At 64.2% G+C, this 112995-nt stretch carries 109 protein-coding genes, 1 tRNA gene and 2 pseudogenes (1 of these 112 cut by a window edge); 65 read left to right on the top strand and 47 right to left on the bottom strand.

Annotation, left to right across the window (positions count from 1 at the left end; translation table 11 throughout):
• Positions 1–429 precede the first annotated feature (429 nt).
• The 4 genes from AB870_RS17865 to AB870_RS17880 all read right to left on the bottom strand — a co-directional run bounded on the left by AB870_RS17865 (position 430) and on the right by AB870_RS17880 (position 3698).
• Positions 430–744, bottom strand: coding sequence for a non-heme iron oxygenase ferredoxin subunit (locus AB870_RS17865; protein ID WP_047905734.1), 315 nt, complete (start codon positions 742–744; stop codon positions 430–432).
• A 20-nt stretch (positions 745–764) separates the two neighbouring features.
• Positions 765–1238, bottom strand: coding sequence for an aromatic-ring-hydroxylating dioxygenase subunit beta (locus tag AB870_RS17870; protein WP_047905735.1), 474 nt, complete (start codon positions 1236–1238; stop codon positions 765–767).
• A 20-nt stretch (positions 1239–1258) separates the two neighbouring features.
• On the bottom strand, positions 1259–2482 hold the full coding sequence (locus tag AB870_RS17875) for an aromatic ring-hydroxylating dioxygenase subunit alpha (protein ID WP_047908379.1): 1224 nt from the start codon (positions 2480–2482) through the stop codon (positions 1259–1261).
• A 157-nt stretch (positions 2483–2639) separates the two neighbouring features.
• The gene (locus AB870_RS17880) at positions 2640–3698 is read right to left on the bottom strand and encodes a 2Fe-2S iron-sulfur cluster-binding protein (RefSeq protein WP_047905736.1); all 1059 of its coding nucleotides are present in this window, start codon (positions 3696–3698) and stop codon (positions 2640–2642) included.
• Between the two features lie 189 nt (positions 3699–3887).
• Between AB870_RS17880 and AB870_RS17885 the strand changes: the two genes are divergently transcribed.
• Positions 3888–4835: a LysR family transcriptional regulator gene (locus tag AB870_RS17885; protein ID WP_047905737.1), complete on the top strand. Its 948-nt coding sequence runs from the start codon at positions 3888–3890 to the stop codon at positions 4833–4835.
• Between the two features lie 52 nt (positions 4836–4887).
• On the opposite strand, the gene AB870_RS17890 is transcribed toward AB870_RS17885, so the two are convergent.
• A complete protein-coding gene (locus tag AB870_RS17890; protein ID WP_084663843.1) occupies positions 4888–5628 on the bottom strand; it encodes an SDR family oxidoreductase in 741 nt (246 codons plus the stop codon).
• A gap of 112 nt (positions 5629–5740) precedes the next feature.
• Between AB870_RS17890 and AB870_RS17895 the strand changes: the two genes are divergently transcribed.
• A complete protein-coding gene (locus AB870_RS17895) occupies positions 5741–6685 on the top strand; it encodes a LysR family transcriptional regulator (RefSeq protein WP_047905739.1) in 945 nt (314 codons plus the stop codon).
• Positions 6686–6724: 39 nt separating this feature from the next.
• On the opposite strand, the gene AB870_RS17900 is transcribed toward AB870_RS17895, so the two are convergent.
• On the bottom strand, positions 6725–7084 hold the full coding sequence (locus AB870_RS17900) for a VOC family protein (protein ID WP_047905740.1): 360 nt from the start codon (positions 7082–7084) through the stop codon (positions 6725–6727).
• Positions 7085–7284: 200 nt separating this feature from the next.
• Here AB870_RS17900 and AB870_RS17905 point away from each other — a divergent pair, with 200 nt between their 5' ends.
• Positions 7285–7713 carry a hypothetical protein gene (locus AB870_RS17905; RefSeq protein ID WP_047905741.1) on the top strand — a complete coding sequence of 143 codons (429 nt, stop codon included), beginning with the start codon at positions 7285–7287 and terminating at the stop codon, positions 7711–7713.
• Between the two features lie 6 nt (positions 7714–7719).
• Here the strand turns inward: AB870_RS17905 and icd are convergent, their stop codons facing one another.
• Positions 7720–8973 (bottom strand): NADP-dependent isocitrate dehydrogenase, encoded by a 1254-nt coding sequence (gene icd / locus AB870_RS17910; RefSeq protein WP_047905742.1) that lies wholly within the window; start codon positions 8971–8973, stop codon positions 7720–7722.
• 232 nt (positions 8974–9205) lie between these two features.
• Between icd and AB870_RS17915 the strand changes: the two genes are divergently transcribed.
• The 4 genes from AB870_RS17915 to AB870_RS17930 all read left to right on the top strand — a co-directional run bounded on the left by AB870_RS17915 (position 9206) and on the right by AB870_RS17930 (position 11110).
• The gene (locus tag AB870_RS17915) at positions 9206–9796 is read left to right on the top strand and encodes a pseudouridine synthase (RefSeq protein WP_047905743.1); all 591 of its coding nucleotides are present in this window, start codon (positions 9206–9208) and stop codon (positions 9794–9796) included.
• Positions 9797–9848: 52 nt separating this feature from the next.
• A complete protein-coding gene (locus AB870_RS17920) occupies positions 9849–10091 on the top strand; it encodes a hypothetical protein (protein ID WP_047905744.1) in 243 nt (80 codons plus the stop codon).
• A 127-nt stretch (positions 10092–10218) separates the two neighbouring features.
• Complete coding sequence (locus AB870_RS17925; protein ID WP_047905745.1) at positions 10219–10428, top strand: hypothetical protein; 210 nt, start codon at positions 10219–10221, stop codon at positions 10426–10428.
• A gap of 271 nt (positions 10429–10699) precedes the next feature.
• On the top strand, positions 10700–11110 hold the full coding sequence (locus AB870_RS17930; RefSeq protein ID WP_047908380.1) for a DUF192 domain-containing protein: 411 nt from the start codon (positions 10700–10702) through the stop codon (positions 11108–11110).
• A 55-nt stretch (positions 11111–11165) separates the two neighbouring features.
• Here the strand turns inward: AB870_RS17930 and AB870_RS17935 are convergent, their stop codons facing one another.
• The 3 genes from AB870_RS17935 to xseA form a co-directional block, all read right to left on the bottom strand.
• Positions 11166–11945 (bottom strand): HD-GYP domain-containing protein, encoded by a 780-nt coding sequence (locus AB870_RS17935; RefSeq protein WP_053059428.1) that lies wholly within the window; start codon positions 11943–11945, stop codon positions 11166–11168.
• Between the two features lie 245 nt (positions 11946–12190).
• Positions 12191–12769 (bottom strand): superoxide dismutase [Fe], encoded by a 579-nt coding sequence (gene sodB / locus AB870_RS17940; protein ID WP_047905746.1) that lies wholly within the window; start codon positions 12767–12769, stop codon positions 12191–12193.
• Positions 12770–12971: 202 nt separating this feature from the next.
• Positions 12972–14345, bottom strand: coding sequence for an exodeoxyribonuclease VII large subunit (gene xseA, locus AB870_RS17945; RefSeq protein WP_047905747.1), 1374 nt, complete (start codon positions 14343–14345; stop codon positions 12972–12974).
• A gap of 447 nt (positions 14346–14792) precedes the next feature.
• On the opposite strand from xseA, the gene AB870_RS17950 reads away from it, so the two are divergent.
• From AB870_RS17950 to AB870_RS17985, 8 genes are all read left to right on the top strand, one after another.
• Positions 14793–15407, top strand: a complete 615-nt coding sequence (locus AB870_RS17950; RefSeq protein WP_047905748.1) for a MotA/TolQ/ExbB proton channel family protein — start codon at positions 14793–14795, stop codon at positions 15405–15407.
• 15 nt (positions 15408–15422) lie between these two features.
• Positions 15423–15869 carry an ExbD/TolR family protein gene (locus AB870_RS17955; protein ID WP_047905749.1) on the top strand — a complete coding sequence of 149 codons (447 nt, stop codon included), beginning with the start codon at positions 15423–15425 and terminating at the stop codon, positions 15867–15869.
• 50 nt (positions 15870–15919) lie between these two features.
• Positions 15920–16936 carry a tetraacyldisaccharide 4'-kinase gene (gene lpxK, locus AB870_RS17960; RefSeq protein WP_047908382.1) on the top strand — a complete coding sequence of 339 codons (1017 nt, stop codon included), beginning with the start codon at positions 15920–15922 and terminating at the stop codon, positions 16934–16936.
• Positions 16917–17123 (top strand): Trm112 family protein, encoded by a 207-nt coding sequence (locus AB870_RS17965; RefSeq protein WP_047905750.1) that lies wholly within the window; start codon positions 16917–16919, stop codon positions 17121–17123. The genes lpxK and AB870_RS17965 overlap by 20 nt, the downstream gene beginning before the upstream one ends.
• The gene (gene kdsB / locus AB870_RS17970) at positions 17120–17935 is read left to right on the top strand and encodes a 3-deoxy-manno-octulosonate cytidylyltransferase (protein ID WP_157112374.1); all 816 of its coding nucleotides are present in this window, start codon (positions 17120–17122) and stop codon (positions 17933–17935) included. The genes AB870_RS17965 and kdsB overlap by 4 nt, the downstream gene beginning before the upstream one ends.
• Before the next feature lie 303 nt (positions 17936–18238).
• The gene (gene adk, locus AB870_RS17975; protein WP_047905751.1) at positions 18239–18904 is read left to right on the top strand and encodes an adenylate kinase; all 666 of its coding nucleotides are present in this window, start codon (positions 18239–18241) and stop codon (positions 18902–18904) included.
• A gap of 207 nt (positions 18905–19111) precedes the next feature.
• Positions 19112–19870, top strand: a complete 759-nt coding sequence (locus tag AB870_RS17980) for an SDR family NAD(P)-dependent oxidoreductase (protein ID WP_047905752.1) — start codon at positions 19112–19114, stop codon at positions 19868–19870.
• A 213-nt stretch (positions 19871–20083) separates the two neighbouring features.
• Positions 20084–20578, top strand: coding sequence for an Mpo1 family 2-hydroxy fatty acid dioxygenase (locus AB870_RS17985; RefSeq protein ID WP_047905753.1), 495 nt, complete (start codon positions 20084–20086; stop codon positions 20576–20578).
• Positions 20579–20715: 137 nt separating this feature from the next.
• On the opposite strand, the gene AB870_RS17990 is transcribed toward AB870_RS17985, so the two are convergent.
• Both AB870_RS17990 and murJ read right to left on the bottom strand, forming a co-directional pair.
• Positions 20716–21582, bottom strand: coding sequence for a SirB1 family protein (locus AB870_RS17990; RefSeq protein ID WP_047905754.1), 867 nt, complete (start codon positions 21580–21582; stop codon positions 20716–20718).
• Positions 21583–21639: 57 nt separating this feature from the next.
• A complete protein-coding gene (gene murJ / locus AB870_RS17995) occupies positions 21640–23238 on the bottom strand; it encodes a murein biosynthesis integral membrane protein MurJ (protein ID WP_418304010.1) in 1599 nt (532 codons plus the stop codon).
• A 134-nt stretch (positions 23239–23372) separates the two neighbouring features.
• Here murJ and rpsT point away from each other — a divergent pair, with 134 nt between their 5' ends.
• Positions 23373–23645 carry a 30S ribosomal protein S20 gene (gene rpsT, locus AB870_RS18000; RefSeq protein WP_039405217.1) on the top strand — a complete coding sequence of 91 codons (273 nt, stop codon included), beginning with the start codon at positions 23373–23375 and terminating at the stop codon, positions 23643–23645.
• 311 nt (positions 23646–23956) lie between these two features.
• Here rpsT and AB870_RS18005 read toward each other — a convergent pair whose 3' ends face one another.
• Positions 23957–24271 carry a DUF3579 domain-containing protein gene (locus AB870_RS18005; RefSeq protein ID WP_039400937.1) on the bottom strand — a complete coding sequence of 105 codons (315 nt, stop codon included), beginning with the start codon at positions 24269–24271 and terminating at the stop codon, positions 23957–23959.
• A 363-nt stretch (positions 24272–24634) separates the two neighbouring features.
• On the opposite strand from AB870_RS18005, the gene argF reads away from it, so the two are divergent.
• The 3 genes from argF to AB870_RS18020 all read left to right on the top strand — a co-directional run bounded on the left by argF (position 24635) and on the right by AB870_RS18020 (position 27690).
• A complete protein-coding gene (gene argF / locus AB870_RS18010; protein ID WP_047905756.1) occupies positions 24635–25561 on the top strand; it encodes an ornithine carbamoyltransferase in 927 nt (308 codons plus the stop codon).
• Between the two features lie 367 nt (positions 25562–25928).
• Positions 25929–26252 carry a pyrimidine/purine nucleoside phosphorylase gene (ppnP, locus tag AB870_RS18015; RefSeq protein ID WP_047905757.1) on the top strand — a complete coding sequence of 108 codons (324 nt, stop codon included), beginning with the start codon at positions 25929–25931 and terminating at the stop codon, positions 26250–26252.
• Between the two features lie 88 nt (positions 26253–26340).
• A complete protein-coding gene (locus AB870_RS18020; RefSeq protein ID WP_335645720.1) occupies positions 26341–27690 on the top strand; it encodes a patatin-like phospholipase family protein in 1350 nt (449 codons plus the stop codon).
• Here AB870_RS18020 and murB read toward each other — a convergent pair.
• Entirely contained in the window at positions 27680–28705 is a 1026-nt protein-coding gene (murB, locus tag AB870_RS18025) for a UDP-N-acetylmuramate dehydrogenase (RefSeq protein WP_047905758.1), read from the bottom strand. The two genes, AB870_RS18020 and murB, sit on opposite strands and share 11 nt — an antisense overlap.
• A gap of 246 nt (positions 28706–28951) precedes the next feature.
• Between murB and AB870_RS18030 the strand changes: the two genes are divergently transcribed.
• Entirely contained in the window at positions 28952–29437 is a 486-nt protein-coding gene (locus AB870_RS18030; RefSeq protein WP_047905759.1) for a YajQ family cyclic di-GMP-binding protein, read from the top strand.
• A gap of 104 nt (positions 29438–29541) precedes the next feature.
• Here AB870_RS18030 and plsY read toward each other — a convergent pair whose 3' ends face one another.
• Both plsY and AB870_RS18040 read right to left on the bottom strand, forming a co-directional pair.
• Positions 29542–30144, bottom strand: coding sequence for a glycerol-3-phosphate 1-O-acyltransferase PlsY (plsY, locus tag AB870_RS18035; RefSeq protein ID WP_047905760.1), 603 nt, complete (start codon positions 30142–30144; stop codon positions 29542–29544).
• A gap of 193 nt (positions 30145–30337) precedes the next feature.
• Positions 30338–30826, bottom strand: coding sequence for an aminoacyl-tRNA deacylase (locus AB870_RS18040; RefSeq protein WP_047905761.1), 489 nt, complete (start codon positions 30824–30826; stop codon positions 30338–30340).
• Positions 30827–30940: 114 nt separating this feature from the next.
• On the opposite strand from AB870_RS18040, the gene AB870_RS18045 reads away from it, so the two are divergent.
• Positions 30941–32515 (top strand): class I adenylate-forming enzyme family protein, encoded by a 1575-nt coding sequence (locus AB870_RS18045; RefSeq protein ID WP_047905762.1) that lies wholly within the window; start codon positions 30941–30943, stop codon positions 32513–32515.
• A gap of 35 nt (positions 32516–32550) precedes the next feature.
• Here AB870_RS18045 and xerD read toward each other — a convergent pair whose 3' ends face one another.
• Positions 32551–33501, bottom strand: coding sequence for a site-specific tyrosine recombinase XerD (gene xerD, locus AB870_RS18050; protein WP_157112376.1), 951 nt, complete (start codon positions 33499–33501; stop codon positions 32551–32553).
• Positions 33450–34736, bottom strand: coding sequence for a tRNA epoxyqueuosine(34) reductase QueG (queG, locus tag AB870_RS18055; RefSeq protein ID WP_084663851.1), 1287 nt, complete (start codon positions 34734–34736; stop codon positions 33450–33452). The genes xerD and queG overlap by 52 nt, the downstream gene beginning before the upstream one ends.
• An 8-nt stretch (positions 34737–34744) precedes the next feature.
• On the opposite strand from queG, the gene tsaE reads away from it, so the two are divergent.
• Both tsaE and AB870_RS18065 read left to right on the top strand, forming a co-directional pair.
• Positions 34745–35278, top strand: coding sequence for a tRNA (adenosine(37)-N6)-threonylcarbamoyltransferase complex ATPase subunit type 1 TsaE (gene tsaE / locus AB870_RS18060; RefSeq protein ID WP_047905764.1), 534 nt, complete (start codon positions 34745–34747; stop codon positions 35276–35278).
• Positions 35272–36755 (top strand): annotated as a pseudogene (locus AB870_RS18065) (N-acetylmuramoyl-L-alanine amidase). The gene tsaE and the pseudogene AB870_RS18065 overlap by 7 nt, the downstream one beginning before the upstream one ends.
• A gap of 125 nt (positions 36756–36880) precedes the next feature.
• Here AB870_RS18065 and AB870_RS18070 read toward each other — a convergent pair.
• Complete coding sequence (locus AB870_RS18070) at positions 36881–37552, bottom strand: VTT domain-containing protein (RefSeq protein WP_047905765.1); 672 nt, start codon at positions 37550–37552, stop codon at positions 36881–36883.
• Positions 37553–37966: 414 nt separating this feature from the next.
• Here AB870_RS18070 and mutL point away from each other — a divergent pair, with 414 nt between their 5' ends.
• The 9 genes from mutL to AB870_RS18120 all read left to right on the top strand — a co-directional run bounded on the left by mutL (position 37967) and on the right by AB870_RS18120 (position 48779).
• Positions 37967–39970 (top strand): DNA mismatch repair endonuclease MutL, encoded by a 2004-nt coding sequence (gene mutL / locus AB870_RS18080; protein WP_047905767.1) that lies wholly within the window; start codon positions 37967–37969, stop codon positions 39968–39970.
• A 7-nt stretch (positions 39971–39977) separates the two neighbouring features.
• Entirely contained in the window at positions 39978–40925 is a 948-nt protein-coding gene (miaA, locus tag AB870_RS18085; protein WP_047905768.1) for a tRNA (adenosine(37)-N6)-dimethylallyltransferase MiaA, read from the top strand.
• Between the two features lie 170 nt (positions 40926–41095).
• Positions 41096–41971: an ABC transporter permease gene (locus tag AB870_RS18090; RefSeq protein ID WP_047905769.1), complete on the top strand. Its 876-nt coding sequence runs from the start codon at positions 41096–41098 to the stop codon at positions 41969–41971.
• A 1-nt stretch (position 41972) separates the two neighbouring features.
• A complete protein-coding gene (locus AB870_RS18095) occupies positions 41973–43025 on the top strand; it encodes an ABC transporter ATP-binding protein (protein WP_047905770.1) in 1053 nt (350 codons plus the stop codon).
• 114 nt (positions 43026–43139) lie between these two features.
• Positions 43140–44204: an extracellular solute-binding protein gene (locus AB870_RS18100; RefSeq protein WP_047905771.1), complete on the top strand. Its 1065-nt coding sequence runs from the start codon at positions 43140–43142 to the stop codon at positions 44202–44204.
• Between the two features lie 35 nt (positions 44205–44239).
• The gene (locus AB870_RS18105; protein ID WP_237169981.1) at positions 44240–45163 is read left to right on the top strand and encodes an ABC transporter permease; all 924 of its coding nucleotides are present in this window, start codon (positions 44240–44242) and stop codon (positions 45161–45163) included.
• Between the two features lie 115 nt (positions 45164–45278).
• Positions 45279–46475 carry a M24 family metallopeptidase gene (locus AB870_RS18110; RefSeq protein ID WP_047905772.1) on the top strand — a complete coding sequence of 399 codons (1197 nt, stop codon included), beginning with the start codon at positions 45279–45281 and terminating at the stop codon, positions 46473–46475.
• Positions 46476–46501: 26 nt separating this feature from the next.
• Positions 46502–47743, top strand: coding sequence for a metal-dependent hydrolase family protein (locus AB870_RS18115; RefSeq protein WP_047905773.1), 1242 nt, complete (start codon positions 46502–46504; stop codon positions 47741–47743).
• 121 nt (positions 47744–47864) lie between these two features.
• On the top strand, positions 47865–48779 hold the full coding sequence (locus AB870_RS18120) for a LysR substrate-binding domain-containing protein (RefSeq protein ID WP_047908387.1): 915 nt from the start codon (positions 47865–47867) through the stop codon (positions 48777–48779).
• An 8-nt stretch (positions 48780–48787) separates the two neighbouring features.
• Here AB870_RS18120 and purM read toward each other — a convergent pair whose 3' ends face one another.
• The gene (gene purM, locus AB870_RS18125) at positions 48788–49834 is read right to left on the bottom strand and encodes a phosphoribosylformylglycinamidine cyclo-ligase (protein ID WP_047905774.1); all 1047 of its coding nucleotides are present in this window, start codon (positions 49832–49834) and stop codon (positions 48788–48790) included.
• Positions 49835–49980: 146 nt separating this feature from the next.
• On the opposite strand from purM, the gene hda reads away from it, so the two are divergent.
• From hda to panB, 6 genes are all read left to right on the top strand, one after another.
• Positions 49981–50691 (top strand): DnaA regulatory inactivator Hda, encoded by a 711-nt coding sequence (gene hda, locus AB870_RS18130; RefSeq protein ID WP_047905775.1) that lies wholly within the window; start codon positions 49981–49983, stop codon positions 50689–50691.
• 110 nt (positions 50692–50801) lie between these two features.
• On the top strand, positions 50802–51482 hold the full coding sequence (locus AB870_RS18135) for a histidinol-phosphatase (RefSeq protein WP_047905776.1): 681 nt from the start codon (positions 50802–50804) through the stop codon (positions 51480–51482).
• A complete protein-coding gene (gene pcnB, locus AB870_RS18140) occupies positions 51479–53014 on the top strand; it encodes a polynucleotide adenylyltransferase PcnB (RefSeq protein WP_047905777.1) in 1536 nt (511 codons plus the stop codon). Before AB870_RS18135 ends, pcnB begins: the two co-directional genes overlap by 4 nt.
• The gene (gene folK, locus AB870_RS18145; RefSeq protein ID WP_047905778.1) at positions 53014–53526 is read left to right on the top strand and encodes a 2-amino-4-hydroxy-6-hydroxymethyldihydropteridine diphosphokinase; all 513 of its coding nucleotides are present in this window, start codon (positions 53014–53016) and stop codon (positions 53524–53526) included. The genes pcnB and folK overlap by 1 nt, the downstream gene beginning before the upstream one ends.
• Positions 53523–54179: a deoxynucleoside kinase gene (locus AB870_RS18150; protein ID WP_047905779.1), complete on the top strand. Its 657-nt coding sequence runs from the start codon at positions 53523–53525 to the stop codon at positions 54177–54179. Before folK ends, AB870_RS18150 begins: the two co-directional genes overlap by 4 nt.
• A 76-nt stretch (positions 54180–54255) precedes the next feature.
• The gene (panB, locus tag AB870_RS18155; protein WP_047905780.1) at positions 54256–55074 is read left to right on the top strand and encodes a 3-methyl-2-oxobutanoate hydroxymethyltransferase; all 819 of its coding nucleotides are present in this window, start codon (positions 54256–54258) and stop codon (positions 55072–55074) included.
• Positions 55075–55241: 167 nt separating this feature from the next.
• On the opposite strand, the gene AB870_RS18160 is transcribed toward panB, so the two are convergent.
• Entirely contained in the window at positions 55242–56621 is a 1380-nt protein-coding gene (locus AB870_RS18160) for a sensor histidine kinase (protein WP_047905781.1), read from the bottom strand.
• Positions 56618–57280, bottom strand: coding sequence for a response regulator transcription factor (locus AB870_RS18165; RefSeq protein ID WP_047905782.1), 663 nt, complete (start codon positions 57278–57280; stop codon positions 56618–56620). The genes AB870_RS18160 and AB870_RS18165 overlap by 4 nt, the downstream gene beginning before the upstream one ends.
• A gap of 204 nt (positions 57281–57484) precedes the next feature.
• Between AB870_RS18165 and AB870_RS18170 the strand changes: the two genes are divergently transcribed.
• The 3 genes from AB870_RS18170 to AB870_RS18180 all read left to right on the top strand — a co-directional run bounded on the left by AB870_RS18170 (position 57485) and on the right by AB870_RS18180 (position 60332).
• Complete coding sequence (locus tag AB870_RS18170) at positions 57485–58285, top strand: ABC transporter ATP-binding protein (protein ID WP_047905783.1); 801 nt, start codon at positions 57485–57487, stop codon at positions 58283–58285.
• Between the two features lie 68 nt (positions 58286–58353).
• Positions 58354–59220: an ABC transporter permease gene (locus tag AB870_RS18175; protein ID WP_047908388.1), complete on the top strand. Its 867-nt coding sequence runs from the start codon at positions 58354–58356 to the stop codon at positions 59218–59220.
• 83 nt (positions 59221–59303) lie between these two features.
• Positions 59304–60332: an ABC transporter substrate-binding protein gene (locus AB870_RS18180; RefSeq protein WP_047908389.1), complete on the top strand. Its 1029-nt coding sequence runs from the start codon at positions 59304–59306 to the stop codon at positions 60330–60332.
• Positions 60333–60449: 117 nt separating this feature from the next.
• Here the strand turns inward: AB870_RS18180 and AB870_RS18185 are convergent, their stop codons facing one another.
• The 5 genes from AB870_RS18185 to grpE form a co-directional block, all read right to left on the bottom strand.
• Positions 60450–62369, bottom strand: a complete 1920-nt coding sequence (locus AB870_RS18185; protein ID WP_047905784.1) for a chorismate-binding protein — start codon at positions 62367–62369, stop codon at positions 60450–60452.
• A 4-nt stretch (positions 62370–62373) separates the two neighbouring features.
• Positions 62374–63516, bottom strand: coding sequence for a molecular chaperone DnaJ (gene dnaJ, locus AB870_RS18190; protein ID WP_047905785.1), 1143 nt, complete (start codon positions 63514–63516; stop codon positions 62374–62376).
• Positions 63517–63643: 127 nt separating this feature from the next.
• A complete protein-coding gene (dnaK, locus tag AB870_RS18195) occupies positions 63644–65578 on the bottom strand; it encodes a molecular chaperone DnaK (RefSeq protein WP_047905786.1) in 1935 nt (644 codons plus the stop codon).
• A 96-nt stretch (positions 65579–65674) separates the two neighbouring features.
• Positions 65675–66103 (bottom strand): thioredoxin family protein, encoded by a 429-nt coding sequence (locus AB870_RS18200; protein ID WP_047905787.1) that lies wholly within the window; start codon positions 66101–66103, stop codon positions 65675–65677.
• 154 nt (positions 66104–66257) lie between these two features.
• Complete coding sequence (grpE, locus tag AB870_RS18205; RefSeq protein ID WP_047905788.1) at positions 66258–66803, bottom strand: nucleotide exchange factor GrpE; 546 nt, start codon at positions 66801–66803, stop codon at positions 66258–66260.
• Positions 66804–67117: 314 nt separating this feature from the next.
• Between grpE and AB870_RS18210 the strand changes: the two genes are divergently transcribed.
• Positions 67118–67312 carry a hypothetical protein gene (locus AB870_RS18210; protein WP_053059429.1) on the top strand — a complete coding sequence of 65 codons (195 nt, stop codon included), beginning with the start codon at positions 67118–67120 and terminating at the stop codon, positions 67310–67312.
• 168 nt (positions 67313–67480) lie between these two features.
• Here the strand turns inward: AB870_RS18210 and AB870_RS18215 are convergent, their stop codons facing one another.
• The 5 genes and pseudogenes from AB870_RS18215 to hrcA all read right to left on the bottom strand — a co-directional run bounded on the left by AB870_RS18215 (position 67481) and on the right by hrcA (position 72761).
• Positions 67481–67882: an RNA-binding S4 domain-containing protein gene (locus AB870_RS18215; RefSeq protein WP_047905790.1), complete on the bottom strand. Its 402-nt coding sequence runs from the start codon at positions 67880–67882 to the stop codon at positions 67481–67483.
• 146 nt (positions 67883–68028) lie between these two features.
• Positions 68029–69078: pseudogene (gene hemH / locus AB870_RS18220) on the bottom strand (ferrochelatase); the annotation flags it as partial.
• Between the two features lie 122 nt (positions 69079–69200).
• The gene (locus tag AB870_RS18225) at positions 69201–71111 is read right to left on the bottom strand and encodes a DUF6600 domain-containing protein (protein ID WP_053059430.1); all 1911 of its coding nucleotides are present in this window, start codon (positions 71109–71111) and stop codon (positions 69201–69203) included.
• On the bottom strand, positions 71060–71551 hold the full coding sequence (locus AB870_RS18230; protein WP_053059431.1) for a FecR family protein: 492 nt from the start codon (positions 71549–71551) through the stop codon (positions 71060–71062). The genes AB870_RS18225 and AB870_RS18230 overlap by 52 nt, the downstream gene beginning before the upstream one ends.
• 181 nt (positions 71552–71732) lie before the next feature.
• Positions 71733–72761: a heat-inducible transcriptional repressor HrcA gene (gene hrcA, locus AB870_RS18235; protein WP_047905791.1), complete on the bottom strand. Its 1029-nt coding sequence runs from the start codon at positions 72759–72761 to the stop codon at positions 71733–71735.
• Positions 72762–72878: 117 nt separating this feature from the next.
• Between hrcA and AB870_RS18240 the strand changes: the two genes are divergently transcribed.
• Positions 72879–73787, top strand: coding sequence for an NAD kinase (locus AB870_RS18240; protein ID WP_047905792.1), 909 nt, complete (start codon positions 72879–72881; stop codon positions 73785–73787).
• Between the two features lie 23 nt (positions 73788–73810).
• Positions 73811–75475, top strand: coding sequence for a DNA repair protein RecN (gene recN, locus AB870_RS18245; RefSeq protein ID WP_047905793.1), 1665 nt, complete (start codon positions 73811–73813; stop codon positions 75473–75475).
• 5 nt (positions 75476–75480) lie between these two features.
• Here recN and glnE read toward each other — a convergent pair whose 3' ends face one another.
• Positions 75481–78285 (bottom strand): bifunctional [glutamate--ammonia ligase]-adenylyl-L-tyrosine phosphorylase/[glutamate--ammonia-ligase] adenylyltransferase, encoded by a 2805-nt coding sequence (gene glnE / locus AB870_RS18250; RefSeq protein WP_047908391.1) that lies wholly within the window; start codon positions 78283–78285, stop codon positions 75481–75483.
• 228 nt (positions 78286–78513) lie between these two features.
• Here glnE and AB870_RS18255 point away from each other — a divergent pair, with 228 nt between their 5' ends.
• From AB870_RS18255 to aroG, 4 genes are all read left to right on the top strand, one after another.
• The gene (locus AB870_RS18255) at positions 78514–82806 is read left to right on the top strand and encodes a YhdP family phospholipid transporter (RefSeq protein WP_053059432.1); all 4293 of its coding nucleotides are present in this window, start codon (positions 78514–78516) and stop codon (positions 82804–82806) included.
• Between the two features lie 56 nt (positions 82807–82862).
• Positions 82863–83708 (top strand): carbon-nitrogen hydrolase family protein, encoded by an 846-nt coding sequence (locus tag AB870_RS18260; protein WP_047905795.1) that lies wholly within the window; start codon positions 82863–82865, stop codon positions 83706–83708.
• A 91-nt stretch (positions 83709–83799) separates the two neighbouring features.
• Entirely contained in the window at positions 83800–85260 is a 1461-nt protein-coding gene (tldD, locus tag AB870_RS18265) for a metalloprotease TldD (protein WP_047905796.1), read from the top strand.
• Between the two features lie 465 nt (positions 85261–85725).
• On the top strand, positions 85726–86799 hold the full coding sequence (gene aroG / locus AB870_RS18270) for a 3-deoxy-7-phosphoheptulonate synthase AroG (protein WP_047905797.1): 1074 nt from the start codon (positions 85726–85728) through the stop codon (positions 86797–86799).
• A gap of 76 nt (positions 86800–86875) precedes the next feature.
• Here the strand turns inward: aroG and AB870_RS18275 are convergent, their stop codons facing one another.
• Positions 86876–87436, bottom strand: coding sequence for a cob(I)yrinic acid a,c-diamide adenosyltransferase (locus AB870_RS18275; RefSeq protein ID WP_047905798.1), 561 nt, complete (start codon positions 87434–87436; stop codon positions 86876–86878).
• 306 nt (positions 87437–87742) lie between these two features.
• Between AB870_RS18275 and AB870_RS18280 the strand changes: the two genes are divergently transcribed.
• Genes AB870_RS18280 through glcE form a run of 4 tightly spaced genes read left to right on the top strand, consistent with a single transcriptional unit; the run spans position 87743 to position 92678 of the window.
• Complete coding sequence (locus tag AB870_RS18280) at positions 87743–89164, top strand: FAD-binding oxidoreductase (protein ID WP_047908392.1); 1422 nt, start codon at positions 87743–87745, stop codon at positions 89162–89164.
• 7 nt (positions 89165–89171) lie between these two features.
• Positions 89172–90725: an FAD-linked oxidase C-terminal domain-containing protein gene (locus tag AB870_RS18285; RefSeq protein WP_237169983.1), complete on the top strand. Its 1554-nt coding sequence runs from the start codon at positions 89172–89174 to the stop codon at positions 90723–90725.
• 1 nt (position 90726) lies between these two features.
• Positions 90727–91596 carry an ion transporter gene (locus tag AB870_RS18290; protein ID WP_047905799.1) on the top strand — a complete coding sequence of 290 codons (870 nt, stop codon included), beginning with the start codon at positions 90727–90729 and terminating at the stop codon, positions 91594–91596.
• Positions 91596–92678 carry a glycolate oxidase subunit GlcE gene (gene glcE / locus AB870_RS18295; RefSeq protein WP_047905800.1) on the top strand — a complete coding sequence of 361 codons (1083 nt, stop codon included), beginning with the start codon at positions 91596–91598 and terminating at the stop codon, positions 92676–92678. Before AB870_RS18290 ends, glcE begins: the two co-directional genes overlap by 1 nt.
• A 24-nt stretch (positions 92679–92702) precedes the next feature.
• Here glcE and AB870_RS18300 read toward each other — a convergent pair whose 3' ends face one another.
• The gene (locus tag AB870_RS18300) at positions 92703–94187 is read right to left on the bottom strand and encodes an aminotransferase-like domain-containing protein (RefSeq protein WP_047908394.1); all 1485 of its coding nucleotides are present in this window, start codon (positions 94185–94187) and stop codon (positions 92703–92705) included.
• 451 nt (positions 94188–94638) lie between these two features.
• Here AB870_RS18300 and AB870_RS18305 point away from each other — a divergent pair, with 451 nt between their 5' ends.
• Positions 94639–94794, top strand: coding sequence for a hypothetical protein (locus tag AB870_RS18305; RefSeq protein ID WP_157112377.1), 156 nt, complete (start codon positions 94639–94641; stop codon positions 94792–94794).
• Here AB870_RS18305 and AB870_RS18310 read toward each other — a convergent pair.
• On the bottom strand, positions 94791–95285 hold the full coding sequence (locus AB870_RS18310; RefSeq protein WP_047905802.1) for a glutathione peroxidase: 495 nt from the start codon (positions 95283–95285) through the stop codon (positions 94791–94793). The genes AB870_RS18305 and AB870_RS18310 overlap by 4 nt on opposite strands.
• A gap of 203 nt (positions 95286–95488) precedes the next feature.
• Between AB870_RS18310 and AB870_RS18315 the strand changes: the two genes are divergently transcribed.
• Both AB870_RS18315 and proC read left to right on the top strand, forming a co-directional pair.
• Positions 95489–96202, top strand: coding sequence for a YggS family pyridoxal phosphate-dependent enzyme (locus AB870_RS18315; protein ID WP_047905803.1), 714 nt, complete (start codon positions 95489–95491; stop codon positions 96200–96202).
• A 117-nt stretch (positions 96203–96319) separates the two neighbouring features.
• On the top strand, positions 96320–97132 hold the full coding sequence (gene proC, locus AB870_RS18320; protein ID WP_047905804.1) for a pyrroline-5-carboxylate reductase: 813 nt from the start codon (positions 96320–96322) through the stop codon (positions 97130–97132).
• A 100-nt stretch (positions 97133–97232) separates the two neighbouring features.
• Here proC and ubiA read toward each other — a convergent pair whose 3' ends face one another.
• The 6 genes from ubiA to AB870_RS18350 all read right to left on the bottom strand — a co-directional run bounded on the left by ubiA (position 97233) and on the right by AB870_RS18350 (position 102396).
• Positions 97233–98105: a 4-hydroxybenzoate octaprenyltransferase gene (ubiA, locus tag AB870_RS18325; protein WP_047905805.1), complete on the bottom strand. Its 873-nt coding sequence runs from the start codon at positions 98103–98105 to the stop codon at positions 97233–97235.
• A 94-nt stretch (positions 98106–98199) separates the two neighbouring features.
• Complete coding sequence (locus tag AB870_RS18330; protein ID WP_174554730.1) at positions 98200–99594, bottom strand: 4Fe-4S binding protein; 1395 nt, start codon at positions 99592–99594, stop codon at positions 98200–98202.
• Between the two features lie 144 nt (positions 99595–99738).
• The gene (locus tag AB870_RS18335) at positions 99739–100575 is read right to left on the bottom strand and encodes an FTR1 family iron permease (protein WP_047905806.1); all 837 of its coding nucleotides are present in this window, start codon (positions 100573–100575) and stop codon (positions 99739–99741) included.
• A gap of 66 nt (positions 100576–100641) precedes the next feature.
• Entirely contained in the window at positions 100642–100965 is a 324-nt protein-coding gene (locus AB870_RS18340) for a cupredoxin domain-containing protein (RefSeq protein ID WP_047908396.1), read from the bottom strand.
• 95 nt (positions 100966–101060) lie between these two features.
• Positions 101061–101690, bottom strand: coding sequence for an iron transporter (locus AB870_RS18345; RefSeq protein ID WP_064674866.1), 630 nt, complete (start codon positions 101688–101690; stop codon positions 101061–101063).
• Positions 101691–101934: 244 nt separating this feature from the next.
• Positions 101935–102396 (bottom strand): Lrp/AsnC family transcriptional regulator, encoded by a 462-nt coding sequence (locus AB870_RS18350; RefSeq protein WP_047905807.1) that lies wholly within the window; start codon positions 102394–102396, stop codon positions 101935–101937.
• 467 nt (positions 102397–102863) lie between these two features.
• Between AB870_RS18350 and AB870_RS18355 the strand changes: the two genes are divergently transcribed.
• The 5 genes from AB870_RS18355 to AB870_RS18375 all read left to right on the top strand — a co-directional run bounded on the left by AB870_RS18355 (position 102864) and on the right by AB870_RS18375 (position 106567).
• Positions 102864–103652 carry an amino acid ABC transporter permease gene (locus tag AB870_RS18355; RefSeq protein WP_047908398.1) on the top strand — a complete coding sequence of 263 codons (789 nt, stop codon included), beginning with the start codon at positions 102864–102866 and terminating at the stop codon, positions 103650–103652.
• Positions 103649–104302 carry an amino acid ABC transporter permease gene (locus AB870_RS18360; RefSeq protein WP_047905808.1) on the top strand — a complete coding sequence of 218 codons (654 nt, stop codon included), beginning with the start codon at positions 103649–103651 and terminating at the stop codon, positions 104300–104302. Before AB870_RS18355 ends, AB870_RS18360 begins: the two co-directional genes overlap by 4 nt.
• Positions 104286–105014, top strand: a complete 729-nt coding sequence (locus tag AB870_RS18365; RefSeq protein WP_047905809.1) for an amino acid ABC transporter ATP-binding protein — start codon at positions 104286–104288, stop codon at positions 105012–105014. Before AB870_RS18360 ends, AB870_RS18365 begins: the two co-directional genes overlap by 17 nt.
• A gap of 99 nt (positions 105015–105113) precedes the next feature.
• On the top strand, positions 105114–105911 hold the full coding sequence (locus AB870_RS18370; protein WP_047905810.1) for a transporter substrate-binding domain-containing protein: 798 nt from the start codon (positions 105114–105116) through the stop codon (positions 105909–105911).
• A 230-nt stretch (positions 105912–106141) separates the two neighbouring features.
• Positions 106142–106567 (top strand): c-type cytochrome, encoded by a 426-nt coding sequence (locus AB870_RS18375; protein WP_084663857.1) that lies wholly within the window; start codon positions 106142–106144, stop codon positions 106565–106567.
• Positions 106568–106840: 273 nt separating this feature from the next.
• Here the strand turns inward: AB870_RS18375 and AB870_RS18380 are convergent, their stop codons facing one another.
• Both AB870_RS18380 and AB870_RS18385 read right to left on the bottom strand, forming a co-directional pair.
• Positions 106841–107818, bottom strand: coding sequence for a cation diffusion facilitator family transporter (locus AB870_RS18380; protein WP_237169984.1), 978 nt, complete (start codon positions 107816–107818; stop codon positions 106841–106843).
• A 180-nt stretch (positions 107819–107998) separates the two neighbouring features.
• Entirely contained in the window at positions 107999–108319 is a 321-nt protein-coding gene (locus tag AB870_RS18385; RefSeq protein ID WP_157112379.1) for a hypothetical protein, read from the bottom strand.
• Between the two features lie 136 nt (positions 108320–108455).
• Between AB870_RS18385 and AB870_RS18390 the strand changes: the two genes are divergently transcribed.
• The gene (locus tag AB870_RS18390) at positions 108456–109202 is read left to right on the top strand and encodes an HXXEE domain-containing protein (protein ID WP_071386893.1); all 747 of its coding nucleotides are present in this window, start codon (positions 108456–108458) and stop codon (positions 109200–109202) included.
• Positions 109203–109617: 415 nt separating this feature from the next.
• Here the strand turns inward: AB870_RS18390 and AB870_RS18395 are convergent, their stop codons facing one another.
• A complete protein-coding gene (locus AB870_RS18395; protein WP_071386894.1) occupies positions 109618–109914 on the bottom strand; it encodes a hypothetical protein in 297 nt (98 codons plus the stop codon).
• Positions 109915–110159: 245 nt separating this feature from the next.
• Here AB870_RS18395 and AB870_RS18400 point away from each other — a divergent pair, with 245 nt between their 5' ends.
• Positions 110160–110510, top strand: coding sequence for a hypothetical protein (locus tag AB870_RS18400; protein ID WP_047905812.1), 351 nt, complete (start codon positions 110160–110162; stop codon positions 110508–110510).
• Between the two features lie 365 nt (positions 110511–110875).
• Here AB870_RS18400 and AB870_RS26465 read toward each other — a convergent pair whose 3' ends face one another.
• Both AB870_RS26465 and AB870_RS18410 read right to left on the bottom strand, forming a co-directional pair.
• On the bottom strand, positions 110876–111250 hold the full coding sequence (locus tag AB870_RS26465) for a hypothetical protein (protein ID WP_053059434.1): 375 nt from the start codon (positions 111248–111250) through the stop codon (positions 110876–110878).
• Between the two features lie 181 nt (positions 111251–111431).
• Positions 111432–111516, bottom strand: a tRNA-Leu gene (locus tag AB870_RS18410).
• 91 nt (positions 111517–111607) lie between these two features.
• Between AB870_RS18410 and AB870_RS18415 the strand changes: the two genes are divergently transcribed.
• The 3 genes in view from AB870_RS18415 to AB870_RS18425 are tightly spaced (each overlapping or abutting the next) and all read left to right on the top strand, a layout consistent with a single transcriptional unit that may run on beyond the window.
• Positions 111608–111817: a hypothetical protein gene (locus AB870_RS18415; RefSeq protein WP_071386896.1), complete on the top strand. Its 210-nt coding sequence runs from the start codon at positions 111608–111610 to the stop codon at positions 111815–111817.
• A complete protein-coding gene (locus AB870_RS18420) occupies positions 111814–112500 on the top strand; it encodes a chromate transporter (protein WP_084663859.1) in 687 nt (228 codons plus the stop codon). The genes AB870_RS18415 and AB870_RS18420 overlap by 4 nt, the downstream gene beginning before the upstream one ends.
• Positions 112497–112995: the 5' portion of a chromate transporter gene (locus tag AB870_RS18425; RefSeq protein WP_047905814.1), read on the top strand. The gene runs 26 nt beyond the window's last position; the window shows 499 of its 525 coding nt (coding positions 1–499); it begins with the start codon at positions 112497–112499; the stop codon falls past the right edge of the window. Before AB870_RS18420 ends, AB870_RS18425 begins: the two co-directional genes overlap by 4 nt.

The following is a 112995-nucleotide window of genomic DNA, read 5'->3' on the forward strand; positions in this document are numbered from 1 at the left end:
CCATATAAAACCATATTCATCGCAACATTCCACTCAGTTATTAAAATACCTCCGATCGCCTGCCGGAACGCGGAAATCAATTACGCATTTCCCCGAATTGGCTAAGTAATCCTACGCAGCCGGCCGGTCGTCCATTCGTCCGAATGGCGTACGATAAGCGACGGAAAGAAAAAGTTCTTTTGGCGATTTCCAAAGCAGCCGGCATCTCATTCGCAATGCCCGCACGTTGAATCATCCGCCTCATCGCCGCATTTCACGAAACGAACGATTCAGCCGGCTCGCCTTGGTGCATCGGCCTCGCCATGACGGAGCACGGCTGTCGTGCAAACGCGACAGGCCGCCCGTTGGAATGCCGGAATCCCCGGATTCCATTAGGCGGCCCGTTTGGACACATTCCCCTAAAAGGCGCCGCGCCGACGCACGCGGCAGTTAGCCCAGATTGACGTAGACCTTGTCGGCCTCGATGCGAATCGGGTACGTTTTGACGGCTTCGGTCAGCGGCGCGCACATCGCCGCGCCGGTCCGCACGTCGAACTTGCCCTGATGCAGCGGACACTCGATCTCGTGCCCGTCCAGAAACCCGTCGCACAGCCGCGCGTTACCGTGTGTGCACACGTTGTCGGTGGCAAATACTTCGCCGTCCACGCCATACAGGGCGATGTCCCGCCCACCGACGATCACGCCGATGACGTCGTCCTCGGGAATAGCGTCGCGCGACGCCGCCTCGATCCAGTTGCCGTTCATGATGTCCTCGTGTCAGATTGTCAGATCGGGTAGATGAGCGAGTTCGGGATCATCTCGCTATCGAAAATGCATTGGCGCGACGCGAATTTCCAGCCGTCGGCCGTTCGTTTGACGATATCCAGATAGCGGCCGACCGACAGGATATCGGTCAATTGATCCGGCTTCGTACGAAACACCGCGTAGTTGGCCTCAACGTGCAGCGTGTCGTCGCCGGCGTCCCGCACGCACGGCAGTCCGATCACGTGGCGTTGGTAATACGGGTCATGGAAAAGCGTGTCGCGAATGCCGTAAATGCGATCGCGCAACATCCCTTTGCTCTCGAACGAGAGCGTCGCGAGCGGCAACCCCATCTCGAAGTTCTCCCGGGGCTGAATGCGATAGACGCACTCGTCCAGAAAGAACTCCGGCCAGGCGTCCCACGCCTGGGTGTCGAGGGCCGCCGCGTATGCTGCATTCAGTTCGACCACTGCCTGAAACGTTGCAAAATCCACCATCGAATCGTCTCCCCGGGCGCTCACACGCCCATCACGCGCCGCCAGTAGGCGTACATGCCGCGAATCAGTGTTTCGGTCACCATGTGTTCGGTGTTCTCTACCCCGGTGCCGCCCAGTTCGGCCAGCGCCCGGTGCCATGGCTTTTGCGTGAAGCCCTCCTGCGAGCATTCGATGGCCTCGCCGTCGTCGGCGGACACGAACCCCGCCGGTCCGAAAAGATTGGCCTGACGCAAACGCCGCTGGGTCATTTCCTCCGTGTCGTCCTCGAAGCCGAAGTGAGTCCAGACGAAGTCGAACGCATTGTGGCCACGCGGCTGGATATGCCGTGTCGACACCGAATTGACCTGCTGTTGCAGGATGACGCTGGGAAACAGCGTCATGAGTACCGCTGTCGGCCCCTTCCACCAGTCTTCCTGCACGATGTCCAGAAACCGCATGTCGTTGAGCGACATCGATTCCTTGAAGCTCGACACGCCCGAGGTGACCTCCCCGCCGCCGCCCTGCCCGCGCGTAGAGACCATCGCGGCGTGACGCCCGTGGGCGTCCATCACCAGCCGCGACTTGTTGTCCGCGCGCCAGAGCCCGAACGTGACGAACCAGGTGTGCAGCAATCCCGGGTGGTACGGGTCCTTGATGTTCTCCTGCATGAGCTTCCAGTTACCCGGAATGCGCTGCTTGTTGTATCCGAGCAGTTTGAGCTTGCGCCCGTCGAACAACCGGTCGAAATACGCGCAGATGTCAGGTCCCAGAAAGTCTTCGAGCGACTCGATGTCGTGGTCGAACGACGCGAAGATCACGCCGCCGCGCGTGGCGACCCTGAGCTTCGTGAGGCCGTGATCCTCAGGCCTGAAGTCCTTCGGCATGCCGCCGTTGACCTTGCCGTCCTGCTTCACGCCGCGCCGGAACGGCACTCCCTGCAAATTCCCTTTCAGGTCGTAGTTCCACTGGTGGTACGGACAGTGGAAATCGGTACGATTGCCACGCTTTTCGCGGCAGAACTTCATGCCGCGATGCGCGCACACGTTTTCGAGCACATTGATTTCGCCCGTGGCGTCGCGCGTCACGATGACCGAGCGCTCGCCGATGACCGTGCGCTTGAAATCGCCCGGATCCGGCACTTCGGCCTCCAGACCGACGTAATTCCAGTGATTGCGGTAGAAGCACTGCTCCAGTTCGCGCCGGTGCAGTTGCTCGTCGGTGTAGACGCGAAAGGGGATACGGCTCGCCCCCTCGGCGGGCCAGATGTCCGATGGCTCGAAACCAGCGGACGGCGCCGGATCGACTCCGGTCTGCGGTGTTGTCGTCACGATTGTCTCCTGTTGAGGATGCGGGGATGGCAGGGGAAGCCACTGGGCGCACCGAAGCGCGGCACGCACCAGCCAGGCGGCGCCGGGCCGGCGATCATGCGGCCTTTGCGTAAAACGCGTCGGCGTAGATATGGGCACCTTCGATACCGCGCTCGCGCAGCAGGCGCGTGGCGGCGTCGACCATCGGCGGCGCGCCGCACAGATACGCGCGCCAGCCGGCGAATGCATCGGCAGCCGCAAAGTCGGCGGCGAGCGCTTCGGTGACGTGCCCGCGACGCAAAGGCTGGGCGTTGTCTGCGACGACGTGAGGCGCGTCGAGCGTCGTCACCACGTGCAGACGAATACCGTTGTGACGCGCCACCAGTTCGCGCAGCCACGCAAGACCGTAGACGTCCGCCGGGGAGCGCGCCCCCACGTAGATCTCGATGGGATTGGTCATGCCGCGAGCGAGCGCGCCGCGCACGATGGACAACACCGGTGCGAGTCCGGTGCCGCCGGCGACGCAAAGCATCGGGCCGACGTGGCGCGTACGCAGGTACGACGTGCCCAACGGCCCCGAAACGCGCACTACGTCCCCCACTTTGAGTTGCTCGTCGACGTACCCGGTCACCGCGCCGCCTGGCACGCGCCGAATGTGGAATTCGAGCGTGCCGTCGGCATCGATGCCAGCCATCGAATACGGACGAATGTGAGCGGGCGTGAATTGCAGCGTGGCGTATTGCCCGGGCGAGAAGTTCAGCGGCTTGGCCGGCTTGAGGACCAGACGCTTGATGTCGTGTGTGAGCGGTTCGATGGCCAGCACCGTCGCCTTGAGGATCCTCGCGGGATGCACGACGACTTCGTCCACTTCCGGTATCTCGATTTCGCAATCGCCGTGCACGCTCGACTGACAGGCAAGCACGTAACGAGCCTCGGGCGCGGCGTCTGCCGCCGTGGCCGTATCCGTTCCCGTGGCTCCGACGTCGTGATGCCGGTATTCGCTCCCTTCAGCCTCGCGCACGTCGCCGGACACGACCCGGCAACGGCACGTGCCGCAACGTCCGGACACGCAACTGTACGACACCGGGATCTGCCGGTCTGTCAGCGCCTTGAGCAGGTTGTCGCCGGGCGCAACGTCGAAGCGCGCGCCGAGCGGTTGCACGTGAACTTGCATGGGGGATTGTCTCCGTTGTGCCAGTGCATTCGACGCACCGCGCATGGCGTTAAGACGCCGTTTGCAAGCAGGATCGCGCAACGATCGATATAAACCAATAGAATCTCGTTTATATGCCCCATAAATTTCAGTGATTTTTCCCGGCTGGCGGCACATGTCCGTGCACGCCGGCCACGCGCCGGATTCGCCATGGACTTACACGCCGTCGATCTCAACCTGCTGGTCGTCTTCCACCATCTGTACAACGCAAGACGCGTATCGCGTGTCGCCGAAACGCTGGGCGTTACGCAGCCGGCCGTGAGCAACGCGTTGGCTCGCCTGCGCAAAGTCTTCAACGACGAGTTGTTTATCCGCACCTCGCGGGGGATGTTGCCAACGCCGATGGCGATCGAACTGGCCGAACCGGTGGCCGCGGCGCTCGATGCGCTGCACGGCGTATTCAATCGGGAACTGGCGTTCGATCCGGCAACGAGTCAGCGCGCGTTCGAGATCGCCATGACGGACATCGGGGAAGTGCACTTCCTGCCGAAACTGATGCACGCGCTCGGCGAGCGTGCACCGGGCATCACGATCAGCACCGTGCGCAATACGGCGATCAACCTGCGCGAAGCGATGGCCTCGGGGCAAGTCGATCTCGCGGTCGGCCACTTGCCGGATCTCACGGCGGAGTTCTTTCAGCGGCGTCTGTTTCGGCAGAAATATGTGTGCATGTTCCGCCCGGGGCATCCTCTCGATCGCGCCGCCAGGGCAACCCGGTCCGCGAAGTCCGGCCCCTCGAAGGCGACATCGGTCACGCGCGAGGACTTCGAGCGCTCGGAGCAAGTGATGGTGGTCGCGGCGGGCACCGGCCACGGACAGGTGGACGAGTTCATGGCCCGCGCCCATGTGCAACGCAACATTCGGTTACGGGTGCCGCATTTCGTCGCGCTGGCCGACATCCTCCATGCGACGGATCTCATTGCGACGGTGACCGAGAAGTTCGCGCAACGCAGCGCACAGCACTTCGGCTTGCGCTACGTCGACCATCCCATCGATATCCCCGACGTTCAGATCAATCTGTTCTGGCATGCGAGATATCACCGCGAACCGGGCAGCCAGTGGATCCGCTCGCTGTTGTTCGACTTGTTCTCGGAGTGACGCGTGCGCCTTGAACGCGGTCCGTGTTACCCATCGGCGACGATCACGCGACTCATGCGCTGAAACCGCCGTCGATGGTCAGGCTGGCGCCCGTGACGAAGCCCGCCTCCTCGCTGGCAACGTACGCGACCATGCCCGCGATCTCTTCCGGACGGGCATGGCGCCGCAGCGCCATCACGTCATGCATCCCGCCGGCGAATTCGCCCGAGGCCGGATTCATGTCCGTGTCCGTCGGCCCCGGTTGCACGTTGTTCACGGTGATGCCGCGCGGCCCCAGATCGCGGGCCATTCCCTTGACAAGGCCGACCAGCGCCGACTTGGTCATGGCGTACGTCGCGAGATCGGGGAACGGGATGCGCTCTGCGTTGCACGACCCAATGTTGATGATCCGGCCGCCCTCGCCCATATGCGCGAGCGCCGCCTTCGACGCCACGAAAACGGCGCGCACGTTGATGTCGAGCAACTGGTCGAACGTTTCCAGCGGCACGTCCGCGATATTCCCCATCGAGAAAACGCCAGCGTTGTTCACCAGAATGTCGATCTTGCCCAGTTGACGGGCGGCGTCGTTCACGGCGCGGGTCAGCGCCTGCGCGTCGGCGACATCCACCTGCAATGCCACGGCCTGGGCGCCGGCATTGCGAATGCGCGTGACGAGCGTCTGCGCGGCCGCTTCCGACCCGTGGTAAGTGAACGCGACCGCCGCGCCCTCGTCCGCCAGACGCTGCACGACCGCCGCGCCGATACCGCGCGAGCCGCCCGTCACGAATGCCACCTTGCCTTGAAATTTCGCCATGATCTTGCTCCGCTGAGTTAGTGAGAAAGTGAATGCAGTATCGGCGTTGAATTACATCGCCACTAGACCATAATGGAGATCATCACTTTCAACCAATTGGAACAGGTTTGCCATGGAGGCGTTGCATTTGATCGAGTCGTTCGTTCTGAGCGCACGCGCGGGAAGTTTCTCGGCCGCCGCCCGCCGGCTGGGCATCACGCCCGCAGCGGTGAGCAAGAATGTGGCGCGCCTCGAAGCGCAGCTCGGCCTGCGACTGTTTCATCGGAGTACGCGCAGCCTTACGTTGACCGCAGGCGGCGAGCGTTTTCTGCTCGACGTGGACGGGCCGTTTGCTGCATTGACCGATGCTTTTTCCCGCGCCGCAGAACGCGAGAATGCGCCGTCCGGCACGCTGAAGGTGAGCATGGCGCATTCGTTCGGGCGTCAGTATCTTTTGCCGATGCTGGGGAGCTTTCTGTCGCGTTATCCGGACATCGTGCCCGACTGGCGATTCGATAACCGGAGTGTCGACGTGGTGGGCGAAGGGTTCGATGCAGCGATTGGCGGCGGCATCGAACTCACGCAAGGCGTGATTGCGCGGCGGCTTGCGCCGACGTACGCCGTCATGTGCGCGTCGGCCGGTTATATGGCGGGGCGCAAGATGCCGACGCACCCCGCGGAACTCGCCTCCCTCGACGCCGTAATGCGACGCTCCGGCATGTCGGGACGCTTACGTGCCTGGAACCTGTGCAATGTGGCGGGAGAACGGGTAAACGTCGAGGCGCGAACCCGCATGATCTTCGACGACCCGGAAGCGATGGCCCACGCCGTCGCACTCGGTTACGGCGTTGCGCTGTTGCCGATGCCCCACGCCGCGCCGTTGCTCGCCAACGGGCGCATTCAACGCCTGCTGCCCGGCTGGTTCGACGAATATGGCGGCGTCTTCATCTACTACCCGAACAAGAAGCAGTTGCCGCTGCGCACACGGGTGTTCGTCGAACATATCGCACAATCGTTCGAGCAACAGCGGCTCGCCGCGCGTTTCGACTGGCGGTGGGATGTCGCCGGCGGTGCGTAACGGCACGAGACAGGCGTGCCACGGCTTACGGATTGCCGGTTATCGATGCGCGAGGATGTTGATCAGACGACCGAGCGGGTCGCGTACGTAGAATCGCCGGACTCCCCACGGCTCGTCGGCGGGCCCGTATTCGATGGCGACGCCCGCGTCGCGCATGCGCGACAGCGCCTCGTCGACGTCATCCACTTCGACGGACAAATCCGGCACGGGTGTACCGCTGCCGCCTTCGGTCGCCACACTCATCTGCACGGTCATCCTGGCCGCATTGCCGTATGTCGCGATCCAGCCGTGGTCCATCAGCAAATCGAGCCCCAACAAATCGCCGTAGAACCGCTTCGCCGCTTGCATGGCTTGCGGCGCCGGTACGGCCAAATTCGCGACAATCCGGTTGACCTTCATCTTCTTCCCTTATGCAAGTGACGCAGATAACGTTTCCGACGCGGTGCTCGGGACGCCGAACGACATCAAGAGCCTAGCATGTGATGTCCGTTCCTTGCGTTGTTCACGTCCGTGCACTGTAATGAAAGCGTCTTGCCGGTGCTGCGACGGGGAGGAGACCCCCTCTGGCGCCGGTTGTCCAGGGGGGTGGGAGATCCGTTATGGATACCACCGGAGTCGCATGGCGCGCGGCGCTCTTCGCCGTTTGCATGCTCGGCGCGAGCACGGCAGGCGCTAGCCCGCCGTTCCCGCCGGATACCATCGAGGTCGAGGCCGCCGTCGGCCAGAAGGTGCCGATCTGGGAGCAAAGCAACTACAGCGTGTTGTGCCGCGACCTCGGCACACCGACGTTCGAGCTCGATTCGAAGCCGGCGCTGGGCGAAGTCACACCCGAATGGATCACTTACACGGTGCCGGTCGGGCAGCGCTGCGAGCAGATGAAGTTCTCGGGAATGATCGTCTGGTATCAGGCGGGCTCCACGCCGGGCACCGACGAGGTCGTGTGGACCGTCGGCTTCCCGCGTGAATTCGGCAGTCGCACACCGGGCTCCGGCGAACATCGCGTGACGACGAAGATTGTCATTCGCTAGCGGGCGTCACATATTTTCGATCATCACGTCGCCGAAGCCCGAGCACGACACTTGCGTCGCGCCCTCCATCAGGCGGGCAAAGTCGTATGTCACCTTTTTCGACAGAATCGATTTTTCCATCGACGCGATGATCCGGTCCGCCGCCTCGGTCCATCCCATGTGGCGCAGCATCATCTCTGCCGACAGAATTTCCGAACCGGGATTCACGTAGTCCTTGCCGGCATATTTTGACGCCGTACCGTGCGTGGCTTCGAACATCGCCACCGAGTCGGACAGATTCGCACCCGGCGCAATGCCGATGCCGCCGACCTGTGCGGCCAGTGCATCGGAGATGTAGTCGCCGTTGAGGTTCAACGTGGCGATCACGTCGTATTCGGCCGGACGCAGCAATATCTGCTGCAAGAAAGCGTCGGCGATCGAATCCTTGATGGTGATTTCCTTGCCCGTCTTCGGGTTCTTCACCTTGCACCACGGACCGCCGTCGATCTCGGTCGCCGCGAACTCCTTCTTCGCGAGTTCGTAACCCCAGTCGCGAAACGCGCCTTCGGTGAACTTCATGATGTTGCCCTTGTGCACCAGCGTAACCGTGTCGCGGTTGTTGTCGATCGCGTACTGAATCGCCTTGCGCACCAGCCGCTGCGTGCCTTCGCGCGACACCGGCTTCACACCGATGCCCGACGTTTTCGGGAAACGAATCTTGCTCACCCCCATTTCGTTTTGCAGGAACGCAATCAGTTTCTTCGCGCCTTCGGACTCGGCTTCCCATTCGATCCCGGCGTAGATGTCCTCCGAGTTCTCGCGGAAGATCACCATGTTGATCTTTTCCGGCTGACGCACGGGTGAGGGCACGCCCTTGAAGTACTGCACCGGACGCAGGCACACGTACAGATCGAGTTGCTGACGCAAGGCCACGTTGAGCGAGCGGATGCCGCCGCCCACCGGCGTGGTCAGCGGCCCTTTGATCGAGATGACGTAGTCTTTGACGACCTGGAGCGTTTCATCGGGCAGCCATACGTCCGGGCCGTAGACGCGTGTCGACTTCTCGCCCGCATAGATTTCCATCCAGCTGATCTTGCGCTTGCCGCCATAGGCCTTTTCCACTGCCGCGTCGACGACCTTGAGCATCACCGGCGTAATGTCCACGCCCGTGCCGTCACCTTCGATGTACGGAATGATCGGATTGTCCGGCACGTTCAGTGAAAAATCCTTGTTGACGGTAATCTTCTCGCCTGCCGGGACCGTGATGTGCTGATACGACATGGTGGGGCTCCAATGGGTAGATCAGAGGGTGTGCATCGGATCGCTTGAGTCGACGGGCTCAAGCCGGACAGCGTTGAGCGTTCGGGAGTTGCCGCTCTGCACAGCGCAGCCCTATTGTAGTCATTGCATCCTGAACCCGGTGTGACATCGATCATGTCTTATATAAGACATAAGACTGAGATTTCCGATTATGCATTAACATGTCGGCGCTGAACAGATTCCCTCGCCCGGTATGACACTTCTCGCACTCAACAAACCCTTCGGTACGATCTGCCAGTTTTCGCCGCATCCGACGCGTCCCACGCTTGCCGGGTGCATCGATCTGCCCGGCGTCTATCCGGCGGGAAGACTCGACGCCGACAGCGAAGGGCTGTTGCTGCTCACCGACGACGGGCGCCTTCAGGCGCGCATCGCGGAGCCGGAGCGCAAGCTGCCCAAGACCTATTGGGCGCAGGTCGAGGGCGAGTACGACGAAGCGGCGCTCGTGCGTCTGCGTGCCGGACTCGACCTTGGCGATTTCGTCACGCTGCCGTGCGAAGCGCGCGCCATCCCCGAACCGGAAACGCTGTGGCCCCGAAACCCGCCGATCCGCTATCGCGCCGCCATTCCGACGCATTGGCTCGAAATCAGGCTCGTCGAAGGCAAAAACCGTCAGGTCAGGCGCATGACGGCGGCCGTGGGTAAACCGACCCTGCGGCTCGTACGCGTGGCCATCGGACCGATCGACGTCTTTGCATTGAACCTCGCGCCCGCACAGTGGTGCGAACTACCGCAACAAATACTTACACTTTCCGGTCAACGCGACCGTCGCTCACCTCGTTGAGGGAACAGGTGCGCATCATACGCACCGCTAACTGAAACGAGGAAACCAAGTCATGAACAAACTGCTGCTCGCACTGACCGCCGGCCTGATCGTGTCCGGTGCCGCGATGGCCCAAAATTCGGCGCCGGCAACCGCGCCTGTCGCACCGGCAGCGCCCGCGGCGGCAGCGCCTGCTACGGCGGCACCGGCCGCGGACCATGCCGCACCGGCGAAGAAGACCACCAAGCAAAAGAAGCATCATCACAAGAAGACCGGCAAGAAGGTCAGCCAGCCCCCGGTCGGTAACAAGCCGTAATACTTGCCGTCGTAAAAAATCCGCGCGCGGGTTGTCAACCGATGTCCTGACCGGACGTTAAAGGAGATGACTCACTTCGCGGGTCAACGAGTAAACAACCCAACATCGAGCTTCAACGAGGAATCTCATGAAAAAACTGATCGCTGCCCTGGTCGCTGGCCTGTTCGCAACTGGCGTGTTCGCCCAAGCTTCGGCTCCGGCCGCTGACGCCGCTGCCGCTCCGGCCGCCGCAAGCAAGCCGGCTGCAAAGAAGAAGTCGTCGCACAAGAAGTCGTCGCACAAGAAGTCGGCAAAGAAGGCCGCTGCTGCTGAAGCTCCGGCTGCTGCAAGCAAGTAAGTACCGCCTCGCGCAGCCCGCCTGCGCAACGGACGGTAACAGGCAGGTTGCGCGTGCAACCTGCTTTTTTTTCGCCTGGCGGCTACAATGACCCGCGACCTGTCGGACCGCAGTCGACCTTGTTTGCGCGACGCTTCGATGCCCCGCGAACGCATTCCGACCGCTTCCCCGACGTTCGCCCCAATCTTCCCAGGAGTCGTTCGTGATCCGGATTTCACATCAGTTGGCCGCGCTCGCCGCCAGCGCCGCGTTTGCCAGTCTCGCCGCCGTCATGGCTCTCGCCCCGGTCAGGGCCGCGGCGCAGATCAAGCAGCCCGGCGAATTCCCGACCGTGCAGCTGTCGGCCGGCATGTATCTCATCAAGGCCGAAGTCGCCGCGAACGAGAAGGACCGCGAACAGGGGCTGATGTATCGCAAGAGCATGCCCGCCAATGCCGGCATGCTCTTCGTATTCGATCAGAGCGCCGGGCACTGCTTCTGGATGAAGAACACCGATTTGCCGTTATCCATTGCGTTCCTCGCCGACGACGGCACGATCGTCAACATCGAAGACATGGCGCCGCAGACCGAAGACAACCACTGCCCGCGTGCCGCGGTGCGATACGCCCTCGAAATGAATCAGGGCTGGTTCAAGAGCAAGAACATCAAGGCGGGGTCGAAGATATCCGGCCTGCCGCGCTGATTCGACGCCCGGCAGCCGAAGCGGCGCTCGATCGATCCGGCAACACCGGCGAGATTTAGCGAGCGCCACTCGATATTGCCAGCGCCGTGCTCAGTGTGCGCTCAAGGAATCGGTCCAGTAACCACGGATCGAAATGGCGTCCCCGCTCGGCGAGCATCGCACCGACAATCTGCGCCCCGCTCAATGCCGCGCGATACGGACGATGACTGGCGAGGGCGTCGAAGACGTCGACCAGCGCGACGATGCGCCCAGCCAGCGGAATGCGATTGCCGGATAACCCATACGGGTATCCCCTGCCGTCGTAACGTTCGTGATGGGTGCGCGCCACCGTCGCGGCCAGTTCGCATGCCGCGCCACCGATGGCGCCGAGCATGTCCGCGCCCCATTGCGGGTGCATGCGCATGAGTTGCATTTCCTCCGGCAACAGCTTGCCCGGCTTTTCCAATATCGCATCGGGCACGCAAAGCTTGCCGGTGTCGTGCAATGCGGCGGCCAGGCCGAGTGCCTGCGCTTCAATCGACGACATGCCCAGGGCCTGCGCGAATCGCCATGCCAGCGTACCGACTCGCCACATATGTGTCGCGGTGCCACCGCGCTTTGTCTCGGCCAGGCGAAAGAGCGTCCAGGCCGCCGGCGGCAAGCTGCGCATGAGGCGAGCATCGGCCGGCAAGTCACGGCGCATCGTGTCGTGCGCGGTTTCCGCGTGCTCGCCGGCGCGTGCGTCGAACGTGTCGCAGCTAGCGCAGATATGGCAGATATCGAGAGTATCGAAGGTGTCGGAGGGGCAGCATCGGGGAAGCGCGGCGGCGAGGCACGTTGGCGCAGGGTCGGGCATTGCGGTTTCCGGTGAGTTTGAAGCGCCCACTCTAGCGACGCACACGCATGCGAATGTTGACAGGGATCAAGCGCGCCGCAGTTCGGTCCGGTCCGGCAGACGCTGAAAAAGAAAAACCCACTGCATGCAGTGGGCTTTCGTCTTGCCGGTGGGGTCGGACGCTCGGGTTGGGCGCCTGACCATCCCCTTCGGCGATGGCTCGTCGAAGTCGACCGCCGCCGGCCGGCAAATTCCGGGCGTTTCGATTACGCGAAGTTCTTCGCCGCGAATTCCCAGTTGACCAGATTCCAGAATGCCTCGACGAACTTCGGACGGGCATTGCGGTAGTCGATGTAATACGCGTGTTCCCACACGTCGATCGTGATCAGCGGCTTGTCGGCACCGGTGAGCGGCGTCGCAGCGTTGCTGGTGCTCACGATGTCGACCGAGCCGTCGGCCTTCTTCACGAGCCACGTCCAGCCCGAACCGAAGTTGCCCACGGCCGCCTTCGAGAAGGCTTCCTTGAATGCATCGAACGAGCCGAACTTGGCGTCGATGGCCTTGGCCAGATCGCCGGTCGGCGCGCCGCCGCCCTTCGGCGACAGCGTGTTCCAGAAGAAGGTGTGGTTCCACACCTGTGCTGCGTTGTTGAACACGCCGCCCGACGACTTCTTGATGATGTCTTCGAGGCTGGCGTTTTCGAATTCGGTGCCCTTGATCAGGTTGTTCAAGTTGGTCACATAGGCTTGGTGGTGCTTGCCGTAGTGATACTCCATCGTTTCCTTGGAGATGGTCGGCGCCAGTGCATCGATGGCGTACGGCAGTTCAGGGAGCTTGTGTTCCATGGCAAATGTCCTTTGTGCTCTGAGGGGAACCCGATTTTGCGTTATCCGGAGCCATCGATTCTAGGGCAGATGCGAAAACCCCGCAAACCCGACGGGTACTTGGTTTACCGCAATCTGCCCGAGGATTGCGACGATTGTTTGCCGATCGCGGCTAATCGATGCACGATGCCTGCGATTCGTCGGCTTTGGCGAACCGCACCGACTAAAAAGTATCATCTAGCCTGACCTGAACCTCACCAATGCCCACATCCGCCGCGCCATCGGCGAGATGCATCGTCACCTGCTGGCCGCGCTGCAATTTTCCCGGGTCGCGCAACGGTTGCCCCCTCGCATCGAGCACTGCGGCATAGCCGCGTTGCAACGTGCGCCGGGGGTTGAGCAATTCGAGTTGCGCCGTGGCGTCGGCCAGTCGTTGGGCCGAGCGCTCCGCACGGCGCGACATCGCCGTATGCACCCGCTGCGAGAGCAATGCCACGCGCTCATGCTGCGACGCCACATCGGGCACGGCGCGCGCCAGGCGCAGGCGCAGCATCTCGAAACGGCTGCGACGCTGGGCGAGCGGGCGCTCGAGCGCATGACGCATCCGGTCTGCGAGATGCGCCAGCGCCGTGCGCTGACGCGCCAGACGCTCCCTGGGCGACACCAGCGCGCGCGACAGACTGTCGAGTTGCTGAGCCCGCAGCTCCAGCATGCGTCGCATGGCGCGGTCCAACCGTTGGCGTTCGCGCTCGACCTCGCGCAGGCATTCGTCGCGCGCGGCCGTGATGAGTTCCGCCGCCGCCGTGGGTGTCGGGGCGCGCACGTCCGCAACGAAGTCGGCAATCGTGAAATCGGTTTCATGGCCGACACCGGCCACCACGGGCAACTCGCTGCGTGCGATCGCATGCGCCAGCACTTCTTCGTTGAAGGCCCACAAATCCTCGATGGAACCACCGCCGCGGCAAAGCAAAAGGGTATCCACTTCGCGCCGGGCGTTCGCGATGTCGAGTGCGGCCGCCAGGCGCGCCGCGGCATCGGCGCCCTGCACCGGCGCGGGATAAATCACGATGGAGATGTGCGGCGCCCGGCGAGCGAGGGTCGTGAGCACGTCGCGCAACGCAGCCGCCTGCAACGACGTGACGACCCCCACACGGCGGGCATAGCGCGGCAGCGGGCGCTTGCGCCCGACATCGAAAAGACCGGCAGCGGCAAGCTTTTCCTTCAAACGCAGAAACGCTTCGTATAAATTGCCCTGCCCCGCCCGGCGGATCGCTTCGACGTTGAGTTGCACCTCGCCGCGCGGCACGTACATCGAGAGCAAGGCCCGGACTTCCACCCGGTCGCCCTCGCGCGGCGAGAAATCCGCATATTGAGCGCGACCCCGGAACATCACGCAGCGCATCTGTGCCTGCGCGTCCTTGATCGAGAAATACCAGTGGCCACTCGCGGCGCGCGTGAAGTTGGAAATTTCACCGCTGACCCATGCCAACGGAAAACTGCGCTCCAGCACCCCGGCCACGGCTTTGTTCAAATCCGAAACACTTAATACGCGATCCGCACCACCGGTGGGACGGGCGTCGTCGAAAGATGAGTTCATGCGTATGCGCTGCCGAAAAACTGTCCACAGGACCGCTAATTTAAGGGTTTTCTCGCCCGGACGCCCTGTATTTCCTTCATCGCGACAGCAAACCATTGATTTATCGGGGTTTGCGAGAGACATCCCGCGGCCCGCAAGGCGTAATTTCCGGCGCGACGCCCAGATATATCGTCGAGGAACGACATGTGCACATAGTTATCCACAGGCTGATGTAAAAATCCTGGGATTTGTGAGCTTGCGGTGGTGTTCATTTCTGAAACCGCTCATTGCACATTTTTTCATCACGAACTAAAAAGTTCCGTTGCGTCAAAGAGTTGCCGAACGTATCCCAAGGTTGTCCACATCCTTGTGCTCGTGAGGTGTGGAAAACGGTGCTTGCCCATCCCCCCCCTGCACGCTACAGTTCGGACTCGTTTGCCCATCCCCGCAACAAGCAAGAGGTCGTCTTTGTTCGCCGTCATCCAGGCCGCCGGCTGGCCCATCTGGCCACTTCTCATCGCTTCCGTCATCGCCCTCGCCCTGATCGTCGAGCGCGCCCTGTCGCTGCGCCGTGCGCGCGTGCTGCCGGGCGGTGTTCTCGAAAATGCGATCACGCTCGCGCGCCGGGGCGCCGCCAGGCAGGACGCCACCGAAGCCCTTGCGCGCGGCTCCATGCTCGGCCGGGTGCTCGCGACCGGCGTGCGTTATGTCGCGCACAATCCACAGGGGCCGCGTGACGGGGCAAAAGAGGCGCTGGAGGAAACCGGGCGCGCCGTTGCCCACGAACTCGAACGCTTCCTTCCGGCGTTGGGCACCATCGCCTCCGTCGCCCCGCTGATGGGGCTGTTCGGTACGGTCGTCGGCATGATCGAGATTTTCGGCGCGCAAGATGCCACCGGCACAGATCCGGCGCAACTGGCGCACGGCATTTCGGTTGCGCTCTACAACACCGGCTTTGGCCTGATGATCGCGATTCCGGCGATGATCTTCTATCGCTATTACCGCACGCGCGTCGACGCATTTCTCGTCGAACTGGAAACGCAGGCGGTCCATTTTCTCGATGCCACGTTACCGCGGCACTGATTCGCGAGACACACGATGAATTTCCGTCGAGGTCTCTCCACACGCGACGAGCCGGAGATCAATCTGATCCCGCTCATCGATGTGCTGCTCGTCATTCTGATCTTTCTCATGGTCACGACGACCTACACGCGTTACACCGCGCTCAAGGTCAATCTGCCGACGGCGGATGCCGAAAAGGCCGTCGTGCCGCCGCGCCAGATCGTCGTCTCCGTGGGTGCAGACGGCGGCTACGCGATCGATCGCCATTCCCTTGCGCAACGCGACGTGGCGAGCCTGACAGCCGCGCTGCGTCAGGCGGCCGGAGCCGCGAATACCGGTGCCGAGCCCCCGGTCGTCATCATCAATGCGGATGCCAAGAGCGCGCATCAGTCGGTTGTCAATGTGATGGAAGCGGCGCGTGAGGCGGGCTTGTCGCGACTGACGTTCGCGGCACGCTCGACATCGGCCCCGCCGAGCCGATGACCGTCTCCCCACGCCCCGGCAAGGTGAGCGGCACCCGCACGCGGGCGCTGGTGCCGCGACTGTCCGGAACGCTGGTCCACTGGGTCACGGCGCAGTGGCAACACAGAGGCGTGTTCGCATGGGCGCTTTGGCCGCTCTCATTGGCATTCGCTGCGATGGCCGCCTGGCGTCGCATGTGTTTTCGACGGGGCTGGAAGCGATCGACCCGCCTGCCGGTGCCCGTCGTGATCGTCGGCAATCTCACCGTGGGCGGCACCGGCAAGACGCCGACCGTCATTGCACTGATCGGTGCGCTGCGTCACCACGGTTACACACCCGGTGTGCTCTCGCGCGGCTACGGCGCGAAGCTGTCGGAACCGACGCAGGTCGATGTGTCGGCACGTCCGGAAGACACGGGCGACGAACCGCTGCTGATCGCCAAACGCACTGGCGCGCCGGTGTGGGTGTGGCCGTCACGGGTCGAAGGTGGCCGTGCGCTGCTCGCGGCGCACCCGGCATGCGACGTCATCGTCTGCGACGACGGTCTTCAACATTACGCGCTGGCGCGAGATGTGGAGATTGCCGTGTTCGATCACCGGCTCGGCGGCAATGGCTTCCTTCTGCCTGCCGGCCCGTTGCGCGAACCGCTGTCGCGCGCACGAGACGCCAACCTCATCAACGACCCGTATGGCCGAAGCCTTCCCGATTGGCCTGACACGTGGCGATTGACGCTCACGCTCGGCGACGCATGGTGCGTGAGCCAGCCAACGCTCACGCGCGCGCTGTCGCACTTTGCCGGTAAGCGCGTGCTGGCCGCTGCGGGCATCGGTGCACCCGAGCGATTCTTCGCGGCCTTACGCGCAGCGGGGCTGCAAATCGACACGCTGGCGTTGCCCGACCATTACGACTTTGCGACGAATCCGTTCGATGGCGTGGCGGCAGACGCCATCCTGATCACCGAAAAGGATGCAGTAAAATGCGTCACCTGGTCCGACCCGCGCGTGTGGGCCGTACCTGCCGAGGCGGCGCTCGATGCGCGTCTCGTATCACTGGTAGTGGAGAAATTGCGTGGACAACCGACTGTTTGAGATTCTCGTCTGCCCGTTGTGCAAGGGCCCCCTGGCGCTGGATAAGAAAGCCCAGGAGCTGATTTGCCACGCCGACAAGCTCGCTTACCCGATTCGCGACGGCATTCCCGTCATGCTGGCCGATGAAGCGCGTCAGTCCGTCGAAGGCACGCCCGTCCCACTGAACGACGACAAGTCCGCATCGTGAGCGATACGAAAGCCACCATCGACACCATCGATTTCGTCGCCGTGGTGCCCGCACGCCTGGCATCGACGCGTCTGCCCAACAAGCCGCTCGCCGACATCGGCGGAAAGCCGATGGTCGTGCGGGTCGCCGAACGCGCTCGCGAATCGGGGGCCCGTCAGGTGGTCGTCGCCACGGATGCCCAGCGTGTGGTCGATGCCGTTGGCGCACACGGTTTCGGCGTCGTCCTTACGCGCGCCGATCATCCGACCGGCACGGACCGGCTGGCCGAAGTCGCCGTGGCGCAGGGCTGGCCCGACGACACGATCGTCGTCAACGTGCAGGGAGACGAGCCGCTGATCGATCCCCGATTGGTACATGCGGTCGCGGCACATCTGGCCGACCATCCGGAATGCGCGTTGTCGACGGCGGCACATCCGATTACCGACAACGCGGAGATCTTCTCGCCGAACGTCGTCAAGGTCGTGCTCGACGCGCATGGCCGTGCGCTCTATTTCTCACGTGCGCCGATTCCGTGGTCGCGCGATGCGTGGGCCGCCGGTTTGGCCAACCCCGCGACGCTGCCCGCAGCCGCGACGCCGGTTTTCCGTCACATCGGTCTGTACGCCTATCGCGCCAAGTTTCTGCGCAGCTATCCCAGCTTGCCTCAGGCACCGGTCGAAACCGCCGAATCGCTGGAACAGTTGCGCGCGCTATGGCATGGCGAACGTATCGCCGTGCTGGTGACGGGCGACGCACCGCTGCCGGGCGTCGACACCGCAGAAGATCTCGAACGCGTGCGCGCTTTGCTGAAAAACCAGGATTCAATCGTATAACGCGGTCCGCCACGTATGCGAAGTTCGGCATGCCCCGAATGCCTTGCGGACGTGTCCCGGAATTCGCAACGACGCGACATGGGCAGGTCTGCAAAACGCCGCCGGGCGGGCATGACGTGGCATAATCGCTCTGATTCTCGCGAGCAGCCCCCTGGTCGCGCATACGTCGCGCCCTGCCGAGCGCGTCGTCTGCGCGCAGCGCGGTTGGCCGGTCACCGGACCCGCAATCGCTGCCAACCCCGGGGAGTCATACTCCTGCCGCACGCACAGCATTCACAAATCACAAACTTTCAGGAGTCATCGATGCGTCTAATTTTGTTGGGGGCACCCGGGGCCGGCAAGGGCACCCAAGCAACGTTCATCAAGGAAAAATTCGGCATCCCGCAAATCTCGACCGGCGACATGCTGCGCGCCGCGATCAAGGAAGGCACCCAACTCGGCCTCGAAGCCAAACGTTTCATGGACGCCGGCGATCTCGTGCCGGACGGGGTCATCATCGGTATGGTCAAGGAACGCCTGACCGCCGACGACTGCAAGAACGGCTACCTGTTCGACGGTTTCCCGCGCACCATCGCCCAGGCGGAAGCGATGAAGGAAGCTGGCGTCGCCATCGACTTCGTGCTCGAAATCGACGTGCCGTTCGATGAAATCATCACGCGCATGAGCGGTCGTCGTACGCACCCGGCGTCGGGCCGCACGTACCACGTCAAGTTCAATCCGCCGAAGGTCGAAGGCGTGGACGACGTGACAGGCGAGCCGCTCGTGCAGCGCGACGACGACAAGGAAGAGACCGTGAAGAAGCGCCTCGCCGTGTACGAGTCGCAGACCAAGCCGCTGGTCGCCTATTATTCGGATTGGGCCAAGCATGGCAGCCCGGGCGCCATCGTTGCAGCGCCGCAATATCGCAAAATCTCGGGGCAAGGCAGCGTGGACGACATCCGCGCGCGCGTGTTCGACGCGCTCAGGTAAGCCAGTCGCTCGCCGGTCGGCGACACGGGGAGTAACTCGCCGATTCTGGTCCGGCAGACGTCGATTCGACGTCGGTGCATGCGCGCTGCCCGAGCACCGCACGGGTACTGCGTAACACGGGTACTGCGTAATTTCCGCATGAGTAACGCCAGCAAAAAGGCGGCCAGTTCACACTGCGCCGCCTTTTTTGCCAAAGGAGGATGACGCATGGAAATTCAAGGCAATGTGTTTCTGATCACCGGTGGCGCCTCGGGGCTCGGTGCTGCTGCCGCGCGCTGGCTTGCCGGACTCGGGGCGAAAGTGGTTCTCGCCGATGTGAACGTCGACGAAGGCGAGGCGCTTGCCGAGAAGCTCGGCGGCAAGTTCGTCAAATGCGACGTCACACGCGAACAGGACGGCAACGCGGCCGTGGCCGCGGCGCAGGCGCTCGGCACGCTTCGCGGCCTCGTCAACTGCGCGGGCATCGCCATTGGCAGTAAGACCGTCGGGCGCGACGGCCCGCATCCGCTCGATGCATTCTCGCGTGTCATCCAGATCAACCTGATCGGCACCTTCAACATGATCCGCCTGGCGGCCAGTGCCATGACGCAGACCGAGCCCAATGGCGAGGGCGAGCGCGGCGTGATCGTCAATACCGCGTCGGTCGCGGCGTTCGACGGCCAGATGGGGCAGGCCGCCTATGCCGCTTCGAAGGGCGGTGTGGCAAGCCTGACATTACCGGTCGCGCGAGATCTGTCGCGCAGCGGCATCCGTGTGATGACCATCGCACCGGGGATCTTCGAGACGCCCATGATGCTCGGCATGCCCGCCGACGTGCAGGCGTCGCTCGGTCAGATGGTGCCGTTCCCTCCTCGCCTGGGCCGACCTGCGGAGTACGCCATGCTGGTGGAGCAGATTGTGCGCAACCCGATGCTCAATGGCGAAGTCATTCGTCTCGACGGTGCGATTCGGATGCAACCGAAGTAACGATTCTGCACAACGCACGCGAGGTAAGGGCGGCCGCGGTGCGGCAAGGGCGCAGCGGCACGACACGTTGCCGCACCGCAACAAAACGTCGCCTCGACTGTGACTACAATGGAATGCCGGGCGCATTTCGCGGCCGGTCGCGACACCGGTATTCATGCACACAGGCCGGTGCCCAAGGGTTCTTCCCGTCGTCCCCCGAGGCAGGAGGCTGGCATGAAATCACTGGCGCAACAGATGTCGTTCTATCAGCGCTATCACCGCAGTCCCAAGAATCGCCTGACCCATTTCTTCGGCGTTCCCATGATCGTCCTCGCAGTGATGCAGGCGTTCTCGTGGGTGCCGCTCGGCCCCAGCGGACTGAACGCGACGCATGTCATTGTGCTGATCCTGCTGATGTACTATTTTCTGCTCGACGTTCCGCTGGCGCTCGCGATGACCGCCTTCTTCGCCGTAATGCTCGCCGTCACGCAGCATCTGGCGAAGCTGCCGTTGCCATGGGCGCTGGCCGCATTTGTCGTGCTGTTTGTCGGCGGTTGGATCGTGCAACTCGTCGGTCATCACTTCGAAGGCCGCAAGCCTGCGCTGCTCGACAATCTTTTTCAGATCTTCATCGCGCCGATGTTCCTGATGGCCGAAGTGTTCTTCCATTTCGGTTACAAGCCCGGCCTCAAGCGGGAAGTGCAGGAACTGTCGATGCAATCGGTGTAGCCGGGCACTATCGACCGCCGTCGCCGCAGGAAGGCGGCAAGGCAACAACGAAAAAACGCCAGCCTCACGTCGGCTGGCGTTTCATACTGCATTGTCCCGTGACATCGCACGGCCCGGCGACGCGCGGCGTGCCATCGCTACCCGTGACTTCCCGGTCGACGGCTCAGGTCGTCGAGCACCTGGCGGATCGCGTCGGCATCGTCCGCCTCGGGACGCTTGCTCAGGTACAGTTCGAGGTCGTCCTGCGCGGGGCGCACCAGCCCCAGGCGTGCGTAGGCCAGTCCGCGATCCCGCTTTTCGATCGGTTGATCGGGCAGCACGAGCACCATGCGCTCCTGCACCGCCAGCAAACGCTCCCAGCGCTCATTCTGCGTATAAATGGCACGTAGGTTACGAAGCATTCGGGCGAGGATTTCGCGCGGCGTCGCGGGCTCCAGGAAGGGGTGCAGCAGCGCCCACAGCGCGAGTTCCTGAATTGGCTCGGCACTCTCGTCGCGATAGTGCTTCAGATACGGCTCGACCATTTCCAGCAGCCGTTGCGGCGAGAGCGAGTTCCCGGAAATGGGGTCGATGACGACGTCGCCCGCCGGCACGGCAAGCCGCAGCAGAAAGTGTCCGGGGAACGACAGGCCGCGCAGCGGCAACCCGATTTGATGACCAATCTCCATGCACAGCACCGCCAGCGAGATCGGAATTCCCCGGCGCCGGTCCAGCACCACGTGCAGATGACTGTTGTCCGGGTCGTAATAATCGTTCTGATTGACCGTAAAGCCGAGTTCGCGGAAAAAGAAGTGATCGAGCAGTTGCAGCTTCTGCAACGGCCCGGCATCCGGCGGCAGACGCTTGGCCAGCCGCGCCGCGAGCGCGTCGATCTGGGTGAGCGTGTCCTGCACGTCGAGATCGGGATAGACGTCCTGCGCGATGGCAATGGCCGCTTCGGTCAACGGTAGACCGTCGTCGGAGGCGACCAGCGCAGCAAAGTACTCGAGAATTCGATTCGCCATGCGGTATCCGTGAATTCCACCGCGCCCCCCTGCCCTTGCGGCGATCCTCGGCGGGGATCACGACTGGGTGCGTCGACGGAAGAACGAGAAGTTGAAGCCCATGAGGAATAATGCCCCGAAATACACCACGGCGCATAGCACCAGACTGGCGCCAAGCAGGGCAATGCGCGCGAGCGGACGCGTCCCCAGCGCCACCCAGTCGAAGCTCTGCGTGAACCACAGGAGCACGCCCGCCAGAATCAGGCATGCCGCCAGCAATTGCACGAAGAAGAGCCGCCAACCCGCCGCGGGCCGGTAGATGCCGCGTTTGTAGAGCCCGGCGAAGAGCAGCGCGGCGTTCATGCACGCGCCCACGCCGATCGACAGCGACAGCCCCGCGTGTGCAAACCAGCGCACGAAGATCAGATTCGAGATCTGGGTGGCGACAAGGACCACGATCGCGATCTTCACCGGCGTCTTGATGTCCTGCTTCGCGTAGAAACCCGGCGCAAGAATCTTGATGAGAATCAGGCCGACGAGGCCCACGCCATAGGCCGTGAGCGCGTGCGCCGTCATCAGCACGTCGTTCGCGTCGAAGCGTCCGTACTGATACAGCGTGGCGGTCAGGGGTTCGGCATAGACGAACAGGCCGACGGCGCTGGGCATTGCCAGCAGGAACGTGAGGCGCAGGCCCCAGTCGAGCAACGCGGAATATTCGGCGGCGTCGCCGTCGGCGTTCGCCCGGGACAGGCTCGGCAGCAGAATGGTACCGAGCGCCACACCTAGCAGCGCCGTCGGAAACTCCATCAGGCGGTCGGCATAGGCCAGCCACGACACACTGCCTTGCGCGAGCCGCGATGCGATGTTCGTATTGATAATGAGGCTCACCTGAGCGACCGAGACGGCCAGCGTCGCCGGCACCATCTTTGCCAGCACCCGCTTGACGCCCGCATTTCGCAACGCCGCCACGATATTGAGGGTGATGCGCGGCAGCATGCCGATGCGCGCGAGCGCCGGCAATTGAATGACCAGTTGCAGCACCCCGCCGACGATCACGGCGTAGGCAAGCGCGTACACCGGCGTCTCGAGGTGGGGGGCGACCCACAGCGACGCCACGATCGAGCTGACGTTGAGCAGTACCGGGGCAAACGCCGGCATCGAGAACTGACGCCATGTATTGAGTACGCCCGCGGCAAGCGTCGTGATCGAAATCAGGGTGATATAGGGGAACATCACGCGCGTCATGAAGACGGCCGCGTCGAACGTGCCGTTCTCGCGCGAGAGGCCGGTCGCCACCGCGTAGACCACCCCCGAGGCGCCCAGCACCCCGGCAACCGTGATCGACAGCAACACCCAGAAGAGCACCGTGGTGACGGAATCGACGAGGGTTTTCGTCTCTTCTTCACTACGTTGGGATTTGAATTCGGCCAGAATCGGCACGAATGCCTGCGAAAACGCCCCTTCGGCGGACAAACGGCGCAGCAGATTGGGAATTCGGAACGCGACGTTGTAGGCGTCGGTCATGGGACCGGCGCCGAACATGCGTGCGATAAGAATTTCACGGATCAGGCCGGTGATGCGCGAAAGCATCGTAAAACCGCTGACCGTAGCGAGAGCTTTGAGCAAATTCATGTTGCGCGTATTATACGCACACCAATGCAGCAAAGAAGTTGCAATTTCCGTTTCGCTTCGGCTATAATCGACGGTTTCGAAGTCAATGGATTGCTTCCTGGCCACCGTGTCTCCCAGGGAGCCGAGCCAAACTGCATAGAAGCCGCATCAGGCGGAGCAATTCAAGGAATTCACAGAACATGGCAAATACCGCACAAGCACGCAAGCGCGCGCGTCAAACCGTTAAGATCAACGCCCACAACTCGGCGCTGCGTTCGCGTCTGCGCACGGCTGTGAAGGCTGTCCGCAAGGCCATCGCCGCTGGCGATCAGGCCGCAGCCAAGGAAGTGCTGCGCGCTTCGGCAAAGACGATCGACATCATCGCTGACAAGAAGATCGTCCACAAGAACACCGCTGCTCGTCAAAAGAGCCGCCTGTCGGCCGCCATCAAGGCGATGTCGGCTGCTGCCTAAGACAGCGTTAGCTGCCGGCAGAATAAGTTGCTTGCCGGTTCCGACTACGGTCGGGACACTAAAAAGCCCGCTTCATGCGGGCTTTTTTCTGTTTACGCGAACGAAAACGGCAAGGGCGAGCGAAGCGGCACGGACGAAGTACGAGGGAAGGACAGGAAAAGCGCGGAAGCGTCGAAACGGCGGATACCGGCGGGATACCGGCGGGATACGGGAACACTGAAACGATACAGTGGCGCGGTGGCGCAGGTGCGACGGTGAGTCGGGGCCGAAGGCCCGGCACTCACGTCTGGCCGAAAACGGCCGTGGGGGAATTACTTGACGTCAGGAACGAAGCAGGCTTCCGTCATCTGCAAACCGTTGTCACGGGCAAAACTCATCACGAAATCGAACATTCGCGGCTCGATATCGCGCAGTCGCTCGTCGACGACGACGCACTTGACGTCGCCCACCATCGTGGGACGCACGTAGGGGGAGTACTGCATGTATGCGTTCGGGCCGGAATTGCTGCGGCCACAGAACGACACGGCGCCGCACAGACGCTCCGCCCAGTCACTCGGACGAAACTTCTTGCCATCCAGAGTCAGCCCCTGGATGAAATACTCGCGCGCGGAAACCTGGTCGGTCATATCGCTCAATCACCTCAAAAAACATCTGGCCAGCCGTACGCGGGTAGCGTTGCCGACAGAGTCAGTATTATATCTTATATAAGACTGGAACCTGTCCCCCACCGTTGCTGCGAATGTTTTTTTCGGTCTTGCCAGCCATTTTTTGGCCGTGCAGCAGCGGGCTCGATAATACGCTTTTCGTGTGACGACAATACGATTTGGTAGACTAGGGGCCGTTCCCCTGAAGCCAGCAACCGGTAGAACACCTTAACGGGCCTGATCGGGGGACAGGCCTCAAGGCTTGTTCGTCGTGCCGAACGCGTCCGAGTTCCCAGCAAATCCGCAGCGGATTCGCGCGACATCGGCCTCCAGCAGAACATCCAAATGACCACCGCCAAACCCATCAAGCATTACCTTCAATTTTCGGATCTGACGCTCGACGAGTACGACTACGTGCTCGAGCGCACCCGCATCCTCAAGAAGAAATTCAAGAACTACGAGACCTACCACCCGCTGCATGACCGCACGCTGGCGATGATCTTCGAGAAAAGCTCGACGCGCACGCGTCTGTCGTTCGAAGCCGGTATTCACCAGTTGGGCGGCCACGCCGTGTTCCTGAACACGCGCGATACGCAACTTGGCCGCGGCGAGCCGATTGAAGACGCGGCACAGGTGATCTCGCGCATGACCGACATCATCATGATCCGCACGTTCGGTCAGGAGATCATCGAGCGCTTCGCACAGCACTCGCGCGTGCCGGTGATCAACGGTCTGACGAACGAATACCACCCGTGTCAGGTGTTGGCGGATATTTTCACGTACTACGAGCACCGCGGCCCGATCAAGGGCAAGACCGTGACGTGGATCGGCGACGCGAACAACATGTCGTATACGTGGATTCAGGCGGCCGAAATCTTCGGCTTCCAGTTCCACATCTCCACGCCGCCGGGCTACCGGCTCGATCAGGCAATGGTGGCCGAGTCGAGCCGTCCGTTCGTGCGCGAGTTCGACGACCCGCGCGCCGCGTGCGAAGGTGCCGACCTCGTCTCCACCGACGTCTGGACGAGCATGGGTTTCGAAGCGGAAAACGAGGCACGCAAGGCCGCTTTCGCACAGTGGTGCGTCAATGCCGACCTGATGCAACGCGCCAAGCCCGACGCCCTGTTCATGCATTGCCTTCCCGCCCACCGCGGCGAGGAAGTGTCGGCGGATGTCATCGATGGTGCGCAAAGTGTCGTGTGGGACGAAGCCGAGAACCGTCTGCACGTGCAGAAGGCGCTCATGGAGTACCTGATGCTCGGCCGCGTCTGAGCCGGTTCGCACGGCAATCTGTCTGCCGCCCGGAGCGATAACGCATCCGGGCGGTTGCTGCCCCCGCCCCGCCTCGCTTCCCGCGCCACCGATCACCCACCGCAACTAACGTTCCGCTATCATCGCTGACGCGCCGCCATCCCGGTCCGTGGTCACGCGCTTCATAGCCGCGCGGCATGAATCGCCCCGCCGTCAGAACATTTCGGAATTTGCACCGTGGCAGTGCATTTTCGTTGTGCATCGCACAAAATGCAGACGGGTGGACGTTCGAAACGTGCTAGCATGAATTCACGTCCGATCTTCAAAGTGATCGGACATATCGACTCTCCATCGCGACATTCGCTCGCATTCGACACAGCATTCGGTCATGACGCAAAACGCAACGCAGTTCGACAACGTTTCCGTAATCAAGCGCGCCAACACCTATTTCGACGGCAAGTGCGTCTCGCACACCGTTCTGTTTCCGGACGGTACGCGCAAGACGCTGGGCGTGATTTTCCCGGCCACGCTCCAGTTCGGCACCGAGGCTCCCGAAATCATGGAGGTCACGGGCGGCCGCTGCCGCATCCGTCTGGCAGGTCAGACCGAATGGCAGGAATATGCCGCCGGTCAGGAATTCGCCGTGCCGGGCAACAGCAAGTTCGATATCGAGGTCGTGGAGACGCTCGATTACGTTTGCCATTACGGCTAACCGTCCGGCCCATATCGCGACGGTGCGGGGTCGCCCGCGCCGCCGCCTTCCCGGCTGGTTCAGCGCGGCCCCGGCGCCGCTTCTCACTATGTCGCGACTGCCCCCCGATTCCGTCGACCATGGCCCCGACAACGCTGACGACACTGCTGCCAGCCGGCCCACCGACGGGCGTGAGATCTCTGCAAAGCCCCCGCTAACGCTCCCCGCCGAGCCGTCCGGCAAGTCGCTGCGCACGCCACCGGAGACTTCCGGCTCGCCGCAGACATCGGGCATGAGTACCGATCTCGAACCGACCGACGTCCCGCTGCTTCCACCGGAATCCCCCAACGCCCCGGCGGCAACGAAGTCGACCCGCTCGCGACGCGGCGGCGCGAAGCGCAAAGGCATCGATCTCGGCTTGCAAGGCGGTGGCGCGCATGGCGCCTACGCGTGGGGCGTGCTCGACAAACTGCTCGAAGACGGGCGTCTGGAATTCGAGGGCATCAGCGGCGCCTCGGCCGGGACGATGAACGCCGTGGTGCTCGCGCATGGCCTGCTGGAGCGTCCCGGCGTCGATCCGCGGGAGAAAGCGCGTGAGGCGTTGCACAGCTTCTGGCTGGGCGTCTCGCAGGCGGGTTCGTCCGCAACCGCATGGGCACAAACCGTCTTCAGCTGGCTCAACGGCCGTCCGACCGAGTATCCGGTCTGGCACGACTGGATGCAGAGCATGCAGCAGTGGATGATGCCGTTCTCCCAGCCACCGGCCGAGATCAATCCGCTGCGCACCGTCCTCGAAGCACAAGTGGACTTCGAGCGGCTGCGCGAGAGCACCGCAACGCACCTGTTCGTGTCCGCGACGAACATCCGCACCGGCAACATCCGCATTTTCCGCACACACGAAATCACCCTCGACGTGGCAATGGCCTCCGCCTGTCTGCCCTGGCTGTTCAAGCCGGTAAAGATCGACGAGGACTTTTACTGGGACGGGGGTTATCTCGGCAATCCTGCGCTCTTTCCGTTCTATTACGAGACACTCACGAGCGACATTCTGATCGTGCACATCAATCCGATCGAGCGCGCGGAGAAGCCGGTATTGCCGGGGCAAATCATGAACCGCGTGAACGAGATCACGTTCAACGCATCGTTACAGCGCGAATTCCGGGCGATCTCGTTTGTTCACAAACTGATCGACGAGGGCTGGTTGAAGCCAGAGTTTCGCGAGCGGCTGAAGTACCCGTTGATTCACTCGATTCGCGCCGACAAGGCACTGTACGACTTGTCCTCGTCGACGAAATTCGTGACCGACTGGCACTTCCTCACGACGCTGCGCGACCGAGGTCGGGACGCGGCCGCCCGCTGGCTGGAGGCCCATTACCACGACGTGGGCATACGCTCGACGGTGGATCTGAAACGCGATTACTTGCAGCGCTTGCCCAACGCCTCCGCCATCAGATCATGAGCGGCTCAGGGTCGAGCGAGATGCCGAAACGCGTCCGAACACTCGTCTGCACGGCGCGCGCCAGCGCCACGATGTCGTCGCCGCTCGCGCCCCCCCGATTGACGAGCACCAGCGCCTGACGCTCGTGCACACCCGCACGGCCCTGCGACTTGCCGCGCCAGCCGCATTGATCGATCAGCCAGCCGGCAGCGACCTTCCACGTGCCGTCGGGCTGCGGGTAACCGACCGCCTCCGGGAAACGCGCGCGCAAGGCATCGAAGGTTTCGGCATCGACAACGGGGTTCTTGAAGAAGCTTCCGGCATTGCCGAGAACCGCCGGATCGGGCAGCTTGCGACGTCGAATATCGACGACCGCGTCGAAAATACGGCGTGCATCGGGATGTGCGACACCGGCGTCGGCAAGCGCGCGCGACACGTCCGCATACCCCGTCACGGCGTGCCACGGCTGCGGCAGGCGCAGTGTGACGGACACGATGACGAACCGTCCCGGTTCGCGCTTGAAGCATGAATCGCGGTAGCCGAATGCGCAGACCTCGCGCGAGAGCGTGACGAACTCGCCCGTGGTCGTGTCGAGCGCGCGCGCCGCGAAGAAGCGCTCGGCGAGTTCCAGCCCGTAGGCGCCGATGTTCTGGATCGGCGCGGCCCCGAGCGTGCCCGGAATCAACGCGAGGTTTTCGAGGCCGGGGCAGTCCTGCGAGAGCGTCCAGTCGACAAAGTCGTGCCAGACTTCGCCGGCGCCGCCGCGCACATAGCGCGCATGCGGATCGGCGGGGTCGTCCGGCAGCCGTTCCCGGCCGCGAATCGCCATGCGCAGCACCACCCCGTCGAAATCGCGCGTGAGCACGATGTTGCTGCCGCCACCGAGCACGAGACGCGGCAGGCCCGCCAGCTCGGGCATGGCAAGCGCTTCGAGCAACGCGGCTTCGCTATCGATGACAACGAGATAACGGGCGGTAGCGGGCAGACCGAAGGTGTTGAGTTCGCGCAGGCTGACGTCGCGTAGCAACTGGGACATGAAGTATGTGCTGACCGGTGGATGCCGCCGTACCGGCCATGGTGACCGCTCCGAATCACGTCCCGAAGGGACGCGGGACCGACGGCTGAATTACAATGTCGGGCGAAAGATTGATGCGCGCCATTATACCGGCCGCACGGATCGTCAGAGGCGGCCGGAGACGGCGCCGGGCAGACGACTGCCGGCCAACTCACAGGGCATGCACCGCATGCCTTTCACGAACCCTCACTAATTCAGGAGAGCCAGATGCCATCGTTTGACGTGGTTAGCGAAGCCAACATGGTCGAGGTCAAGAACGCCGTCGAGCAGGCCAACAAGGAAATCTCGACGCGCTTCGACTTCAAGGGATCGGACTCGCGCATCGAGCACAAGGAGCAGGAACTCACGCTCTTCGCCGACGACAACTTCAAGCTCGATCAGGTCACGCAGGTGCTCATCGCCAAAATGGCCAAGCGTAATGTCGACGTGCGGTTTCTCGACTACGGCAAGGTCGAGAAGATCAGCGGCGACAAGGTCAAGCAGGTCGTGAAGGTCAAGAAGGGGGTCGAAGGCGACCTCGCCAAGAAAATCGTGCGCATCATCAAGGACAGCAAGATGAAGGTGCAGGCGAGCATTCAGGGCGACAGCGTGCGCGTCTCCGGCGCCAAGCGCGACGATCTGCAAAGCGCGATGGCCCTGCTGCGCAAGGACGTCACCGATACGCCGCTGGACTTCAACAACTTCCGCGACTGAACGTCACGGCACTGCGTTGCTGTCTTCCGCCGCTCTCCTATGGACGGCGGACACGAAAAACCCGCAGACTCGCTGCGGGTTTTTGTTTGCCGGCACGCAACGAACTACTTCTTCTGGCCGATGCGGCTTTCCTTGCCCGCAATGAGCTTGCCAATGTTCGAACGGTGGCGATAGACCAGCAGCGCCGCCATGACGATCACTGCCGGCGCGTAGGGGCCGAACCCGAACATGAAAACGTAGTACAGCGGCGCGAACACCGCCGAGACCAGCGCGGCGAGCGACGAATAGCGGAAGAAGACGGCGATGATGAGCCAGGTCGCCATCACCGCGAGGCCGAGCACCGGGCTGATGGCGAGGAGAACGCCCGCTGCCGTCGCCACGCCCTTGCCGCCCGCGAAGCGCAGGAACACCGGATACAGATGGCCAAGGAAAACCGCCAGCGCCACGGCGGCAAGCCCGAAGTCACCGACACCCCAGGCATCGGCGAGGCGTTGCGCGAGATAAACCGCGAGCCAGCCCTTGAGTGCGTCGCCGATCAGCGTGAGCACGGCGGCCTTCTTGTTGCCGGAGCGCAGCACGTTCGTCGCCCCCGGATTTCCCGAGCCGTAGCTGCGCGGGTCCGCCAGGCCCATCGCGCGGCTGACGATCACCGCAAACGGCACCGAGCCGATCAGGTACGCGAGAACGATAAAAACCAGTGTGGCCATGAACTTCGAGCGTGTGGAAGATTTGTAATGGCCGCCATTCTACTTGAGACGACGCGCGTCCCCATTCTGGCAAACACGGGGTTGCGCAGATGCCCCGGCCGCGCAGCCATCGCAGCGGCATGCGAGCGGAGCAAGCGCGCCTCGCGCGACGCGCCGGGGCCACGCAGACGAGCGCTTCTTGAAAGCGATGCCGTCAGTCCGCAAGGGCGACGTTGACCAGCGTGGGCGCGAGCACGCGCACGAGTTCGGCCGGGGCAATCGAGACCAGATAGCCACGACGGCCGCCGTTGATGTAGATCTCCGGCAGTTCGAGGATCGACGCCTCCATGTAGATCGGCATGCGCTTGCGCGTGCCGAACGGACTCGTGCCGCCCACCAGAAACCCCGAGTGCCGGTTGGCGACGTCCGGCTTGCACGGCTCGATGCGCTTGCGTCCCGCCTGACGCGCCAGCGACTTCGTCGACACTTGACGATCGCCGTGCATCAGCACGATCAGCGGGTTGGCGTCCTCGTCTTCCATCACCAGCGTCTTGATGACCACGTGCTCCGGCACCTGCAACGCCTGCGACGAGACACGCGTGCCGCCGTGCTCCTGATACTCGTAGAAATGATTCCGGAATGCGACCTTGGCGTCGCGAAGCTGTTTGGTCGCCGGGGTCTCGGCAGTGGCCTTGGGTTTCATGTCGGTCAATACGGTGGAAAGACGAAAGCGGCGCCGGGCATGATCCGGTGGCTATCCCAAACGCCAAATATACGGATTGTAAGCAATCGCTTCATCGCGCATTACAATGCCGCCATGTCTGCCTCACTTGCCCCATTGGCCGCCGACGCTTCCGGTGACGCCCTGGCCCGGTTTCTCGCCGGCCTGCCTGCGCGCATCGATACGCTTGCCGAACGCGTGGCGAGCACTGCGCCCCATCGCGTGGCGCTGATCGACGACTTCGGACGCATGACCTACGGCGAACTCGTTCACGCCGTCACGGCCACTGCCGAGCGATTGCGTGCGCATGGCGTGCGCGGCGGCGACCGTGTGATGATCGTCGGCGAGAACGGGATTGCCTACGTCGTGCTGCTGCTCGCGGTGGCGTCGCTCGATGCCTGGCCGCTGCTGTGCAACGCCCGCCTCTCGGCGGCGGAACTGCGCGTGATTCGCGAGCACGCACGTCCGCGCTGCGCGATCTACACGATCGACGCCTCGCCGGACGCCGCCGCCCACGCCCGCTCCAACGCCGCCCGGATCCAATGGACGGAACTCGCGCTGGGCGCGATTGCGGCGTCCGACGTCGATCCCGGCAGTGTTGCCGAGCCGGTGGAAACCGGCCCGGCGGCCCAATGCGCGGCCCTGATCTATACGACGGGCACGACAGGCGCCCCCAAGGGCGTGCGGCTCTCGCATCGCAATCTGATGTTCATCGCGGCAGTGTCGAGCACGTTGCGACATGTCGGCCCCGACGACATCGCCTACGGCGTGCTGCCGATCTCCCATGTCTACGGGCTGACATCGGTCTGTCTCGGCACGCTGTACGCCGGAGGAACGTTGCGGCTCGCGGCGCGCTTCACGCCGGAGGCCGTGCTCGACTCGCTCGCCCATGACGGACTGACGATCCTGCAAGGCGTGCCCGCGATGCATGCGCGTCTGGTGGCCCACGTGGCGACGCAGGGCGTATCGCTGGTCGCCCCCCGCCTGCGTTTCGTCTACTCTGGCGGCTCGCCGCTCGACGCGGCCCTCAAAGCGCGCGTCGAAGCGTTCTACGGTTTGCCGATCCACAACGGCTACGGGCTGACCGAGAGCAGCCCGACCGTCGCCCAGACGCTGCTCGATGCGCCTCGCGACGATTGCGCCGTCGGCCCCGTCATTCCGGGCGTAGCCGTGCGCATCGTGGGGCGGGACGGGGAAGATCTGCCGGACGGCGAAGTCGGTGAACTCTGGGTGCGCGGCCCGAACGTCATGCTCGGCTACTACCGGGCGCCGGAACTGACCGCCGCGACCGTCACCGCGGACGGCTGGCTGCGCACCGGCGATCTTGCACGCCGTGCGGGGGACGGCGCCCTTTTCCTGGCCGGACGCGCCAGGGAACTCATCATCCACTCCGGTTTCAACGTCTACCCCATCGAAGTCGAACAGGCGCTCGCCAGTCACCCCGACGTGCTTCAGGCCGCCGTGGTGGGTCATCCACACGAAGGTAACGAGCAGGTCGTCGCGTTCGTGCAAGCGCTGCCGGGACATGCGATCGACGTCGACGCGCTTGCCGAATGGGCGGCGAAGCGCCTCGCGCCTTACAAACGCCCGGCGCGCATTCGCGTGCTGGACACCCTGCCCGCCGCCTCCACCGGCAAGGTGCTCAAGCACAGGCTCAAGGCCCTGCTCTGACGCTCGACGAGGACAAGGACGAGGACAACCGCACCTCACCCGCGCGGGTGATGCTGCGCATGGAGCGACTTGAGACGTTCGCGAGCGACGTGCGTGTAGATCTGCGTGGTGGAAATGTCGGCGTGACCGAGCAGCAATTGCACGACGCGAAGATCCGCGCCGTGATTGATCAGATGGGTGGCGAACGCATGCCGTAGCGTGTGCGGCGAGAGCGGCGCGCGAATGTCCGCCTGCAATGCATAACGCTTGATCAGGTACCAGAACGCCTGACGCGTCATGCCCTCGCCGCGTTGCGTGACGAAAAGCGTGTCGCAGGTCCGGCCGTTGAGCAGCACGCGGCGGCTCTCGTCGAGATAGCGTGCCAGCCATGCGTTGGCCTCCTCGCCGAACGGCACGAGGCGCTCCTTCGCGCCCTTGCCGAAGATACGCAGCACGCCCTCGTTCAGTCCCACTTCGATGGTCTTGAGCGCCACCAGCTCCGACACGCGCAGTCCGCTCGCATACATGAGTTCCAGCATGGCGCGATCGCGCAGGCCCAGCGGCTGTGTCAGGTCGGGCGCAGCGAGCAGCGCCTCGACCTGCGCCTCCGACAACGTCGAGGGCAATCGTTGCGCCCGCTTGGCCGACGCGATACGCAAACAAGGATCGTGCTGCACGACATGCTCGCGCAGCGCCCACTGGTAGAAGCGTTTGAAGACGGACAGCCGCCGGTTCACACTGCTGGCCCGACTCTCGCGACGCCACGCCAGATAAGCCGAGAGCGCGGCCTCGTCGACGGCATCGAGGGCGATCTCGTACGTCTTGAAAAGCCAGTCGGCAAAGAGCCGCAAGTCGCGACGATAGGCGTCGAGCGTGTTTCGGGAAAGGCCGTCTTCAAGCCAGATCGTGTCGCAGAACTGGTCGATGAGGGCTGTACTGCGCTCGTTGGGATGACTCAAACCAGGGCTCCTTCCGTGGGCGCCTGTCCTTGCTGCGCAAGCGCCCATTCGACATGTTCCCGGACCAGCGCCGAGGGATGTGCGCGCCGCGCAAGCAAGGCCTCGCGTATCGAGGTGCGCGCCTCCTGTGCGGTCGTCTCGCGCAGCGCGTTGCCGAGCCCGACCGCCAGATTGCGCAGCCACCGCTCATGGCCGATACGGCGAATCGGGCTGCCTGCCAGCCGCTCCATGAATTCTGTCTCGCTCCAGGCAAAGAGCTCGACGAGCGACGAGCCGTCGAGCCGGTTGCGCGGGGCGAAATCCGCGAGCGGCGACGGTTGCGCGAACTTGTTCCAGGGGCAATACAACTGACAATCGTCGCAGCCGTAAATACGATTGCCCATCTTCGCGCGCAGCGGTTCGGGAATCGCGCCCTTGTGCTCGATGGTTAGGTACGACACGCACAGGCGGGCATCGACACGAAACGGTTCGGTGATCGCACCGGTCGGGCACACGTCGAGGCAGCGCCGGCACTGCCCGCAGTGTTCGCCGCGCGCCATGGCCCCCCCGCCGGCTTGGTCGGCTTCCTCGGCTTCGTCGGCTTGGTCGGCATCGGCCGGCAGCGGCACATCGACGAAGATCTCGCCGAGGAAAAAGAGCGAACCGGCCTCGCGCGAGAGCAGCAGCGTGTGCTTGCCGCGCCAGCCGAGTCCGGCCTTCTGCGCGAGTTCGACTTCGAGCACCGGTGCGGAATCGGTAAATACGCGATACCCGAACGGGCCGATGGCCTGCGTGATGCGATCGGACAACTGCTGCAAGCGATTGCGCATGACCTTGTGGTAGTCGCGTCCTCTGGCGTAGATCGATACGATGGCTTCGCCCGGACGCGCCGCACGCGCGGCTTCATGCTCGCGCCAATGCGCGAGATCGACATCGCCAGGAAGGTAATTCATGCGCGCGCTGATGACGCGTACCGTGCCGGGCACCAGTTCGGCGGGCCGCGCACGCTTCATGCCGTGGGCCGCCATGTAATCCATGTCGCCATGACAGCCGTCGTCGAGCCATTGTTGTAACCCCGCTTCGGCGTGCGAGAGATCGGTGTGGGCGATGCCCACGTGGCCGAACCCGAGTTCGCGCGCCCAGGCGCGAATCTGCACGGCAAGCGCTGCCAGCCCCTCGGAATCGAGGGCCGGCGGCGTCGCGTTGTCGCGCGAGGACGACACTTCCGGGGTCTGCGGAGGTGTCGACGGCTCGACTTGTGCGGCGGTAGCGGGGAAAATCACGGAAGCTTTCATCGACTCCATTTTACGCAATGCCCGCCACGCCCGATCCATCGGCGCCGCCCTTGCTGGGCGAGCGCATCTTCGCGCTACCGGACGAAGCCGCTACCGAGGCCTTCGCGGCGGCGTTCGCGCGCGTCGTCGTGGAACGCATGGCGCATACCGACGCCGCGCACGCGGGTCTGCACGTGCAGCTCTCGGGCGACCTCGGCGCAGGCAAGACCACCTTCGTGCGAGCCCTGTTGCGCGCGCTGGGTCACACGGGCCGCGTCAAAAGCCCTACCTACGCGCTGTGTGAACCATACAACATCGACACACCACAAGGTGTGCTGCCGGTCTATCATTTCGATCTGTACCGCTTCGCCGATCCGGCCGAATGGCATGACACGGGCTTTCGCGAGCATTTCGCAGGCGACGCGCTGTGCCTGGTCGAGTGGCCGGAAAAAGCCGAAGGACTTCTTGGCGTCCCCGATTTGCGCCTTTGGCTGGAACCTGTCGGCGACAGTCGCCGTCTCACGACGAGCGCCTACACGCCGGCCGGTCTTGCTTGCCTGAATTCATGCTGATCAAACGCTTCGCCCGTACCGACGACGCCTCATCGCCCAATGCCGGCCGCCGCCGCGCCTTGCGCGCTGGCGCATCGACCCTGATTCTCGCCCTCACCGGCCCCCGTCTGGCCTTCGCCAATGCCATCGTCGCGGTGCGCGTCTGGCCGGCGAGGGACTACACACGCGTCACGCTCGAGACCGATAACCCCGTCAGGTTCCAGCAGCAGTTGATGGAAAGCCCGAACCGCTTCGTCATCGATCTCGACGAAGTGGATCTCAGTCCTGCGCTGCGCGAGCTCGTCGCGAAAATCCAGCCGAACGACCCGCAAATCGCGCAAGTGCGCGTGGGGCAATTCAAACCCGGCGTGGTGCGCATGGTCTTCGACCTGAAGGCGGGCGTGAAACCGCAGTCGTTCACGCTGCCGCCGGTGGCGGGCTACAAGTACCGAACGGTGTTCGATCTGTATCCGGCCGTCGAACCGGATCCGCTCATGGAACTGCTCGCGCAGACGGCGAACAAGGCCCAGGCGCTCGCACAGAATTCGCATTCGTCCCCGGCACAGGGCGGCGGCACCACACCCAGCACGGACGAAAGCGAGGCATTCTTCCAGAAGTACGCGCAGCGCGAACCAGGTGGACGAATGCCCAAACCCGGCCCGGCACCTACCGCACCCGCCATACCGGACAAGGCACCTCCGCTGGCCCAACGCAAGGGGGACAAGGAGGACAAGGACGACGCCGACGACTACGTACCACCGGCAAATGCGCAGAAAACGGCGCGTCTGCTCACCATCGCGCTCGACCCGGGACACGGTGGTGAAGACCCCGGCGCCGTCGGCGCGCGCGGCACTTGCGAGAAGGTCGTGGTGTTGCAGATCGCCCAGCGCCTGCGCCGGAAGATCGATGCCGAGCCGAACATGCGCGCGATGATGACCCGCGACGCCGATTTCTTCGTGCCGCTCGGCGTGCGGGTGCAAAAGGCGCGTCGCGTCTCCGCCGATCTCTTCATGTCGATTCACGCCGACGCGTTCACCTCGCCCTCGGCCAACGGCGCATCGGTGTTCGCGCTATCCGAACGGGGCGCGACGAGCGCGACGGCGCGGCTTCTCGAAAGGACACAGAATGCATCCGATCTGATCGGCGGCGTCAACATCAAGACGAACGACCGCACAGTCGCCCACGCGCTGCTCGATATGTCGACGACGGCGCAGATCCGCGACAGCAAGGTGTTCGGCACCGCGCTGCTCACGCAGATCGGCACGGTCGCGCCGCGCCGCGCCTGCATAGCAAGAACGTCGAACAAGCCGCGTTTGCCGTGCTCAAGGCGCCCGACATCCCGTCGGTGCTTGTCGAGACGGCCTTCATCAGCAACCTCGACGAAGAGCGCAATCTGAACGATCCGGCCTACCAGGAGCGATTGGCCGACGCGCTGCTCAAGGGCATCAAGGCGTATTTCGCCAAAAATCCCCCCATCGCCAAGAACCGCACTGCCTGACGCGAACGTCGCGTCGCGGACATCGCAAAAAAATGGCGCGCCCGACAGGACGCGCCATTTTTCATTGAAGCGAACGGCGTGGCGACCGGGGAGCCGCCTCGCCCGGGCATCTCATCCGAATACCGTTACTTGCCCTGCCCTTGCGGCGCACCACGGCGACGCCCGCGCGTGAGCAGCTTCCACAGCGCGCCCAGGGCGATGGGCACCACCGCGGCGGAAATACCGACCAGCACGATGATGTTCAGGTACTGCTTGACCAGCGGCAGGTTGCCGAACAGATAGCCGCCGCCCACGAGCAGCACCACCCAGATCAGCGCGCCGAGCACGTTGTACAACTGGAAGCGCCCCCACGACATGGCCGAGACGCCGGCAACGAACGGAGCAAACGTACGCACGACGGGCACGAAACGCGCCATCACGATGGTCTTGCCGCCGTGATGTTCGTAGAAGTCGTGGGTTTTGCGCAGCGCGTCGCGATCGAGGAACCGCCAGTTCTTCTCGTATACGCGGGGGCCGATCTTCGAGCCGATCCAGTAATTGAGCGTGTTGCCGCTCACCGCTGCGATAAAGAGCAGCACACCGAGCAGCCACGGATCCATGGCGCCGGTGGCGGCAAAGGCGCCGCCGATGAACAGCAGGGAATCGCCCGGAAGAAACGGGAAAAGCACCAGCCCTGTTTCCACGAATACGATCATGAACAGGAACAGATACACCCAGTTTCCGTACTGATCGATAAACACCCCCAAGTGTTTATCGATGTGGAGCACCATCTCCAGCAATTGCACCAAAGTATCCAAGTCGATTCCTCAAGATAAAGGACGCCGGCCCGTTCCCGCGGGCGCGCGACGAGTCGCATCATACCAGCGCGGCCGTCGTGCGTCGTTAAGTCTGCGTGACGCTAACACCCGCTGCCGAGGCAGGCCGCGCGCGTCCCAAATCGCCACTTGTCGCCGTATTCCTTGCCGATTTGCCGTCCCGGCCAGCATCCCACACCGGAATTAGTTGCCACTTAAAGCCGCCTGGAGGGGAACGAACCCGGTATTACCGGCCGGAACATCGCACGATCTATGTCTTTGAGGGCACGCTTTATAATGGTTCCCATGTCTGCCACCCCGACCCCCGCCCCGAACGTCCCGAACGTCCCGAACGCTCCGGATACCCCGGACGCTCCGGATCCGGCCACCGCGCCTCCCCAACGCCGCCCCGGCCCCATGCCGGCGGGGCTCGCCCCGGCGCGCGCCATTCGCGTCCTTCCCGACCAGTTGATCAGTCAGATCGCCGCCGGCGAGGTGGTCGAGCGCCCGGCCTCCGTGGTCAAGGAGTTGCTGGAGAACGCCCTCGACGCGGGCGCCCGGGCGCTTCAAATCAAGCTGGAAGAAGGCGGCGTGCGCCGCATCGCGATTACCGACGACGGCGGCGGCATGTCCGCCGAACAATTGCCGCTGGCGCTCACCCGCCACGCGACGAGCAAGATCCGCACGCTCGACGAACTCGAATCGGTGCTCACGCTCGGATTCCGCGGCGAAGCCCTGGCGTCCATCGCCTCCGTGGCGCAGCTCACGCTCTCGAGCCGCCAAATCGATGCGCCGCATGCGACCGCCATCGACGGCAATACCGGCGCGCTCACCCCGGCCGCCGGCCCCGTGGGCACCACCGTCGACGTGCGCGACCTGTACTTCAACACGCCCGCGCGACGCAAGTTTCTCAAGACGGAACAGACCGAGTTCGGTCATTGCATGGACGTCATCCGCCGCAGCGCATTGGCGCGCCCGGACGTCGGCTTCTCGATCCTGCACAACAACCGGGCCGTCGAGCACTGGAACGCGTCGGATGCCGCCACGCGGGTCGCACGCGTGCTCGGCAACGACTTTGCCGACGCGCATCTGGCGCTCGATGAAGGCGCGGCCGAATTGCGCCTTTCGGGCTTCGTCGGCCTGCCGACCGCGAGCCGCGGCCGCGCGGACCAGCAGTTTTTCTTCGTGAACGGCCGCTTCGTACGCGACAAGCTGCTCACGCACGCCGTGCGCGCCGCTTATGAAGACGTGCTGCACGGCGATCGCTACCCGGCGTACGTGCTGTATTTCGAACTACCGCCGCAGTTGGTGGACGTGAACGTTCACCCGTCGAAAATCGAAGTGCGCTTTCGCGATGCCCGCAGCGTTCACCAATTCGTGTTCCACGCCGTGCAACGTGCACTGGCGCGCGCGGCGGGCAGCGGCGGCGCGACGCATGCCGCACACCTGACCGAAGGCGGCGGACTTGCCGCCGGTCCCGGCGCAGTGGCCGGATTGGGCGGCGGCTTCGGCGCGCGCTCCACCGGAGGGTTCGGCACCCCGGGCGGCAGCAATTGGAATTCGCGTGCGCAACAAGGGGCGTTGCCGATGGCGCAGCCCCTGTCCGTCTACGACAATCTGTTCGGACGCGCGGCGCCGCCGGCGGCGCGCCCCTACGGCCAGTCCGGCGTGACTGGCCTGACCGGTGTAACCGACGTGCCTTCGCCGGTCTACGGGAACGCCAACGGCTCTCCGGGCGGCGCCCCCGGCACGACACCGGACGGCGCACCGCCGGGCAGTGGCCTCGCCCACGCCTTCGCGGCGAGCGCCAACGGCAGCGCCGACGCCCAGGCACTCGAACAACCGCTGGGCTTTGCGCTCGGCCAGTTGCACGGCATCTACATCCTCGCGCAGAACGCCCATGGCCTCGTGCTCGTCGACATGCACGCCGCGCACGAGCGCATCCTTTACGAACGCTTCAAGCAGGCGCTTATCGAGCGCAGCGTGCCTGTCCAGCCGCTACTCATTCCGGTGACGTTCTTCGCGGATCCGGTGGAAATCGGCACGGCGGAAGAACATCGGGAGACGTTGACGGCGCTCGGCTTCGACCTCGCCGCCATGTCCCCCACCACGCTGGCCGTGCGCGCCATCCCCGCGCTGCTCGACGGCGCCGACGCGCAGGCGCTCGCGCGGGCCGTGCTGGCCGATCTGCGCCAGTACGGCGGCTCTCGCGTGCTTACCGAGCGTCAGCACGAACTGCTCGGCACGCTCGCCTGCCACACGGCGGTGCGTGCCAACCGGCGACTGACGCACGAGGAAATGAACGCTTTGCTGCGTCAGATGGAGGCGACCGAACGGGCCGACCAATGCAATCACGGACGCCCCACCTGGTACCAGCTCACGCTCGGCGACCTCGACAGGTTATTCATGCGCGGACGTTGAGCGGTTCATGAACGCAAATCCCCCGATCGTCTGTCTGCTGGGCCCGACGGCATCCGGCAAGACCGCCGCCGCCCTTGCCCTCGCACAAGACACCCCGCTGGAGATTATCAGCGTCGATTCCGCCCTCGTGTATCGCGAGATGGACATCGGCACGGCAAAACCGAGTGCCGAAGAACTCGCCGCCGTGCCGCATCACCTGATCGACATCATCGATCCGCGCGACACCTATTGCGCCGCGCAGTTTCGCGAAGACACGCTGCGTCTGGTCGACGGCATCGCCGCGCGCGGACGCCGCGCGTTACTCGTCGGCGGCACCATGCTCTACTACAAGGCGCTCACGCAAGGTCTCTCGCCGCTGCCGGCTGCCGATGCGGATGTGCGGGCGGCACTTGACGAGGACGCCGCGCGCGACGGCTGGCCGGCGCTTCACGCGCGGCTCGCCAGCGTCGATCCCGCAACGGCGGCGCGTCTCGCCCCGAACGACTCGCAGCGCATTCAGCGCGCGCTGGAGATCTTCCTGCTGTCGGGCAAGCCGATGTCGCAGTGGCTCGCCGAACAGGCACCCGCACGGGACACGGCGTCGCCACACACATTCGTGCCCGTGGCGCTGGAGCCAGGCGAGCGTTCGATACTGCATGCGCGCATTGCCGAGCGTTTCCGCCTGATGCTCGCCGCCGGTTTCATCGAAGAAGTCGAACGCCTGCGGGCGCGAGGCGATCTCGATCCCGGCTTACCCTCGATGCGTTGCGTAGGCTACCGTCAGGTGTGGGAATACCTCGACGGCAAGACCGACTACGACACCATGCGCGATAAGGGCATCTTCGCCACGCGTCAGTTGTGCAAACGGCAACTGACGTGGCTGCGTTCGATGCCCGAGCGTCACATCGTCGACTGCACCGCCCCCGACGCGACGCAACGCGCCCTGGCCACCGTGCGCAATCTCTGGCAAGCCTGACCCTTGCCTGCCCGCGCTGCGCCGCCCCCGAGGTCGGCGCAGCCCCTCCCTCTCCGTTGAAACCCTGACAGCTTTCCGGTTTGCACGTCGATTTTGATATGCTAATTTGCATATTAACGTTTCGATCAATGCAAAATTGCATCGAATCCACGATACCGGGAAGGGTGCCAATGACGCAGACTTCGATGGAGCCGAGTGGGGTGGCGGGTCATGTGTTGCGCAGGCCGGCAAGCGGCCCGCGACGCGTGCCGATTGCGAAATGGGCGATGCGTGCGGGGATCGCGCTGATCTATCTGTTCATGCTCAGCCCGCTGATCTTCGTCGTCTGGCTGAGTTTTTTCAAAGACGCGATCATCACCTTCCCGCCCAGCGGCTACACGCTGTCGTGGTACGTCAACGCCTGGCGCAACGCCGCCTTTGCCGACGGTTTCCTGCTCTCGCTCCAACTCGCCGCCTGCGCCGCCATCGGGGGCGTGATGCTCGGTGTCACGGCGTCGCTCGCCCTCGCCCGCTACCGCTTCCCCGGCCGCCGCACGCTCGGCAACGTGCTGCTTTTGCCGCTCGTCGTGCCGGGCATCGTCGCGGGCATTGCGACCTATCTGTTCTATCTGCGCGCCGAGAACGCCCTCGACATGGACATCGTCGGCACGTTCGGCGGCCTTGTGATCGCGCACGTCTGTCTGACCATTCCGTGGACGATGCGCCTGGTGGGCGCGAGCCTCGCGCAGATCGACGGCACCATTGAAGAAGCAGCGCGCAATCTTGGCGCGGGGCCGTGGCGCACGCTCTGGCGCGTAACGCTGCCGATGCTGCGGCCAGCCATCGTCGCGGCCGTGCTGTTCAGTTTCATCGTGTCGTTCGAGAACCTCGAACTCACGCTGCCGCTGGTGGGACCGGGCAAGACGACGTTGCCCATCGCGATCATGCAGTACCTCGAATTCAATCTCGATCCGACGATTGCCGCGGTCTCCGCCGCGCAGATCGTGTTGCTCGGCATCGTTATGCTGATCACCGATCGCTTCGTCAAACTCAGCCAGGTGATCTGACATGGCCAACGTCTCGCTGCGCAACCTGCGCAAGCAATACGGCAACGCCGCTGCCGTCTCGGACTTCTCGCTGGACATTGCCGAAGGCGAACTCGTTGCCTTCCTCGGGCCCAGCGGTTGCGGCAAGACCACCACGCTGCGCATGGTCGCGGGCTTCGTCGAGCCGACGGCCGGCGAAATCTGGATCGGCGGCAAGGAGGTTTCGCGCCTGCCCGCGCATCGCCGCAACACCGGCATGGTGTTCCAGCGCTACGCACTCTTTCCGCACATGACCGTGGCGCAGAACGTGGCATTCGGGCTGGAGATGCGGCGCGTGCCGGCCGCCGAGCGCGACACGCGCATTCGCGAAGCGCTCGACATGGTGCGGCTCACCTCGCTTGCCGACCGGTACCCGCGTCAGTTGTCCGGCGGCCAGCAGCAGCGCGTTGCGATTGCGCGCGCGCTCGCCATTCGTCCCGATGTCTTTCTGCTGGACGAACCGCTCTCGAACCTCGACGCCAAACTGCGCACCGAAGTCCGCGAGGAGATCCGCGCGCTGCAACGCCGTCTCGGGCTGACGACGATCTTCGTCACGCACGATCAGGAAGAAGCGCTGGCCATTGCGGACCGACTCGCCGTGATGCACGACGGCTGCGTGCAGCAAATCGGCACCGCCGACGCCCTGTACGAGCGCCCCGCCAACCCGTTCGTCGCAAATTTCCTCGGCAAGATGAATTTCCTCGCCGGCCGGATGAGCGATGGGCACTTCGTGACCGCCAGAGGCGAGCGTCTCGCGCTCGCCGGCGCGACGCCGGACGCGAAAACGCTGGGTATTCGCCCCGAGCGGCTGCGCCTGACGGACACCCCCGCGCCCAGCGAAACGTTCATGCCCGTCACCGTCGACCAGACGATCTATCTCGGCTCGACGCTCGAACTCCGCCTGAAGAGTCCGCAGGGCGAAATGCTCGTCGCCCACGTGCAGAACACGGCACGCGAGGACACCCGTCTCTACATGCCGGGCAAGTCGCTTAAGGCATGTTTTGCGAGTACCGACTGTCTGTTTTTCAATGCCTGACGATACGCACGCGCCGACACCGGCCCACCGGAATTCCCGCATCGCCTTCGTTTCACTCACGCCTGCCCCCCCTGCCTTGGCCACCCGATGGTCAACGTTTAGAAGGATGACGACATGACACACGCCCTGAACCGCCGCACGTTTCTGAAGACCGCCTCCGGTCTCGTGATCGCTCCCACGCTGGGACTCGACGCCCTTTCGGCATACGCGGCCGCGGCATGTCCGAACGTGGTCGTCGGCACCTGGGGCGGCGACTATCTGAACCTGCTCGAACAGAACATCGGCAAGCCGATCATCGAAGCCGCGGGCGGCAAGGTGACGTACGACTCCGCCGATCAGGTCGGGCGCATGACGAAACTGCGCGCGGAGAAAGCGTCTCGTCGCGGCTCGCTCGACGTCGCGTGCCTCGCCGATCTGGACATGTACGACATCAACCGTTCCGGCATTCTGGAGGCGGTCGATGCCAGGCTCGTGCCGAATCTCGCGAACACGCTGGAGACGCTACGTCGTCCGTACTCGATTCCTCACATCTTCAGTGCGATGGTGATCGTCTACAACCCGGAGAAGGTCGGCACGAAGCCCGATTCGTTTACCGCCGCGCTCGATCCGAAACTCAAAGGCAAGGTCGGCTTCTCGGACATCCTCTACAACTTCAACGTCGTGAGCAGTTCGCTCGCAGCGGGCCACAAGGACGGCGACATGGCGGGCGGCGTGCAATTCCTGCGCGAGCTTCGCAAGACACAGCGGCCCAAGGTGTATCCGTCCAACGAGGCGGTCGCGTCGGCGCTCAAGAGCGGCGACATCTGGTTCACCTGCATGTGGAAGGCGCGCGCGTTGCAGTGGAAGAAGGCGGGTGTGCCCATTGAATACGTGGTGCCGAAGGAAGGTGCGGTGCCGGTGACGTTCGAAGCCGCGGTACCGAAGAACTCGCAGTCCAAGCCGTGCGGTTTCAACTATCTGAACGCGATGCTCGATCCGCGCGCGCAGATCGGCTTCGCCGAGACGATGGGCTACGCGCCCACCGTGAAGAACGCGAATCTGCCGCCGTCCCTCCAGCAAAGCGTGGGCTTCACGAGCGCCGAACTGGACCGCATGGTCAAGCTCGATTACGCGCGCTTCACCGCCGACAAGCCCGCACTGCTCGACTTCTGGAACAAGGAATTCAAGGTGGGGCTGTGAGTGTCGCGCACACGTCCCCCTCATCGGAGCCCGCGATGACGTCGCGCCTGACCGAAGCCACGCCACCCGCCACCGCACGCAGCGCCGCCACCGCACGCGCGGTGCGCGGCGCATTCGCCGGCGGCGCGCTCGCCGCGCCCGCCACGCTCGTCGTGCTGCTGGTGATTGTGCTACCGGGACTGCAACTGGTGCGCTACAGCTTCAACCGGTTCGATCCCGTGGACATGATGCAGGCCGCGCTCACCGGCGCGAACTACGTCAAGTTCTTCACCGACCCCTACTATCTGTCCGTCCTGTGGACGACGATCAAGGTCGCCTCGCTGTGCACCGTGCTGGCACTCGTGTTCGGGTTTCCCGTGGCGTATGTCCTTGCGCGCACGCAAAGCCGCTTCAAGAGTCTGCTCGTGATGCTGCTGGTCTTCCCGCTGCTCGTGGGCAACGTCGTGCGCGCCGCAGGCTGGATGGTGATGCTCGGCAATGCCGGTTTCGTCAATTCGATGCTCGTGTCGCTGGGCATCGTGCCGCAGCCGATTCGCCTGCTGTACACGCCGTTCGCGGTTGTTGTCGGCACGACGGCCGTCGTGCTGCCGTACATGATTCTCACCTTGCAGAGTGTGCTCGAAGGCATGGACTTCTCCGTCGAAGAAGCCGCGCGCAATCTCGGCGCGACCTTCCGGCACACGCTCACACGCGTGATCCTGCCGATGGCCGCGCCTGGCATTGCGGCGGGCACCATGCTCGTGTTCATTCTGTGCATGAATGCTTACGCCACGCCCGTGCTGCTCGGTGGCACCGGTATCACGATGATGACGCCTTCGATCTACGACCAGATCGCCAAGGCCAACAACTGGCCGTTCGGTGCGGTGCTCTCCATCGTGTCGATGGTCGTGACGTTCGCGCTCGCCGTCGCGTCTCACTGGCTCATTCACCGCCGCTACGCGAAGACGATGATGACCTGACACCCCGACGTCCTCCGCCTTCCCCGGCGTGCGGCTCGCGGCGTGCCCCGCCTGCCCGGGTCGGTGGGATCCGGGTCTGTGATTTCGCCCTTCGTTTGCCGACAAGGACTGCACCATGCCGACTCTCTCCGATGCCACACGTCAGTACCGTCGCGTGCTGATGAACGACCTGATGGACCGAACGCGCGTCGATGCGCTCGTGTTCACCGCCGCCGACTTCTTCCAGTGGGCGACCAACTTTCACGTCGACGTACAGACGTGGGAGCGCCCTATCGCCGTGTGCGTACCGCGCGACGGCGAGCCCTTCGCCGTGATGAACGAACTCTCGACGCATCACCTGATGATGGCGCGCGAGCGCCATCATCTCTGGCTCGATGCGGATCGTGTCACGCTTTACGCGGAGCACCCGCGCGTAACTCACCGTCAGCCCCTGCTCGCCGAGGTCCCCGCGCTCATCGCCGACACGTTGCGCGCGGCGGGGCTCGCTGCCTCGCGCATCGGCGTGGACGCCCCCGCCGGTCCGCTTGCACGCGCCGGCGCTTTGCTGCCCGAGGCCAAACTCGTGCCGATGCTCGCGCAAATGCGCGGCCTGCGCTGGGTCAAGCACGACGAGGAGATCGCCATCATGCGCGCCGCTGCCGAGCTGGCGGACTGGGTACAGGAGCGATATCGCGAGAACATCCGCCCGGGGCGTCTGGTGCAGGAACTCGATTACTCGATGGCGGCGCTGATGGTCACCGAAGGCGCGAAGCGCTTTCCCGGCGAAAATCTGGAAGTGCTGCGCTGCTGGACACTCTCCGGCCCCGCGTCCGCCTCGCCGCATGGCGACGGGGCCTCGTGCGGCGCGCGCATCGCCGAGGGCGACGGTATGGTCAATATCGTGATCCCGCGCCTTAACGGTCTGGTCATCGAAAACGAACGCACGTGGTTCTGCGGCAAGCCGTCGAGCGAACAGGCCCGCTTTTACGAAGTCGCCCGGGCCGCTAACGAAGCGGCCGTCAACGCCGCCGTCACCGGCAGGCCGGTGTCCGGTATCGATGCCGCAGCGCAGGCCGTGATCGAAAAAGCCGGTTGCGGCGAGTACATCCGCCATCGCACCGGCCATGGCATGGGCATCATCGGTCACGAATATCCGGATGACATGGCGTTCAATCACCGTCCCTTGCTGGCCAACGAAGTCTATTCGGCGGAGCCGGGCATCTACGTGTACGGCCTGGGCGGATTCCGTCTCGACGACTCGGTCGTCACGGGCGACACGCCGGTCATGCTCACCAACACGCCGCGCACGCTGGCGCACGCAACCATCGATTGACAAGAACCCATCCCGGAGGAGAAGTCATGGAGTCGATTCTGCTGTCGAACTGCGCGTTGCTCGACCCGGTCAAGGGCGAGCTTCGCGAAGATCACGCCGTGCTGATCGAAAACGGACGCATCAAGGAAGTGTCCGACAAGCCGATTCGCGCGGCGTCCGCGCGCGAGATCGATGCCCGCGGGCGCACCGTCATGCCCGGTCTCATCGATTTGCATGTGCACGTGCACGCCACGCAACTCAATCTCTCGGCGCAGGCACATTTGCCCAATGTGCTCGTCACGCTCAAATCGGTTCCGATACTGCAAGGCATGCTGCGACGCGGCTTCACCACCGTGCGCGACGCCGGCGGGGCGGGCCACGCCATCAAGCACGCCGTCGAGAGCGGGCTGGCCGAAGGACCGCGCCTGTTCGTCTCGGGGCGCGCCATCAGTCAGACCGGCGGCCACGGCGACGGCCGCGCCCGCACCGACTACATCGGCACCGACGGTCCGTGTCCGTGTTGCGTGCGTGTCGGGGCGCTCTCGCGCGTGGCGGACGGCGTGGACGAAGTGCGCCGAGCGGTGCGCGAAGAACTGCAAATGGGCGCGGACCAGATCAAGATCATGGCCTCGGGCGGCGTAGCGTCGCCCACCGACCCGGTCGGCGCATGGGGATATTCGGAAGACGAAATCCGCGCCATCGTCGCCGAGGCGCGAGGCCGCGGCACCTATGTGCTCGCACATGCATACACGGCGGCGGCCATCGAACGTGCCGTACGTTGCGGCGTTCGTACCATCGAACATGGCAATCTCGTCGACGCACCAACCGCGCGCTACATGGCCGAGCAAGGCGCATTCGCCGTTCCCACGCTCGTGACTTACGACGCCCTCGCAAGCGAAGGCAAGTCGCTCGGGCTGCCGCAAGACAGCGTCGCGAAGATCGCCGACGTGCACGCGGCCGGTCTGCGCTCGCTGGAAATCTTCCGCGAGGCCGGCGTGAAGTTGGGGTATGGCTCGGATTTGCTCGGCGAGTCGCAGCGTCTGCAAAGCGACGAGTTCCGCTTGCGCGCGGAAGTCCTCTCGCCGGCGGAGATCCTGCGCAGCGCCACGGTCGTCGGCGCGGAAGTCCTGGGCCAGTCCGGGCAACTGGGCGAGATCGTGCCCGGCGCGCACGCCGACGTGCTCGTCGTCGACGGTAATCCGCTCACGTCGCTCGACTGCCTGCTCGGGCAGGGGGAGCGGATTCCGATGGTGATGAAGGGCGGTAGAATCCACGCTTTCGCGCTATAAGACGATTGCCGCGAGCGCGTCGGGACATCGGTGCACGCGGCAGGTGCGTGCGGCGGTGCGCCCGCATGCGCGGGCACGCGGGCACGTCGGCGCGCACGCCAACCCCTTCCGTGGAGAACCGATGGATTTCCGGCACATCGACGCCTTTCGGGCGCTGATGCTCACGCGCACAACCACCAAAGCGGCACAGGTGCTCGGCATGTCGCAGTCCGCGGTGAGCCGTCTCGTCGCCGACCTCGAACGCTCGACGCGTCTCACGCTCTTCGACCGTGCGCGCGGGCGTCTCGAACCCACGGCCGAGGCCTTCGCCCTGTTCGAGGAAGTCGAGCGCCGCTATGCCGGACTCGACAACATCCGTGAATTCGCGCTCAATCTGCGCAACCCCGACAAGGCTGTCATCCGGGTGGGATCCGTCGTCTCGTTCGGGCTGGGCTTTTTCGCACGTGTGATGGCCGGGTATCGCGCGTTGTATCCGAGCGTGCAACTCGCGCTCACGACAGGGGCGTCCGATCTGATTCGCGACCAGGTGGTCACACATCAACTCACGCTCGGTCTCGTGACCGACACCATCGACGTGGCGGCGACCGATGCGGTCTCGTTCGCCAGGCTCGACGCGATCTGCGCCCTGCCCGCCGGTCATCCGCTCGCGCGCAAGAAGATCGTGCGGCTGGCCGATCTGAAGGATCAGCCGATCCTGTCGTACGAGCCGACCGACATGATTCGCTGGGGCATGGACCGGCTGTTCGCGCAAGGCAATCTGCATCAGCAGGTCGTTGCCACGGCGCGCTATTCCATCAACATCGGCACGATGGTCAAGGAGAAGGTGGGCATCGGGTTGTTGCATCCGGTATCCGCCTACGACTTCCTCGATTCGGATCTCGTGCTGCGTCGCTTCGAGCCGTCGATGCCCTTTCACACGCTGCGTATCACGCCGCGTGCAGCAGCGCCCAGCGCCCAACTGGACGACCTGGTGCGCATCATGGAGACAACGCTCGACGACGTGCTGCGCGCGGTGCAGGCGCGGATGAAGGTGTGACGACCGTCTTACGACACGATCGTCTGAGCTTCCCCTTCCTTGCGCTCGCGGATCGTGCCCAGACGGTAGACCGTCTCGCCCGAGGCTTCGAGATGCGTCACCGCCGCGTCGGCGTCGGCCGCCGACACGATCACGGCCATGCCGATACCGCAGTTGAACACGCGGTGCATTTCGGCGTCGGCCACCTTGCCGTGTTCCTGCAGCCACTGGAACAGCGGCGGCAACGTCCAGGCGTCCTGCCTGATGTCGGCCGTCAGATGATCCTGCAACACGCGCGGAATGTTCTCCACGATACCGCCGCCGGTGATGTGGGCCATGCCCTTGACCGTCAGCGTTTCCATCAGCGCGAGCAGCGGCTTGACGTAGATGCGCGTGGGCGCCATCAGCACGTCGCGCAGCGGCTGGCCGTGAAAGTCGGCGTCCAGATCCGGCCGGGCGACGTCGATGATCTTGCGCACCAGCGAATAGCCGTTCGAATGCGCCCCCGAGGAGGCCAGGCCCAGTACCACGTCGCCCGGCACGATGGACTTGCCGTCGATGATCTTGCTCTTTTCGACCGCACCGACCGCGAAACCGGCCAGATCGTATTCGCCGTCGGGGTACATGCTCGGCATTTCGGCCGTTTCACCGCCGATGAGCGCACAACCGGCCAGCTCGCACCCCTGCGCGATGCCCTTGACGACGGTCGCCGCCGTGGCCACGTCCAGCTTGCCGCAGGCAAAGTAGTCGAGGAAGAACAGCGGCTCGGCGCCCTGCACCAGAATGTCGTTGACGCTCATGGCGACCAGATCCTGACCGACCGTATCGTGCTTGTTCAGCGTGAAGGCCAGCTTGAGCTTGGTGCCCACGCCGTCGGTCCCCGAAACGAGCACCGGCTCCTTGTAGCGCTTGGGCACTTCGAACAGTGCCCCAAAGCCGCCGATGCCGCCCAGCACGCCGTCGCGCAGAGTTTTCTTGGCAAACGGCTTGATCGCTTCGACCAGTGCGTCGCCCGCTTCGATGTCGACGCCAGCGTCGCGATAGGAAAGGCCGGAAGTTTCGTTAGGGTGTGACATGACGGGAATGCATCAAGGTTCGGTAAAATGCGATTTTACCCGATGCGCGTGACCTTTCGGCACGCAAACGGGATATCGGACGCAGGCAAGGGCCTGCGTGCCCCGTAAACCGTACTCCGCCGGCCTTTCGCCGGCTTTCTTCGTTCGTGATTCAGCAACTGTATCTCGACCTCGGCACCCCGCCGCCCGCCACGTTCGACAATTTCATTGCCGGACTCAATCGCGAGGCGGCGCAAACGCTTGCCGGCCTTCCCGCCGAACTGTCGGCGGGCACGGCGCGCGACCGCGGCATCTACCTCTGGGGGGCTGCCGGGTCCGGGCGCACCCACCTGATGGAGGCGCTGTGCCATGCCGTCGGGCCGAGCGCGCGGTATTTGCGCCCGAACAGTCCGCTGGCCGCTTTCACGTTCGACGAGGCCAGCACCGTCTACTGCGTGGACGACAGCGACAATCTCACGCCCACCCAGCAGATCGCCGCCTTCAACCTGTTCAACGAGACCCGCGCGCGTCCGCATTGCGCCTTCGTGGCCGCGGGCTCCCAGCCGCCGGTCGACATGCCGCTGCGCGAAGATCTGCGCACCCGTCTCGGCTGGGGGCTCGTATTTCATATTGTGGGACTTGACGACGATGGCAAGAAGCAGGCGCTGCAAAACGCCGCCCGCGAGCGCGGGCTGCAACTCGCGGCGGACGTGCCGGCCTATCTGCTCACGCACTTCGAGCGCGACATGTCGAGCCTGATGGCCCTGCTCGACCGGCTCGACCGGTTCTCGATGGAGCAAAAGCGCGCGGTGACGTTGCCGCTGCTGCGCCAGATGCTCACCCACACCGATGCTGCGCCGCCGGACGGCAAACACTGACCGGTGACCGATCGGCTGGCGAGCGCAACGCAGCTACCCGAAAGTCTTACCGATACCCCCAATCACCGAACGACATTAGACCGCCCCTCGCTTCAGGTAAAATTCGCGCAATGACCAATTTAGCTCTCTTCGATCTCGACCACACCCTGCTGCCGACCGACAGCGACAAGGAGTGGGGCCGTTTCCTCGTGCGCCAGGGCGCGGTGGAGCGTGACTCGTACGCACAGGCCAACGAGGCCTTCTATCAGGACTACCGTGCAGGCCGGCTCGACATGCCGGCCTATCTGCGTTTCTGTCTTGCACCGCTCGCACGCTATCCGCGTGACCAACTCGACGCCTGGCATGCGCAATACATGGAAGAAGCGATCCTGCCGCACGTACGCCCCGAAGCCCTTGCGCTTCTGGACATGCACCGCAAGGCCGGCGATCTGTGCGCCATCGTGACGGCGACCAACACGTTCGTCACGCGTCCCATCGCCACGGCGTTCGGCGTCGACCATCTGATCGGCACCGAGCCGGCCACGGCAGGCGGCGATCCGAACGCTCGCTTCACCGGCGAGTACGTCGGTACGCCGAGCTTCCGCGAAGGCAAGATCACCCGCACCGAAGCGTGGCTCGCCAGCCTGGGCAAGACCTGGGGCGACTTCAACCACGCTTTCTTCTATAGCGACTCCGCCAACGACGTCCCCCTGATGGAGAAGGTGAACCATCCGGTGGCAACGAACCCCGATGAGGCGCTGCGCGACATCGCGCTGGCGCGTCGCTGGCCCATTCTCGAGTTGTTCCAGTGATCCGCAAACTCATCAAGAAGCTGCTCGGCAAGGACGCCCGGGCCGAAGGCGGCGCAGGCAATCCGCCGCCCGGCACGCCGGTCGTCATTCCCGTCTCCACTCACGGTATCGATCCGAGCCTGCTCTCGAAGAATGCCGTGCGCGTGACCGATACGTTGCAACAAGCCGGCTTCAAGGCGTTCATCGTGGGCGGCGCCGTACGCGACCTGCTGCTCGGCATCGCCCCCAAGGACTTCGACGTCGCCACGAGCGCCACGCCCGAACAGGTGCAGCGCCTGTTCCGCCGCGCACGCATTATCGGCCGCCGCTTCCAGATCGTTCACGTGCAGTTCGGACAGGAGATCATCGAGACCTCCACGTTCCGTGCGTTGGTCGACGCCGTCGATAGCGAGCAAATCGGTGCGCGTCGTCCGAAAAAGGGTGAACTCGACCGCAAGACGCACGTCACCGACGAATCCGGCCGGGTACTGCGCGACAACGTGTGGGGTGAGCAGGACGAAGATGCCGCGCGTCGCGACTTCACCGTCAACGCCATGTATTACGACCCGGCCACGCAGACGGTGCACGATTACCACCATGGCTGGGAAGATATCCAGAAACGTGTGCTGCGCATGATCGGCGACCCGGCCACGCGGTATCGCGAAGACCCGGTGCGCATGTTGCGCGTGGTGCGCTTCGCCGCGAAGCTCGGCTTCAAGATCGACGAAGCGAGTGCGGCGCCGATCCCGCAGCTCGCCCCGCTCATCGACAACGTGCCGGCGGCACGCCTGTTCGACGAAATGCTCAAGTTGCTGCTCTCGGGACACGCGTGGGCCTGCGTGCAGCAACTGCGATCGCAAGGTCTGCACCATGGGCTGCTGCCGCTGCTCGACGTCGTGCTGGAGCAGCCGCTGGGCGAGAAGTTCGTCACGCTCGCGCTCGCCAATACCGACGCCCGCATTCGCGCGGGCAAGCCGGTCTCGCCGGGCTTCCTGTTTGCCGCGCTGCTTTGGCATCTCGTGCTGGAAAAATGGCAGGCCTACCAAAGCGCCGGCGAGTATCCGATTCCCGCCTTGCACCTTGCAATGGACGACGTGCTCGACGCGCAAACCGGCAAGCTGGCGATCCAGCGCCGGTTCGTTGCCGACATGAAGGAAATCTGGGGGTTGCAGGTGCGGCTGGACAAGCGCGTCGGCCGCACGCCGCTGCGTTTGCTCGAGCATCCGCGCCTGCGCGCCGGTTACGACTTCCTGCTGCTTCGTTGCGAGTCGGGCGAAGTCCCGGCAGAAGCCGGTCAATGGTGGACGGACTTCCTCGAAGGCGATTCGGTCAAGCGCGACGAGTTGCTCTCGCAAGGTAGCGGTTCGTCGGGTTCGACCTCGGCGGCGAAGCGTCGCCGGCGTCGTCGCAAGCCCTCCGGCGGGCGTGGCGGCGAAGCTAACGAAAGCGGCACAGGCTCGCAAGGCGACGGTGGCGGCGAACGCGAGAACGCTGCCAGCGAGAATCATGGCAAGCGGGTATCATCGCGACAGCATGGTTCCGAAGGTGCTTAATGACTGTTGCCTATATCGGGCTGGGCGCGAATCTCGGCGACGCCCGCCAAGCGATCAAGGACGCCATTGTCTGTCTGGCGCAGCAAATCGGCGTCACCATCACGGCCAAGTCCGACCTGTATCGCACAGCTCCGATCGAGTCGAGCGGCGATGACTATCTCAACTGCGCTGTCGCCGTGGAGACGAGTCTGAGCGCTCGCCAGTTGCTCGCCCTGTGCCTGAAGATCGAGTTGCATTTCGGGCGCGAGCGGCCGTACAAGAATGCGCCGCGCACGCTCGATCTCGATCTGCTGTTGTATGGCGACGAGCGCATCGTCGAGCCCGATCTGATTGTGCCGCATCCGCGCATGGCCTTGCGCGCCTTCGTGCTGCATCCCCTTGCGGACATCGCGCCCGATCTCGAGATTCCCGGCGTGGGCCGCGTGAGCGCCCTGCTGTCCGGGGTGGCCGATCAACGCATCGAGCGCGTCGCGCACGGCTGCTGCCCCACGAAGCGGGTTTGCACGTCATGAAGTCGCCGGTTCTCGGGCGCTTTCGCTATCTCGCCGTCGAAGGCCCGATCGGGGTCGGCAAGACCTCGCTCGCCCAGCGGCTGGCCGATGCAGCCGGCGCCGACCTGATGCTGGAACAGCCGGCGCTCAACCCCTTTCTCGAACGTTTCTATCGCGACAGCGCGCGCTACGCGTTGCCTGCGCAATTGTCGTTCTGTCTGCAACGCGTGGACGAAGCGGCGGAAATCGCGCGACGCGAAATCGACGGCAAGCCGGTCTTTACCGACTTTCTGCCCGAGAAGGACGGTCTTTTCGCCCGCCTGACGCTGGCCACCGACGAGCTGGAGCTGTACCGCAGGCTCGTCGCGCACATCGAGCGTGCGCACCGGGCGCCGGATCTGGTGATTCATCTTCAAGCGAGTCCCGAGACACTGTTCTCGCGCATTCAGAAACGTGCGATTCCGATGGAACAGCAGATTCCCGACACGTATCTGCGCGCGCTGTGCGACATCTACGGCGAATTCTTCTATCATTACGCCGCTGCGCCGGTATTGACAGTCGACACGGAACAATTCGATCCGGCGCACAACGACAGCGACTTCGCCCTGTTGGTCGAACGCATCGACCAGATGCGCGGGCGCAAGGAAGTCTTCGTCAAGGGCGCACGCCTCTGACCGTCTTGCGCTGCTGCGCTGCGCGCGCACCCGTCGCATCTGTCCTGCCAGCGAACCCTCCTGAACCGAGGCTGACATGAGTTATCTGCAAGAATCCAATCGCAAGGCCGTGACCGTTCCCGGACTTGCCCAGATGCGCGAGCGCGGCGAGAAGATCGCCATGCTCACCGCCTATGACGCGAGTTTTGCCGCGCTGCTCGATCGCGTGGGTGTCGACGCCATTCTTATCGGCGACTCGCTCGGCAATGTGATTCAAGGCCAGCGCACGACGCTGCCGGTCACGCTGCGTGACATTTGCTATCACACCGAATGCGTGGCCCGCAGCGTGGAGAAAGCACTGGTGCTGGCCGATCTGCCGTTCGGCACGTTCGGCACGAAGGAGCAGGCCTATCAAAGCGCCGTTGCCGTCATGCAGGCCGGTGCGCAGATGGTGAAGATCGAAGGCGGCGCGTGGCTCGCGCAGACCGTGCGTTTCCTCGTCGAGCGCAGCATTCCGGTGTGCGCCCACGTGGGTCTCACGCCGCAGTCGGTTCATGCGTTTGGCGGCTTCAAGGTGCAGGCGCGCGAAGATGCGGCGCAGGCGAAGCTGCTCGAAGATTGCCGTGCGCTGCAAGCCGCGGGCGCTCAACTGGTGGTGTTCGAAGCGATCCCCGCCGCGCTTGCCGCACGCGTGACGCCGGAAATGCACACCATGCCGACCATCGGCATCGGTGCGGGCGTCGATTGCGACGGGCAGGTGCTCGTATTGCAGGACATGCTCGGCGTATTCCCCGGCAAGTCGCCCAAGTTCTCGAAGAACTTCATGGACGGTCAGCCCAGCATCGCCGCCGCCATCGAGGCCTACGTACAGGCCGTGAAGCACGGCACGTTCCCGACGCAGGAGCACAGCTTCTAACGGTGGGCGAAACGAGACGGACAGCAGATGTGAACACAGCGGCGCAGCGATGCGCCGCTTTTTTTGCACCAGGATTTGGTGCGATTGCGTCGCGATTCGTGTCGCGATTCATGTGGTGATTCGCGCCGTCATTCCTGCCATCATTCCTGCCGCCTTCGTGCTGCGGTTCACGCCGCCGTTTGCCCCGCGACCGGCAGCGTCAATATCACGGCAAACCCCTCGCCCTCCACCCGCTCGAATGTCATCTGCCCGCCCTGGGCGTGAACGACCTCCGCGACCATCGCGAGGCCGAGACTTGCGCCTTCGCGCCCGTCGGCGCGTGGCGAGAACGGCGTTCGCACGCGTTGCCACTCCGAGGCCGGAATGCCCGGGCCATCATCGAAGAAACGCAAACGCCATTGCTCGCCCACACGCGTCACGTCGACATGGAGCCGGTGCGGTGCGCCATATGCGAGCGCATTCATCAGCACGTTCTTGATTGCCTCGCGCAGGCTCAGCGCATCGCCCACAATCATGCAGGCGTCGTCCGGCGCATGCAGCGCCACATCGATATCGCGCGTGGCATACGATAACGTCTCGCGCATCGCCGTCTGCAACAAGCCGTTCAGATCGACCGGCACCGGCGCAACGCTCTGCGCCCGGTGCTGCACCATCGCGTGATTGATCAATTGATGGATCAGGCCGCCCAGCCCCCTCGCCTGCTTCTGAATGCGGGCGATGTGCGTGCGCCGCGCGGCATCGTCCTGCGTCTGACTCAGCATTTCCACCTGCGCCGTGAGCGCCGTAACGGGCGTTCGCAACTGATGTGCGGCGTCGCCGATCACACGACGCATCAACGCGCGCGACGTCGCCAGTCGTTGCATGAAGTCGTTGATTGCGCCCACGAGCGCGAGCGTTTCGGCGGGCACCGTCACGGCAAGAGGCACGAGATCGTTCGAGTCCCGCTCGCGTATCGCCGCTTCGATCTGCTTGAGCGGGGCGAGCGCCTGACGCAATGTCCACAACGCGGCGAGCAGCGTCAGCACCGCAGTGGCAACGGTGATGAGCAGCGTGTTGTCCGCCAATGCGCGCGTGAAACGTACGCGCGCGTTCTGTGTATGCGCGAGGGCGACCACAGCCCATGGGTGTGCCGCGGTCACTGGCATGCGACGTCCCACGATGGCGATGCGGACCGGCATCTCCTGATACATGCCGTCGATCACGATGGGACCGTCCGCCAGCCTGTCCCACGGAATCGGCGGACGAAACTCCGAATCGCCCGCGACGGACCGGCCGTTCGGATCGAGCACCGTGTAGAAAATCTGGTCGCCGGGCGCAAGCGCCGAGAATGCGGCGAGCGGCACGTCCACGTTCACTTCTCCGTTCTGATACCAGGTATTCTCCGCCACCTGCAACGCGCTGCCGAGCAACCAGCGATCGTAGGCGCGGTCGACGGCCGCGCGCGTCGAAAACCAGATGCCGAGCAGCACGGCGACCACCGCGAACGCCAGCACCACACCGATGCGAACGACCAGACGCAGATAGAGGGAACGGCCCGGAACGATCATGACAGCACGAGTTGGTAGCCCAGACCACGCAACGTGCGAATCCGGAATTGCGCCGTCGCGAGTTTCTTGCGCAGACGGGCGACGTATTGCTCGATGGCGTTTGCATTCGGGGCAGGCTCGTCGCCGTAGAGGCGATCCATCAGTTCGTCCTTGCCGAAAATCCGCCCAGGACGTCCCGCGAGGATTTCCAGCAAGGTGACTTCGCGCCGTGTCAGCTCGACCGGTTGTCCGTCCACCTCCACGCCGCGACTCTTGCGGTCCAGCGTGAGATTGGCGCAGGTCAGCCGGTTCGTGGCGTCGTGACCGGTGCGACGCATCAGTGCCCGCACACGCGCTTCCAGCTCGCGGAAATCGAAAGGCTTCGTGAGGTAGTCGTCGGCCCCGAGATCGAGCGCCCGCACGCGCTCGTCGATCTCCGCGCACGCCGTGAGCATCAGCACGCGCGTGGTCAGCCCGCGCTCGCGCACACGCCGGAGCAATTCGAAACCGTCAACGTGCGGCAGCATGACGTCGAGGATCAGCAAGTCGTAATCGTCGCCGATCCGCGTCGCTGCGGCCGCGCCGTCCGTTTCGCAATCGAGCGCATGGCCGAGCCGGCGCAACTGTGTGGCAATCGCTTCGGCGACGTCGGGGGTATCTTCCACGAGCATGATGCGCATGGGTCTTCCGTCTCCTTCATTCTTCAGGCCGCCCGGCGCATGGGGGCGGCATCGCTTCTGAGCGCGATTTTCGCGGAAATCCGCGGGAGCCACCTCGGTGTTTCCCCTGAATCCCGCGCATGCGTGGGCGCCATGTCAGGTTCACTACAGCTTCGCTACTTAGTATCGGGCCAGATCATAAGACACCCGCTCAGGAGACACGCCATGCCCAACGCCCCCCACGCGGGCGCTGCCGGGACGACTTCGCCCGCAGTGCCGCCGTTGCTGGAGATCGACGGCGTCACACTGCAATACAAGACCGACGACTATCTCGTCACCGCCGCCCAGCAAGTGAGCTTCAACGTCTACCCCGGCGACCGCTTCGTGCTGCTCGGCCCATCCGGCTGCGGCAAATCGACATTGCTCAAGGCCATCGGCGGATATCTGCCGCCGGTGAGCGGCGAAATTCGTCTGAAAGGCCGCACGATCACCGAGCCCGGCCCCGACCGCATGATGGTCTTCCAGGAATTCGACCAGTTGCTGCCGTGGAAAACCGTGCGGCAGAACGTGACCTTCGCGCTTACCGCGAGCGGCCGACTGAAGGCGCGCGAAGCCGCCGAGCGCGCCGCGCACTACATCGAGAAGGTCGGCCTGGCGAAATTCATCGACAGCTACCCTCACACGCTCTCGGGCGGCATGAAGCAGCGCGTATCGATCGCGCGCGGTATGGCAATGGAGCCTGACGTGCTCCTCATGGACGAGCCGTTCGCCGCGCTCGACGCCCTCACCCGCCGCAAGATGCAGGACGAACTGCTGCGTCTGTGGGACGACACGCGCTTTACCGTGCTCTTTGTCACGCACGGCATCGACGAGGCGATTCGCATCGGCACGCGCATCCTGCTGCTCTCGCCCCATCCCGGACAGGTGAAGGCGGAACTCAACAGCATTGCGCCCGAAGCACTCGGCACGGCGCATCAGAGCGCGCTCGAAACACGCATCGACCAACTGCTGTTCACCACGCATTGAGGACGACGACCATGAACGCTATGCCTTCGCAACACACGTCGCTGTCCGGGCCGGGCCCGGCGGCCGGGATGCCCGTCGAACCGGTCTGGCGGCCGGAGTTCGTCCTCGAACCGGTACAGGCTGAGCTGTCGTCGATTCAGCGCCCGCTCTCCACGTTCGAGACGCTCTACCGTCTTGGCTGGCTGCGCAAGATCGTGATTCTGTGCGTGCTTGCCGTCATCTGGGAAATCTACGGCCGCTGGCTCGACAACGCACTGCTGTTTCCGAGTTTCACCGATACGGTTGCCGCCTTTGCGGGCGGGTTGACGAGCGGCGTGCTACTGCTGCGCGCGGCCGTCTCGCTCAAGACCCTGCTGATCGGCTACGGCATCGGCATTGTGCTCGCGGCGGTGCTCACGACGGTGGCCATCAGTTCGAAGATCGGCAACGACTTGCTGGAAACGCTGACAGCCATGTTCAATCCGCTGCCCGCCATTGCGCTGCTGCCGCTCGCGCTCATCTGGTTCGGGCTGGGCAACGGCAGCGTGATCTTCGTCCTCGTGCATTCGGTGCTGTGGGCGGTGGCGCTCAACACGCACAGCGGCTTCCGCGGCGTGTCGAAGACGCTGCGCATGGTCGGTCAGAACTATGGACTCAAGCGTTTTGCCCTTGTGCGGCACGTGCTGATTCCGGCCGCGTTTCCGAGCATTCTCACCGGCCTGAAGGTGGGCTGGGCTTTTGCATGGCGCACACTGATCGCCGCAGAACTCGTGTTCGGCGTGTCGTCCGGCTCAGGGGGTCTGGGCTGGTACATCTTCGAGAACCGCAACTCGCTGGAGACGGCCAATGTCTTCGCCGGGCTGTTTTTCGTGATTCTGATCGGGCTGGCGGTCGAAAATCTGCTGTTCGCCCGCATCGAAAAGCGCACGTTGCACCGCTGGGGCATGCAGCACTGATACCCGAACCGGACAGAGTTTCCGGCTTTGTCCGATTGATGGCCTTGATGAATAATTCCAACGACACCGGAGACAACATCACCATGAACCGACGCAACTTCGCCCGCTGGGCCAGCGCGCTCGCCCTCGCCGCCACGACGGCACTTTCCACGCCGGGCAATGCGGCACGCGCCGAAGCCAGCACGGTGCGCCTGTCGCACGGCTACGGCATCCTCTATCTGCCGCTGATGGTCATGCGCGATCAGCACCTCGTCGAGAAACACGCAAAAGCGCTGGGACTGGGCGACGTGAAGACCACCTGGACGATTCTCGACGGCGGCAACGTCATCAACGACGCCATGCTCGCCGGCAATCTCGATGTTGCTGGCACGGGGGCGCCGGGCTTCGTCACGCTGTGGTCCAAGGCGCACGGCATTCCGCGCTCGGAAGTGATCGGGCTGTCGGCACTCTCGACCGGTCCGCTCTGGCTCAACACGAACAATCCGAACATCAAGTCGCTCAAGGACTTCACGCCGAAGGACAAGATTGCGATTCCGGGCATCAAGACGTCGCTCTCCGCCGTGTTGCTGCAAATGGCGGTCGCGAAGACATTCGGCATCGAGAATTACGCCAGGCTGGATCCGCAAACGGTCAGCCTGAGCCATCCCGAGGCCGTGAGCGCACTGCTCTCGGGCAAGACCGAGATCACAGCGCACTTCACCTCGCCGCCGTTCTCATATCAGGAAGTGAAGGATCCGCGCATCAAACGCGTGCTCAATTCGACCGACGTGCTGGGCAACATCACCATCGATGTGGTCTTCGCGCCGAAGCAGTTCACCGTGCAGAATCCAAAGCTGGTGCAGGCGATTCTGGCTGCGCAGGAAGAGGCCGCGGCGTACATCGCGAAAGATCACGTCGGCGCGGCGCAAACTTTCCTGCGGGTCTCCAAAATGAATTTGCCGCAAGCCGAGATCGAACAGATGCTTGCCGACCCGGGGCTGCAATTCACGACCACGCCGAACGGTCTGATGCAGTACGTCGAATTCATGGGACGGGCAGGCACGATCAAGACGCGTCCGGCGAAGTGGAGCGAATTGTTCGTGCCGCAAATGGCTGCGCGTCAGGGAAGTTGAAGAGCACGCGGCGACGGCGCATGGCGGCGTCCCGGATGTCCGACATTGCCATGATGCTGCCGTGACGTCGCCCATCATGCGGCGATCACGGCGCCCGCATCATGGCGCTCTGGCGGGTCACGCCGGGACAGTTCCGGCAATCGTCGCGTGCAACGCGCCACGCAACGCATTGCACACCGCCACGGCCTGCGCGTTCAGTAAATCGTCGCGCGTAATGATCGCCTCGGCGGCGGCCCATGCCGGATCGTCGAGCATGACACTGCGCATCACTCCCGGCAGCACACCGGATGAGAGCGGCGGCGTCGTCCAGATGCCGTCGCGTTTGACGAAGACGCTGCTGCGCCCGCCCTCGGTCAGTTCGCCTCGATCGTTGAAGAACAGCACGTCGAATGCGCCCCGGGCTTCCGCGGCTTTCCACGCGGCGTCGTAACGGGCGCGGACCGTGGTCTTGTGACGCAGGAACAGATCGTCGGCGCGCGTCACGCTCGCGGCGTCTGCGAGCAACACCGTAACGCGATCACCGGGTAGCGGTTTGAGGACTCCGTGGGCGATCGCTGCCGTCCCGTCGTGCGACAGCGCGAGACGCACCCGGTGCATGTCGTCTTCGGGCAAAGCTGCGACAACGGCATCGAGCTGCACACGCAACGCCGCCTCGTCGAAGGTGAACCCGAAGTAACGTGCGGATGCCTGCAAACGGGCCAGATGCCGGTCGAGATGCGCAACGCCCGTCGCACGCATCGCCCGCATCGTCTCGAAGATCTGGAAGCCGGGGTCGAGTGCGCTCAGAAAGCGCGCCTTCAGGCGGCACTCTTCGCGCTCTTCGGCCGCGTTGCTGTCGAGCACGATACCGGCGCCCACGCCGAGCCGTCCGCGACGCAACCCGCTCGCGCCCGGCGCATCGAGTTCGAGTGTGCGAATCGCCACCGACAGGCAGAAGTCCCCCAATGCGGGCGCGTCGTCGCTCCGGGCGTCGAGCCAGCCGATGGCGCCGGTGTACAGCCCGCGCGGCGACGTTTCAAGCTCGCCGATCAATTGCATCGTGCGGTGCTTCGGGGCACCGGTAATCGAGCCGCACGGGAACAAGGCGCGCAGGACTTCGGCCAACGTGACGGTGTTCGGCAGCGCCGCCGTGACCGTCGAGGTCATCTGCAGGACACTGGCGAAACGCGTCACTTCGAAGAGTTGGGGCACCTTGACGGAGCCGGGCACCGCGAGACGTCCGAGATCGTTGCGCAGCAAATCGACGATCATCAGGTTCTCGGCGCGGTTTTTCCCGTCCGCCGCAAGATCGGCGCTGCGCCGGGCGTCGATGGCAGCGTCGCCGCACGCCGGCGCGGTGCCTTTCATCGGCCGCGCCTCGATCCGCCCCCGCGAATGACGCAGGAACAATTCAGGCGACAACGAAAGGATCCCGCGGCCCGGCACGTCCTTCGCGCCGGGCAGCATCACCAGCGCGCCATACGGCACCGGCTGACGCGCCCGCAACCGCCGATAGAGTGCAACGGGCGAACCGAACTCGTCGAAATTCAGACGATACGTGTAGTTGATCTGATAGCACTCGCCTTGCGAGAGCCATTCGTGAATGCGCGCGATGGCATCGTCGAAAGCCGCATCGCTCACGTCGTCGCGCAATGCGGCGACGCCCGCGACACCGGGCATGGCGACACTGGCAGGGTCAGCTGCGCGCTGTGCATGCATCGCGCCGGCCGCTTCCTGGCGTGCGAGCCATGCCTGCGTCTGTGCGGCATCGAGCCGCCGCAGATCGGAGAACAGCAGCACGCGGAACTGGCCCGGCGCACGGCGCGTCGCTACCGTATGCACGCCATTCAGACGCACACCGAATTCGTAGTCGGCCAGCAGTACGGCATGCAGGCCACGCCGTGTCGCATCTTCCACTTCGCGGAGCGCGTCGGAAAGCACACCGGGCTCGTCGCAAGTCACCTCGCGTACGAGCCCGGTATACAGACGCGCCCCGCCGGCCGGATCCGCGCTGTCGTCCAACAGCGCGAACGCGGCCAAAGGCGCTTCATTCTGCATGGAATTACTCGAAGAACTGCTTCACGCGGTCGAACCAGCCCTTCGATTGCGGGCTGTGACGCGCACCGCCTTCCTTCAGGGATGCATCGAAGTCACGCAGCATTTGCTTCTGGGCGTCGTTAAGCTTGACCGGCGTCTCCACCTGCACGTGAACGTAGAGATCGCCCGGATAGCTCGCGCGCAGCCCCTTGATGCCCTTGCCGCGCAGCCGGAACGTCTTGCCGGTCTGCGTGCCTTCCGGCACTTCGAAGGTTGCCTTGCCGTGCAGCGTCGGCGCGTCGATGTCGCCACCGAGTGCAGCCGTCGCAAACGAGATCGGCATCTGGCAATGCAGATCGTCGCCATCGCGCTCGAACACGTTGTGCGCCTTGATGTGGATTTCCACGTACAGGTCGCCCGCCGGGCCGCCATTCACGCCCGGCTCACCGTTGCCGGAGGAGCGAATGCGCATGCCGTCTTCGATACCCGCCGGAATCTTGATCTCCAGCGTCTTGGTCTTCTTGATCTTGCCCGAACCGTGGCAGTTCGTGCAGGGCTCGGGAATGTAGGTGCCGGTGCCGTGGCACTTCGGGCAGGTCTGCTGAACGCTGAAGAAACCCTGCGACATGCGCACCGAACCCGCCCCGTTACAGGTCGGACAGGTTTCGGGCTTCGTACCCGGCTTCGCACCGTTGCCGTGGCAGACTTCGCACTCGTCCCAGCTCGGCACGCGAATCTGCGTGTCGAAACCGTTCGCCGCCTGCTCCAGGGTGATCTCCATGTTGTAGCGCAAATCCGCGCCGCGATACACCTGCGGACCTCCACGGCCGCCACGAGCGCCGGGACCGCCCTGACCGAAGATGTCGCCGAAGATGTCGCCGAACGCGTCCGCGAAACCGCCGAAGCCCTGACCACCCCCGCCACCGAAGCCGCCCATGCTCGGGTCGACCCCCGCGTGACCGTACTGGTCGTACGCAGCACGCTTCTCCGGCTCGGAGAGCATCTCGTAGGCCTCTTTGACCTCCTTGAACTTGTCTTCGGCGTTCTTGCTGTCCGGATTGCGGTCCGGGTGGTACTTCATCGCCAGCTTGCGATACGCCTTCTTGATCTCGTCGTCCGAGGCGTTCTTGGCGACGCCAAGGACTTCGTAGTAATCACGTTTGGCCATAACTCTTTCCAATGTTGGCGCATGTCGCCATCAGGCAAAAAGCCGGGTCGACATTCTCCGTGCAGAGAACCTCGATACCCGGCCCACACGCGAAGCACCGGTCGGTGCCCCGCGCGCCACGCACGCTTTACTTCTTGTCGTTGACTTCCTTCACTTCGGCATCGACGACGTTGTCGTCATGCGGCTTGCCCTGCTCGGCGCCTGCGGCACCCGCAGCGCCCGCAGCACCGGCTTGTGCCTGCATGTCGGCATACATCTTCTCGCCGAGCTTCTGGCTGGCGGTACCGAGCGCTTCGACCTTGGCGTCGATTTCCGCCTTGTCCGAACCGCGCAGCGCTTCTTCCAGCGCCGTGATGGCCGATCCGATGGCTTCCTTCTCCGACGCCTCGATCTTGTCGCCGTACTCGGTCAGCGCCTTGCGCGTGCTGTGCACCAGCGCGTCGCCCTGGTTACGGGAGTCGGCCAGCTCGCGTGCCTTCTTGTCTTCCGCGGCGTTGAGCTCGGCGTCCTTCACCATTTGCTCGATTTCCGCGTCCGACAGGCCCGAGTTCGCCTTGATGACGATCTTGTTTTCCTTGCCGGTTGCCTTGTCCTTCGCGCCAACGTGCAGAATGCCGTTCGCGTCGATGTCGAAGGTCACTTCGATCTGCGGCGTGCCGCGTGCGGCCGGCGGAATGCCTTCGAGATTGAACTCGCCCAGCGACTTGTTGCCGGCGGCCATCTCGCGCTCACCCTGGTACACCTTGATCGTCACGGCCGGCTGATTGTCGTCCGCCGTCGAGAACACTTGCGAGTGCTTCGTCGGGATCGTGGTGTTCTTCGCGATCATCTTCGTCATCACGCCGCCCAGCGTCTCGATACCGAGCGAGAGCGGGGTCACGTCGAGCAGCAGCACATCCTTGCGGTCGCCCGAGAGCACCGAGCCCTGAATCGAGGCACCGGCAGCCACGGCTTCGTCCGGATTCACGTCCTTGCGCGGATCCTTGCCGAAGAATTCCTTCACCTTCTCCTGCACCTTCGGCATACGCGTCATACCGCCGACCAGAATCACGTCGTCGATATCGCTGACCTTCACGCCGGCATCCTTGATTGCGGTGCGGCACGGTTCGATCGTGCGCGTGATCAGGTCTTCGACCAGGGCTTCGAGCTTGGCGCGCGTGATCTTCAGGTTCAAGTGCTTCGGACCCGAGGCGTCGGCCGTGATGTACGGCAGGTTGATTTCGGTCTGCTGGCTCGACGACAGTTCGATCTTGGCCTTTTCGGCAGCTTCCTTCAGGCGTTGCAGCGCGAGCACGTCCTTCGACAGATCGACGCCTTGTTCCTTCTTGAACTCGCCGATGATGTAGTCGATGATGCGCTGGTCGAAGTCTTCGCCACCCAGGAACGTGTCGCCGTTGGTCGAGAGCACTTCGAACTGGTGTTCGCCATCCACATCCGCGATTTCGATGATCGAGATGTCGAACGTGCCGCCACCAAGGTCATACACCGCGATCTTGCGGTCGCCGCCTTCCTTCTTGTCCAGACCGAATGCCAGTGCGGCCGCGGTCGGCTCGTTGATGATGCGCTTGACGTCCAGACCGGCGATGCGCCCGGCGTCCTTCGTGGCCTGACGCTGGCTGTCGTTGAAATAGGCCGGCACCGTGATCACGGCTTCCGTCACCGGCTCGCCCAGGTAGTCCTCGGCGGTCTTTTTCATCTTGCGCAGCACTTCGGCGGAAATCTGCGGCGGAGCCAGCTTCTGGTCGCGCGCTTCCACCCAGGCGTCGCCGTTGTCGGCCTTGACGATCTTGTAGGGCATCAGCGAGATGTCCTTCTGCACTTCCTTTTCTTCGAAGCGACGGCCAATCAGGCGCTTGACGGCGTACAGCGTATTTTTCGGATTGGTCACGGCCTGGCGTTTGGCCGGTGCACCGACCAGAATCTCGCCATCGTCCATGTAGGCGATGATCGACGGGGTGGTGCGAGCCCCTTCCGCGTTCTCGATGATCTTGACCTGATTGCCTTCCATGACGGCCACGCACGAGTTCGTGGTGCCCAAGTCGATACCGATGATTTTGCCCATATTAATTTCTCCTAGCGTCCTTTGCGTCTTTCCGTAGGGCGTGTCGCCCGTTCAATTCATTGATCTGCACGGGATATGGGTGCAGCGCGGAACATTTCAAGACCCTTTTTGCAGCCCGGTTTTGCTCCCCGCCGCCGCGATCTTGTCGCGGGCGGCGGCCACCGCCAGCCGGAACTGGGGCAGGCCATGCCAGCCGGTCGCCCGGCCCAGCTTCTTACCTGCGTGGAAAAAGAAAAACGTCGGCACCCCATGCAGGGCGAAGCGACGTGCGAGCGCCATGTCGGCGTATACGTTGGCGTGGTACCAGCGTAGCCCCAGCGCGTCGATGGCCTCGCGTTGCGCAAGCATGGTTTTCTTGGCGACTTCGCAGTTAAAGCAATCGACGCCCCAGAAAAACACGACGGCGAGGCCGTCCCCCGCTTCACGCAATCCTTCGTCGAACGTCTGTGCGCTCAGTTCGCGCATCGAAAACGCTTCGAAGGCCGTGCCGTCCACGCCTTTCATGCCCGGAAGATCGCCTGCCATGGTGGAAAGCCCCTGAAATCTCCGATGTCCCCGCGCCCCGCTGCCTGTACTGCGCGTGCCGCCATCCCTGCGCTCGGAGCATCGAAGTCTGCCATGATGGCAAGGTATCGAGCCCCGGAACACGGACAGGGTGACGTCGGGACGACCTGGCGGCTTACTTGCCCGCAGCCACGGTCACGAGTGCCGGACGCAACACGCGGTCGGCAATCAGATACCCCTTTTGCAGCACGGCCACGACGGTATTCGGCTCCTGATCGGCCGGCACCATCGAAATGGCCTGATGCTGATGCGGGTCGAACTTCGCGCCGGCGGGGTCGATGACCGACACCTTGCTGCGCTCGAGCGCCGACACCAGTTGGCGAAGCGTCAGTGCGACGCCTTCTTGCAGCTTGGCCACGTCGCCGCTCTTGTCGGCAGCGGCGGCTTCCAGGCTGTCGATGACCGGCAGAAGGTTCTCGGCAAAGCTCTCGACGGCGAATTTACGGGCCTTGGCCACTTCCTCTTCCGCACGGCGGCGGACGTTTTCCATTTCGGCGCGGGCCCGCAGGGCGTCGTCGCGCAGGGCAGCCGCTTCGGCCTGAGCCGCCTGAAGCTGCGCCTCGACCGAGGGCAGCGCGTCGTTCGCGAGCGCAGCGTCGGTCGGGGCCGCTTCGGCCTGGGACGGAATCGGCTGATCGGGAGTGTTTTGCTGTTCAGTCATGAGCTTGAGTCGTCAAAAGGTTCTTGCAGCGCACCACAACGATGCGCCGCCTGTTCAAATCCCTTTGGATAGTCGGGGCGTTCACACCGATTTCAAGAGCTGGCGGGCATTCTGTGCGCCATACCGGTGCGCGCCGCGTGCCGGTAAATATCCGGTTACACGCGTTACGAGTCCTCTATTGTATCGGCCGTTGCTGCGACCTAACATGAATTACGGTCCGGACGTTGGAAGTGCCCGGTTTGCTGGCTTCCTCCCCGGGCCCGGCCGCTCACCGGGCATCCCCCGTCCGGTGAAGTGTTCTCAAGGAGCGCATCATGAAGCTGCCACTGGCTGTTGTCTTCATCCTCGCGTTGGTGACTACGGTAACGATTACGATCTGCTTGTCCGGCGCGGTAACCCGGCGCGACACCGAATACGGTGGCGTGCGGGCTGTGCTGCATCAATTTGTGGAAGTGCCGGGCATGCCGGGGCATTCGTCGAGTTCGACTGCCGGAATCCCTACGCGCTGATCGCCCCCGGGGTGCATGATCCTTTGCGGTTGTGCGCGGTGCCGTTCCCCGAGCTGATTTCCGCTCCCTCCCCGTCCGCCGCTGTGCGCTTCGCCAGCGGCGGCGTCCATTTCGGCGCCGGAAGGCGTTCGCCGGCTCCCCTGTGCTTCGCGGGGGCCGCTTGCCGCGCTACTCGCCAACCCCGCCGAGGCGGCGGCGGTCCCGTTTCGTGGGGCGTCCATGCATCTGCGCCGCGGGCTCCTGATACAGACGTCGGCGCTCGTTCTCGTCGGCGCGCGCCCGAATACTGGCTTCGGTCTCTTCGTACAGCGACTGCGCGACCGGGGCCGAGCCGCGCACTTCGGCAATGGCTTTCACACGAACTTCCCAGCGCGTGCTGCCGTTATCCACCGACACCAGATCGCCCGGGCGCACGTCGCGCGCCGGCTTGACGCGTGTCTCGTTGCAAAGCACACGGCCACGGTCGACCGCTTGCGTGGCGAGCGAGCGCGTCTTGAAAAAGCGAGCCGCCCACAGCCATTTGTCGATACGCGTAGCGGCCTGCGGGGAGTCGTCTACCTTGACCGTCACGTCCGGGCTCCCGGTTCGGCCTGGCTTTGCAGCGGCTCCCGCACTGCCGCAGCCGCGGCGGCAGCCGCACTCGCTTCCTCGAACGCCGCGACTGCCGCCACCTGCCGCTGACGGGTCGACGCCACCGCCGCCGCCGAGGCCTGGGCCTCGCCCTGCGGCGACAGCACCGGCCAGCCTTGCAGATGCCGCGCCGCGATTTCGCCAAGCGCCGTGATCCATGCGCTCGCGCCGTTCAGGCAGGGAATGAAGTGGAACGCCTTGCCGCCGGCGCTCAGATACGCGTGGCGGCCTTCCATGTTGATTTCCTCAAGCGTTTCGAGGCAGTCGGACGTAAAGCCAGGACAGAAGACGTCCACACGCGGCGTGCCGCCACGGCCCAATTCTTCGAGCGTCGGTGCGGTGTACGGTTGAAGCCACTCCGCCTTGCCGAAGCGCGACTGGAACGTGAGGCGGCAGGTCGTCTCGTCGAGGCCGAGCGACGCCGCGAGCAGACGCGCCGTTCTCACGCACTGGTCATGGTACGGATCCCCGAGATCGAGCGTGCGGCGCGGCACCCCGTGGAAACTCAGCAACAGGCGCTCGCCCGCCGCAAAGTCGGGCCGGCCGTGCTGCTGCCAGTAGCCTTCGACCTGCTGACGCAGCGCCTCGATGTACGCGGGATGATCGTGATAGTCACGTACCGTGCGCACGTCCGGTTGGTTGCGCAAACGGCCAAGCACGCGGAATACCGCATCGCTGGCGGTGGCGGTCGTGCTGCTCGAATACTGCGGATAGAGCGGCAGCAGGAGAATTCGCTCAACGCCATTCTGACGCAGCGCGCGAATTCGTTCGGGAATCGACGGATTGCCGTAACGCATCGCGTAGTCGACGACCACGTCGTAGTCGTTTGCGTGCAGCAACGCGCGCAGGGCGTTCGTCTGGTGCTCCGTGTTCACCTTGAGCGGCGAGCCGTCGCGAGTCCAGACCGTCGCGTACTTCTGCGCGGATGCGCGCGAGCGCAGCGGCAGGATGACCAGCCGCAACAGCGGTTGCCAGACCAGCCGCGGAATTTCCACGACGCGCGGGTCCGACAGGAACTCGCGCAAATATCGGCGCACGGCCGCGGGACGCGGCTCATCGGGCGTGCCAAGGTTGATCAGCAGGACGGCGGTCTTGCCGGACTGGCCATGCGAAATAGGTTCGGGATCGAAGCGCATGGAGCGTACTTTACCGCAAACGGAGGGGGGAAACAGGCAGGGCCTCGTGCCGGTCGTCACCCCAGGACAGGTGCTGCACCGGCCCTGCGGCGGGCGACGCAGCACAACGAAGCGCACGACGCTCAGCCGTGCCTACGTTCGTCCTCGCGGGCAGGCCGATGCTCGGCGCCCGGACGCGCGCCTTCCGGCTTGCTCTCGCGCTGTGCCGGCTGCGGGCGCTCCTGCGGTTGCGGATGCGCGCGCTCCTGAGGCTGCGGATGCGGCTGGGGCCGCTCGGGCTGTGGCTGCGGCCTGGGCGCCGGTTGCGCTCGCTCGACCTGCGGCGGCGGGCGCTGCGGCTGCGCTTCAGGACGCGGCTGGACTCGCTCCGCCTGCGGTGACGGGTGCTGCTGCATTGGCTGAGAAGAGAACGCCGGCTGCGATTGCGCGCGCGGTTGCGACTGCCATTGCTGCGGGCGGCGTGCCGGCTCCACGGCGTCGGGCTGGGCCTGTTGCGGTGTTGGGCGACTTTGCGGCGTCTCGCGCTGCGCGGCTGGCGTCTGCGGAGATTGCAAAGATTGCGGAGGCTGAGGGGGCTGCCCCGACTGACGGCGCATCTGCATCTCGCGTTGCGCAGCCTCGTGTCCCGGTTGCGGGACTGCCTGTGGTGTCTCGGTACGTGCTGCCGGTTGGCCGGTCACGCTTTGGCCTGTCATGCCGGTCATGCCGGGCGGACGCGGCACTCCCGGTACTCCGGGCCGGGCCGGCACACCCGGCACACCCGGCACTCCCGGCACACCCGGCACACCCGGCGCGCCGTGCATCGGCGCAATGGCGCCGGTGGCGGGCAGCCCGCCGCGGGCCGGCGCTGCGCCGATTGGCTCGCCTCCCGCCCCATGCGTGCCGATAACCGTCACACGCGGGGCGACGCGTCCCGGTGCCTGCACGTCGCGGTCATTCGTCCGAAGATTGCGGACCTGCTGAGCGTTCTGCCCGAACACCAACGGGGCACCGCCGGCGTTCGGCACGGCATGAAGGTTGCTCGTCAACTCCCGCGACGGCGCGCTGCGCGCCGCTGGCGTGCGCGTCGCGAGGACCTGCCGGTCGAATACGCCCGCCGGCGGTGCGCCCGCTGCCGGACGGCTGGTCCCCACCACGCTCTGCCGCACCGGTGCGACGCCCGGTGTATTTCCGACCCGCCACGTCTGCCCTGCTCGCGGCGCAGCCAATGCCGTCGGCGCACCGACCGGACGTCCCTGCACGAACGCCTGCGCGGGCATCGTCGACACCGCGCCACGCACGTTCCGATTCACGTAGACGTTGTTTACGTGCACGTTATTGGTGATATTCGTGGTGCGCACGATCGTCGAACGATTGATGTTCGTGATGTACGACGAACTCGCGCGATACGCGGGACGATACGGATCGTGCGGTCCCAGCGCGAACCAGGCGAGGCCCACGCCGCCGGTGGCGAACGTCACGCCCCACGCGTTCGCGCCGCTATTGCCGCCGACCCAGCCGACCAGCGCCGGCGCGTACACGGGGCGCACCGCGACCGGCCCCGGCACCCAGCACCAGCGCGCATCCACATAGGCCCAACGTCCGTAGTGGTACAGTGCGAAGCCCCACGGGGCGTCGTCCACCCACGTCCAGCCCCACGGGTCGACCCAGACCCAATGGCCGGTACGGTAAGGCGCCCAGCCCGACGGCACATCCGATGGGACCCAAACCGCGCCGTAGGCCGGCGTTTCCTGCCAGGACCCATAGTCGTCCAGACTCTCGAAACCGGTCATGTCTCGCGAAACGTAACGCGCGGAGACGGAGGCGTCTTCACGCGCGTCACGCTCGCGCATCCACTGATCGAAAGCGTCGGCCACGAGCGGCCCGCTCGCCTGCTGGACGAGGTTCTGGCCGGCGAACGCCACACGCTGCCCTTGTTGCAGCGGCATCGACGCCCCCTGCCCGTAGGCCGTGCCCGCGCCTCGCGACACGGTGAGCGTCGTCACGCCGTTCGGATCGACGTCGACGCGATACTCGCCGGCCTGCGCCGGCACGAACGCCAGGTTCGGCGTGTCGATCTCGTAGGGCTGGTTCGGATCGAAACTGCGCAGGCGCAGGCCACGGTGCCCTGCGTTACGTTCAGTTGCACATTCTGGTCGGTGAGCGCCGAGAGCGTGAGGCTGGTCGATGCGCCCATGCGCACCGCGGTGCCGCCCACGTGCATCTCGGCACGGCTGTTGCGCTCGACCCAGACGGCGTCGCCGGTGGTGAGCGGCCGGTTCCGGTTGGCGTAGCGCCAGTCGCCGGTGCCGGCCGGGGCGTAGGTCACCGTGCCGTCGAACTCGCTCAGACGTGCCACGCGCCCCGGCGGATCGGCGCTTTGCGCCTGCGCCTGCGCCTGTGCCAGCGCAAGCGGGCCCGCACCGAGAACGCTCAATGCCAGCGCGGCACCGAGGGCGCGGACCAGCGTCCGCCAGGAAAGCAGGGGATTCATAAACACTCCGGGCCCATTCGGCGGGCACGCCGTGCGTGGCGTCGCGCGCCACCTTGTTGTTCTGTCCGAATCCTCGGGCGAGCGTCTGACGCAACACGACGAGGCGCCGACCGCGAGGGACGCTTCGAGCGTAGGCCCACTGCGTGTGACAGCGTGTAAAGGAATGCTACGGGGTTGTAACTCAGTGATGACTGAGCGCGTTGGAGAGCAACTTGGCCGTGATGTCGACGATGGGGATCACGCGCTCGTATGCCATGCGCGTCGGGCCGATCACGCCGAGCGTGCCCACGATCTGCCCGTCGACCTCGTACGGGGCCGTGACGACCGTCATCTCTTCGATGGGCACGAGGTTCGACTCGCCGCCGATGAAGATCTGCACGCCGGAAGCGCGGCTCGACACGTCGAGCAACTGCAACAGGCCGGTCTTGGACTCGAACACGTCGAACAGCTTGCGCAGCCGTTCCATGTTCGACGACAGGTCCTCCACGCCCAGCAGGTTGCGCTCGCCCGAGATCAGCACGCTCTCGCGCGTGGTGTCGGCCATCGCGTCGCTGCCGGCCTGTACGGCGGCCTGCATCAGGGCGCTCATGTCCGAGCGCAGCGCGTCGAGTTCACCGCGCAAGTAAGTGCGCACGTCGTCGAAGCTATGACCGCCGAAGTTCGCGTTCAGGTAGTTCGCCGCCTCGACAAGTTGCGCCGGAGAATAATCTTTCTCCGTCAGAATGATACGGTTCTGCACGTCGCCGTCGGGAGTCACGATGATGAGCAGAACGCGCTTGTCGGACAAACGCAGGAATTCGATATGGCGGAAGGTCTGGCTGCGACGCGGCGTGAGCACCACGCCCGCGAACTGCGACAGATGCGAAAGCACCTGAGCGGCGGACGCGACCAGTTGCTGCGGGCCCGCCGGTTGCAGACTTGTCTGCACCTGCGACGCCAGTTGGTGCACGGCCTCTTCGAGCGGGCGAACCGAGAGCATGGTGTCGACGAACAGCCGGTAGGCGCGCGGCGTCGGCACCCGGCCCGCGGACGTATGGGGACTGGAGACGAACCCCAGCGCTTCGAGGTCGGCCATCACATTGCGAATGGTCGCCGGCGACAGGTCGAGTCCCGAATACCGCGAAAGCGTGCGCGAACCGACCGGCTGGCCATCGGCGATGTACCGTTCGATCAGGGTTTTGAGGAGCGTTTGCGCACGTTGATCTAGCATGGCAAAAATTGTAACGCGAAATGTAGGTACGCGGCGTACGGCAAACCCCGACACGAGAACCGTTGCAGCCCGTGCGTGCCGATGGTTGCTGTCATCGAGTTATGGTGTAATGGCGGCATGAAAACTGGGAGCCCCTTCAAGACCGTGGCGCTCGTCGGAAAGTACCATGCCGACGGCGTCGCCGAACCATTGCTCACGCTCGCGGCATGCATTGTCCAGCGTGGGCATCATGTCGTCTTCGAGCGCGATACCGCGCACAACATCGGTGCCGGCGCCGATCCGTACGGCACGCTCGACATTCAGGAGATCGCCAGGCAGGCCGATGTCGCCGTCGTGGTCGGCGGCGACGGCACGATGCTCGGCGTCGGGCGTCAGCTGGCCGCCTCGAAGGTCCCGCTCATCGGGGTGAACCACGGGCGCGTGGGCTTCATCACCGATATTCCGCTCGACGAAATGCGTCAGGTCGTGCCGGCCATGCTCGAAGGTCACTTCGAAGCGGAGCAGCGCACGCTCCTGTCCGCACGTATCGAGCGCGACGGCCAGGTGCTCTTCGAAACCCTCGCGTTCAACGACGTCGTCGTGAACCGCTCGGGGATTTCGGGGATGGTCGAGTTGCGCGTCGACGTCGACGGCCGCTTCATGTACAAGCAACGCTCGGACGGCCTGATCGTCGCCACGCCCACGGGCTCCACGGCGTACGCCCTTTCGGCCACCGGCCCGATCCTGCATCCGCGTCTGGGCGGCGTGGTGCTCGTGCCGATCGCCCCGCACGCGCTGTCGAACCGTCCGATCGTGTTGCCGGATTCGAGCGACATCGTCATCACGATCACGGGCGGACGCGAAGTCGGCGCCAACTTCGATATGCAATCGTTTGCCGAACTGCGCCAGGGCGACAGGATTCTGGTGGGCCGCTCCGAACATCAGGTGACGTTCCTGCACCCGGTCGGCTACAACTATTACGCCACGCTGCGCCGCAAATTGCACTGGAACGAGCATATCTCCGACGAAGATATGCCGCAGAACTGACCTCACGCCTCACCCGACATCCCATGCTACGCAGTCTCTCGATTCGCGATTTCGTGATCGTCGATCGTCTCGATCTGGAATTCTCCGCCGGCTTCACCGTGTTTTCGGGGGAGACCGGCGCAGGCAAATCGATCCTGATCGATGCGCTGGCGCTCGCGATGGGCGAGCGCGGCGACGCCAGCATGGTGCGCAATGGGAAGCCGCGCGCCGACATTACTGCCGAGTTCGCCGCGGACGCCCAGGCACGCCCCGACCTCGAAGCCTGGCTGCAAGCCCAGGCCCTCACCCTCGAAGAGCACGGTGGCGTATTGCTGCGCCGTGTGCTCGACGCCGGTGGACGTTCACGCGCCTTCATCAACGGCACGCCCGCCACGCTCGCGCAATTGCGCGAACTTGGCGAAATGCTCGTCGACATTCATGGTCAGCACGCGCATCAGCAGTTGTTGCGCCCCGACGCACAGCGCCGTTTGCTCGACTCGCACGCTGGCGCGACCACGCTCGCCGCAGAGGCGAACGCAGCCCATAAGGAATGGCGACGCCTCGTGAAGCGGTGCGAGCAAGCGCACGGGCGCGACCGCGAACTGCAACTCGAGCGCGAGCGCCTCGAATGGCAGACGTCCGAGCTCGACAAGCTCAGCCCGCAGGAAGGCGAATGGGACGACGTGAGCGCCGAGCATCGTCGGCTCTCGCACGCGGCCAGCCTCATCAATGGCGTGCAAGGCGCGCTCGATGTGCTCGCCGAAGCGGATGGCGCGCTCGTGCCTTCGCTCGGCCATGTCGTGCACCAGCTTCGCGAACTCGCCGAGATCGACGCCGGACTGGCGGACACGCTCGCCGCACTCGAACCCGCCGAGATTCAGCTTCGCGAAGCCGTTCACTCGCTCACGCATTACGCGCAACGTGTCGAACTCGATCCGGAACGTCTGGCCGTGGTCGAGCAACGCCTCGACGCGCTGCATTCGGCCGCACGCAAGTTCCGCGTCACGCCCGAGCAGTTGCCTGCGCAATGGGCGGAGCGCCGTGCACAGTTGGAAGAATTGACAGCGTCGGCCGACACCGCGGCCATGCAAGCGGCGGCGGACGCGGCGCATGCCGCATATCTGAAACTCGCGAAGGACCTCTCGAAGGCGCGGGCCAAGGCGGCGGCGTCGCTTGCGCGCGAAGTCACTCGCGCCATGCAGGACCTCTCGATGCCCGGCGGGCGCTTCGAAGTCGCGCTCACGCCAACGCCCGAGCCGCAGTCGTTCGGTCTGGAGACGGTCGAATTCCTCGTCGCGGGGCACCCCGGCGTGCCGACGCGACCGCTCGCCAAGGTGGCCTCCGGTGGCGAACTCGCGCGTATCAGCCTCGCCTTGCAAGTGATTGCCAGCAGCGCAAGTCTTACGCCAACGCTGATTTTCGACGAAGTGGACTCCGGCATCGGCGGCGCCGTCGCCGAAGTGGTGGGCCGTCTGCTGCGCGAGTTGGGGCAGGGACGGCAGGTGCTCTGCGTGACGCACCTGCCGCAGGTCGCCGCCCTGGGCCATCAGCACCTGCGTGTGAGCAAGCGCAGCGATGGCGACACGACGATGAGCGAGATCGAACCACTCGGGCGCACCGAGCGTGTCGAAGAGATTGCACGCATGCTCGGCGGCGTGGAGATCACGCCCACGACGCGAAAGCACGCGCGGGAGATGCTGGCGCTCTAGGTAAGTCAGACCGGTCCGGCGTTTGCAAACACCGAATCCCAGAGTGCCATCACGGCATCGCGTTCCGCCTCGATATCGGCAGACGGCACCCGCGCCGTCTCCACACCGTCGAGCCGCAACTTGTGCTGACGCTTGCGATAAGTCCGATAGGCCGCGCCCGCCGCGTCCGCGAGCCTGGCGTCGATCAACCCCAGTTGTGCCGCTTCGCGCAGCAACGCGATGTTCCCCGCGTTTCGCAGCAAGGCCGGGTGCGCCCCGGAATGCAGCAGCACCAGATACTGCACGGTGAATTCGATGTCCACCATGCCGCCCCGGTCGTGCTTGAGATCGAACAGCTTCGACGGGTTCGGATGTCCTTCGAGCACCTTGCGGCGCATCGCCACGATTTCCTGGGCAAGCGGCAGCGCCTCGCGCGGCGTGGCCAGCACCTGCGCGCGAATGCGCTCGAACGTCGCGCCGATGGTTTCGTCCCCGGCGCAGAACCGTGCCCGCGTGAGGGCCTGATGCTCCCAGACCCATGCCGTGTTGGCATTGCCTTCGCGGAACTGGTACTGACGGAAGCTCTCGATGTTGGTCACCAGCAGACCGGACAGGCCGTTGGGACGCAGCCGCAGGTCCACGTCGAACAGCATGCCCGCGCCGGTATGGGTCGTAAGCCACGTCACGAAGCGGCGGGCAAGTGCGGCGTAGGCGTCCGGCGCACGGTCGTCGTCATCGTCGTACAGGAAGATGAGATCGAGATCGGACGCGTAGCCCAACTCCTTGCCGCCGAGCTTGCCGTACGCAATGACGGAGAAGCGCGGCACTTCGCGGTGGCGCGTTGCCACGTGCGGCCAGACGGTCGAGATTGTGACGTCGACGATGATGTCGGCCAGTTCCGAGAGCCGGTCGCCGATGGCCTCGACCGACAACGTGCCCTGCAGGTCGAGCAGCAGAATACGGAACACTTCGGCATGATGCGCACGCCGCAGAATGTCCATCTGCACTTCGACATTGCCCGCCGCGCCTGCGGCATTCAGGCTGAGCAGCAATTGCGTCTTGAACGACGGCCAGTCGAAGGGCGCCGCGAGCGCCTCGTCGTCGAGCAGTTCGTCAAGCAGTTGCGGATGACTGATCAGATAGCCCGCGGCCCAGCGTGAGCCGGCCAGCACCTTGACCACGCGTTCCAGCGCCCGCGGATACTCGGTAAGCAGCGCCAGATACGAACTGCGACGGCTGATGGTCGAGAGCAGATCGAGCATGCGCGCGAGTACGGCATCCGCCTCGCCCGTGCCCGCCGCGCCTTCGACGGCGCGCTGCACCAGTTGGTCGAAGCGCCGCCGGCTCATCTCGCCGAGCGCCTGGTAGCGCGACGATGTCCAGACGGCGCGCAGGCGATCGAGCGCCCCTTCGGCATCGGTGAAGCCAAGACGCGTGAGCTGGTTGCCCAGATCGCCCGTCTGCGCCTCGTCGGCCAGACATTCGCTCCACAGTTCCGGTGGACATTCGCATTCGCCCGTGCCCGGAGCGCCCTTTTGCCCGCCCCCGTTGGCCTTGTCCGCGAAAATCTCGTCGAACTGTCCGGCCACGAATTCGCGATGCTCGTCGAGCACGGTCATGAACGAGGCTTCGTCCGGGAAGCCCATGGCCCGCGCCACCGCGAGCCGGTCGTCGCCCGGGGCGGGGAGGATGTGCGTTTGGGCGTCGTCCAGATACTGAATCCGGTGTTCGAGCTTGCGCAGGAAGACATACGCGTTCGCGAGCGCCTCCGCCACGCTTTGCGCCAGCCAGCCGCGCCGGGCGGCCACGCCGAGCACGGCAAGTGTCGGGCGCACCCGCAGTTCCGGCTCCTGCCCGCCGCGAATCAGTTGAAACACCTGCGCCGAAAACTCCACTTCACGAATACCGCCGCGTCCGAGCTTGATGTCGTTGATGCGGGCGGGTTTGGCCCGCGCGCGACGCTCCGCCTCATGACGAATCTGCTCGTGCAGGGCGCGAATCGCGCCGATGACCCCGTAATCCAGATAACGACGGAAGACGAAAGGCTGCACCAGCGATGTCAGCAACCGCTCGATGCGCCGGCCCGGCTCGCTTGCCACTTCGGACACCAGACGCCCCTTGATCCAGGCGTAGCGCTCCCACTCGCGGCCCTGCACGTAGAAATACTCTTCGAGCATGGGCAGGCTGCACACGAGCGGGCCCGAGTCGCCATTGGGACGCAGGCGCATGTCGACCCGGAACACATAGCCGTCCGGGGTAAGTTCGGAAATCAGGCCGATCAGCTTGCGGCCGAGCTTGGTGAAGAACTCGTGGTTGGAGAGCAGGCGCAAACGGCCGGCCGCGGCGGGGTCGGCATCGTCGGGCGCGGTGGTGTCGCCATCGTCTTCGTACAGGAAGATCAGGTCGATGTCGGACGAAACGTTCAGCTCGCGCCCGCCTAACTTGCCCATGCCGACCACGCCAAGCGTCTGGCGCTCGCCCTCCGCATTGCGCGGCACGCCGTGAATCGCTTCGAGTTCGCGCGAGAGCACCGAAATGCCCGCCTGCACGGCAAACTCGGCGAGCGCCGTCATGGCCTCGGTCACTTCGGACAACTCGGCGCGACCGTCCAGATCGCGCTGCATGACGGCGCACAGCGCCTCGACGCGCAGCACGCGAAGCGCGCGCGCCAGACCCGCCTCGTCGAGGCCAACCACACCCGAAGGTTGCTCGGGCGGCGAGAGTCGCGTGCCGGTGATGGCTTCGAAACGGTGAGCGAGCCAGCGGGCGTCGACGGGGTGCTCCGTCAATGTGGGCAAGGTCCCGGCCAGCGCCGGGCGGCTCGCGAGCATACGCGCGGCATATCGCGAGTAGGACTGAATATCGATCGGGGTTTCGGGTGAACTCACTGGCGGGGTTCCGGTCAGCAAAGGATGAAGAGACTTTCGCATGCTTTCCCGGGCGCAATGAAGCGCCGGATCACACGTCTGTTTCCGCGACAGCCGGGCCATCGGGGGGCCGTGGGCTTGTGTTACAGTCTTTGCCACAGAAACTACCACATTCCCTCGTAGACGCGCAGCATGACCGACCGTAAGCCGCCCGCCTCGCCCACTGCGACCCGGTCCTGGTTCTCGTCACTGCCGCGTGGCTTGCGCCTGGGCCTGGAATGGCTGCTGGCGCTCGTCGTCATCGTCTATTTCGGGCTGGGCGCCGTCGTCCTCGCGACCCGGTACGTCATCCTTCCCCGCGTGTCCGACTACCGCCCGCAAATCGAGGCAGCGGCAACGCGCGCCATCGGGCTTCCCGTCACCATTGGCCGGATCGACGCCGTCTGGCGCGGCTGGCACCCTTACCTGACGCTGGAAGACGTGCGCATCACGCCCCCTACGCCTGCCGACACGCGCCCGGCGAGCTACGCCCCGCCGGGCGCGCCGCCGCCGGTCGAGCCGAGCCTGACGCTGCACCGGCTCGACGCCGTGCTCTCCTGGACCAGCCTGCTCCACTTCGACCTGCGTCTGGCGAATCTCACGCTGTACGAACCGGATCTCACGGTCGAGCGCCGCGCGGACGGCTCGATCCTCGTCGCCGGAATGCCGGTGTCGGGCAACGGGAAAACGAACGACACACAGGCGGCGGACTGGCTCATGCGTCAGGCGCGCGTCGTCGTGCGTGACGGCACGGTCCGCTGGCGCGACGCGACACGCGACGTGCCGGAGCTCGTCGTCACACAGGTCAACGCCATGCTGCGCAACCGCGGCTTCGAGCATCGCATCGGCGTGCAGGCAACGCCGCCGCAGGGCATCGTCGCGCCGCTCGACATTCGAGCACGTTTCACGAATCCCCTGTTCGCGCGTCCGGGTGAAGTCAAACGCTGGCGCGGACAGATTTACGGGGATGTCGGCACGCTCGATCTGGCCGAACTGGCGCGCTACGTCGAGCTTCCGGGCAAAGACTCGCGCGGACGGGTCGCCGCGCGCGCATGGGTCGATTTCGACGGCGGCGCGATCACCGGCGCGACGCTGCGCGCGGCGGGGGCCGACACGTCCGTGCAGTTGGCCGACGATCTCCCGCCGCTCACCTTCGATGCCACGCAGGGCCGCATCGATGTCACCCGTATCGGCGCTCAAGCCGACGCGGGCTGGAACCTGCGCGCGCGCGAACTCAGCCTGCGGGCGACCGGCAGACCGACGCTCGACGTCCCGGACCTGACCGGCAGCTTCACGCCGGGCAGCACCGAGCGCGGTCTGCACCTGGCCGTTGCCGGGCAGCGCTTCGACATCGGGGCGGCCATGGCGCTCGTGCCGTCGCTGCCTGTCGATCAACAAACGCGCGACACGCTCGCCAGTTTCCGCCCGCGGGGCCGCCTGGCGAACTTCGACGTCAACTATCAGGCGCCCAAGCCTCACGGCCCGACCAACTGGCGCGACCTGCCGGGCATCAAGCAACTGCCGCCCGAGCGCGAGCGTTACCGCATCGTTGCGGATTTCGAGAATCTCGGCCTCGACAGTCAGCCAAGTCAGCATCCCCCGCCGCGCCCGGATTCACCCAACGCGGGACGTCCCGGCTTCGCCAACCTGAGCGGCCACATCGAGGCCGACCAGACACGCGGCAGCCTCTCGCTCAATGCGAAGAATGCAACGCTCGATTTCCCGGGCCGCTTCGACCAGCCGCGCATCGATCTCGACACGCTCACGGCAAGAACGTCGTGGCGCATTTCGCACTCGGCGACCCGGCGCGACGCGCCGGCAAACGTGCAGGTGCGCCTCGATGCCGTCCACCTGCAAAATGCCGAACTCGCGGGCGATGTCAGCGGCACGTGGCAGAACGGCGGCAAGGGCAACGGCATCGTCGACCTGAAAGGGACGATTGCACGGGCGAACGCCAGCGCGGTGCCGCGCTATCTGCCCACGGACATCGGCGCGAGCGTGCGCGACTATCTCCAACGTGCGCTGACGGCGGGCATGGTGCAGAACGCGCCGTTCGCGGTGCAGGGTGATCTCGAAGATTTCCCCTACGGCAAGGGCGGCGGCAAGTTCCGGGTCGACATTCCTCTGGTGGACGTCACCTTCAACCCGTCGCCGCTGCGTCCCAGCCATACGGAAGTCTGGCCGCCGTTCGAGAAAGTGCGGGGCAATCTGCGCTTCGACGCCGACAAGCTGCACATCGCCATCGACAGCGGATCGGTGTATGGCGTCACGCTCACGCAGGTTCAGGGCGACATCAACGACATCGGTCAGGACGACTCCACGCTTACCCTCAAGGGCGACGCACGCGGCCCGGCGATGGACTTCGTCAAATACCTGAACAGCAGCCCCGTCGGCCACTGGATCGGCGACTTCACCGACGAGACGAAGGCAAACGGCAACACGCAGCTCGCGATGCAGTTGTCGATGCCGCTGGAGCATACCGACCGTTCGAAGGTGACGGGGCGCGCACGCTTGCTGCGCAACGACATTACGCTCATCAACGGCCTGCCAACCTTCGGCGCGGTGGACGGCGAGCTGGCCTTCACCGAGCGGGGCATCTCGCTCGACAATCTGCGCGGCACGTTCCTCGGCGGCGACGTTCGCGCCTCGGGCGGCAGTCGCGACGATGGCACTATCGTCCTGAACGTCAACGGCCAGATGAGCGCGCAGGGGCTGCGCGAGAACCGCGAAAACGCCACGCTGGCCCAGCTGGCCAAGCGCATGACCGGCAGCACGCCCTACACCGCGACGGTCACGGTGCGCCAGGGCATGACGGACGTGGCGGTGCAGTCCACTCTCGCGGGCCTGGCCGTGAACCTGCCTGCGCCGCTGGGCAAGAGTGCCGAGACGTCGCTGCCGGCACGCTTCACGATGCGTCCGCAGGCGAGCCCGTCCGGAGCCGGCGCCACGGCGGGACGCCGGATCGATACGCTCGACTTCGCCATCGGCAGCGTGCAGGCGAATTACGTCCAGCAGCGCAATGGCAACCGTGTCGATGTGCTGCGCGGGGGCATCGGCATCAATCAGCCCGTTCCTGCGCCGCGCGAAGGCGTGCAGGCGAGCGCCCAGTTCGACACGCTCGACGTGGACGCCTGGCGCAACGTGATCGCCTCGCTCGGCAGCGACGCGGTGCCCCCCGGCACGCAGGGCACGCCGCCCGCGCCTGCCGCCACGGCCGCCGCCGCACGCGACGAATTCGGCGCCCTCACGCCGTATCTGCCCACGCGGCTGGCGTTGCATGCCAAGCAGGTGCGCCTGCTCTCGCGGCAGTGGCCGGAACTGGTGGTCGGCGCGCAGCGCAACGACCGGGACTGGCAGGTGAGTCTGGCCTCCGAACTGGTCTCGGGGTTCGCCGAGTGGCAGGCGCCGAGCGACAGGAATCCGTCGGGCGCGATCCGTGCGCGTCTGGCCAAGCTGGTGATCCCGCGCGAAGACCATGGCAGCGACGTGCTCACGCAGGTACTTGACGAGCCGAGCGACGAGTTCCCGGCCATCGATATGGTCGTCAACGATTTCGTGCTGCGCGACAAGCCGCTCGGACGGCTGCAACTCAACGCCCACAACGACACCGAAGACGGTGTGCCGGTATGGCAACTCACAAAGCTGGAACTGAGCAACAGCGCCGCCACGCTCGACGTGAAAGGCAACTGGCGCACGTCGCGCCGCCGCGCCGCGCAGGCCGGCAGCGGCGAAGACGTGCCACGCCGGACCGTGCTCGATTTCAATCTGGATGTGAAGGACGCCGGCGGCCTGCTCGACCGCCTCGGCCTGCCCAAGACGCTCAAGGACGGCTCCGGTACCGTCTCGGGCCGCTTCGGCTGGCGCGGCGGGCCCGATGCCATTGACTATCCGACACTGGGGGGTCGCGTGACGATCGACCTCAGGCGGGGACAGATCCTGAAGGCCGACCCGGGTCTGGCCAAACTGCTCGGCATTCTCTCGGTGCAAACGCTCGCGAAGATCCTTACGTTCGACTTCAACAGCGTCATCGGCAGCGGCCTGCCGTTCGACGGCATCGACGGCAATGTGACGATGCAGGCGGGCGTGGCCAACACCAGCGACCTGACGATCAACGCCAACGCCGCGACCATCAAGATCGACGGACATACCGACCTCGCGCGCGAGACGCAGGACCTGAACGTGCTGGTGCTGCCGAAGATCAACGCGGCATCGGCCTCACTGGCGTGGGCGATCATCAATCCTGCACTGGGTATCGGATCGTTCTTCGCACAACTGGCGCTGGGCGACCAGCTCTCGCGCACGCTCTCGACGACCTATCATGTCACCGGTTCCTGGGACAATCCGGTCATCGGACAGGACAGCGGCAATAAGAGTAAGATCGATGCATCCCCGGAGAACCGGCCGGCGGCGCAAAATGTCCAGCCGGCCGGCATGCGCGGCAACTGAGCGCAGCCCCCGGAAATCGACACCGCAACGATCATCGCCCCGAAACCCGCTATTTCATGACGAGTCCCGACACGAAGTCAGCCACCGCGCCCGTGCGCGTTGCCGCCGCACAGATGGTGAGTGCGCCGGACGTGGAGCGCAACCTGCGTGAAGCGGCCCGGCTGGTGGCAGATGCCGCGCAAGCCGGCGCGCAACTGGTGCTGTTGCCCGAGTATTTCTGCTACATGGGCCAGCGCGATACGGACAAGCTCGCCCTGCGCGAAACGCCGGGGAGCGGCCCGATTCAGGACTTCCTGGCCGAGACGGCCCGCCGGCATGGCGTGTGGCTCATCGGCGGCACGCTGCCGCTGGCCGCCCCCGAGCCCGAGCCCGAGCGCGTGCTCAACACAACGCTGGTCTTCGCGCCGGACGGTACCCCGGCCGCGCGCTACGACAAGATCCACCTGTTCAACTTCGTCAAAGGCGAGGAAGCCTATGACGAAGCCCGCACCATTCGCCCGGGCGACACGGTGCGGACTTTCGATGCGCCCTTCGGACGCGTCGGGCTCTCGGTCTGCTACGACCTGCGTTTTCCCGAGTTGTACCGTGCCATGGGCGACTGTACGCTCATGGTCGTACCCGCCGCCTTTACCTACACAACGGGTCGCGCACACTGGGAACTGCTGCTGCGCGCGCGGGCCGTCGAGAACCAGTGTTACGTGCTCGCATCCGCGCAGGGCGGACACCACGAAAACGGGCGGCGCACCTGGGGGCATTCCATGCTGGTCGATCCCTGGGGTGAAATCGTCGCCCAGCGCGAAGCCGAAGGCGCCGGCGTGGTCGTCGGCGAGATCGACCCGGCGCGGCTCGCCGGCGTACGCCAGAGCTTGCCCGCCTGGCGGCATCGCGTGCTGCATGGCTGAAGTCCGGGACACCGGACGCGCCACGGTTGCTATGTTGACTTCGCCAAATTCGCCCTCATTTACCGAATACATTTCTTTGGCCTGACACCGCATGAAAATCATCGACACCGGCATCCAGAATCTGGCCACGGCCCGCGAGCTGCTGCTCACGCCGTACGGCCTCGACGAAAGCCATCTGCAACGTGCACTCGGCGACATCTTCACGCACCGCGTGGATTACGCCGACCTGTACTTCCAGTACACGCGCAGCGAAGCGTGGAGTCTCGAAGAAGGTATCGTCAAGTCCGGCTCGTTCTCGATCGATCAGGGCGTGGGCGTGCGCGCCATTGTGGGCGACCGCACGGCGTTCGCCTACTCCGACGACATTTCCGAAATCGCCCTCAAGGACGCTGCCGCCGCCACGCGCAGCATCGCGTCGGCCGGGCGCGGGCGTGTGAAGGTGGGCAACCGGCTCGCCAGCGCCAGCGGCCACGGGCTGTACCTGCCGTCCGACCCGCTCGCGTCGCTCGATGCGAACGGCAAGGTGGCGTTGCTCGAACGTATCGAAAAACTCGCCCGGGCTCGCGATCCGCGCGTGTCGCAGGTCATGGCCGGTCTGGCAGGCGAATACGATGTCGTGCTCGTGGCGCGCAGCGACGGTGTGATCGCCGCCGACGTGCGTCCGCTCGTGCGCGTGTCGGTTACCGTCATCGTCGAATCCAATGGCCGCCGCGAAATCGGCAACAGCGGCGGCGGCGCGCGTCTCGACTACGGTTACTTCACCGACGATCTGCTCGAAAAGTACGTCAAGGAGGCCGTGGACGGCGCCATCGTCAAGCTCGACGCCCGTCCCGCACCAGCCGGTGCGATGACCGTCGTGCTCGGACCGGGCTGGCCCGGTGTGCTGCTGCACGAAGCCGTCGGCCACGGGCTGGAGGGCGACTTCAACCGTAAGGGCTCGTCGGCCTTCTCGGGCCGTCTGGGCGAACGTGTCGCCGCCAAGGGCGTGACGGTGGTCGACGACGGTACGCTGTCGAATCGCCGTGGCTCGCTGAACGTCGACGACGAAGGCAATCCGACACAGTGCACCACACTGATCGAAGACGGCATCCTGAAGGGCTACATGCAGGACAGCCTCAATGCGCGTCTCATGAAAATGCCGGTCACCGGTAACGGCCGCCGCGAATCCTATGCCGCGCTGCCGATGCCGCGCATGACCAATACGTACATGCTCGGCGGCGACAAGGATCCCGAGGAAATCATCAAGTCGGTCAAGCGCGGCTTGTACGCGGTGAACTTCGGCGGCGGCCAGGTCGACATCACCAACGGCAAGTTCGTGTTCTCGATGTCCGAGGCCTACATGATCGAAGACGGCAAGATCACGTATCCGGTCAAGGGGGCCACGCTGATCGGCAACGGCCCCGAATCGCTCAAGGACGTGACGATGATCGGCAACGACATGTCGCTGGATTCGGGTGTGGGCGTGTGCGGCAAGGAAGGTCAAAGCGTGCCGGTAGGTGTCGGCCAGCCGACGCTGCGCATGGAAAACATGACGGTCGGCGGTACGGCCTGAACGGACGGGACAGTTCCCACGTGCGCGGCGGAGGCTATCGAATTGCGCACCGCAAAAAATGCGTAAAGCATAGCAAGGCGCCTGGGTCGAACCGGGCGTTTTCGCATGTTTTCGAAAAAACCAGATTTTTTGACGCAAAACGAACATTGAAAACGCGGCGTTTCCGCGCGTTTTTCCGTCCTCCAGCGGTGTCACGCGGTTGCAGCGCCATACGATTGAGCGTATAAAGTTGTTTCTGTGTACGGCGAGCCGCCGTCAAAGCAATGTCCAAGACATCCTTCATGACCGCCAATAAGTTTTACTTTTACTTTTTTGCGTATCTCACACCGCTGGCGGATGGAGAGGGACAGTTGCAGCAGTAAGCACCGAACGAATCCTGAAAAACCGCCAGCGAGTCTGGCGGTTTTTTTTTTACCCCGAATCCCGAGAAACGAACCGCAGTCCGAACTGCCCAGGAGAAAAAACATGCCTCCCCACAACACCGATGATGTCCGTATTCGCGAACTGAAGGAACTGACGCCCCCGGCGCACCTGATTCGCGAATACCCGTGCTCGGAAAAGAGCGCCGACCTCATCCATCGCTCGCGCGGCGCCATCCACCGCGTGCTGCACGGCATGGAAGACCGCCTCGTCGTCATCATCGGACCGTGCTCGATCCATGACCCGAAAGCCGCGCTGGAATACGCCGCGCGCCTGGTCGAACAGCGCGAACGGCTCAAGGGCGAACTGGAAATCGTGATGCGCGTGTACTTCGAGAAGCCGCGCACGACGGTGGGCTGGAAGGGTCTGATCAACGACCCGCACATGGACAACAGCTTCAAGATCAACGACGGCCTGCGCCTGGCGCGCGAACTGCTCGCCCAGATCAACGAGATGGGTCTGCCGGCCGGCACGGAATACCTCGATATGATCAGCCCGCAGTACATCGCCGATCTCGTGTCGTGGGGCGCCATCGGCGCACGCACCACCGAATCGCAGGTGCACCGCGAGCTGGCCTCCGGTCTGTCGTGTCCGGTCGGTTTCAAGAACGGCACCGACGGTAACGTGAAGATTGCCGTGGACGCGATCAAGGCCGCCTCGCAGCCGCACCATTTCCTGTCGGTGACGAAGGGCGGGCACTCGGCCATCGTGTCGACCGCCGGCAACGAAGATTGCCATCTGATCCTGCGCGGTGGCAAGGCGCCGAACTACGACGCCGCCAGCGTGCAGACGGCCTGCGACGACATCGCCAAGTCGGGACTGGCCGCGCGCGTGATGATCGACGCATCGCACGCCAACAGCCAGAAGAAGCACGAGAACCAGATCCCGGTGTGCGAAGACATCGCCCGCCAGATCGCCGGAGGCGACGACCGCATCATCGGTGTGATGGTCGAGTCGCACCTCGTGGCCGGCCGTCAGGACCATGTGCCGGGCAAGGAACTGACGTACGGTCAGAGCGTCACCGACGCCTGCATCGACTGGGAAGACAGCCTGAAGGTGCTCGATACGCTGGCCGAAGCCGTGCGTGCACGTCGCGTGGCTCGCGGCGCGGGTAACTGATGTGACGGGCGGCCCGGGTGACGCTCGGCCGCCCTTCCGCGCCCTTTCGCGCCCTTTCGCGTCCTTTCGCCGACCGTCAGGCGTTGCGTTCGGCCCGGTCGCGCTGCCACAGCACGTCGGCGCCGCCACCCGCGCGATTGAGTACGCGGGCCAGCACGAACATCAGGTCGGACAAGCGATTGACGTATTGACGCGGCGCAGGCGCGACCGTCTCTTCCGCGCCCAGCGCCACCATCGCGCGCTCGGCGCGCCGTGCCACGGTCCGTACGATGTGCGCGAGCGCCGCCGCACGCGTGCCGCCCGGCAAAATGAATTCCTTCAGACGCGGTAAATCGGCGTTGTAATGCGCCAGCCACTCGTCGAGTTTGGCGACGTGAGCGTCGCCCAGCAGCGTGTGGCGCGGCATGCTCAACTCGCCCCCGAGATCGAACAGGTCGTGCTGAATATCGATCAGCATGGCGCGTACATCCTGCGGCAGGTCTTCGCACAACAGCACGCCGATATGCGAGTTGGTCTCGTCGACCTCGCCGATGGCGACGATGCGCAGACTGAACTTGTCGACGCGCGCGCCGTCGCCCAGTCCGGTCTTGCCGCCGTCGCCCGTACGCGTGACGATCTTGCTCAAACGATTCCCCATCTTCTGACCCTACCTCTTGCGGCATCTCTCGCCCGCCCGTGCCTGTCGGGCTTCCGGACGGTCTGCCATTTTGGTTGAAAGTAACCGTGCCGACACCCGCTGCTCATTTTTCAGGCAATTCCGATGGCGTCCATGCACGGCAAGTCCGTATGATATGACGCAAAGTGTGGGGAAAAACGCCGTCACGGCGTAAAATCCCCGCTCATGAGGTGTCAGGGCGTGCACCGCGCGCCCGAGACCCCGCCCGATATGGTGTCCGCCCACGCCCACCGGCAACGGCGGCCCGGAGACCCGAAGGAGAAAGCCGTGAATCACCCCCACCTGCCGTTCGCCGCCAAGCGTCCGTTTCCCGGCGCCCTGCTCGCCGAGCTGCAAGCCCTGCTGGGCGAGCGTGTGAGCACCAAGGAGGCGCTGCGCGAACATCACGGCCGCGACGAGTCTCCGTTCGACCCGATGCTGCCCGATGCGGTCGCGTTCGCGCACAGCACGGAAGAGGTCTCGCAGATCGTCAAACTCTGCGCCAGATACGACGTCCCCATCATTCCTTACGGTGCGGGCTCGTCGCTCGAAGGGCATCTGCTCGCGGTCGAGGGCGGCCTGTCGCTCGATCTCTCGGAGATGAACCGGATCGTTTCCATCAACGCCGAAGACCTGACCGTCACCACCCAGCCGGGCATCTCACGCAAGGCACTGAACGAAGCGCTGCGCGATACCGGCCTGTTCTTCCCGATCGATCCGGGAGCGGACGCCAGCATCGGCGGCATGTGCGCCACGCGCGCCTCGGGCACGAACGCCGTGCGCTACGGCACCATGCGCGAGAACGTGCTGGCGCTCACCGTGGTGCTCGCCGACGGTCGTGTGATCCATACCGGCACGCGCGCGCGCAAGTCGTCGGCCGGGTACGATCTCACCCGTCTGTTCGTCGGCAGCGAAGGCACGCTCGGCATCATCACCGAAGCTACGGTGCGTCTGTATCCGCAGCCGGAAGCCGTATCGGCCGCCATCTGCTCGTTCCCGAGCATGACCGATGCCGTGAACTGCACCATTCAGACGATTCAGTTGGGCGTGCCCGTCGCACGTGTCGAATTCGTCGATGCACTCGCCGTGCGCGCGATCAACAAGCACTCCAGGATGGAATTGCCCGAGACGCAAACGCTGTTCTTCGAATTCCACGGCAGCGAAGCCGGGGTGAAGGAACAGGCGCAGACGGTCGAGGAACTTGCCAAGGAAAACGGCGGTACCGGCTTCGAATGGGCCACGCGCACCGAAGATCGCAATCGTCTGTGGAGCGCGCGTCACAGTGCGTACTTTGCGATGCTTCAGTTGCAACCGGGCAGCCGTGCCGTCACGACGGACGTGTGCGTGCCGATCTCGCGTCTGGCGGAGTGCGTCGGCGAGACGGAAGAGGATTTGAAAGGCTCCTACCTGACGTGCCCGATCGTCGGCCACGTGGGCGACGGCAACTTTCACGTGGCGATTCTGATCGATCCGGACAAGCCGGAAGACATCGAAGAAGCCGAACGCCTGAATCGACGTATCGTCGATCGCGCGATCCGCATGGGCGGCACGTGCACCGGCGAACACGGGGTGGGCCTGCACAAGATGGGCTTTCTCGTGACCGAACACGGTGAGGACGCCATCGACGTCATGCGAGCGATCAAGACATCGCTCGATCCTCACAATCTGCTGAACCCGGGCAAGATTTTCCGGCTGCGTGCTGCGGGCTGAGCGCCGCATGAACGCGCCTCTGACGCCGCAAGGCCAGCCCAATGCCCCCGGCTCGACGCCGGCGGGCACCGCGTTCGACGCTCCCAACGACGCCGATGCGCTCGCCGCGCGTCAGCGTCAGTTGCTCGAAGCGCTCGCCCGGATTTTGCCACTGCACTGCATCCTGCACCGCCGCGAAGACACCACGCCTTATGAGTGCGACGGCCTTGCCGCGTATCGTCGCGTGCCGCTCGCCGTCGTGCTGCCCGAATCCGAATCGCAGGTGCAGCGCATCTTGCAGGCATGTCATCAGCTTGGCATTCCCGTGGTGCCGCGCGGGGCGGGCACGAGCCTGTCCGGCGGCGCCATGCCGATCTCGGACGGACTGGTGCTTTCGCTCGCGAAATTCAAGAAGATCGTGGAAGTCGACCCCTACGCGCGCACGGCCACGGTGCAACCGGGCGTTCGCAATCTTGCGATCTCGGAGGCAGCCGCGCCTTACGGGCTGTATTACGCGCCCGATCCGTCCTCGCAGATCGCGTGCACCATTGGCGGGAACGTGGCGGAGAATTCCGGCGGCGTGCATTGCCTTAAATACGGGCTCACGGTGCATAACGTACTGCGCGTGCGTGCCATTACGATGTCGGGCGAAGCCATCGAATTCGGCTCGCTCGGGCCGGACGCCCCCGGGCTCGACCTGCTCTCCGTGTTCATCGGCAGCGAGGGGATGTTCGGCGTCGTCACCGAGATCACCGTCAAGCTCGTGCCGCGCGCACAGACGGCGCAGGTCATCATGGCGAGTTTCGACGACGTCGAGACGGGTGGCAATGCCGTTGCGGCCATCATCGCCGCCGGCATCATTCCGGCCGGGCTGGAAATGATGGACAAACCCGCGACTCGGGCCGTCGAGGAGTTCGTGCATGCGGGCTACGACCTCGATGCCGCAGCGATCCTGCTGTGCGAATCGGACGGCACGCCGGAAGAGGTCACCGAGGAAATTCTGCGCATCTCCCATGTACTGCGCACGTCGGGAGCCACGCGTCTGCAAATCTCCCGCAGCGAGGAAGAGCGCCTGCGCTTCTGGTCCGGACGCAAGAATGCGTTCCCCGCCGCCGGGCGTATCTCGCCGGACTACTACTGCATGGACGGCACCATTCCACGCCGCGCGATTGGGACATTACTCAAACGCATCGAAGGCCTGGAACAACAATATGGGTTGCGCTGTATTAACGTCTTTCATGCGGGAGACGGGAACATGCATCCGCTCATTCTTTTCAACGGCAACGACCAGGACGAATGGCATCGTGCCGAAGCGTTCGGTTGCGACATTCTCGAGGCGTGCGTCGAGCTCGGCGGCACGATCACGGGCGAGCACGGCGTCGGCATCGAGAAGATCAATTCGATGTGCGTCCAGTTTTCCGCGCAGGAGCGCGACGCATTCTTCGGGGTGAAGCGTGCGTTCGATCCGGTCGGGCTGCTCAATCCGGACAAGGGCATTCCGACACGCGCACGCTGCGCCGAATACGGCAAGCTGCATGTGCGGGGGGGAATGCTGCCTCACCCCGACCTGCCGAGGTTCTGACATGCGCCCGCTGTCGGAATGGCTGCCGCACGACTGGCGGCAGCGGCTCTACATCATCATCTTCGAAGCCGACACGCGCGAAGGCCGGCTGTTCGATATTGCGCTGCTCGTCGCCATCGTGCTCTCCGTGCTCACGGTGGTGGTGTCGAGCGTGCCCGCGGTACAGGCCACGATGCCGATACCGATGGCCATTCTGGAATGGTTCTTCACGCTGCTTTTCACTGCCGAATACATTGCACGGCTGTTGAGTGCGCACCGGCCGATGCGTTATGCGCTGTCGTTCTACGGGATCATCGACCTGTTGGCCATCTTGCCGACGTATCTCGCGATACTCGTGCCGGAGTTGCATGGGCTGATCGACGTGCGTCTGTTGCGTCTGATGCGAGCGTTCCGGATTCTCAAGCTCACCGCGTACGTGAACGAAGCGGGAATTCTCAGCATCGCGCTGTACAACGCGCGTCGCAAGATCCTGGTGTTTCTCGGATTCATCTCGATCATCGTGGTGATCTTCGGCACGCTCATGCATATCATCGAAGGCCCGGAGCACGGCTTCACCAGCATTCCCGTGGGCATCTACTGGGCCATCGTCACGCTCACGACCACCGGCTACGGCGACGTCGTTCCCGTGACCGGCCTGGGCAAGGCGATCACCGGCTTCGTGATGCTGCTCGGCTATAGCGTGATCGCGATTCCGACCGGCATCATGGGCGCCGAAATTCATTCGGCCATGCGCAGAAAGCCCATCACCACGCGCACCTGCGGCCAATGTCAGACCGAAGGACACGATCCCGACGCGCGCTTTTGCAAGCATTGCGGAAGCGAACTGGGGCCCTACCAAACCGATACGGCACCGCCGCCCGAACCGAGCTGATGACCGACACGAACGACACCATCGAGAATTTCCGCGCCGTCATCGAACAGGCGACGGCACGTCGCGCACCGCTCCAGCTTCGCGGCGGCGGCACCAAGGCGTGGTACGGCCAGCAGCGTGTGGGCGACGTGCTCGACACACGCGCCTACAGCGGCATCGTCGCGTACGATCCGGCCGAACTGGTCATCACCGCGCGCTGCGGCACACCGCTGGCCGAGATCGAAGCCGCCCTCGCCGAACGCAGTCAGTTGCTGCCGTTCGAGCCGCCCTACTTCGGACCGGGCGCGACCATCGGCGGCGCCGTGGCGGCCGGGCTGGCCGGCCCGCGCCGCAGCGCGGTCGGCGCCGTGCGCGACTTCGTGCTCGGTGCCCGGCTGATGGACGGCCGCGGGCATGTGCTGAACTTCGGTGGTCAGGTAATGAAAAACGTTGCCGGGTACGACGTCTCGCGCATGCTCGCGGGCTCGCTCGGCACGCTGGGGTTGATTCTGGAGGTCTCACTCAAGGTGCTGCCGCAGCCGTTCGCCGAACTGACCCTGCAATTCGAGATGAACGCCATCGATGCGGTGCGCAAGCTCAACGAATGGGGCGGCCAGCCGCTGCCGATTACCGGCAGCGCGTGGCGCAGCGACTTGCTGGTGATTCGTCTGGCCGGCGCTTCCGCGGCAATCAAGGCCGCGCGCGTGAAGATGGGCGGCGAACTGGTCGATGCAATCCACGCGGCCAAGTTCTGGCATGCCATTCGCGAGCAGACGGACAATTTCTTCGCCGACGCAGGCCCCGGGCAGGCACTGTGGCGGCTGGCCGTGCCGTCGACGGCGGAGCCGCATCGTCTGCCAGGCAAGCAATTGATCGAGTGGGGCGGCGCGCAGCGCTGGTGGATCACCGATGCCGACGCACAGATCGTGCGCTCTGCGGCACGGCAGGACGGCGGTCATGCCACGCTGTTCCGCTACGGCGAACCGGGAGTCAGTGTCTTCACGCCGCTGCCCGCGCCGGTCATGCGCATTCACCGAAATCTGAAGTCGGTGTTCGATCCCGCCGGCATCTTCAATCCGGGACGGATGTACCCGGAATTCTGAGGGTGCGCCTGCGCCGCACCCCGCTCAGCCGTTCGTGTCGAGCAGGCGAATGACTTCGGCCGCCAGCGTGCGCACTGCCTTGTCGACCTCGCGCGTGAACGGTTGCCCGCCGTTGATCCGCAGGAAATTGTCGTAACGCGCCGAATTCGAGAACAGGCTGCCCGGCGCGACGCGAATCCCCTTCTCGAGCGCGGCATCGAACAGCCGCTCCGAACTGACGCCTCCCGGCATTTCGACCCACAGACTCAACCCGCCGGCCGGTTGCGTGAGACGTGTGCCCGCGGGGAAATACGTCGCGATCGCCTCTGCCATTGCCGCGCGATGTTCGCGCAGCATGGCCCGCAAGCGGCGCAGGTGGCGATCGAAGCGAGGCGAATCCATGAACTCGCCCATCGCGATCTGCGCGAGCGCCTCGTTCGGACGCGTCTGCGCATATTTCAACATCTCCACCCGCCACTGCCACTTGCCGCCGGCGATCCAGCCCAGGCGCATACCGGGCGCGAGGGTTTTGTGCAGCGACGCGCAGTGAATCACGTTGCCCGTCGTATCCCATGACCGGATGGCGGCGGGAACGTTGCCGTCGTCGCCCAGCGCGGAATAGGTATCGTCTTCGATGATCGCGATGCCGCGCGCCTCGGCCCATTTCACGAGTTGCGCCTTGTGCGCATCCGGCATCACCGATCCGAGCGGGTTCTGGAAATGCGGCACGACAATCACCGCCTTGATGTTCTCGTAGGTCTGGCTCGCCAGTTCCAGTGCGTCTAGCGAGATACCGGTCTGCGGACTCGTCGGAATTTCGAGCGCGCGAATGCCCATGCTCTCCAGCGTCTGCAACAACGCGTAGTACGTCGGCGATTCGACGGCGACCACGTCGCCCGAACTGGCTACGGCGCGCAGTGCGAGATTGATCGCCTCGATACATCCGTGCGTGACGACGATTTCCTCGGGATTGATGTTCATGCGCGCTTCGAGCGCACGCCGGGCAATGGCCGAGCGAAAACGTGACTCTCCACCGCCCGGTGGCGGTGTACCGAATAGCAACGGGTTGTCGCGCAGCGCACGCATCGTCGCCTGACGCAGTTCGTTGACCGGATACAGCGACGCGGAGCCGTGCGCGACCGCGAGGTTGATCTTGACGTCCGCCTGAAGGCCCCTTGCCAGGATCGACGATACGCGTTGGTTGATGCCCACGTACTGCATCAGGTCAGGCACCCACGGGCGCGGCTCCGCCATCGGCGCGAGGCTCGCCCGTGCCGGCATGCGCACGAAGTAGCCCGAACGCGGCCGCGCCTCCAGCAGGCCCTGCGCTTCCAGATGACGGCACGTCTGCAACGCCGTCGACAGGCTGACCTGATGCCGCTCCATGAGCGCTCGCACGCTGGGCATGCGCGTGCCGGGTTCGAGCGTACCGGCATCGATGGCGTGGCGATAGCGCTCCGCCAACTGGCGATAGAGGGGGATGCGCCCCTCGGCGACGACGGGCGCCACCGGCGATGCCGCGGAGCGCATCGGGGGTGTCTCGTCGGAGACCAGGAGATCGGGATTGGGGGCGTCCATGCGCAGATGATCGGCCATTGCGCGCGACCATAACAGATACAGATTTGGAGATTTGGCATCGTAACAGATCGTCCGATGCCCATCTGTTGCGGGCCAAACAGCGTGACGGTGTGCCTACTGGGGCGGCCGTGCCGTCAGTACGCTGGAGTCATCGGTTCAGCGCTCCGGAGGCCATCATGGCAACGCCCCTTGTCCCCACATCCCCCACATCCCATGTTTCGTCGAAGGCTCCCGCCCGGTGCATCGACGTCACGCTCGTGCGCGGTCAGTCGTTCCACGGGTACTTGAGCCGTGGCACGGTGCTTCACGTCCGGACCGGCCACGCGGTACTCACCCCGCGTCGCGCTGGCTGGCCGCCAGCATCTGGCGTCCAGCCGTGCCGCTCGCGGCAGGACAAGTGCACGTGGTGCAAACGTCCGGCTGGATCACGCTTGCCAGCGACACCGGGGCGAACATGACCTGCCGGACCGAGGCCGACGCATCGGGCACCGCGGCGCCGGCGGCCCGGCGCCTGGCCGTCAGCCCGCTGCGGGCCTTGCGCCAGCGCTTCGGGTTTTAAGGCAGCAGTTTCTCGATGTCTGCACGAATCGCTTCGGGCTTCGCACTCGGGGCATACCGCGCCACCACGTGACCGGAGGCATCCACCAGAAACTTGGTGAAGTTCCACTTGATCGCCTTCGTTCCAAGCACGCCGCGCTTTTCCCGCGTGAGATAGGTGTAGAGCGGAGCGGCGTGCGGCCCCCTGACGTCGATCTTTGCGAACATCGGAAACGTGACGTGAAACCGCGCGTCGCAGAAGCTGCGGATTGCCTGCGCGTCGCCCGGCTCCTGCTTGCCGAACTGATTGCACGGAAACGCGAGGACTTCGAACCCGCGCGGGCCGAGCTGCTCGTACAGGGTCTGCAAACCGGCGTACTGCGGCGTGAATCCGCACTCGCTCGCCGTGTTGACGATGAGCAGCACCTTGCCGCGGTATTGCGACAGGCTGACGGACTCGCCAGCCAGCGTCCGGACTGAAAAATCGTACACGTGCTGCGAATTTGCACTCATCTCCCGCTCCCTGTGGGTGTTGGCACCGCGAAGTCTGCCACAAACCCGGACAACCCCGTGCCCGCATCGTCTTGCACCGCCCGGGTAGCACCTTCTTTTTTGCGCGGTAGCACCTGCGGCCTGAGCGCGGCTATAATCGTTGCCCAACATGGTTGAACGCCCGACATCGCCGTACCCAAGCCCGAAGCCGCCGAACCCGCTCTATGTCGAACATCGCTGCACATCTCGACGACGTCCTCTCCCGGATTTCACGCGCCACCGCCGATGCAGGCCGACCGGCGGGCAGCGTACGTCTGCTCGCCGTCTCGAAGACCTTCGGTGCCGAAGCCGTGCGCGCCGCGCTGGGCGCCGGCCAATGGGCGTTCGGCGAGAACTATGTGCAGGAGGCGCTTGAGAAGATGGCGGCACTCGCCGGCGAGACCGTCGACGGCAAGCCGCTGGAATGGCATTTCATCGGCCCGCTGCAAAGCAACAAGACGCGCGCAGTGGCGGAGCATTTCGACTGGGTGCATTCGGTCGACCGTCTGAAGATTGCGCAACGGCTGAGTGCGCAGCGCCCGGTCAATCTGCCGCCGTTGCAGGTCTGCTTGCAGGTCAACATCAGCGGCGAAGCGAGCAAGAGTGGCGTGACGCCGGACGAAGTCCCGGCCGTTGCCCATGCGATCGCCGCCCTGCCGAACCTGACGTTGCGCGGACTGATGGCGATTCCGGAGCCCGAAGACGACCCGGCACGTCAGCGCGCGCCGTTCAGGGCCGTGCGCGCGTTGTTCGACACGCTGCGCGCGGACGGGCTCGCACTCGATACGCTCTCGATGGGCATGTCGGCGGATCTGGAAGCGGCGGTGGCCGAGGGTGCGACAATGGTGCGTATCGGCACCGCGATTTTCGGTGCACGCGATTACAGCCCCCGCGCCTGATCGCGATGTACCGCACCCCAGGCGGCAGACGCACCGGCAAGGCGTGCTGCCGCAAGGCACTCACGTGCAGCAGCATCAGAGTCACGAGTAACGACATACGCAACGCAAAGGATGGTTATGAGAATTGCATTCATCGGCGGCGGCAACATGGCCAACGCCTTGATCGGCGGACTCGTCAAGCGCGGCACGGCACCGCGCGACATTCTCGCCATCGACGTCAACGAATCGACCCGCGAGGGTCTCGTCACGCAACACAACATCGAGACCGCCAGTGCTCCCAACGATCGCTTGCGCGATTACGACACGCTCGTGCTGGCCGTCAAACCTCAAGTCCTCAAGGATGTCGCGCAAGCCCTCCAGCCGCATCTGAACGGCCAACTCGTCATCAGCATTGCTGCGGGCATTCGCGCGTCGGATCTGGCGCGCTGGCTTGGCGGTCACAACCAGATCGTGCGCTGCATGCCGAACACGCCGGCGCTGATCGGCAAGGGCATTACCGGGTTGATTGCGCTCTCCGGGGTGGATTCGGATCAGCGCAAGCGCGCCGAAAACATACTGAGCGCCGCCGGCGAGATCATCTGGGTCGACAAGGAGAGCCAGCTCGATGCCGTCACCGCTATCTCGGGAAGCGGTCCGGCGTACGTGTTCTACTTCATCGAAGCCCTGGAGCAGGCCGCGCAAGAACTGGGCTTCTCGCCGGCGCAGGGACGTCAGCTCGCCATCGCAACGTTCATGGGGGCATCGCAGCTTGCCGCGAACTCTCCCGAGCCGGCCAGCGTGCTGCGCGATCGTGTGACGTCCAAGGGCGGCACGACCTTCGCGGCGATTTCGCAGTTCGAAAAGGACGCCGTCAAGGACGCCATCGTGCGTGGCGTGAAAGCCGCCAACCACCGCGCCAAGGAACTCGGAGACGAACTGGGCAAGGCCTGATCGCGCGGGTTCGGCGCGCATGAGTCGCGCCAGAAACGGAAAAAGAAACGGACCGCATGCGGTCCGTTTTTTTCCGGCGAGCGTCGGGAGACGCTTTGCCCTACCCCTGCGCCGTCAACAGATAATGTCCGGTGATGCCCGCGAAGACCGCCGCGCCGAGCCAGTTGTTATGACGGAAGGCGGCGAAGCAAGGCATGCGTTCGCGGCCTCGAATCAGAAAGTAGTGATAGATGGCGAAGCTCACGGCCACGGCCATACCCAGCCAGAACGGCCAGCCAAAACCGAGATACGCGCCCACCAGCGCCTGAATGCCGAGTGCGCCGGCGTAACACAGCATGACGGCCGCTACGTCGAATCTGCCGAACGTGATCGCGGACGTCTTGATGCCGATCTTCAGATCGTCGTCGCGATCGACCATCGCATACTCGGTGTCATACGCGAGCGACCAGAACACGTTCGAGAGCAGCAGCACCCACGCGACGACCGGCACCTGATCCTGCACCGCGGCGAATGCCATCGGAATACCGAAACCGAACGCCACGCCCAGATAGGCCTGCGGCAACGCGAAAAAGCGCTTGGTGAACGGATAGGTGCCCGCAACGAACAGCGCGGGGATCGACAACCATTTGGTCAGCGCATTGAGCGGCAGGATCAGCATGAAGCTGACGACGGCCAACGTGGCGGCCACGGCGAGCGCTTCCCATGCGCGGATGCGCCCCGAGGTGATCGGGCGCTCCTTCGTGCGTTTGACGAACTTGTCGAAGTCGCGGTCGGCGTAATCGTTGATGGCACAGCCCGCCGAGCGCATCAGAAAGGTACCCAGCGTGAAAATCACGACCAGCAACGCGCCGGGGTGTCCGTTCGACGCAATCCACAGCGCCGAGAGTGTCGGCCACAGCAGCAACACGGTGCCGATCGGCTTGTCCAGACGAACGAGGCGGAAATACAGCGGAAGACGTTGGGCGAGCAACATGGACGTCACACAGAAGAATTCGTGGCGACATTGTAGGCCACCGGTCCGATGCTCGCCAATCGAGGTTCCACCGGCGGCAACGCCCGCGATTGCGTCACCAGATCCAGAACATCAGCAGCCACAGCCAGTTCACGAGTGCGAGCGCCGCCACGATCCCGGCCATGCCGGCCAAACGCCGTACCAGCGACGTCGCGTGACGCCCCGTGACCCGCCACCCCAGCCAGAGGCTCCACAGCGTGGTCACGGCGAGAATGGCGGCGCGCACGTCGTTCGCCCAGTAGATGGGCAGATGCTCGGCGCGCAGCAGACTGACCGTGGTGGCCGACAGGCCGATGAATACGCCGGCCCCGGCAATCGGAATCAGCGACTGCACCAGATGGTTGAAGCGCGACGTCTGCCACACGCCCATCGCACGGTTGGCCAGCGCGAAGATGGCGGTAAACGCCAGCCCCAGCACCAGCCCGTTGCCCAGGATGTAGGTCACGACCATCGCGCCGTCCAGCCACGTGAAGACGTCGCTCTGTTCCGGGTAATTGGTGAAGATGAACCAGGGCGCGTTGGTCTCGAACGGCCACATGATGTCGCGATCGATCAGCCACGTCGCCAGCGCCGTCTTGGTCGCGACGAACCACGGATTCACCGTCCAGTGGAAAGCGCCGATGGCCACGCCCAGCAGACCGAAATTGACCAGTACGCTGTCCCAGAGGCTATTGTTCTCGGTCGCGCCATACGTGACGATTTCTTCGCTCGGCGAGCGGCCGGTAAGCGAGATGGCGTCGCGATGCCCGGCGCAGCGCCCGCACATGTGGCATTGCGCGCCGCCCTTCATATTGCGCAGCGGCACGAGCGGCGCGCAATTGATCGGGATGATCTTGTGACCACTGGTGTTGTACGACTGACGCCAGGCGTCCTCGTTGACCTTGAAGTGGAACGGCGCGAGACGCGCCAACAACGAGAACACACCGTTGACCGGGCATAGATACTTGCACCACACGCGCTTGTCGCGTCCGTAGAAGTAACCGATCACCATCGCGCCCACCGTCGAGCCGCCCAGCACCAGCAGCACGGCCTTCGGATACTGGTAGACGCTCACCATCTGGCCGTAGAGCGTGGTGCCGGCAAACGCCACGAAGGGCCAGCCGCCCCAGCGCATCCAGCGTGGAATGGCGCGGCCCTTGCCGTGACGGCTGGCGAATTCCGAGAGCGTGCCTTCCGGGCACAGCACACCGCACCACACGCGCCCCATGAGCACCATGCTGATGAGCACGAACGGCCACCATATGCCCCAGAAGGTGAACTGCGCGAAAACGGTGAGGTTGGTCAGGATGTGTGCCGTCTCATCGGGCAGCGGCATGAGCACGGGCACGCAGATGAGGAACGCGTAGACCAGCACAATGCCCCACTGCACGCCGCGAATCAGTTTGCCGTGGCGTTGCATCCAAAGGCCCAGTCGGGCCAGTCGATTCGGGACGGTAATGGCGATGCTCATGCTCGATTCTTGCGTCGGTCTTGCGTGGTACTGCATTCGGGGGGATGACCTGCCGGGCTACCGGATCTCGTGTGCTGCGCGCCCGGCCGGTCCGTTCTCACGACGCCGGGCGGAGGGCACCGCCCGGCATCGCATGCCGGTCGTTCAGGCGGCCTTCACCTGCTTGGCCGGAGCGCTTGCCCGCTTGAGCAGCACCCACATGAAAAGCCAATACACGGCGTACACCAACAAATTCATGCCTGACGGATGTGCGCGGTAGCCGGTCAGCGTCGCCACGAGGCTGCCGAACGGGCTGGCGTCATCCAGAATCGCGGAAGTATCCCACAGTTGGTCGACCAGCGTCGGCACAAGCTCCAGTGAGATCAGGCGATCCAGCCCCGACTCCAGCAAACCGGCCGCGAGGAACAGCAGCATGATTTCGGTGACGCGGAAGAACAGGCGCCACGAGAAGATCTTCCCGCCGAGTTGCAGCAACCAGAACGTGAGGAGCGCGAGCACGAAGCCGATCGCCACGGCGAGCCACATGGACGCCGGCACGCTACCGCCCTGCCCGAAGCCCAGCCCATACAGGAAGATGGCCGTCTCGCTGCCTTCGCGGGCAATCGCCAGCGCGACCAGCACGAGCACGCCCCACCACGTGCCCTGATCGTGGTTCTTCTGCAACGAGGACTCCATGTCGCGCTTGAGCGTTCGCCCGTTGCGTTTCATCCAGAAGACCATTTGCACGATCAGCGCGCAGGCGACAAGCACCATGGCGGTCTGGAAGTAGTCCTGCGCGTCGCCCGAGAGCACCTCGGTGAAGCCGACGAGTGCGGCGCCCAGCCCCACGGCTGCCGCAATCCCGAGCGCGACGCCGGCCCACAGATACGGCAGGCCGCGCTTGGCGCCGTGATCCGGATTGGCCAGCCAGGCATGGAGAATGCCCACAACCAGCAATGCCTCGACGCTTTCGCGCCAGACGATGAACATGACCTGACCCATCGTGTGATTCCTTTTGTAATGCGCGTACTGCGGTGTTCCTGAAACGCGACCCGAACGCCTACCGGCTTACCTGGCGACGATCACGCCTTGCGCCTGCTGGTGGAAGTCGTCGAAAAACTTGTACTCGCCCGGTTGCAACGGGGCGATCACGACAAACGACTGCGCGCCCGGTGCGAGCACCTTTTCCTTGCGCAGTTGCAGACTCTCGAATTCGACGGCATTCGTTCCGGTGTTGTGCACCTCGATCTTGATGCGCTTGCCGGCCGGCACTTCGATACGTACCGGGTTGAGCTTGCCGTTGTTCATTTCCAGCTTGAAGGTGGGCAAGTCGTCGGCGCGGGCAAGCGAGGGGCCGCCCAATGCGAACAATGTCACCACCACGGCCGTCATCGTGGCCAGCAGGCGCGCGATGCGCTGATTCATCCTTCCGCTCCAAATGAAAACAGCGCTGGTCGGCAGACCAACGCTGCATCCGGTTACCGGGCTTAGTAGCCACCCTTCTTGCCGACGGTCGCAAACGTGAAATCGACGACCTTGGTGATGGGCTTGAACCACGGGTTCACGCCGGTTTCCTTGTCGACGTGACGGCCGAAGCACCACGGGCCGAGCCCGCCATGGTCCATGTGTCCGCCCGCCATCGGCTTGGCGTTTTTATCCGCCACGCAACCGAATTCCTTGAGCGTGCCCGGCGCGTTGACGACCATCGTCAGCTGGTACTTGCCCACACCGTTGAGCTTGACGTTATCGCCATAGTGCGGGCCGTCGATCGCCACCATCGGCATCATCAGGCCTTCGATCGCCGCGCCGTCCGGCGTCTTGCCGTCGGACTTCATCTTCTGGAGCTTGTAGGTGATTTCGAGATTCGGAATCCAGTCGCCTTCGGCATAACCGTTCGGGTTGTTCTTGATCGCGTGGATGTCGGCCTCCAGATGGATGTCCGACTTGGCGGCGTCGCGCATCATGCCAGCCGGTTCCATCGTGATCGGCTGGAGGTACACCGTGTTGATTTCCATGCCCGCTGTGTTCAGCGGTTTGCCGATCGGAAATTCAGCGGCCTGAGCCATGGTAGCCGCACCGGCAAGCAAGACCGCTGCCACGAGGGTTTTCACGCGCATACACACTCCAATGATGGTCGAGAAGTTAATGCAAACAATTCTCAATAAGTTTAGCACTATCGCCTCATGCCGACAAACCGGCGAACGCGAGGCATAACGGAGAGAATCGGGCAGTGTCGGGAGCAACGTGAGTGCCGGCGGGCCTGCCCGGGATTCTTAGCCGCCGGTTACGGAAAATTACCGGGGCGCCCTTCGGGCGGTCCGCCACGGGCCGGCACCTCAGCCGCCGAGCGTTGGCGCCGAATCAGGGAAGCACGCCGCCCCGGTCGATTTTGCGGGCCAGCACCACGGAGGTCGTCGTACGCGTCACGCCGTCGATTTCGCCGATGGTGTCGAGCAGCGCGTCGAGTTGGTCCGCCGAGGCCGCGTGCAGCCAGGCGACATAGTCGAATTCGCCGCTCACCGAACACAGCAGATGGATCTCCGGCATTTTGTTCAGACGTCGCAGCACGTCGCGCCCCGAACGCGGTTGCACGGCAATGCTCACGCAGGCCTGCAGTCCGCCACCGGCGGCGTCCTGTCCCAGTCGAACCGTATAGCCGGCGATGACACCGGCCTGCTCCAGTCGCCCGATGCGGGCGACGACCGTCGTACGCGCCACCCCCAGCCGGCGCGCAAGATTCGCCGTGCTCTCGCGGGCATTCAGACGCAGCAGCGCCAGCAGGTTACGGTCGAGTTCGTCGAGCACAGTCGCTAAGAGCGTCATCTTGTCTCGGATTGTCGTGATGTCGAGGGGATCGGGCGATCGGCCAGCGCAGATTATAGAACCCGACAGCCCCCACGCGTCCCGATTCCAGCACCGGCGAAGGAGCGGCGATCGGCCCGTCACACTCCCGTCATCCCTCCCCGGCGCCTCTTGCCCCCGGGCAAAGAGATACGATGACAACGGTCCGAAGGCACCTTCCGTCAACCGGACGTTGAAGGCGTTTCACGCAACCCGTGGTGCCCGGGGCGACCGCTGAAAATCGCCTCCGCCCTTATCCTGTCAAGGCAAGAGCCAAGGGTAACCCCCAAGGAACAGCTATTGACAACGCCACGGGGCGGTGCGCAAAATCACATCACTTATATGACGACGTACAAGAAAGACCCGCCACCGCGGCTGCGGGCGTCATGACCGCAACGATCGCCGTCTGGCGCGTCGGCCCCGAACGTCACCGGAGACAGGCGTTTGCCATGCATTTCTCGTTGAATTTCGCCCCGCTGGCTCCTTACTGGCCGGTCTTCCTCGAAGGCGCGTGGCTCACGCTGAAGATGAGCGCACTCTCGGTCGTCATCGGCACGGCCCTCGGCACACTGGTCGCATTTGCCAAGCGCAGCCGTCGTCGCCTGATCTCGCGCCTGTGCGGCATCTACATCGAATCGGTGCGCAACACGCCGTTCCTCGTCCAGATATTCCTGCTGTATTTCGGTCTCGCCAGCATGGGCGTGCACCTGCCGACGTTTACCGCGTCGGTGCTCGCGATGGTTATCAACATCGGCGCCTACGCCGCCGAGATCATTCGCGCGGGCCTGGAATCGGTGCCGCGCGGCCAGATCGAAGCCGCCGAGTGTCTGGGCCTGTCGAAATGGCGCATTGCATGGCATGTGATGCTGCAACCGTCCATCGAGAAGGTGTACCCGTCGCTCACCACCCAGTTCATTCTGATGATGCAGGCGTCTGCCATCGCTTCGCAGATTTCGGCCGAAGAACTTACGGCGGTGGCCAATACGGTGCAGTCGGATACCTTCCGCTCGCTCGAGACATACATCGTCGTCGCCGCGCTCTATCTCGCGCTCTCGCTGCTCGTGAAGCTCGTGGCGTGGGCCGCTGGTGAATACTTCTTCAAGCGCCGCCGCACCGTACGACGCGCCGCGGCGCAGACCGCCCAAGCCGCACGCCGCCGTGCGGCCGCGGCGCGCGCCGGCAATCCGGCGGCCTCCGGCACGTCGGCGGGCAACGCCGCGCAACGGAGCGTTTCATGATCGGCAATTTCTCCTTCACCTATCTGGGCTACATGGTCCAGTCCGTCGGCTGGACACTGGTGCTCTCCGCCCTGGCCTTCGTACTCGGCATGGCCGGGGGATTTCTGGTGATGCTCGGCCGTATTTCGCCGCGTCGCTGGCTGCGTCTGCCCACACAAGTCTTCATCGAAGCGATTCAAGGCATCCCGCTGCTTATTTTGTTGTTCATCGTCTACTTCGGCCTGTCGGTGTACGGCTTCGAGTTGCCCTCCATCGTGGCCGCCGCCCTCGCGCTGATGATCTACACAAGCGCATATCTCGGCGACATCTGGCGCGGCTGCGTGCAAGCCATGCCCCGCGCGCAATGGGAAGCGGCGGAGTGCCTGTCGTTCTCGCGTTGGCAAACCCTGCGTCTGGTCATCATTCCGCAGGCAGTGCGTCTGTCTTTGCCGCCGACCATCGGTTTTCTCGTGCAGATCATCAAGATGACGTCGCTCGCGTCGGTCATCGGCTTCGTCGAACTGACCCGCGCCGGACAGATCATCAACAATTCGATTTTCCAGCCCTTCCTCGTGTTCTCGCTGGTGGGGGTGTTTTATTTCGTGCTGTGCTACCCGCTCTCGCGCTGGAGCGCATCACTGGAGGACAGGCTCAATGTCGGCAATCGTTAAGGTCAAAGAGATTCACAAGCGCTTCGGCGACAACCCCGTGCTCAAGGGCGTGTCGTTCGAGGTGGAGCGTGGCCGGATGGTCGCGATCATCGGCGCCAGCGGTTCCGGAAAAAGTACGGCCTTGCGTTGCATCGACCGGTTGGAAACCATCGACGACGGCTCCATCGAAGTGTGCGGCATTCGCGTCGACGATCCCTCCGTCGATCTGCACCAACTGCGTCGCGAAGTGGGCATCGTCTTCCAGAGCTACAACCTCTTCCCGCACCTGAATGTGCGCGAGAACATCATGCTGGCACTGCGTCACGTCAAGCGCATGGCGCGCGGCGAAGCCGAGGAAGTGGCCAGACGCGTGCTCGCGCAGGTCGGCCTGTCGGACAAGGCCGGCAGCTACCCCGAACAACTCTCGGGCGGTCAGCAGCAGCGCGTGGCGATTGCGCGCTCGCTGGCCATGTCGCCGAAGGTCATGTTGTTCGACGAAGTCACCTCCGCGCTCGACCCGCAACTCACCGGCGAAGTGCTGCGCGTGATGGAAGACCTCGCGGCCGACGGCATGACCATGCTGCTCGTGACGCACGAAATGGCGTTCGCCAAGCGCGTGGCCGATCAGATCATCTACATGCATCAGGGCAAGGTGTGGGAAGTCGGTCCGGGCGAAATGCTGGATGACCCGCAAACGCCCGAACTGCGCGCGTTCCTCGCCAACGGACTGTAGGCGAGCGGCACTTTCAAGGAAACGACGGCGGACGCATCGGCCATTGCGAACGTCCACCTTGCACTTGCAGGACAACAATCACTCGAAGGAGACCACTGCATGAACCTCAAGACGTTCCTGACCCAAGCCTGCGCAGCCGTTCTGCTTGGCGCGATGACCCACGCAGCGTTTGCCGACCAGCTCGACGACATCAAGAAGGCCGGCAAGATTCGTGTGGCAATCGCGATGGGTACGCCGCTGTATTCGTATGCCGACGCCAACCTGAAGCCCGTCGGCTCCGACATCGAGACAGCCGAACTGCTCGCGAAGGACCTGGGCGTGAAGCTCGACATCGTGTCGGTGACGAACGCCGCGCGCGTACCGACCTTGCAGGCGAATCGTGCCGACCTCGTGGTGGCGGACCTCTCGATCACGCCGGAACGCGCGCAAGTCGTCGACTTCTCCGTTCCGTACGCGGTAATTTCGATCATCGTGGGTGCGCCCAAGAGCATGAACATCAAGAGCTACGCCGATCTTGACGGCAAGCGCATCGGTCTGACGCGCGCCACCGTGAACGATACGCTCACCACCGCGAATGCCAAGGGCGCGCAGATCGTGCGTTACGAAGACGACGCCACGCTCATCACGTCGATGGTCACGGGGCAGGTCGATATCTTCTCGAGCACCCCCTCGAACCTCGGCGAAATGCAGAAGCGCGCGCCGGGCAAGAATCTCGAACTGAAGTTCGCGCAGAAGGAATTCGATCTGGGAATCGCACTGAACAAGAACCAGCCCGCCCTGAAGGAATGGGTCAACAACTGGGTCAAGACGAACCTGAGGAACGGCAAGCTCAACGACATTTACAAGAAGTACCACGGCCGCGATCTGCCGGAGAGCGTGACGAAGGGCGCTGCCTGAGACGCTGTGTGAGACGCCGTGTGAGACGTTGAGCAAGACATTGGATGCGACGCTGACTGCGGCACTGCCTGAAACGCAGCGCGTGCGACACCAAAATGTGACGTCACGGAAGGCCGTCCTTGCTTTTACGCAACGACAGCCTTCTTGGATGCGGTCTTTACTGGCCGTGGAGGGCGGAAACGGGTAAGTTAGCGGCTTGCCTTTGCCATCTTTCCGGTGCCGACTTGCCGATGATCGCCCGTTACGCGTTTTTTGCTTTTCGTCTTTCCCGCGCCGCGCGCGCCAGCCTCGGCGGCGTCGCGCTCACGTTGTCTGCCATTGCGCCTGGCGCCGTCGCTGCCGATAGCGGCAACATTGAAGCGGGCAAGGCGTTGTTCGCCTCGCGCTGCGCATCCTGCCATTCGGTCGGGCCAATGGCGGCCTCAGGTTTCGGGCCGCAGCTCAACGGTCTTTCCACGCGCCGCGCCGGGAGTCTCAAAGACTTCGAATATTCGACGGCAATGAAACAGTCCGGACTGGTATGGGACGACAAGACGCTCGCCGCCTTCATCGCCAATCCGGGCAAGACCGTGCCGGGCACGAAAATGCGCTTCTGGGGCATTGGCAACGAACGCAAGGTCGCCGACCTGATCGCATACCTGCATACGTTCAAATAATCCGGCTACCGGTCCGGCATGGCGCCGGAACGAATCGCCTGCGCCGTGTGAGCTGTGTGAGCTGTGTGAGCTGTGTGAGCTGTGTGAGCTGTGTGAGCCGTGTGAGCCGTGTGAGCCGTGTGAGCCGTGTGAGCCGTGTGAGCCGTGTGAGCCGTGTGAGCCGTGTGAGCCGTGTGAGCCGTGTGAGCCGTGTGAGCCGTGTGAGCCGTGTGAGCCGTGTGAGCCGTGTGAGCCGTGTGAGCCGTGTGAGCCGTGTGAGCTGTGTCAGACGTATCAGCGCCGCGAAGGCTCACCGGACGACGACGCGTCGCCGCAACGGGTGTCGCCGCCGTGGGCACCGGCGCACGCTCCCTCTTCGATCTGGATCGTGGCGTGTTCGACGCCGAAGCGCGTCGCCAACCGTTGCTGCACGGCAATCATGGCCTCGCGCGCGCTGATGCCCGGCGCCGGCACGGCATGCAGCGTAATCATGTGACGCTCGCCCGTGATCGACCACGCGTGGATGTGGTGGACCTCTTGCACTTGTGCGACGCTCGCTTCCAGGTCCGCTTTGATCTCCGTCGGATTGAGGAACTCGGGGCTGCCTTCGAGCAGGATATGCGCGGACGACTTCACGATGCCCCACGCGCTTTTCAGGATAATGACCGCCACGAAGATCGACAGCAGCGGGTCGATGGGTGTCCAGCCGGTGAGAAGAATGACGCCCGCCGCGACGATAGCTGCCGCCGAACCCAGCATATCGCCCATCACATGCAGCCATGCGCCGCGCATGTTCAGATTCTCGCGATTGCCGCCATGCAACACCAGGAACGCGGCAATGTTGGCAAGCAAACCGGCGAACGCGACGATGAGCATGGTTTTGCCGACGACGGGCACCGGAGCAGCAAAACGCCGGATCGCCTCGATCAGGATCCATCCCGCGATGACGAACAGCGCGCAACCGTTTACGAAGGCAGCCAACACTTCGAGCCGTTTGTAACCGTAGGTCAGTTGTAACGTTGCCGGGCGCTTGCCGTAATGAATCGCAATCCAGCTGAAGGCCAGCGCCGCTGCGTCGCTGACCATATGCCCGGCATCGGCAAGCAGCGCGAGCGAGCCCGAGAGCAGGCCTCCCACGACCTCGACGATCATGAAGATCGCAATCAGTACGAAGGCGATGCCGATCCGCTTCTGATCGGCGACGGCGCTGGCGTGACTATGGCCTGCGTGACCACGTTCGGCGTGGCTATGGCCTGCGTGACTGTGGTCCACGCGACTTTGACCGGGGGCGTGGCGATGACCGTCATGATCATGGTCGTGGTCGTGCGCGTCGTGTGATGGGTTGGGCATTGCGAACCTCGCGTCGGGATGGGACGATTTTACGCAAATTGGCCGCACCTAACTTCGGTGCGGCCAATCGCCTGTCCCTACGCATCGCTTTGGGTTACTCGCTCATTCGGCGACCCGGCGGCGTCGCCCGATCACACCGTTCGGGCCGTAACCCACCTCGACGTCGACAAAGCCGGCCCGCTCGAACCACGCCGAAACGTCGGCAACGGACTGCGGATGATCGTGCGCGGGCGAATACATGTCGAAGGTATCGAGAATCGCCCAGTCCCGGTTGACTTCCGCCGGCAGTCCCAGATGGGAATACTCGCAGATCGGACTGATACGCGCACCGGCTCGTCCACCGATTTTGCGCAGCAGCCGGGTAATCGGAATCAACGGCGGCGTGGCCGTCGCCACGACCTTGTAGAGCGTCTGTGGCTTCATGCGCATGGTGATGGGGCGCAGCAGGTATTTCCACTGCAGGCTCTAGCATGTTAACTTTCTGGACAGTCTCTCGCCGCAAAGCGTTAGTACATGACGGCCTGAGCCTTAATAACTGACCCTTTACGAGGAGGTAACAATGACGTGGTCTGCGTGGGACTACGGATGGCCGTATTTGTGCCTTGGTGGCGGTCTGGTTATGTTCGCAGTCTTGCTCCTCACAAACGCGGCGCGCGGTCAACTTCGTGTGCAACGATGGCACGATCCTGTCTGGCTCGCATGGCTTGTCGTCCCAATGCTGATGGTTCACATGTTCGAGGAGTACGGTTTTGATCTGCTTGGGCGCAGTAACGCTTTTCCTGTGACGATGTGCAAGACGCTCGGCTTTCCACCATATCCGGACTGTCCGATCCCGATGGCGCACTATGCGCTGTTGAACCTCGGCGTAGCTTGGATCGGGGCGCCAATTGCCGCCGCGTTCGCCCGGCGCAATCTTATGGTGGGACTCACATTCTATGGGCTGACGGCTTTCAACGGCGTCACTCACATCGTAGGGATGGCACAGGGTGGCGTGGATTCGGGCTCCGGGCTAATAACTGGGGTGCTTTTCTTCCTTTTCAGCTTTTTCTGGATGGTCCACGTCGTTCGGCGCTCGGGTGCGCTCAGTACCAAGGCGTTGGCGGTTTCGGTGGCGGGTGGGCTTATCGCGCATCTCGTACTTATTGCTGGTCTAGGTCTCTACAGGTTGGGAGCCTACGGGGCCTATGGCGTATTCGTGACCGACGTTCTAGTCGTCATATTGCCCTTCATCGTGGTTTGGTCGGGAAACAAGCTTTTTGGGCCGTTCCCCCCACGAGCATATGGTGCAGAACCAAGCAAGGCTTGACAGCGTGACGATTACGGAAACTACATCGTCGTCAATCTTGGTTCCGGTAACGACCGTCCGATAGTGGCCGACTTTAGCCTTTCAAAAAAGTCCCTTCGAACCGCATCAAAAATGGAGTAGGTATGCCGATGACCGGAGTCCTATGATCAATTAGATATCGTCAAATGGTGCACGTCTGGTGCACAGATGCGAGAGTTTTGACTGATGGAGATTAGTCCTCCCGGATGGTCGATTCCGACCCGTTGCAGACACTAAATTGCTAGTTGGTATCGCAATTCTCCCCTGAGTTCGTCGAACGCGGGGAAGCTAATTCATGATCCAACCGAGTATCTAGACGGTTCGACGTGATCTTATAAATCCGTTCGACGAGTGTGCGGCCTACGCTTGATTACAGTATGGAACTGCGAGCGCCAATTCAGTTGAGCGTGGCGTCGACCTGACAGGTCCACTGGGTTGCAGAGCCGAACGCGGATTTTGCGGCGATGCCATCAGGGCTTTGGGGATCCAACTCACGTTTGGAGCAGTCGCAAGCCCCGGTCGAAACGACGGACTTCCCAGTGCGGCGCGCAGCTTCATTCGCCTGGCGTTTAGCGTTGTCGCACGCGCTTGCTCGATCAGCGTGCCGAGCCGCGAGCGAGATTTGCTGAGCAGCGTGCACAGTAGACGCCATCAGTACCGACACCGCCATCACTCGAACGATCGACTTCTTCATTTCCCCCACCCTTCTTGTGTCCTTTGCTCACTCCACGTGTGGTGAGCGCGCGTCAGAACTTATCATGCTGATGGGAGACTCGTTATCCTCCATATTGAGGATGTAACAACCCGGGTAGGTTGATTAGAGTCGCGAGAAGATAAATACAGGTCTAACGGGAAATGAAGCGCCGAGGCAAAAATACTACGCCTTCATGGTCAACTTGACGCTATCCGCATTCACTCAATTCAGCTCGTATACCTCTCATGAATTTTCTCGACAAACGACTTCTCCGAAACGCTTGTGCCGCGATCTTTGGCCTCTCGGCACTCTGCTCACAGGCCAACGCAGCGCAAACGTGCAAGATTGATGACAAAACCGTGTTTATGAGGATCGGTCAGGCCCAATCCGCTGGCGACCTCAGAATCAAGGCCATGGAATTCATCCAGCCAGAAAACCGGATCATCATCGATATAAAAGCCCCTGGTTTCGAGCAGCGTGGTCAAAATCTGAATCGAGAAAGGCCTGTTTCCTTTAACATCTGCGGAAAAGAAGTAACGCTTGCGTTATCCGTACTTTTCAATGGCGAGGCGGTCGTGAATATCTCTGTATTCTGACTCGCGAGTTTGCAGTCACCCGGTGAGGGTCCCCACGGCGTGCGGTAGGTCAACATGCCGCCACGCGCATCGCGAGCCGGGCAGAAGATCGCGTGACGCAGAAGTATAGTCTGCGAACACTGTGCACAATCACGGTATTTGCAGCAATGAAATCCGCACTAGCTCCATCCCACCGATCAATCGAAGAACTGCGCGTCCTGTAGTTCAGCCAAAGCGACGAAGACATTCGCCGAGTTATCGAGGATGTGGTTTTCCTGCTAAGGGAAACCTCTCGGCTCGGCAATAAGATCGGTTTGGCGTTCGTTGATCATGCCGCCCCATTCGCGCGTCCGCTGTTCGCCGCTTTGCCGTCCGCTCGCGTAGCCTTAGCCTTCGCTTCGCTCGCAGCCGCGTTGACGTCGCGTGTGGCTTTCGCATTCTCGATGGCGGCAACGCCCCATATCGTCTGGCGTGATGTCGGCAATATTCTTCGCCGCCAGATCATGGAAGTCATGAAGGAAAGCGGCAAAGCGTATCGCCTCCCACCGGCTGGAGCGCTTCGTCGGCGACACGCGCTTCTCATACTCGCATGACGCATCTGCAAGTGTATGCTCTGTGCCCGGAGTAATTTTGCCGACATTGATGTCATGTTCGGTGCGCGTTGCCCATGCGGCCGCACGCGCCTTGCGCTTGAATGTTGAGATGTGACGACGCCCTTGAGGCGGATCTGCACTCACCAGCCGCCACTGCGCTTCGCACATGTAGCCATGAATCCCCGGAAAATTCTTGGTGCAAATTCCGGTGCAAATCCGGTGCACTGGATTTGCAAAAATAGCTGTTGCCGGCTATGTTCCGGTACCGCGCGGTGAAGGGAAGACATCGCGCAAGCCCTTGAAATAACAAGGTTTGCTGTGCTCGATTGGATGTGGCTCGAAGCCCTAGTGGTGCCGGGGACCGGACTTGAACCGGCAAGCCCGAAGGCGGCGGATTTTAAGTCCGCTATGTTTACCAATTTCATCACCCCGGCAAGGGCTCGCATTCTAACATCCCCCACCGAGATACGTCAGTTGGGTATCATGGGGTATGCACTCACTGTGCGCGTCAACGGAGATCGATCCATGCTGGAGAATCTCGACCGTATCGCCCTGTCGCTCGACGCCATCGAAACCGCCGCCCGGGACGTCGCCATGCACTCCCCCCAGAATGCGCAAGCCCTCTACACCGCGCTTATGGAAATTCGTAACGCCATCGCACTCGTCGCTCAGGAAGTCGTGCGCCTCGAACACGAAATCCACGGACATAACCCCTCCGGCAACGGACAATCGTGACACCCCACGCATCCCACGCATCCCACGCTTCTCATGCCGCACACGCGAGCGACGCCCGCGCCGCCCACCGACCGTCGCTCCCTGAGCCGAACGCCGTCCCTCTCACCGAACCACCCACCGAACCGCCCGCCTGCCTGGACCTCGCACTCGCCTTCGGCACCATCGGTGCCACCGGCTTCGGGGGCGTGCTGCCGTGGGCGCGCCGTATGGTGGTCGACCAGCGGCGATGGCTCACCGACCGCGAATTTGCCGAATTGCTCCCGCTCGCACAACTCCTGCCCGGGCCCAATGTCGCGAACATCGCCACCGTGCTCGGACGCCGCTTCCGTGGCCCGCGCGGCGCCGCTGCCGCGGTCGCCGGCCTCTATTTCTGCCCGACCATCGTCATCGTTCTGATCGGCTTCGCCTACGCGCAATGGGGACAGACGAACCTCGTCCAGCATCTGCTCTCCGGACTCATGCCCGCGGCGACAGGACTGGTTATCGCGACCTCGCTGCGGCTGCTCGCCGGGCTGGAACGTCATTGGACGACGCTCGCCTTTGCCGGTGCAACGTTCGCGGGCAGTTTCCTGCTCGGCCTGCCGCTGCTCGTCGTGCTCGGTGTGCTGGGCCCCTGTGCGATCCTGACAGCGTACCGGCGCGCGCAGCGGCATCGGAAGGACGGCGCCGGCACCGACTCATGAACACGCTAATCGACCTGTTTCTGCACGGCTCGCTCTGGTCGCTGCTCGCTGTCGGCGGCACGAACGTCACGCTCGCCGACATTCATCGCTATGCGGTCGAGACCCGCCACTGGATCACCGACGCGCAATTCGTCACCTTCTTCTCGCTCGCTCAGGCCGCCCCCGGTCCCAACGGCATGGCCGTCACGCTGATCGGTTTGCAGGCCGCCGGGCTGCCCGGCGCATTCACGGCCACGCTCGCCAAATGCGCCCCAAGCTCATTGCTCGCCTATCTTGTCGGTGGCTGGGTCGACCGGCACGAGCGCTCGCCGTGGGTGCGGGCTGTGCGCGCCGGACTCGCACCGATCACCGTCGGCCTGCTCGCGGCCAGCAGTGCGCTGCTCGCACGTGAAGTCGACGTCAACGTCGCACGTGGCCTTGTGACGCTCACCGCGGTCGTCGTCACCTTGCGCACCCGCTGGAATCCGCTCTGGCTCATCGCCGCGGGTGCCTTGC

Source organism: Pandoraea faecigallinarum (assembly GCF_001029105.3).
GTDB lineage: Bacteria > Pseudomonadota > Gammaproteobacteria > Burkholderiales > Burkholderiaceae > Pandoraea > Pandoraea faecigallinarum.

What these genes read in the sequence shown, in the direction of transcription:
- AB870_RS18110 (WP_047905772.1), top strand. Translation starts at nt 45,279, where the DNA reads ATGCCGACTCTCTCCGATGCCACACGTCAGTACCGTCGCGTGCTGATG.
- argF (WP_047905756.1), top strand. Translation starts at nt 24,635, where the DNA reads ATGACCACCGCCAAACCCATCAAGCATTACCTTCAATTTTCGGATCTG.
- rpsT (WP_039405217.1), top strand. Translation starts at nt 23,373, where the DNA reads ATGGCAAATACCGCACAAGCACGCAAGCGCGCGCGTCAAACCGTTAAG.
- AB870_RS18180 (WP_047908389.1), top strand. Translation starts at nt 59,304, where the DNA reads ATGAACCGACGCAACTTCGCCCGCTGGGCCAGCGCGCTCGCCCTCGCC.
- AB870_RS18135 (WP_047905776.1), top strand. Translation starts at nt 50,802, where the DNA reads ATGACCAATTTAGCTCTCTTCGATCTCGACCACACCCTGCTGCCGACC.
- AB870_RS18345 (WP_064674866.1), bottom strand. Translation starts at nt 101,690, where the DNA reads ATGCGCGTGAAAACCCTCGTGGCAGCGGTCTTGCTTGCCGGTGCGGCT.
- AB870_RS18260 (WP_047905795.1), top strand. Translation starts at nt 82,863, where the DNA reads ATGACGAGTCCCGACACGAAGTCAGCCACCGCGCCCGTGCGCGTTGCC.
- AB870_RS18210 (WP_053059429.1), top strand. Translation starts at nt 67,118, where the DNA reads ATGAAGCTGCCACTGGCTGTTGTCTTCATCCTCGCGTTGGTGACTACG.
- AB870_RS18360 (WP_047905808.1), top strand. Translation starts at nt 103,649, where the DNA reads ATGATCGGCAATTTCTCCTTCACCTATCTGGGCTACATGGTCCAGTCC.
- AB870_RS18315 (WP_047905803.1), top strand. Translation starts at nt 95,489, where the DNA reads ATGTCGAACATCGCTGCACATCTCGACGACGTCCTCTCCCGGATTTCA.
- AB870_RS17990 (WP_047905754.1), bottom strand. Translation starts at nt 21,582, where the DNA reads ATGGCGAATCGAATTCTCGAGTACTTTGCTGCGCTGGTCGCCTCCGAC.
- AB870_RS18100 (WP_047905771.1), top strand. Translation starts at nt 43,140, where the DNA reads ATGACACACGCCCTGAACCGCCGCACGTTTCTGAAGACCGCCTCCGGT.
- AB870_RS17905 (WP_047905741.1), top strand. Translation starts at nt 7,285, where the DNA reads ATGGATACCACCGGAGTCGCATGGCGCGCGGCGCTCTTCGCCGTTTGC.
- AB870_RS18385 (WP_157112379.1), bottom strand. Translation starts at nt 108,319, where the DNA reads ATGAAGCCACAGACGCTCTACAAGGTCGTGGCGACGGCCACGCCGCCG.
- ubiA (WP_047905805.1), bottom strand. Translation starts at nt 98,105, where the DNA reads ATGTTGCTCGCCCAACGTCTTCCGCTGTATTTCCGCCTCGTTCGTCTG.
- grpE (WP_047905788.1), bottom strand. Translation starts at nt 66,803, where the DNA reads ATGACTGAACAGCAAAACACTCCCGATCAGCCGATTCCGTCCCAGGCC.
- AB870_RS17915 (WP_047905743.1), top strand. Translation starts at nt 9,206, where the DNA reads ATGACACTTCTCGCACTCAACAAACCCTTCGGTACGATCTGCCAGTTT.
- AB870_RS17920 (WP_047905744.1), top strand. Translation starts at nt 9,849, where the DNA reads ATGAACAAACTGCTGCTCGCACTGACCGCCGGCCTGATCGTGTCCGGT.
- adk (WP_047905751.1), top strand. Translation starts at nt 18,239, where the DNA reads ATGCGTCTAATTTTGTTGGGGGCACCCGGGGCCGGCAAGGGCACCCAA.
- AB870_RS18375 (WP_084663857.1), top strand. Translation starts at nt 106,142, where the DNA reads ATGATCGCCCGTTACGCGTTTTTTGCTTTTCGTCTTTCCCGCGCCGCG.
- AB870_RS18355 (WP_047908398.1), top strand. Translation starts at nt 102,864, where the DNA reads ATGCATTTCTCGTTGAATTTCGCCCCGCTGGCTCCTTACTGGCCGGTC.
- AB870_RS18230 (WP_053059431.1), bottom strand. Translation starts at nt 71,551, where the DNA reads ATGAATCCCCTGCTTTCCTGGCGGACGCTGGTCCGCGCCCTCGGTGCC.
- recN (WP_047905793.1), top strand. Translation starts at nt 73,811, where the DNA reads ATGCTACGCAGTCTCTCGATTCGCGATTTCGTGATCGTCGATCGTCTC.
- AB870_RS18390 (WP_071386893.1), top strand. Translation starts at nt 108,456, where the DNA reads ATGACGTGGTCTGCGTGGGACTACGGATGGCCGTATTTGTGCCTTGGT.
- aroG (WP_047905797.1), top strand. Translation starts at nt 85,726, where the DNA reads ATGCCTCCCCACAACACCGATGATGTCCGTATTCGCGAACTGAAGGAA.
- panB (WP_047905780.1), top strand. Translation starts at nt 54,256, where the DNA reads ATGAGTTATCTGCAAGAATCCAATCGCAAGGCCGTGACCGTTCCCGGA.
- AB870_RS18290 (WP_047905799.1), top strand. Translation starts at nt 90,727, where the DNA reads ATGCGCCCGCTGTCGGAATGGCTGCCGCACGACTGGCGGCAGCGGCTC.
- AB870_RS18300 (WP_047908394.1), bottom strand. Translation starts at nt 94,187, where the DNA reads ATGCGCTCCGCGGCATCGCCGGTGGCGCCCGTCGTCGCCGAGGGGCGC.
- xseA (WP_047905747.1), bottom strand. Translation starts at nt 14,345, where the DNA reads ATGAACTCATCTTTCGACGACGCCCGTCCCACCGGTGGTGCGGATCGC.
- AB870_RS18370 (WP_047905810.1), top strand. Translation starts at nt 105,114, where the DNA reads ATGAACCTCAAGACGTTCCTGACCCAAGCCTGCGCAGCCGTTCTGCTT.
- queG (WP_084663851.1), bottom strand. Translation starts at nt 34,736, where the DNA reads ATGGAGTCGATGAAAGCTTCCGTGATTTTCCCCGCTACCGCCGCACAA.
- AB870_RS18115 (WP_047905773.1), top strand. Translation starts at nt 46,502, where the DNA reads ATGGAGTCGATTCTGCTGTCGAACTGCGCGTTGCTCGACCCGGTCAAG.
- proC (WP_047905804.1), top strand. Translation starts at nt 96,320, where the DNA reads ATGAGAATTGCATTCATCGGCGGCGGCAACATGGCCAACGCCTTGATC.
- tsaE (WP_047905764.1), top strand. Translation starts at nt 34,745, where the DNA reads ATGCCCGCCACGCCCGATCCATCGGCGCCGCCCTTGCTGGGCGAGCGC.
- AB870_RS18350 (WP_047905807.1), bottom strand. Translation starts at nt 102,396, where the DNA reads ATGACGCTCTTAGCGACTGTGCTCGACGAACTCGACCGTAACCTGCTG.
- AB870_RS18255 (WP_053059432.1), top strand. Translation starts at nt 78,514, where the DNA reads ATGACCGACCGTAAGCCGCCCGCCTCGCCCACTGCGACCCGGTCCTGG.
- AB870_RS26465 (WP_053059434.1), bottom strand. Translation starts at nt 111,250, where the DNA reads ATGTGCGAAGCGCAGTGGCGGCTGGTGAGTGCAGATCCGCCTCAAGGG.
- AB870_RS18185 (WP_047905784.1), bottom strand. Translation starts at nt 62,369, where the DNA reads ATGCAGAATGAAGCGCCTTTGGCCGCGTTCGCGCTGTTGGACGACAGC.
- AB870_RS18395 (WP_071386894.1), bottom strand. Translation starts at nt 109,914, where the DNA reads ATGAAGAAGTCGATCGTTCGAGTGATGGCGGTGTCGGTACTGATGGCG.
- AB870_RS18170 (WP_047905783.1), top strand. Translation starts at nt 57,485, where the DNA reads ATGCCCAACGCCCCCCACGCGGGCGCTGCCGGGACGACTTCGCCCGCA.
- AB870_RS17870 (WP_047905735.1), bottom strand. Translation starts at nt 1,238, where the DNA reads ATGGTGGATTTTGCAACGTTTCAGGCAGTGGTCGAACTGAATGCAGCA.
- tldD (WP_047905796.1), top strand. Translation starts at nt 83,800, where the DNA reads ATGAAAATCATCGACACCGGCATCCAGAATCTGGCCACGGCCCGCGAG.
- AB870_RS18120 (WP_047908387.1), top strand. Translation starts at nt 47,865, where the DNA reads ATGGATTTCCGGCACATCGACGCCTTTCGGGCGCTGATGCTCACGCGC.
- AB870_RS18310 (WP_047905802.1), bottom strand. Translation starts at nt 95,285, where the DNA reads ATGAGTGCAAATTCGCAGCACGTGTACGATTTTTCAGTCCGGACGCTG.
- AB870_RS18150 (WP_047905779.1), top strand. Translation starts at nt 53,523, where the DNA reads ATGAAGTCGCCGGTTCTCGGGCGCTTTCGCTATCTCGCCGTCGAAGGC.
- AB870_RS18335 (WP_047905806.1), bottom strand. Translation starts at nt 100,575, where the DNA reads ATGGGTCAGGTCATGTTCATCGTCTGGCGCGAAAGCGTCGAGGCATTG.
- AB870_RS18400 (WP_047905812.1), top strand. Translation starts at nt 110,160, where the DNA reads ATGAATTTTCTCGACAAACGACTTCTCCGAAACGCTTGTGCCGCGATC.
- AB870_RS17935 (WP_053059428.1), bottom strand. Translation starts at nt 11,945, where the DNA reads ATGCCCGACCCTGCGCCAACGTGCCTCGCCGCCGCGCTTCCCCGATGC.
- ppnP (WP_047905757.1), top strand. Translation starts at nt 25,929, where the DNA reads ATGACGCAAAACGCAACGCAGTTCGACAACGTTTCCGTAATCAAGCGC.
- folK (WP_047905778.1), top strand. Translation starts at nt 53,014, where the DNA reads ATGACTGTTGCCTATATCGGGCTGGGCGCGAATCTCGGCGACGCCCGC.
- AB870_RS17865 (WP_047905734.1), bottom strand. Translation starts at nt 744, where the DNA reads ATGAACGGCAACTGGATCGAGGCGGCGTCGCGCGACGCTATTCCCGAG.
- AB870_RS18105 (WP_237169981.1), top strand. Translation starts at nt 44,240, where the DNA reads ATGACGTCGCGCCTGACCGAAGCCACGCCACCCGCCACCGCACGCAGC.
- hrcA (WP_047905791.1), bottom strand. Translation starts at nt 72,761, where the DNA reads ATGCTAGATCAACGTGCGCAAACGCTCCTCAAAACCCTGATCGAACGG.
- AB870_RS18240 (WP_047905792.1), top strand. Translation starts at nt 72,879, where the DNA reads ATGAAAACTGGGAGCCCCTTCAAGACCGTGGCGCTCGTCGGAAAGTAC.
- mutL (WP_047905767.1), top strand. Translation starts at nt 37,967, where the DNA reads ATGCCGGCGGGGCTCGCCCCGGCGCGCGCCATTCGCGTCCTTCCCGAC.
- AB870_RS17880 (WP_047905736.1), bottom strand. Translation starts at nt 3,698, where the DNA reads ATGCAAGTTCACGTGCAACCGCTCGGCGCGCGCTTCGACGTTGCGCCC.
- AB870_RS18030 (WP_047905759.1), top strand. Translation starts at nt 28,952, where the DNA reads ATGCCATCGTTTGACGTGGTTAGCGAAGCCAACATGGTCGAGGTCAAG.
- AB870_RS18285 (WP_237169983.1), top strand. Translation starts at nt 89,172, where the DNA reads ATGAACGCGCCTCTGACGCCGCAAGGCCAGCCCAATGCCCCCGGCTCG.
- AB870_RS17955 (WP_047905749.1), top strand. Translation starts at nt 15,423, where the DNA reads ATGAATTTCCGTCGAGGTCTCTCCACACGCGACGAGCCGGAGATCAAT.
- AB870_RS18090 (WP_047905769.1), top strand. Translation starts at nt 41,096, where the DNA reads ATGACGCAGACTTCGATGGAGCCGAGTGGGGTGGCGGGTCATGTGTTG.
- murB (WP_047905758.1), bottom strand. Translation starts at nt 28,705, where the DNA reads ATGTCCCAGTTGCTACGCGACGTCAGCCTGCGCGAACTCAACACCTTC.
- AB870_RS18160 (WP_047905781.1), bottom strand. Translation starts at nt 56,621, where the DNA reads ATGATCGTTCCGGGCCGTTCCCTCTATCTGCGTCTGGTCGTTCGCATC.
- AB870_RS17895 (WP_047905739.1), top strand. Translation starts at nt 5,741, where the DNA reads ATGGAGGCGTTGCATTTGATCGAGTCGTTCGTTCTGAGCGCACGCGCG.
- miaA (WP_047905768.1), top strand. Translation starts at nt 39,978, where the DNA reads ATGAACGCAAATCCCCCGATCGTCTGTCTGCTGGGCCCGACGGCATCC.
- AB870_RS17985 (WP_047905753.1), top strand. Translation starts at nt 20,084, where the DNA reads ATGAAATCACTGGCGCAACAGATGTCGTTCTATCAGCGCTATCACCGC.
- sodB (WP_047905746.1), bottom strand. Translation starts at nt 12,769, where the DNA reads ATGGAACACAAGCTCCCTGAACTGCCGTACGCCATCGATGCACTGGCG.
- AB870_RS18045 (WP_047905762.1), top strand. Translation starts at nt 30,941, where the DNA reads ATGTCTGCCTCACTTGCCCCATTGGCCGCCGACGCTTCCGGTGACGCC.
- AB870_RS18165 (WP_047905782.1), bottom strand. Translation starts at nt 57,280, where the DNA reads ATGCGCATCATGCTCGTGGAAGATACCCCCGACGTCGCCGAAGCGATT.
- AB870_RS18365 (WP_047905809.1), top strand. Translation starts at nt 104,286, where the DNA reads ATGTCGGCAATCGTTAAGGTCAAAGAGATTCACAAGCGCTTCGGCGAC.
- AB870_RS18200 (WP_047905787.1), bottom strand. Translation starts at nt 66,103, where the DNA reads ATGGCAGGCGATCTTCCGGGCATGAAAGGCGTGGACGGCACGGCCTTC.
- AB870_RS18415 (WP_071386896.1), top strand. Translation starts at nt 111,608, where the DNA reads ATGCTGGAGAATCTCGACCGTATCGCCCTGTCGCTCGACGCCATCGAA.
- AB870_RS18275 (WP_047905798.1), bottom strand. Translation starts at nt 87,436, where the DNA reads ATGGGGAATCGTTTGAGCAAGATCGTCACGCGTACGGGCGACGGCGGC.
- AB870_RS17925 (WP_047905745.1), top strand. Translation starts at nt 10,219, where the DNA reads ATGAAAAAACTGATCGCTGCCCTGGTCGCTGGCCTGTTCGCAACTGGC.
- dnaK (WP_047905786.1), bottom strand. Translation starts at nt 65,578, where the DNA reads ATGGGCAAAATCATCGGTATCGACTTGGGCACCACGAACTCGTGCGTG.
- xerD (WP_157112376.1), bottom strand. Translation starts at nt 33,501, where the DNA reads ATGGGCGCTTGCGCAGCAAGGACAGGCGCCCACGGAAGGAGCCCTGGT.
- icd (WP_047905742.1), bottom strand. Translation starts at nt 8,973, where the DNA reads ATGTCGTATCAGCACATCACGGTCCCGGCAGGCGAGAAGATTACCGTC.
- AB870_RS18095 (WP_047905770.1), top strand. Translation starts at nt 41,973, where the DNA reads ATGGCCAACGTCTCGCTGCGCAACCTGCGCAAGCAATACGGCAACGCC.
- AB870_RS17980 (WP_047905752.1), top strand. Translation starts at nt 19,112, where the DNA reads ATGGAAATTCAAGGCAATGTGTTTCTGATCACCGGTGGCGCCTCGGGG.
- glnE (WP_047908391.1), bottom strand. Translation starts at nt 78,285, where the DNA reads ATGCTCGCGAGCCGCCCGGCGCTGGCCGGGACCTTGCCCACATTGACG.
- AB870_RS18175 (WP_047908388.1), top strand. Translation starts at nt 58,354, where the DNA reads ATGCCCGTCGAACCGGTCTGGCGGCCGGAGTTCGTCCTCGAACCGGTA.
- AB870_RS18330 (WP_174554730.1), bottom strand. Translation starts at nt 99,594, where the DNA reads ATGAGCATCGCCATTACCGTCCCGAATCGACTGGCCCGACTGGGCCTT.
- AB870_RS18020 (WP_335645720.1), top strand. Translation starts at nt 26,341, where the DNA reads ATGTCGCGACTGCCCCCCGATTCCGTCGACCATGGCCCCGACAACGCT.
- AB870_RS17890 (WP_084663843.1), bottom strand. Translation starts at nt 5,628, where the DNA reads ATGGCGAAATTTCAAGGCAAGGTGGCATTCGTGACGGGCGGCTCGCGC.
- AB870_RS17885 (WP_047905737.1), top strand. Translation starts at nt 3,888, where the DNA reads ATGGACTTACACGCCGTCGATCTCAACCTGCTGGTCGTCTTCCACCAT.
- AB870_RS18040 (WP_047905761.1), bottom strand. Translation starts at nt 30,826, where the DNA reads ATGAAACCCAAGGCCACTGCCGAGACCCCGGCGACCAAACAGCTTCGC.
- dnaJ (WP_047905785.1), bottom strand. Translation starts at nt 63,516, where the DNA reads ATGGCCAAACGTGATTACTACGAAGTCCTTGGCGTCGCCAAGAACGCC.
- purM (WP_047905774.1), bottom strand. Translation starts at nt 49,834, where the DNA reads ATGTCACACCCTAACGAAACTTCCGGCCTTTCCTATCGCGACGCTGGC.
- AB870_RS17930 (WP_047908380.1), top strand. Translation starts at nt 10,700, where the DNA reads ATGGCTCTCGCCCCGGTCAGGGCCGCGGCGCAGATCAAGCAGCCCGGC.
- glcE (WP_047905800.1), top strand. Translation starts at nt 91,596, where the DNA reads ATGACCGACACGAACGACACCATCGAGAATTTCCGCGCCGTCATCGAA.
- AB870_RS18005 (WP_039400937.1), bottom strand. Translation starts at nt 24,271, where the DNA reads ATGACCGACCAGGTTTCCGCGCGCGAGTATTTCATCCAGGGGCTGACT.
- AB870_RS17900 (WP_047905740.1), bottom strand. Translation starts at nt 7,084, where the DNA reads ATGAAGGTCAACCGGATTGTCGCGAATTTGGCCGTACCGGCGCCGCAA.
- plsY (WP_047905760.1), bottom strand. Translation starts at nt 30,144, where the DNA reads ATGGCCACACTGGTTTTTATCGTTCTCGCGTACCTGATCGGCTCGGTG.
- AB870_RS18340 (WP_047908396.1), bottom strand. Translation starts at nt 100,965, where the DNA reads ATGACGGCCGTGGTGGTGACATTGTTCGCATTGGGCGGCCCCTCGCTT.